The following is a 113,963-nucleotide window of genomic DNA, read 5'->3' as shown; positions in this document are numbered from 1 at the left end:
GAGGGAGGCGAGCCGCTCGTCCAGGGTGAAACCCGCGGGGGCCAGGCTGAGCGTGGTGACACCCGCCTCGGCGTAGGCCTTCATGCGGTCGGCGATCCGGTCCACGGAGCCGAGCAGCGTGGTCTGGTCGATCAACTCGTGCGGTACGGCGGATGCGGCGCCCTGCTTGTCGCCGGACAGGTACTTCTCCTGGATCTCGGCGGCCTCCTTCTCGTAACCCATGCGCCGGGCGAGCTGGTTGTAGAAGTTCTGCTTGGGGCTGCCCATGCCGCCGACGTACAGCGCGGTGTACGGGCGGAAGGTGTCGGCGAGCGTGGTCACGTCCTTGTCGTCGCCGACAGCGAGCGGCAGCGTCGGGCAGACGTCGAAGCCGTCCATGGTCCGGCCGGCCTTCTCGCGCCCCGCGCGCAGGTGCCGCAGTGTGGTCTCCTCCAGGTGCTCGGCGGAGGGGAAGATCAGCAGGGCGCCGTCGGCGATCTCACCGGTCTGTTCCAGGTTCTTGGGGCCGATCGCCGCGATGTAGAGCGGGATGTGCTCGCGCTGCGGGTGCACGGTCAGCTTGATGGGCTTGCCCGGGCCGTCCGGCAGCGGCAGCGTCCAGTGCTCGCCCTCGTACGACAGACGTTCGCGGGTCATCGCCTTGCGGATGATCTCGACGTACTCGCGGGTGCGGGCCAGCGGCTTGTCGAACTTGACCCCGTACCAGCCCTCGGAGACCTGGGGTCCGGAGACGCCGAGGCCGAGGCGGAAGCGGCCGCCGGAGAGCGAGTCGAGGGTCGCGGCGGTCATCGCGGTCATCGCGGGCTGACGGGCCGGGATCTGGAAGATGGCCGAGCCGACGTCGATGCGCTCGGTCTTGGCGGCGACCCAGGCGAGCACGGTGGCCGCGTCCGAGCCGTACGCCTCTGCGGCCCAGCAGACCGCGTAGCCCAGGCGGTCGGCCTCCTTGGCCACGGCGAGATTGTCTGCGTCCATTCCGGCGCCCCAGTAGCCGAGGTTGATCCCGAGCTGCATGGCCGATCCCCTTACTGATCAGTAACGTCCCTTGGGCGGCACCCTAGCGCGCCCTCGGGCCCGGCGGCAGGGAGGACTGACGAGGACGGGTTCTGGGACGGGTCCGGGGACGGGTTCTGGGACGGGTCCGGGGACGGGTTCTGGGACGGCTTCGGGCTCGGGTGATCCTGGTTGTCCACAGGGTCCCCCCGCACTGACTTCGGGCCAGTAATCTCAGCCGACATGGAGCAGAGGCATCTCGGCCGTACCGGCCTGCGTGTGTCCAGGATCGGACTCGGCACCCTCACCTGGGGCCGGGACACCGACGAGCACGACGCCGCGGACCTGTTGAAGGCGTTCTGGGAGGCGGGCGGCACCCTCGTCGACACGGCGGATGTGTACGGCGACGGGGAGGCCGAGTATCTGCTCGGGCAGCTCATGGAGGGGCTGGTGCCGCGCCGGGACCTGGTGATCTCGACGAAGGCGGGGAGCGTGCCGGACCCGGACCGGCGCTTCGACGGTTCGCGCGGGCATCTGCTCTCCGCGCTCGACGCCTCGCTGGCGCGGCTCGGCACGGACTATGTGGATCTTTGGCAGGTCCACGCCTTCGATCCCGAGACGCCGCTGGAGGAGACCCTGCAGGCCCTCGACCTCGCGGTCAGCAGCGGTCGCGCCCGGTATGCCGGGGTGTCCAACTTCTGTGGCTGGCAGCTCGCCAAGGCGGCGACCTGGCAGCTCGCGGCGCCCGGGATACGGACCCGGCTGTCCAGCACGCAGATGGAGTACTCCCTGCTGCAGCGCGGCGTCGAACGCGAAGTGCTGCCCGCGGCCATGGACCTGGGCATCGGGCTGCTCCCGTCTTCGCCCCTGGGCCGGGGCGTGCTGACGGGCAAGTACCGCAGCGGCACGCCCGCGGACTCCCGGGGTGCGTCGGAGCACCTGGCGCCGTTCGTCGCGCCGTATCTGGACGAAGCGGCGAGCAGCATCGTGGATGCGGTGACGACCGCCGCGGACGGGCTCGCGGTGACACCGCTGCAGGTGGCCCTCGCATGGGTCCGCGACCGGCCCGGCGTCGCCGCCCCCATCATCGGGGCGCGCAACGCACTGCAGCTCACGGCCGCGTTGTCAGTGGAGGCCCTTAGTCTTCCTGACGAGATCTGCCGAGCGCTCGACGATGTGTCGGCGCCCGTGCACCGCTATCCCGATCACGACTGGAGCACGCTGTGACCACGGATCCCGCTGCCGCGCAATCCGCTCCCGCGGAGGAAGCCGAGCCGGGGGCGCCGAACGTCGGCCCGGGGGCCGAGTCGGGCGCCGGGGCGGGGGCGCCCGAGGTTGGGGAGCCTGGGGCGGAGAAGGGTGCCTCGGGCGAGGGGGCGGCGGGCGCCGTTGATCCGGCCGGTGCCGGGGGCGGTCGCGGGGACGTCGAGGGCAGCGCTGCCCCGGACAGCGATTCCGGTGAGGGCGACGCCGCGGCCCGCAGTGAGGGCTCGGAGGAGGGGTCCTCAGGCGCTGCGGGGGAAGCCGCCGCGGCCGGTGAACTGTCCGAAACCGAGGCCGAATTGGCCGCGCAGCGGGAGTTGCGGGAGCGGATCGAGCGGCGGAAGGCCGAGAAGAAGGGGGCCGTCGAGAGCGGGACGAAGCTGAGCGGGGCGGCGGCCGATCTGCTCGCGGCCGTGCGTGCGGTGGAGAGTGGGGAGAAGCCCGGGGACAGCGTCTTCAGCGAGGCTGAGCCGACGCCGCGCAGGGTCGCGCCCGAGCCGGTTCGACGGCCGCAGCCCGTGACCTCGTCCGCCGCCGCACCGGTGCCGGCCGAGGCCGTCGACGCCGTACGGGCCGTACTCCTCGAAGGTGGCGCACCCGAAGCGCTCGCGCCGCAGGTCACCGCGGCCCTCGGGGAGGGAGCGGACGGACAACTGCGCGAGGATCCCTGGCAGTTGCTGCGTGTGGCGGGGGTGCGGCCGGAGCAGGCGGACGGGTTCGCCAGGGCGCTGCTGGGCGCGGAGTGCGGGCCCGGAGACGAGCGTCGGGGCCGGGCGGTCACCGTATGGCTCCTGGAACAGGCGGCCCTCGTCGGGCACACCGCCCTGGAAGCCCCCGCGCTCAGCACCGCGCTCGCGCAGCGCGCCGTGCCGGATCCGGACGCAGCCGTGCAGAGCGCCATCGCCGAGGGTGACGCCCTGGTGTTCCAGGACGCGCTGGACGAGCCCGGCGCGCCGACGGCGTCCAGGCAGTCCGGTGACGAGGCCGAGGAGGGTGAGCAGGAGCGGCCGGTACGCGTCCTCGTCGGCCTGGAGCGGTACGCGCTCGCCGAGGAGAGCCTCGCCGACGGGCTCGCGCGCGTGGTCAACTCGCTGCCCAAGGAGGACGGTTCGGCCGGCGACTGGGAGTCGGCCGCGACGGGCTCCGCCGCGGAACTGATCCGTGCCGTCGCGGGACACGGCATCGTGCTCCACACCGGCGGCGAGGCGTCCCGCGCGGAACCCGCGGCCCTGGTCGCCGCTGCCCGGGCGATGGGTCTGCGGGTGTGCGCGGCCACGCACAGCGTGGACGGACGGCAGCGGTTCGCGGCACTGCTCGCGCGAGCCGAGCAGCGGGAGCCGACAGCCGAGCCCCAGGAAACCGTGGCCACCGTCGCGGGTCTGCTGTCCGGGGCCGAGGGACCTGGCCGGGACGCGGACGGCCTGCTGCGGACCGATCTGCTGGTCGTGCTGGACGCCCCCCAGCTGGACGTGGAGAGCGCGGCGATGCTGGCCGAGTCGCTGCCCGACGGGGCGCGGCTTGTGCTGAGCGGTGACCCCGGAGTCCTGTGGTCGGTGGGGCCCGGGCGCGTCTTCGCCGATCTGCTCGCGGCGCGGGTGTGCCCGCAAGTCGCCTCGCGGACACCGGACCCCGGCCCGATCGGTGAGCTGGTCTCGGGCATCGGCGTGGGCGAGCTGAACCAGGTGGAGGCCCCCGGCAAGGAGGTGGTGATCGTCCCGGTGCGCGACGCCGGCGAGGCGGTGCACCGCACCGTGCAGCTGGTCGCGGACTCGGTGCCACGGGCGATCGGGATCCCGGCGGAGCAGACCCAGGTGATCACGCCGGGCCATGGCGGCGCGGCAGGCACCCGGGTGCTGAACGCCGCGCTGAAGGAGCGGCTCAACCCGGGCCCGGGCCGCTTCGGCGGCTTCGACCCCGGCGACCGGATCGCCTACACGCCCGCTCCGGGCCGTACGGCGTCCGGCCACGTGGTGAAGGCCGACGCCGAGGGCCTGCACCTGGAGTGCGCGGGCGCCCCCGTGGTCGTGCCGAAGGAGCGGGTCGAGCAGGCCGTACGCCACGGCTGGGCGCTCACCGCCCACCAGGCGGTCGGCCGGCGCTGGCCCGCCGTGATCGTGGTCCTGCCCGGCGACGCAGCCCAGACCCTGACCAGACCCTGGATCTACACGGCCTTCGGTCGCGCCCAACGCCACCTCTCCGTGGTCCACGGCGTAGAACAGGCCCTGCCCCAGGCAGTGGCGGACATCCCGGCCAAGCCTCGCACGACCCGGCTGCCCACCCTGCTCAAGGCGCAGGTCCCGACGGCAGGCTGATCCCGCACGAGTGGTGGCCGCGGCGCTCACGGTGCCGCCGACATCGCACGCGATACCGGCCGGGGCCCACCGCCCCGGGCCGACCGCCCCGGGCCGACCGGGCGGCGAGATGGCCGACGGCCGGGCGCCCGCGGTCCCCACCGCGCCGGACTCCTGCCCGAGCGGCCGAGCCGTGCAGGGGGTGTGGGTGTGCCTCCCGACCCGCACCTCAGCCACCAAACACCGGTGGCGGTCACAGACCCAACAGCCCGTGACCGCCACCCGTGCGAACCCTCCGCGAACCTGCTCAGCGATCCGCGTCCAGCGGCTCCAGGTCGTCGTCCAGCCCTGCACCGTGAGCCGGACCGCGGCCGTTCGAGCTGCTGTCGTCCAGGTCGTCTTCGGGCTCCTCGTCGAAGACCGCGCTGACGTCGAAGCGGCAGACGATCCGCTGGGGATCCGCCCCCTCGAAGGGGGCGTCCAGCCATTCGCCGGGCTCGGACGGTTCGTCCGCCGCGGTGACCCACAGCGTGGAGTCACCTTCCTCCAGGCCGAACTCCTTGTGCCGGGAAGCGATTTCGTCCGGCTCGAACTCGCCGAACAGCACGCCCAGCGCACCGTGCACGGTGCCGGCCGCCGCGTCGAAGCCCGCGGCCGCCGCCCCCGACTCCTCCACGGCCTCCACCCGCTGGGCCTGCGCCAGCAGGCGCTGCGGTTCCACGACTGCGTAGTCGCGGCGGATCAGCACGCTCAGCGCGTTCGGCTCCTCGGGCCCGGTGTACGGCGGCAGGGTGTCTTCCGTACCGGGGATCTCGAAGGGCGTGACCTCGTCATAGAGGTCGTAGAGGAGCTCGTCGTACTCCTCGGCGGCCGAAGCCAACTCGTTGAACGCCTCGTAGACGGCCGGGTCGTCCTCCCCCGACCTGCGCTCGACCGCCGCAAGGTGGCGGTCGAGCGCAGTCTTGATCGCCTCGGCGGCGGCGCGTACCTCGGCAGCGGTGGGCTGCGCAGCATCAGACATAGTGCAGACGCTATCCGTACCGGGCCTCTGCCCGCACAATAGATGCGATGCCGGAATACGAATTTGTCGACGTGTACGTGCCGCGCGGGGTCTCCCGCAAGGAAACGACGCGTCTACTGACGGACCATGCGGAGTACGGACACTGGGAGTTGGACCGCCTCAGCCTGCACCCCGACGGCAGCCGCAGGGTGCGGTTGCGGCGGCGGATCATCCGCCAGGTGCGTGCCACGTGGTGACACTGAGTGGCTGAAACGGAGCGGGCCCCGCGGTCGCGGGGCCCGCTCCGTTTCGGCAGGTGGTCGGTGCTTTCCGTGCCGTGTTACGCCGCGGCCCGAGCCTTGCGGTAGAGCACGGCGCCCATCAGCAGCGCGCCCGCGCCCACCGGCAGCACGAGGCCGATCGGCAGCTCGCTGCCGGTCGCCGCGAGCTGCGCGGCACCCTTGGGCTGCGCAACGGCCTGGGTGTCCGGGTTGTTCGGCTTCGAGGCGCCCACCCGCTCCTCGTCCGCGGACGGCGGCTGCTGCGGCGTGCCCGGCTGTTCCTGGTCGCCGGGGTTGCCCGGAGGCGTCTGCTCCCCGTGGCCGGGAGGCGACGTCTCGTGATCGCCCCCGGTGTTGGCGCAGTCGTTGCCCGCGGCTTCGTTGCCGATACCGCCGACGTTGACACCGTTGCCGCAGACGTTGACCGGCACGTCCACCGGGGCCTGCACATGGTTGCCGGAGCCGATGCCGGATGAGTCACTGGTGTGTCCGCCGGTCTGCGAGCCGCTGCCGGAGGAGTTGTCGGAACCCCCGTCCTCGTTGGCGCAGCTGTTGCCGACCGCCGGGTTGAGCAGCCCGACCACGTTCACGGTGTTGCCGCAGACGTTCGCCTGCACGTCGACCGGTACCTCCACCGAGTTCCCCGAGAGCACGCCCGAGGAGTCGGAGGAGGAGCCGTTCGCGCCCGAGTCGGCGTGTGCGTAACCGCCGGTGACGGCCAGGACGCCGGTGGCTGCCGCCACGGTCATCAGGCCCTTGCGGGTGACCTGTCGCATAGCTTTTCCCTGCCTTGTTGCTTCAGGAATGCGCACGCGCCCAGTGCGCGTACGCGGAATGCGGAATGCGGAATGCCCGGCGGCCCCGGAGTGCGTGGCGCGCACTCCGGGGCCGCGGACTCAGACCCTCTTGGGGGTGAAGCGCAACGTCACGCGTTGATGCAGGTGTTGCCGAAGGCGGGGTTCAGCAGCCCGATCACAGAGACCGTGTTGCCGCACACGTTCGACTGCACGTGGACCGGCGCCTGAACGACGTTGCCCGAAAGCACGCCGGGCGAGTGCATGGCAGCCCCCTGAGCACCCGCGTCGGCAGCCGCAACTCCCGCACCAGCGAGAACGAGGCCACCAGTGGCAGCCGCAGCAGCGACGACCTTCTTGATCATTATTCCTCCTTGTTGGCAATGCGATCCTGGTCGCGGATCGCATCACCTGTAACGAGGAGGGAGTAATAGGGCTACGAGCCTATGAGCGCATTCACCCTTCTCAGTCAACTCCGCACGCGCTGGCGATTATTGGAGTTTCGTTTCAGCGCGTTAATTCCGGACAGGTCGTTGTTCAGGACGCCTCGATGAAGCGGTCCAGCACCCGCACGCCGAACTTCAGGGCATCGACCGGCACCCGCTCGTCGACACCGTGGAACATGCCCGCGAAGTCCAGCTCCGGCGGAAGCTTCAGCGGGGCGAAACCGAAGCAGCGGATGCCGAGGTCGTCGAAGGACTTGGCGTCCGTGCCCGCCGAGAGCATGTACGGCACGGCGCGCGCGATCGGGTCCTCGGCGGACAGCGCGGTCTGCATGGCGTCGACGATGGCCCCGTCGAAGGTGGTCTCCAGCGCCTTGTCGGCGTGCACGTCCTCCCGCTTCACCTGAGGGCCGAGGATCCGGTCCAGGTCGGCGAGGAACTCCTCCTCGTAGCCCGGCAGATAGCGGCCGTCGACGTGCGCGGTCGCCTGGCCCGGAATCACGTTCACCTTGTAACCGGCGCCCAGTTGCGTCGGGTTGGCGGTGTTCTGCAGCGAGGCGCCGATGAGCTTGGCGATGCCGCCGAGCTTGGCGAGCGTCTCGTCCATGTTCTCCGGATCGAGCTCGGTGCCGAGGGCGTCGCCCAGCTCGTCGAGGAAGTGCCGCAGTGTCTTCGTCACGCGCACCGGGAACTTGTGCCGGCCGAGCCGCCCGACGGCTTCGGAGAGTTCGGTGATGGCGTTGTCCCGGTGGATCATCGAACCGTGTCCGGCGGTGCCGTCCACGGTCAGCTTCATCCAGTGCATGCCCTTCTGGGCGGTCTCGACGAGATACAGCCGCAGCTTCTCGTTGACGGTGAAGGAGAATCCGCCGACCTCGCCGATCCCCTCGGTCACGCCCTCGAAGAGGTCCGGGTGCTTGGCGACGAGGTGCTTCGCGCCGAACTTGCCGCCGGCCTCCTCGTCCGCCAGGAAGGCCAGCACGAGGTCACGGGGCGGCTTGCGTCCGCCGCGCAGCCGGTCGCGTACGACCGCGAGGGTCATCGCGTCCATGTCCTTCATGTCGACGGCGCCCCGGCCCCACACACAGCCGTCCGCGATCTCGCCGGAGAAGGGGTGGTGGGTCCAGTCCGAGGCGTTGGCGGGTACGACGTCGGTGTGGCCGTGGATGAGCAGCCCGGGCCGCGATCGGTCCTCGCCCTCGATCCGGACGACTGTGGAGGCGCGACCCTTGTGCGACTCGAAGATCTGCGGTTCGAGCCCCACCTCGGCGAGCTTCTCGGCGACGTACTCGGCGGCCCTGCGCTCACCCGGGCCCGAGTGGTCGCCGTAATTGCTGGTGTCGATCTGGATCAGCTCGCGGCAGAGGTCGACGACCTCGTCCTCACCGGTGATGCTCCTGGCCGTATCCGACTCACTCACGCTGCTGCCTCCCACGGTCACTGCTGCCTCTCCCCCTCATCCTCCCTCTCGGACCCGCCCCGCCCAAGGCCGGGACCGGCCCGTCACACGGGGTTCACACCCCGCGGGCCTGTGATCGGGAGCCTTCGGAAGCCTGGTAATGTTTCCTCTGTCGCCGCGGGGTCATCCCCGCACGACCTACACCTTGTCCGGGTGGCGGAATGGCAGACGCGCTAGCTTGAGGTGCTAGTGCCCTTTATCGGGCGTGGGGGTTCAAGTCCCCCCTCGGACACTGACCGTATCCCCAACTTGTGCGGGTCGAGCTGAGCCTCGGCCCGCACGAGCTGTTTTCCGGGGTTGCGGGGGTTGGTCAGAGCCACCTCGCGCAACTTCGAGCCGCATACCGGGCTGCGCCCGCCGCCGCGCGAGCCCGTCGTCCAGCCCGGTGACCTCGGCTACAGCGACGCCGACGGCGACCTGTACATCACCGCCCGACGCGATGAACTGACCAAGATCCAGGGCATCCGTGTCATGCCCGCGGAGATCGAGCCAACCGGTGGTTCTCCGGAGCTCGCTGAGATACCGGCCATGAGAGGAAGTCCGGACCGGTCAGAGGGGACAGACACCGGAGAGCCGAGCGACAGGGGCAGTGACCGACATACCCGCACCCTGATGGTGTCTTGGCTCGTCCGGTCTCAGCGACGGCGCACTCCTGCGAAGTAGGTGGCGAGTTCCGAAGTGAGCGTCGGCCAAACCACCGGGTCGTGTCCCGGGACCAGGCGGTATCCGCGCTCGGCAGCGATTCGCTTGAGCTGACGAATCGGTTCCACGGTGGCTTCCGGATCGACGTCCACTGCGCCACCGACGGGCAGTTCCTGTTCGATGTTCTCCGTCAAGTCCGCCGCGTCGAAAGCAAAGACGAACCCGCCACCGCCCACCGACGCGTCCAGATCCACCACGAAGCTCTGATGTCCCGGAGTGTGCCCGGCCGTGAGTACCGCAGTCACTCCCGGCGCGATCTCGGCGTCACCATCAGCGGTACGCCAGTCGATCGAGGGGTCGTCGAAATCGACCCGGTATATCGCGTGCTGCTCGGGTGCGGGTGAGCCGGACAGCCCGTAGTCCAGTTCCCTGCGCTGTACGTGGACCGGTACGCGGCCGGCGAAATGCTTCAGCCCGCCTGCGTGGTCGTAGTGCAGATGGCTCAGGCCGACAGCATGGATCTCGTCGATGCCGATGCCCGCCCTGGCCAGTGCCTCCTCCAACGGCTCTCCCGGGCCGGGCAGAATCGCCCGGAAGTCCGGCCGGCCGTGGAACCTCCGACGTAGCGCCGGGTCGTTGATCAGCGCCGTGTTGAAGCCGGTGTCCAGCAGCAGCCAGCCGCCGTCGCAGTGCAGCAGCACGCCGGGAACCGGTTCGCGTAGACGCTGCTCGGGCGACGCTCCGTGCACCGATACCGACTTCGGCAGATCTTCCCAGCCCAGGGTGAGCAGCACGATCTCCCGTACGCCACTCGACATGTCTCTGTCTCCCTCTCTTGCACCGACTGGCGTTCGGCACGGCCGACCCGACCGTACACACCGGTCGATGAACCCGGCGGTGGGGCCGACGGCCCTGCGCCGACCGGGATCACGTTCGCCACCGGAGCACCGTCGGCCAAGTTGTCCCGGAGTCGGTCCATGTCCGATATCGGGCCGTCCCGCCGGCCGGGAGCGACGACACGACGTCGGAGTCAGCCACTGACGACGGAGGAGTGCTGGTCGCGGACGAGGTCCTCGATCACGGTGCGCATCCCGAGGAACTCCGCGGTGCGCCGGTCCGTGAGCGAGCGCTCCGCGGGCAGGTCGACGGCCATCTCGGAGGCCACCCGCCCCGGGTTGCTGGCGAGTACGAGCACCCGCTGCGCCAGGAATACGGCCTCTTCGACGTCGTGCGTGACCATGACCACGGTTGTACCGGTGTCCTGCCAGACCTTACGGAGGAAGATCTGCATGTCCTCCTTGGTCTGCACGTCCAGCGCTCCGAACGGCTCGTCCAGCAGCAGGACATGCGGTTCGCAGGCCAAGGCGCGGGCGATGGCCACCCGTTGCCGCTGCCCGCCAGACAGCTTGCCGGGCAGAGTGTCGGCGTAGGCGGTGAGACCGACCTCCTCCAGATACCAGGCGACCCGTGCGGCGCGCTCGGCTCGGGGAATCCGCAGCAGTTCCAGCCCGAACCCGACGTTGTCCGCAACCGTGCGCCAGGGAAACAGCTCTCCCGTCTGGAAAACCAGCCCCCGGTCCGGTCCCGGCCCTGTGACCGGCTCCTCGTCCAAGGTGATCGAACCTTCCGTCGGCGCCGCGAGGCCGGCGATCAGAGAGAGCAGCGTGGACTTGCCCGACCCGCTCGCGCCCACCACACACACGAACTCACCGGGTGTGACGGAGATGTCGATGCCCTCCAGCACCCGCTGCGTACCGCCGGCGACCGGAAAGTCCTTCACCACGCCGGTCAGCAGCAACCCCGGGGTCAAACCGTCCACCTCCCCACTCTGTCGCGCAGCAGCCGCAATCCCACGTCCATCACGATGCCGATCACTCCGATCACGACCAGGACCGCGAAGATACGGTCGGTCTGCAGGAAACGCTGGGACCGGATGATCCGGTATCCGAGCCCCGAAGTCGCCGCGAAGAGTTCGGCGATCACCAGAAAGTTCCAGGCTGCCGCGGCGTTGACCCGGGCAGCGTCGATGATGCCGGGCAGCGCGTGCGGCAGGATCACCTTGCGGATCAGCACGCCCGGACCCGCCCCGAGCGTGCTCGACACCTCCAGCAGCCGACGCGGCACCTGCCGTACCACGTCGGCGACCATCAGGATGTTGAAGAACACCACGCCGAGGACGAGGACCATCAGCTTGGACGGTTCGCCCAGTCCCAGCCAAATGATCAGGAGGGGGACGAAGGCGCTGGCCGGCCAATAGCGCACGAGCCCGACGGCCGGCTCCAGCAGCGCGAGGGCCCATCGCCAAATGCCCATGGCGAAGCCCAGCGGAACGGAGATCGCCAGCGCCAGGCCGAAGCCGAACAGCACCCGCCGGACGCTGGCCATCGTGTCGGTGAGCAGTTCGCCGGAGCGGGCCATCTCCACGCCGGCCTGCCACACCGCGACGGGAGAGGGCAGGAAGGTGGGATCCACCGTCTTGGTCGCGCTCAACGCCACCCACGCCCCCAGGGGGGCCAGGACGGAGACGGTCCGCAGCACCCACCGAGCCGCCGAGGAGATCTCGCGGCCCGGTGCCAGCCATCTGCGAGCCGATGGTGCGGGACGGAGGGGCAGTTCCGGCCAGTCGGAGCGGCCGCGCGTTTCCTGGGTGAGATTCCGGGTCCGCGCGGTGGAGGTGAGTCCTTCGGCAGGGCTCATCCCGCGGTGCTCGCCTTCTTGATGAAGGTCGGGTCGAGCAGCCCGTCCAGCTTCGGCGCCGTGTCGACCAGCTTGCTGCTGACCAGGAAGTCGGCGATCTTCTTGGCCTGGTAATCGAGGTTGGCGTCGGCGCTGCCGGGGGTGAATGCCTCGATGTTGGCCTTGGTGCCGAACAGCGTCGTGCCCTCGTCGTAGGCCTCGTAGTCGGCGACGCTCACCCCGCCTCGCTTGGCCATGATGGCCACGGCCTCGTCGTGGTGAGCCGTGATCCAGTCGAGCGTCTCGAACCATGTGTCCACCAGCGCCTGGACCGTCTTGGGGCTGTTCTTGGCCAGTTCGGGTGAGACGACGGTGTGGTCGGGGATGGAACCGGGGAAGTCCCTGGACGAGGCGATCACCTTGCTGCCCTTGAGCTTCAGGGCCGTCGTGGTGAACGGCGCGAACACTCCCACGGCGTCGACCTTCCCGGCGGCGAACGCCGCCGCGGCGGCGTCGGTGGGAAGGGGTTTGAAGTTCACGTCCTTCTCGGACAGTCCGGCCTTCTCCAGCGCCAGGAGCAGCAGGAAGTGGTCGACGGTGCCCTGTTCCGCGGCGACCGTCTTGCCCTTGAGATCAGCGACGGTTTCGATACCCTGACGGGCGATGATCGCGTCGTTGCCGGTGGAGTTGTCATTGGTCAGCACGATGGTCTGCTGAGACCCGCCGGCCACCGAGGCGAGGGTGTCGTTGAGGGTCTGGCTGTTGGCGTTGATGCTGCCGGTGGCCATCGCGTTGAGGCTGTCGGTGTAGCTGTCGAAATACTTCAGTTCCACCTGGATGCCGTTCTTGGTGAACAGCCCCTTTTCGTCGGCCACCTGCCAGGGGAACCACCCCGGCCAGGCGCTGAATCCGAGGGTGATCTTCTCGCCGCCGCTGCCGGCGGACGTGTCCGATTCGGCCGAGCCGCAGGCCGTCAGGGTAGGTGAGGCGGCGGCAAGGCCGAGGCCCAGAGCCGCCTGGATGAGCGTTCTTCTCTTCATCGCGCTGTTCCTTTCTTAGCTTCGCGTTGTGGTGCTGTGTGGACCTGAGTGGACCGAAGAGCGTGCCGTCGATGTCGGGGCGGTCGGGGCCTCGTCGGGCTCCGAGCGTTTCCCTCCTCGCCGCAGACATACGTGGTGCGGCAATTGAGCCCCGCGTTCTGGCTGGTCAATTACGGTGTGCCGGATGGACGAACCGCTCGGACCGGCCGAGGCGGGGGCGGCTGCGCGGGATACGAGGTGGATGGTGGGGCTGTCGCTCCGGCCAGCGGCGGCGACTCCAACCGGCCACGTTCGACGGTCTGGACGAGGGCGCCGACCACCCTTGCCAGGAGCGTCCGGCCGAGCGCGGCCGACGCCTCCGAGGGGCGGCCCGTCACGCCGTTACGGGTGACGTGTCCGGCGGGGTGACTGAAGACCAGGTCCGCGGTGCGGTCGGGGTCGTCGGCACCGCTCGCTGCCTCCTGGTCCACGAGGTGCGGGGCGAGTACGTACATCAGCGAGGTCTCGGCCCGGTTTCCGTGCCAGTCCGCCGCGTCGGCACTGACTTCCGCGGCCACGGTCGGATCGGTCGTCCACCATTCGCGCAGCCCGATGTACAGGTCCGGTCGACTGCAGCGGATGTCGTCGATGGCCACTCGCAGTACCGCGGTGTTGCCCACGTGGCCGTTGACCAGGAGGATTCGCCGGATCCCGGAATGACTCGCCCACTCGGCGTAGGCCTCGACGATCGCGCGCAGCGTGTCCGGGGTGAGTGACAGCGTTCCCGGGAACTGCGTGCCGTGCCACCTGCTGACTCCGATGCTGATGGCGGGCAGCACGAGCGCGCCGGTGGCCGCGCTCACCCGGTCGCAGATGGCCTGCGCGATGATCGTGTCGGTTGCGGTCGGCAGATGGGGCCCGTGCTGCTCGGTCGCGCCGACCGGTATCAACGCGACATGGTCGGGGTCCGCAGCGAGCAGGTCGCCGATGGCCGGACCTGTCAGGTTCTCCCACGATGTCACGGCGTCCATGGCGTCGTCCGATGTCTCCATTGGCCCGGCGCCGTCAGAAGAACTTCAGGTAGCGGTCGCGTTCCCACTGGGATATGTGGGCGTGATACTCCTCCCACTCCCGAAGCTTCTCCTGGACGAATGCCGCATGCATCTGAGGGCCCATCACCTCCTGGCACAGTGAGTCCTCCTGAAAGGCCTCCATGGCTTCCAGCAGGTTGCGCGGAAGCGAGGAGATGCCGCGTGCCGACAGTTCCGTCTCGGACAGCAGGTACAGGTTGTCCGTGTTGGGCAGGCCGGGGTCGAGGTCCTCCCGGATGCCCTCCAGCCCGGCTGCGAGTACCAGGGCGGTGGCCAGATACGGATTCATCGCCGCGTCCGCGGCCCGGCACTCGACCCGCCCGCCGCCCATGGGGATCCGCAGCATGTTCGTACGGTTGTTGTCGCCGTAGGCGGCGAACACCGGGGCCCAGGTGAATCCGGACAGACTGCCCGACTTGACCAGGCGCTTGTAGCTGTTGACGGTGGGAGCGATCACGGCGCTGATGCTTCTGGCGTGGCGAAGGACGCCGGCGATGAACTGGTATCCGAGCGTGGAGAGTCCGCAGCCGCGAGGATCGGCGGGTTCCTCGAAGAGGTTCGTTCCCTCTCCGTCTGCCAGCGACATGTTCATGTGGGCGCCGCTGCCGGTCTGATTGGCGAACGGCTTCGGCATGAACGACCCGTAGACACCGTGGCGGCGCGTGATCTCGCCCAGCATGAGCTTGAAGAAGGTGAGGCGATCGGCCATGCCGAGTGCGTCGGTGTAGGCGAAGTCGATCTCGAACTGGCCGTTGCCGTCCTCGTGATCGAAGGAGTACACGCCCCAGCCGAGGGCGTTCATGGCGGTGACGAGTTCGTCGACGACCGGGAAGGACCGCAACAGGGTTCGCAGGTCATAGCAGGGCTTGGCAAGGGAATCGGACTCCTCGACGGGTTCCGGACCGTTCTCGCCGTCTCGCAGGATGAAGAACTCGGTCTCTATTCCCACGTTGCACACGAAGCCGAGTTCGGCGGCCCGCGCCTGTGACCGCTTCAGGATCTGGCGGCTGCACGCCTCGAACGTCGCGCCGTTCAACCACAGATCGCTCGGGAACCATGTGATGTCCTGCTGCCAAGGCACGGCGATACCGCGCGCCAGGTCGGGCACCGCAGCGACCTCGTCGTCGTTGACCTCCTGAGGCACCCCGTCAAGGGCCGCCCCGGTGAAGAGTTCGGAGCCGGACGCGGCACCGTCGAGATGGCCGAGCGGGACGACCTTCGCCTTCGGCTTCCCGTGCATGTCCACGAAGCTGATGGCGGCGTATCGGACACCCGCCCCGGCCAACTCCGAGCGCACCGTGCTGACGTCAACCGGCTGATCGCCGTACGGCAAGGGTTGGCGCTTGGTGGTGAGAGTGATGTCCACGTCTGCCTGATGCCCTTCGGTAGCGGGTCACGGGTCGCAGCTGTGCACGGTGACCTGCGGGGAGAGGAGGAATCCGAAATGGCCGATCGTTCATCTCGTGGCCGGAAACGTACGGACGGGCGGTTTCCGGTGAGTTTCTGTGGCGTATCGATTTTCCGCTGAGTCGGCAGCCGTCAGCAGCGGACACAGGTGCCAGGGCAGGGCACACCGTCATGAGTGCGGTTCTGCGCACTTCGGGGCGTGTTGGGCGAACAGTGCCGAGAAGACGCGACCGCCTCGCAGAGCCGCGGCGTCGCACTCCCTGTGACAGGTAACTCCCGTGGCCCCTGCGTGCTGTCAGGCTTCGGCGCGGCGGCCGTCCGGCGGAGGGGAGTCCTCGTACCGTGCCGCCTGCTGCTGAATGATCCGGACTTCACCAGGTTGCGCGAGCAGCGACCGGATTGATGTCACGGCGACGAAGTCCGCATAGTCGACGGCGCTGTAGTCCCCGTAGCGGAAGGGGATCTCCGAGTCGAGACGGTGCTGGGCGCGATGCCGAAAGCGCTTCTGCATGCCTTCGTCGAAAGTCAGCAGACCGAGTGCGGTGAGCTCTATATCGACGGGCAGCAACTGCCCCTGTGCGACACCGTCCTCGATGAATGCCACCACCCACCGCACGAGGCGATCGTAGTCACGCCAGAAGCCGGCGAAGGCGTCGGGCTGCTTCGCAGCGAGCTGTTCGATCTCGTTGAAATCCACCGGGGACAGACAGAGCTGCAGCGTGTCGTATCGCACCAGGCGGTAGAGCTTGAGCGCCGGAGAGTCCGGGACGGATTGCAGGCGGTCGATGAAGTCGAGAGACACCCGGTTGACGGCGAGAGTGGCCTGAAGGACCTGCTCCTTGCGCGGGAACCAGTAGTAGAGCGACTGCTGCTTCAGCCCCGCTGCCCGCGCGATCGCCGTCATGGTCGTTCCGGAGTACCCCTTCTCGGCGAACAACCGCGCCGCGACGGAGACGATCACATCGCGGGGCGGAGCGTCCGGCGACGGACCGGAGGTTCGTGGCCGCCCGACGCGGCGTCCACCACCGGCCGCCGCACCTGCCCCGTCGTCACTCTCCGGCTTCAATTACGCCTCTCCCACCAGGTCGGTCCGCGACACACCAGCGCACCGAGATCACGTACAGCTCGGGTCGGAGGCGGAGCTCCGGAGGAGGACATCTGTGCTGTCCCCGGCTCCGACGGTGATCTCAACGCCCCTACGGCCGGCATAGTACCTGTGCGGTGTGAAGCTCACGTTTCGGTGCCTGATGTCGGCCTTTGAGGGACTGAGGGGGCACGGCTCGCAGTTGTGGGGGGGCACGTGGCCGGCGCATCCGTAACCCTGCGTTGCCGTGAGCGCAACATCCAGGCTGTTTGCTCTCTGACGCCTGCCACCGCGGCTCGCGGGGCTTCACGCGCGCATCGTCACCGCCCCCGCCGCGCGGCCGGGCACTGTGTACGCCGTGCCCGCCCCCACCCCCCGCACGTCCGGCCCCCGCCCCGGCACTGGCGCCCCGCATGACCGGAGGACCCATGCCCGAGTACCGCCCCGCCGCCGACGCCCTGGTCGGCGTGTGGCAGCGTGCACTGCTCGTCCGGCCGGACGGAACCCGCGACGCGGAGACCAACGTCACCTGGGTCCAGGGCTCCTCGCTCTACGGCGACCTGCGCCAGCCCCCGGGGTATCCCCGCCACCGCGGGGTGCTGGGTCTGCACAACCTGGGTCAGGATCACCTTCTCTCGCTCGCCGCCCAGGAGGCGTTCGCCGGCGAGTTGCAGTACGGCGACGGCTTGTTCACCTGGCATCGCGAGATCGACTTCCAACCGCCCGGCCCTTTTCCCGACGTGGGGAGTCTCAACACGGCGGACGGCGCCCTTGTGGATCGAACGAGTCCGCACCCGGTCGACGGCGTCATCGTCGAGGAAGGGCGGTACGCGGCCTACCGTGAGCACTGGCAGGCGGGGGAACGAGATCGCACCGACGCCGCAGCCGCCCGGCTGCACGGACGGCTCGATGGCCTGGCAGGAATACTTGTCCGGGTGGGTTCGTGGTTCCTGTACGCCCGCGACCGCCACGAGCCTTTGACCGGCACCGAGAGCCTCGCGGACCGAGTACTCGGAGCCGCCTCGCTCGCCAGGGCACGAGAGCTGCTCGACTGTGAGGTCTCGCTGGGCCGGGTGGCGGACGGGCGTTGGCAGGTCCTGCGCTCCACGCTGCCGCATCGCGAGGGGCGCCCCTTCCCGATGCTGCCCACCACGGACGGAAAGGACTGTCTGTGCGTGCAGGACGTCGACGCCGGCGGCACTGTCGTCCCGCTGGTCTGGGAGATCGTCGATTGCGAAGGGCCGGGGTCTCTCCTCGCGGCGAGAGGGCCGTGCTAGAAAACACACCGCCGACGGTCGCAGCACTCTTTCTCCTGCGCAGTCGAGGACACCCCGGGCCGGAGTACTTCGAGCACCGCACTTACGGCGCGAACCGGCAGTTCGGGCGGCCCCGCACGGTCACAGGGACAGAAGCGCTTCGCCTTGCCGCCGGAGCTTGGGCAGGACGTGCTCGGGGCAGCCGGACACCCGCAGGGCCGCGTCGGCTGTGGCGGCAGCGAAGGTGACGACGTCACGGTGCGGCGCCTCACGGCGGATGAGGATGACACCCTCGATGAGACCGAAGACCAGGTCGGTGCGGATCTCCAGCTCCTCGGGCGGGAGTTCCACGCCGGGGCCGGTCGCCGCGAGCAACCGCCCGTAGGCGGCCTTGAGCTCAGCAGACCCGGTCCGAACTCGGACCAGCCGACCAGCAACAGCGGTCCGACGGCGTCACAGGCCGCCCGGCGAGCGGCGGATCTGTCACGTTCAGCGCCACGGTCATCACGCTGGAGAAAACCAGCAGCCGAGTCCGCCGCGCCGGGGCGCAGGCGTAGTGGTCGTGTCGGTCCTCGGACGCGCACAATACGCCCACGGGTGCTGGCCGACTCTCGGCCGGCACCGTCGCGTTGCCTGGGTCTGCGTCACTCGCAGCCCGAGCCGCTGACTCAGAAGTTCTCCACCAGCAGGGTCGCCAGCCACAGCAGTATCGCCAGCGTGGCGAGCAGGCCGATCGCCTGGACGACCCAGCGAGGAATCCTGTACATCGCGTCCATCCTCACCTCGGGTACTGCCTCCGTTCTACCCAGGTAGGCGACGTCGAACGTGGACCGGAGGTACTCGGCGGAGGCCCAGTAGGCCGTTGCACGCCGACCCCTCAGCAGTCCGGCGGCGGCGAGGACGAGGTTGCCATGAATTCCCCTGCCACGGCTGCGTAGTCAGTCGGTGGCGTGCCGCCCGGCGCGCCGCTGGCGGGGCACGACCGGCTTGGCGGGGGTGGTGAGCGTGAGCTGGCGGACGAGCTGCTGGAAGGAGAGCAGGGCGGTGACCGGTGGAAGGGCCGCCACCGCCATCGCGACGGGCGCCTTGGGGGCGTGGGCGACGCACAGGCACATCGCGACGGCGGAGAAGAGCAGCACCACGGCCCAGGAGTGCGCGGCGCGGCGGCGGTGCAGCGCGGCCCGCAGGATGGACAACGAGGCCACCAGCCACGGCCCGTAGACCAGCAGCGGCCACCATGCGGCCAGCCCATGGGCCCCGGGGGACGCCACGCGGCGCAGCGGGTCGTAGGCGACCAGCGCGCCGAGCACGCTCACCATGCCCACGATCACCGCGGTCAGCGCCGCGATGGACAGGCTCAGCACCTTCAGCCACGGCCTCTGGAACCAACGGGCGCACCGCACCAGCCTGTTGGGCCGCCGACGGGCACCGCGCTTCCGCGGGATCGGGGGCGCCGTGGAGACGGGTGCGGCGGGTGCACCGGTCTGGAGCAGCCGGGTCAGGTCCTGGTCGAAGTCCCACTCGGTGTGCAGGCCTTCGGGGACCGTGGGGTCGAGCACGTCCGCTCCGAAGGAGCCCGACTGATATCCAGTGCTGTCCAACCCGTCCTCGGGCTGGGGCCAGTAACCGCTCATGCCGTCACCGTGCCCTGCGGGCTCATCGTCGCCATGCACTCCCCAACGAGGGGAAAATTAGCTGGATACGCCCAATTTAAAAGCAATGTACCCATATTGATGCGCTTAGTTACTCATCGGATCTACGGCCCTGGTCGATGTGTGGTCGATCTCTCGTCCGAGGGGCAGATCACGAGGTCACTGCGGGCGAGGACCTTCGATGGGCAGCCCCGAACGGACCTCCCGTATCGCCGCTCGTAAGGGGTGAGTGCCAGAGTCGTACTAAGATTTCCGGCTTGTTACGGAGCTGGAGCCGGACAACCCCAGGCAGACCTGCGGGCCCGCCAGCGCCCCGGAGGTTTCCGGGAACGAGAGGCGAGGACGCGATGGCAGCCATACACGAGAGCAGTGCTCTCGGTGTGCTCGACGCAGAGATCCGCGAACAGTTCGGCGATACGGCACGTTTCTCCGCGGGTCCCGCGGCCTCTCCCCGCACCCTTGTCGACGTCTTCGAGGCCTCCGTCCGCTCGTATCCGGACGAGCTCGCTCTGGACGACGGGACCCGCCCCCTGACGTACCGGGCACTGGCCGTCGAGGTCGAGAACCTGCGGCGACGCCTGAGCACCGCCGGGGTCGGCCTCGGCGACCGGGTCGGCGTACGCGTCCCCTCCGGGACCAATGACCTGTACGTCGCCATCCTCGCCGTACTGGCCGCAGGCGCCGCCTATGTGCCCGTGGACGCCGAAGACCCCGACGAGCGCGCCGAGTTGGTGTTCGGCGAGGCCGGAGTGCGGGCGGTCGTCGGGGCCGGGCACGAGCTGACCGTCGGTGAGAAGAGCGAGACGCCCGCCGCGCGGCCCGGTACCGAGCACGACGCCTGGATCATCTTCACCTCCGGCTCGACCGGAAAGCCCAAGGGCGTCGCCGTCAGTCACCGCAGCGCCGCCGCCTTCGTGGACGCCGAGGCCGGGCTGTTCCTCACCGAGGAGCCGATCGGGCCCGGCGACCGGGTCATGGCCGGGCTGTCCGTCGCCTTCGACGCCTCCTGCGAGGAGATGTGGCTGGCCTGGCGATACGGGGCCTGTCTGGTACCCGTGCCGCGTTCCCAGGTGCGCAGCGGTGCCGATCTCGGGCCCTGGCTGGTGGAGCAGGAGATCACCGTGGTGTCCACGGTGCCGACGCTGGCCGCCCTGTGGGAGCCGGAGGCCCTCAACGACGTCCGGCTGCTGATCTTCGGCGGCGAGGCCTGCCCGCCCGAGCTCGTCCAGCGGCTCGTGACCGAGGGACGCGAGGTCTGGAACACGTACGGGCCGACCGAGGCCACCGTCGTCGCCTGCGCCTCACTGATGAGCGGCCAGGAGCCGATCCGGATCGGGCTGCCGCTGAACGGCTGGGAACTGGCCGTCGTCGACGAGGCCGGGGAGCCGGTGCCGATGGGCGGCAGCGGTGAGCTGGTGATCGGCGGGGTGGGCCTTGCCCGCTACCTCGACCCGGAGAAGGACGCGGAGAAGTACGCCCCGCTGGAGTCGTTGGGCTGGAAGCGTGCGTATCGCAGCGGTGACCTGGTCAAGGCCGAGCCGGAGGGGCTGGTCTTCCTCGGGCGGGCCGACGAACAGATCAAGCTCGGCGGGCGGCGGATCGAACTGGGCGAGGTGGACGCCGCGCTGCAGGCCCTCCCGGGTGTCCAGGGCGCGGCTGCCGCCGTGCGCAGCGCGCGCAGCGGCAACCAGCTGCTCGTCGGCTATGTGGTGACGCAGGACGGCTGGGACCACGCGAGTGCCGTCAAGAAGCTGCGTGCCGAACTGCCCGCGGCCCTGGTGCCGTTGCTCGCCCCCGTCGACGAGCTGCCGACGCGTACGTCCGGCAAGGTCGACCGGAACGCGCTGCCGTGGCCGCTCGAAGGCCTGGAGACCGGTGGTCCCGCCGAGCAGCTGTACGGCACCGAGGCCTGGCTCGCCGAGCAGTGGAGCGAGGTGCTCGGCATCCCGGTGGGCGGCGCCCGGGACGACTTCTTCGCGATCGGCGGAAGCAGCCTGGCCGCCGCCCAGCTCACCACCAGGTTGCGTACCCGCTACCCCAGCGCCGCCGTGGTCGACCTCTATCAGCACCCCGTGCTGCGCAAGCTGGCCCGGCATCTGGAGAAGTCCGCGCAGGGCGACGGTGCCGCCCGCGAGATCGCGCCGGTGCCGCTGCGGGCCAAGGTCGTTCAACTGCTTCTGCTCATCCCCCTGTTCACGGTCCTCGGGCTGCGCTGGACGGTGGCGCTTGCCGCGCTCGGCAACGTCCTGCACTGGTTCGGCGCGTACCCCTGGGCTCCTGAGACCTCGTGGTGGGCCGTCGCTGCCGGAGCGGCGCTGTTCTTCAGTCCGCCTGGGCGCCTCGCGATCGCCGCGGGCGGTGCCCGGCTGCTCCTGCGCGGAGTGCAGCCCGGCCGGTATCCCCGCGGCGGGAGCGTGCATCTGCGGCTGTGGACGGCGGAGCGGCTCGCCGAGTTCAGCGGGGCGACCGCGCTGACCGGGTCCTGGCTGGAGCGGTATGCGCGGGCGCTCGGCGCCAAGATCGGCCCCGATGTGGACCTGCACTCGCTGCCGCCGGTGACCGGCATGCTCAAGCTCGGCCGCGGTGCCGCCGTCGAGTCCGAGGTGGACCTGTCCGGGCACTGGCTGGACGGCGACCGCCTGGAGATCGGCACCGTCAAGGTGGGCGCCGGCGCGGTGGTCGGCACCCGCGGCATGCTCTTCCCGGGTGCCCGCGTCGGCAAGCGGGCCGAGGTGGCCCCCGGCTCCGCCGTGTCCGGTCACATCCCCACCGGTCAGCGCTGGGCGGGCGCTCCCGCCGTCAAGCTCGGCAAGGCGAAGCGGGACTGGCCCAAGGAGCGGCCGCAGAAGGGGACGTACTGGCGCGTGATGTACGGCGCGACCGGATTCGCCCTGAACGCCCTGCCGCTGGTCGCGGGCCTTGCCGCTCTCCTCGTGGCGAGCCTCTTCGTCTCACCGGACGCCGGGCTCGGCGGGGCACTGCGGGGCGCAGCGCTCGCGCTGGTGCCGGCGACGCTGGCCTTCGGTTGCGCGTACGCGCTGCTCCTGCTGGTCTCCGTACGACTGCTCAGTCTGGGCCTGCGTCCGGGCACGCATCCCACGCACAGCAGGATCGGATGGCAGGCCTGGACGGTCACGCAGCTGATGGACCGCTCCCGCGAGACGCTGTTCCCGCTGTACGCCGGCCTTGTCACGCCCGTGTGGCTGCGGCTGCTCGGGATGAAGATCGGGCGGGGCGCCGAAGTGTCGACCGTCCTCGCGCTGCCCACCCTCACGACGGTCGGCGAGGGCGCGTTCCTCGCGGACGACACACTGACCGCTCCGTACGAGCTCGGGGGCGGCTGGATGCGGATCGGGCGGGCGGAGATCGGCCGCCGTGCCTTCCTCGGCAACTCCGGGATGACCGCGCCGGGCCGCTCCGTGCCGGACGGCGGCCTGGTCGGCGTTCTTTCCGCGACGCCGAAGAAGGCGAAGAAGGGCAGCTCGTATCTGGGACTGCCGCCGGTGAAGCTGCCGCGGGCGACGAGTGACGGCGACCAGAGCCGTACGTACGACCCGCCCGCGCGGCTGCTGTGGGCGCGCGCGCTCGTCGAACTGTGCCGGATCGTCCCGGTGTTCTGCTCGGCCGCGCTGGCCGTGCTGACGGTGGCCGCGCTGAGCGTGCTGGGGGCATGGGCCTGGGCTCTCGCCGGTGTGGTGCTACTGGCTGCCGGTGCGGCTGCCGCGGTGCTGTCGATCGTCGCGAAGTGGCTGCTCGTGGGCCGGCACCGGACCGGTGAGCACCCGCTGTGGAGCGGCTTCGTGTGGCGCAACGAGCTGGCCGACACCTTCGTCGAGGTGGTGGCTGTGCCGTGGCTGGCCGGTTCCGTGCCCGGTACGCCGCTGATGCCGCTGTGGCTGCGCGGGCTCGGCGCCCGGATCGGCAAGGGCGTGTGGGTGGAGAGCTACTGGCTGCCCGAAACGGACCTGGTGACCCTTGAGGCCGCCGCCACCGTGAACCGCGGCTGCGTCCTGCAGACCCACCTCTTCCACGACCGGATCTTGCGGACGGATACTGTGGTCCTCCGTGAGGGCGCCACCCTGGGCCCGGGCGGAATCGTTCTGCCCGGCAGCACCGTCGGGGCGCGCAGCACACTGGGACCCGCATCCCTCGTCATGGCGGCGGAATCCGTTCCCGACGACACCCGTTGGCTGGGCAACCCGATCGAAGCATGGCGTTCCTAGGCGCGGCCCGTACAGCGCCCGGGGCGGGGGCACCGGCATGTCGTACGAGCACAGGGCAGGGAGCGGACACAGCAGTGGTTCAGCGGACAGTGGGAGCGGACCCGTACTTCCCGGCGAACGGGGACGTCCGCTACCGGGTGCACCGGTACGAACTCGCCCTGGACTACCGTCCCGGCCCCAACCGGCTGTCCGGCACCGCCCGGCTCAACGCCATAGCCGGCCGGGCGCCGCTCGCCGAATTCCTGCTGAACCTCGCCGACTTCAAGGTGGGCCGGGTCCGGGTCGACGGCAGGGCGCCGCACTACACGCACCGCGGCGGCCGGCTCCGCATCCGCCCGGCGAAGCCGATCCGGGCCGGGGCCGCCTTCACGGTGGAGGTGCACTGGTCGGGCAATCCAAAGCCGGTACGCAGCCCCTGGGGCGGGCTCGGCTGGGAGGAGCTGGAGGACGGGGCGCTGGTGGCCAGCCAGCCGGTCGGGGCGCCGTCCTGGTACCCGTGCAACGACCGGCCCGCCGACAAGGCCTCGTACCAGCTGTCGATCACCACGCCGTCCGCGTACTCGGTCGTGGCGGGCGGCCGGCTGCTGACCCGGACGACGAAGGCCTCGACGACCACCTGGGTCTACGAGCAGTCGGCGCCCACCTCCAGCTATCTGGTCGGGCTGTCCATCGGCAAGTACCAGACGGTGCTGCTCGGCGACCCCGGCCTCGGCGGTGTGCCGCAGGCCGGGCACATCCCGGCTCATCTGCTCACCCCGTTCTCCCGGGACTTCGCGCGGCAGCCCGCGATGATGGAGCTGTTCGAGGACGTCTTCGGCCCGTATCCGTTCGGTGAGTACGCGGTCGTCGTCACCGAGGAGGAGCTCGACGTCCCGGTGGAGGCGCAGGGGTTGTCCCTGTTCGGCGCCAATCACGTGGACGGGGCGCGGGGTTCGGAGCGTCTTGTCGCGCACGAGCTGGCGCACCAGTGGTTCGGCAACAGTGTGAGCATCGCCGACTGGCGGCACATCTGGCTGAACGAAGGGTTCGCGAAGTACGCGGAGTGGCTCTGGTCGGAGCGGTCGGGCGGGCGCAGTGCGCAGGCGCTCGCGGGCCTCGCCCACCGGAAGCTGGGCGGGCTGCCGCAGGACCTTCGACTGGCGGACCCGGGGCGCAAGTCGATGTTCGACGACCGGCTTTACGAGCGTGGCGGGCTGGTGCTGCATGCAGTGCGCTGCGCGCTGGGTGACGAGGCGTTCTTCCGGATGCTGCGCGCGTGGGCGGCGCTGCATCGGGGCGGCGCGGTGACGACGGAGGCGTTCACGCGGCACGTCGCGCGGTACGGGGACGCTCCGCTGGACGATCTGTTCTCCGCCTGGCTGTACGAGACGGCGCTGCCGCCGCTGCCGTCCGCCTCCGGCGTGGCGATTCCGGCTCGGCCGACTTATCCGCCGGGCGACGGGTGAGTGCTGGGCTGAACGGCCGGTTCGGATCCGCGGGTTCGTTGTGGCTGGTCCGTCGGGGTGCGGGCGCGTGAAGGCGCTGGCGTTCGCTTTTGGGGTCGCGGGGAACTGCGCGACCAGCCATGACGGACCCGTAGTCGCGACACCACGTGTCACCCCCCACCCCCTTGTGGGGGTCTGGGGCGGCAGCCCCCGTTTCGGGAAGGGGCGGGGCCCCGCGGCACAATGGGGCCATGTCCCGACGTGGTTCAGTGTCCCGGCGGCGGTCGCGTGGTCTTGCGGCGGATGCCGGTGGGTGCCCTTGCGGCCTTGGCGAGGCGTACGAGGAGTGTTGTGGTCGCTTCCACTCGGGTGCTCGGGGTGCGGCGACCGCTGAGGTGCTGATGCGGTCGCGGTACTGCGCGTTCGTGCGGCGCGACGAGGCGTATCTGCTGCGGACCTGGCATCCGCGGACCCGGCCGGCGCGCGTGGAGTTCGATCCTGGGATGCGGTGGACCGGGCTGGAGATTCTCGGTACGGGTGAGGGGTCGGCGTTCCACAGCACCGGGACCGTGACCTTCCGGGCCTCGTACGCCGGTGGCTCGCTGCAGGAGCGGAGCCGGTTCGAGCGGGTCGACGGGGCGTGGGTGTACGTCGACGGGGAGTTCCTCGAGTAGGCGGCTCAGGGCGCCAGTATGTCCAGCTCCTGCAGGGCGCCCACCGCGATCTCACGGGTCAGCTCCTCCGCGCGTGCCGCGTCGCGCTCCCGTACCGCCTCGGCGAGCTTGACGTGCAGGGTGACGGCGGCCGGGTCGGGGTCCCAGAACATGACCTGGTGGTGGGTGCGGCCCGTCAGGACCTCTGCGACGACGTCGCCGAGACGGGCGAACATCTCGTTGCGGGACGCGTTGAGGATGACCCGGTGGAACGCGACGTCGTGGAAGAGGTACTTCTCGAGCTGGTGGCCACGTGAGGTGGCGACCATGCCCAGGGCGCACTCGGTGAGTTCCGCGCACTCGTCAGGAGTGGCGTGCTGGGCGGCCAGGCCGGCGGCGACCGGTTCGACGGCGGAGCGCAGCACGGTGAGCGAGCGCAGCTGGCGCGGGCGGTCGGCGCCCGCGAGACGCCACCGGATGACCTGCGGATCGTAGACGTTCCACTCGGAGGTGGGGAGCACCGTCACGCCGACCCGGCGACGGGACTCGACCAGGTGCATCGACTCCAGGACCCGTACGGCCTCCCGCATAACCGACCGCGACACCTCGAAGCGCTGCGCCAGTTCGTCGGTGCGCAGCACGCTGCCTGGCGGGTACTCACCCGCGGTGATGGCAGGACCGAGGCTCTCCAGTACATGGCCGTGCAGCCCCCGGCCCGGTGTGCTCATGGGGTTCAGCCTACGAGGCGGCCCCCGAGGAGAAAAAGTCAGACTTTTATGCCACAGGCTCTTGAATTCGTATGACCAATGGGTTTCAGTGTCGTGCACGGATGCGGCACCCGGCATCGAACGCTCGATGTCCACCGTCGATGTCGACTGCTCGATGTCAGCCATCCGAACGAAGAAGAAGGCAGCGAGAACACGATGAATCAAGCGCGGTTCCCCCATGTCGTCGTGGTCATGGGCGTCGCAGGCACCGGCAAGACCACCGTCGGGCCCCCCATCGCCGACCGGCTCGGCGTGCCGTACGCCGAGGGCGACGACTTCCACCCCGAGGCCAACATCGCCAAGATGTCGGCCGGTACGCCGCTCACCGACGAGGACCGCCGGCCCTGGCTGGACGCCATCGGCCGGTGGGCGCACGAGCGGGCCGGTCTCGGCGGGGTGGTCAGCTGCTCGGCGCTGAAACGGAGTTACCGCGACCGCTTGCGGGCCTCCGCGCCCGGCGTCGTCTTCGTCCATCTCACGGGTGACCGCAAGCTCATCGAGGACCGGATGGCGCACCGCAAGGGGCACTTCATGCCGACGGCGCTGCTGGACTCCCAATTCGCCACCCTTCAGCCGCTCGAGGCGGACGAGGCGGGTGTCGCCGTGGACGTCTCCGGCAGTCCGGAGGAGATCGCCGAGCGGGCTGTGACCGCTCTGCAGGGCCTCGACCGGTAACTCCCTCGCCCAGTAACGCTCCGGGCCTCCCAAGCAGTAACTCCCCCTCCCCCCAAACCACTCAAGGAAGAGCACCGTGACCAGTCTCAGTGCCGAGATTCTGGCAGCGGACCCCGAGCCGATCACCTCGGCGGGTCATGCGCAGTTGGGCATTGCCGTTCTGGCGGGCATCGCCGTCATCGTCCTGCTCATCACCAAGTTCAAGCTGCACGCCTTTCTCGCGCTGACCATTGGGACGCTGGCGCTGGGCGCGATCGCCGGGGCGCCGCTCGACAAGGCCATCGCGAGCTTCAGCGCCGGCCTCGGCTCGACGGTCGCCGGCGTGGGTGTACTCATCGCCCTCGGCGCCATCCTCGGCAAGCTGCTCGCGGACTCCGGCGGCGCGGACCAGATAGTCGACACGATCCTCGCGAAGGCGGGAGGGCGTTCGATGCCGTGGGCGATGGTGCTGATCGCCTCGGTGATCGGGCTGCCGCTGTTCTTCGAGGTCGGCATCGTGCTGCTGATCCCGGTCGTCCTGATGGTGGCCAAGCGCGGCAACTACTCGCTGATGCGGATCGGCATCCCGGCCCTCGCGGGTCTGTCCGTGATGCACGGCCTGATCCCGCCGCACCCCGGCCCGCTGGTCGCGATCGACACGGTCAAGGCGGACCTCGGTGTCACTCTCGCACTCGGCCTGCTCGTCGCCATACCGACCGTGGTCATCGCGGGCCCGATGTTCTCGAAGTACGCGGCCCGCTGGGTGGACGTCCCCGCCCCCGAGAAGATGATCCCCCAGCGCACCTCCGACGACCTGGAGAAGCGTCCCGGCTTCGGCGTCACCATCACCACCGTGCTGCTGCCGGTCGTGCTGATGCTGGCCAAGGCGCTGGTGGACATCGTCATCGACGATCCCGAGAACACGGTGCAGCGCGTCTTCGACGTGATCGGCTCCCCGCTGATCGCGTTGCTCGCGGCCGTGATCGTCGGCATCTTCACCCTTGGCCGGGCGGCCGGCTTCACCAAGGACCGGATATCTACGACGGTCGAGAAGTCCCTCGGCCCGATCGCGGGCATCCTGCTCATTGTCGGCGCGGGTGGCGGTTTCAAGCAGACGCTGATCGACTCCGGTGTGGGTCAGATGATCCTGGACATCTCGGAGGACTGGTCGATTCCCGCGCTGCTCCTCGCCTGGCTGATCGCGGTGGCGATTCGGCTTGCGACCGGGTCCGCCACCGTCGCCACGATCTCGGCCGCCGGGCTTGTCGCGCCGCTTGCGGCCGACATGTCGACTGCGCACGCGTCTTTGCTGGTGCTGGCCATCGGGGCGGGTTCGCTGTTCTTCAGCCACGTGAACGATGCCGGGTTCTGGCTGGTGAAGGAGTACTTCGGCCTCGATGTCGGTCAGACGATCAAAACGTGGTCGGTGATGGAGACCATCATCTCGGTGGTCGCCGGGGGCGTCGTGCTGCTGCTGTCGCTGGTTATTTAGCGGCCATCGGCACCTCGGTGCGGGTGGGTGAGGGAGGGTTCCCTTCCTCACCCACCCGCCCCTTCCCGAAACCGGGGGCTGCGCTCCCAGGCCCCTGCCTCCGGCGGTGTGGGTGGGGTTCGTAGGCGGGCTGGTGCCTACCGGGTCGGGGTGTCGGGTTCGTGGGCGAGTGCGGGTTCGTTGTGGCTTGTCGCTCCCCCGCTCATGGGGGTACCCCCATCGCGGCGGAGCCGCATATGTCACAGCCCCGCGCCCCCGAAAAGCAAAAACCTGCGACTACCCGCAGCCCTGAGCCCGCGGCCCCACAACGTACCCGCAGCCGACAGAGCCCCCCCACTACGGACGCCAAAGCGAATGCTCCCGCTTTGCCCACTCACTGCTCACCGACCCCGTCCGCATCCCCCGCCGCGCCTCGGGATCCGCCAGTGCCATGCCGATGTGGCCGGCCAGGACGATGCCGATCGTCAGGGCCAGCCAGTCGTGGACGAACGTCGCGCTCGTGCGCCAGACGAGCGGCGTGAGATGCGTGAACCACATCATCAGCCCCGTACCGAGCATCACCAGCGTCGCCCCGGCGATCCACGCCGCGTACGTCTTCTGACCCGCATTGAACTTGCCGGCCGGACGCGAGGCGGCTCGAGTGTCACGCCGCAGAGCCGACCGCAGCCACACGCGGTCATGCGCCCCGAACCGGTTCAGCAACCGCAGGTCCGCGCGGAACGCGCGGGACGCGAGCCCCACCAGCACCGGAACCGGCAGCAACAGTCCGGACCACTCGTGCACCACGACCACCAGCGCACGGCGCCCGACCAGTTCCGCCAGCTGAGGCACGTAGAGGCAGGCGGCAGTCACCACGCACAGCGCCATCAACACAGCCGTCACACGGTGCACCCACCGCTCACCCCGACTGAACCGCCGCACCCGCGCGGAGCCGCCGGAGACGGCAGAGCCGGCGGGCTCGTCGGGGCGAGCCGGACCGGCCGGTCGCGCAGAGCCCGCCGCCGGCTCAGCCGCCGACGGAGTCTCAGGTGACTTCATCGTCACGTCCGTTCGAGCGTCCCACCCACGCGTCCACGTCGTAACCGCGCTTCTCCCAGTAGCCAGGACGGACGTCCGACGTGAGGGTGATGCCGGAGAGCCACTTCGCGGACTTGTAGAAGTACATGGGGGCGACATAGAGGCGGACGGGGCCGCCATGGGAGTGGGACAGGTCCTTGTCCTGCATACGGAGGGCGACGAGGACGTCGTCGCGGCGGGCCTGGGACAGCGTCAGGCTCTCCGAGTACGCACCGTCGAAACATGTGAAGCGCACCGCTCCGGCCGAGGACCGCACCCCAGCCGCATCAAGCAACCGCGACAGCCGTACGCCTTCGAAGGGTGTGTCCGGCACCCGCCAGCCCGTGACGCACTGGACGTCGCGGACCATCCGGGTCAGCGGCAGGGCGCGCAGCTCGTCGAGCGTGTACGTGGTGGGACGGTCCACCAGCCCGTCGATGGTGAGGCGGTAGTCGTCCTCGCCCTTCCTCGGGACGGACGAGGTGACCGAGTAGTAGCGGAAGCCGCCGCCGTTGGGCAGGAGGCCGGTCAGTCCGGTGGGGTCCTTGTCGGCGGCGCCGCCGAGGAAGGACTCGAGGCCGCGCTGGAGCGTGGGCGCGGCGGCCACGCCCAGCGCGCCGAGTCCGAGCGTACCGAGCAGGAGCCGCCGCCCTATGGGGCGGCCGCCCGGCTCTGGTTCCGATGCCATCGGTTGTTCCGAGTTCACCCATTGATTCGAGCACCCCCGCCCCCCGGAAAGCCAGGGATCAGGGGTGCCCGTCAGTAATCCGTAACCACTGGCCTCAGGAGCCGGACTCCGCCGCCTTGTCCAGCTGGAAGGCCTCGTTCCCGAGCCCGATGCGGGCGTGCGCCGCGGGGTTGCGGGCGCGCATCAGCAGGCCCTGGAGGAGGCCGAGGACGGCGGCCAGCACGATGCTGCCCGGCAGCACCCAGGCCAGCGCGGAGCCGGGGCCCGCGCCCACGAGTACGTCGACGTCCGTGATGGTGTAGAACGCGATGACCAGGAGCGCGACGCCCGCGACCGCGGACGCGGCCAGCCGCCAGGCCTGCGCACCGGCGGCGCCGCGGCGGACGAAGAACACGATGACCGAGAGCGAAGCCGTAGCCATGAGCAGGATGACGCCGAGCGCTCCGATGTTGCCGAACCAGGTGAACAGCTGCAGTACGGGCGCGGTCGGGTCACCGGTCGGCTTGTCGTCGGCCACCGCGAAGCCGGCCACGACGACCACGGCGACGACGGTCTGCAGGAGCGAGCCCGTGCCGGGGGCACCGCTCGTGCCCGCCGTGCGGCCGAACGTGGCGGGCAGCAGCCCCTCCCGGCCCATGGCGAAGGCGTACCGCGCGACGACGTTGTGGAAACTGAGCAATGCCGCGAACATGCCGGTCACGAACAGGACATGGAGGACATCCGTGAACGTCCCGCCGAGCCGCGACTCGGTGAGGAAGAACAGCAGCCCGGCACTCTGCTCCTGCGCGGTGCCCACAATCGCTTTGGGTCCGGCGGCGACGGTCAGCGCCCAGGAACTGAACGCGAAGAAGACGGCGACGAAGCCGATCGCGAGGAACATCGCGCGAGGAACCAGGATCTGCGGACGGCTGGTCTCCTCGGCGTACACCGGCGCCTGCTCGAATCCGGTGAAGGCCGCGATGCAGAAGCACAGCGCCGTGCCGACGCCCGCCCCGGTCAGCGTGTCGGGGTTGAAGGCGTGCAGCGACAGACCCTCCCCGGCGGGATCGGCGACGGCCGCGACGTCGAAGATCACGACGAGCGCCACCTCGATGAGCAGCAGTACGCCGAGCACGAGCGCGTTCACGTCGATCTTCAGCCAGCCGAGCACGCCGACGACCAGCGCGGCTGCCAAGGCGGGTATCCACCAGGCGACTTCGACTTCGAGATAGGTGGCGAACAGTCCGGACACCTCGAAGCCGAAGATGCCGTAGATGCCGATCTGGAGCGCGCTGTAGGCGGCGAGCGCGACAAGTGCGGCGCCCGCGCCCGCGGTGCCGCCGAGGCCGCGGGCGACGTACGCGTAGAAGGCGCCGGCGTTGTGGACGTGGCGGCTCATCTCCGCGTATCCGACGCTGAAGAGAACGAGCACCACTCCGAGGATGACGAAGAGCAGCGGCTGGCCGACGATGCCCATCACCGCGAATGCCGTGGGCATGACACCCGCGACCACCATGAGCGGGGCGGTGGCCGCGAGAATGGACAGAAGCAGGCCCGCCGTGCCGAGCCGGTCGGCGCGCAGCGCGCGCTCCTGCCCCTTGAAGGTGCTGATACCACCGCCGTCGGCTGCCGCTCTGCTCGCGCTCGAAGTGCTCGAGGGGTTCGAACTGCCCGTCGTCATCGCGGGATTGTCCTTTCGAATTTCAAGTTCGGATATCAAGTGCGGTCGTTTACAGGTCGCTTGCTACTGATCGCTGGTCACTGGTTTCACGCCGCGCCGAGCACGCTGTCGCGTGCGGCACGGAAGGCGGTGTACGGATCTCGATCGGGGTACGCCCACGGGGCCGGGGTCGCGTGCGGTCCGATGCGGTGGAACAGGGCGGCGGCCTCTGCGCCCCGGCCCTCGCAGAACTTGGCGTGGGCAAGGAAGTTGAGGTCGACGTTGCTGCGCGGATGGTCGTCGCGCTCCCATTCGAGCCACCAGTCGAAGGCGGCCTTCATCACCTGGCGGGCCCGGCGGCCGACCCAGTGCCCGGAAGCCACTGGGTCGGCGGGCTCCCAGCCGGCGGCGGCCAGCACGCGATAGCGCTCGGCGTGCGCGACGACCGGCAGGATCGCCAACGGAGAGTCGGCGGGCGCCTGTTCGGCGGACCAGCCTGCGAAGTCGTACACCTCGTGCAGCGGATCCTGGCCCACTCCCGGCCGGCGCTCGGCGAGCCGGGCGGTCATCAGGTGGTGGGCATGGTGGTGGTCGGGGTGACGATGGCGTACCTCGTCGAAGAGCCGGACCACGTCCTCGTCGCTGCCCAGGGTGCGCTCCAGCATCAGCAGGCCGAGCCAGGGCGTGGGATCGGCGGGCGCGAGGGCCACCGCGCTGTGGCAGGTCTCGCGCGCCCGGTCCGGCTTCTCCTTGCCGTTCAGGGCGCGTTGCACGGAGGCGACGGCGAGCAGCACGGCGGCGTCGGCGGACTCGGGTTCGGCGAGCAGCCAGTCGCGGGCCCAGGCCTGCGTACTGGACTCCTGCGCGAGCACGGTGACGCGATGCGCGCGGCGGTCCCAGTCGTCGCCGGTCGCCACGAGCAGCCCGCGTACGGCTGTCCATCGGCCCTGCGCCAACGCGGCCCGGGCTGTGATGAGTTCGGTGTCACCGAGAGCACTGTCGAAGGCATGGGCCGCGCGCTTGCGGCCGCGGCCGAGGGGTGGGGGTGGGGGTGGGGACACCGCTCGACTTCCTCACACGGCGGTCACATGAGCGACTGATCACGCACAGCCAACCTCCACCCAACGCTCACGTCAAGCCTGACAGGTTGCTTACTTGTGTCGAACACCTCCGGAAGGGGGCATCACAGGCCCGGAGTTGGGCGCCCGGGCCTCACCTCACCCCTCAACTCGCCCCTCAGCTCACCGACTTCGCCGCAGCGCGGCCCGCCGTCCGGCCCGAGAACAGGCAGCCGCCGAGGAACGTGCCCTCCAGGGACCGGTATCCGTGCACTCCTCCGCCGCCGAACCCGGCCGCCTCCCCCGCCGCGTACACGCCGGACAGCGGATCCCCGCCCTCCGTCAGCACACGCGAGGAGAGGTCCGTCTCCAGGCCTCCGAGGGACTTGCGGGTGAGGATGTTGAGGCGTACGGCGATCAGCGGTCCGGCCTTGGGATCGAGGATGCGGTGCGGGGAGGCCGTACGGATCAGCTTGTCCCCGAGGAACTTCCGGGCCCCTCGGATCGCCGTCACCTGGAGGTCCTTGGTGAACGGATTCGCGATCTCCCGGTCGCGCGCGGTGATCTCGCGGCGCAGGACGGCCTCGTCCACGAGCGGCTCCTTCGTGAGCGCGTTCATGCCGCGGACGAGCGCGCTCAGGTCCTTCTCGACGACGAAGTCGACTCCGTTGTCCATGAAGGCCTTCACCGGACCGGGTACGTCGGCTCGCGCCCGCACGAAGACGTCCCTGACGGACTTCCCGGTCAGATCAGGATTCTGCTCCGAGCCCGAGAGCGCGAACTCCTTGCCGATGATCCGCTGGTTGAGCACGAACCACGTGTAGTCGTGCCCGCTCTTCATGATGTGCTCCAGCGTGCCGAGCGTGTCGAAGCCCGGGAAGAGCGGCACGGGCAGTCGCTTGCCCCGCGCGTCCAGCCACAACGACGACGGGCCGGGCAGGATGCGGATGCCGTGGTTGTCCCAGATGGGGTTCCAGTTCTGGATGCCCTCGGTGTAGTGCCACATGCGGTCGCGGTTGATGTGGTGCGCGCCCGCGTCCTCGGCGATGCCGAGCATCTTGCCGTCGACGTGCGCGGGCACGCCGGCGATCATCCGCTCCGGCGGACTGCCCAGCCGCTCCGGCCAGTTGGCGCGTACGAGATCGTGGTTGCCGCCGATACCACCCGAGGTGACGATCACCGCCTGGGCCCGCAACTCGAAGGCACCGGTGACCGTGCGGCTGCTCTCCTGGCCCCGCTCGATGTCCGAGGGCTCGAGAACCTCCCCGGTGACCGTGTCCACCGTTCCCGCGCTTCGCGACAGTCCCGTCACCCGGTGCCGGAACTTCAGCTGGACGAGCCCGCCGGCCACCCCTGCCCGCACCCGCCGCTCGAAAGGCTCGACGAGTCCCGGCCCGGTCCCCCACGTGATGTGGAAGCGCGGCACGGAGTTGCCGTGCCCGTTCGCGTCGTAGCCACCGCGCTCGGCCCAGCCCACCACCGGGAAGAACCGCACGCCCTGGCCATGCAGCCAGGACCGCTTCTCACCAGCCGCGAAGTCGATGTACGCCTCGGCCCACTGCCGCGGCCAGTGGTCCTCGGGACGGTCGAAGGCAGCGGTGCCCATCCAGTCCTGGAGCGCCAGCGCATGGCTGTCCTTGATCCGCAGACGACGCTGTTCAGGCGAGTTCACGAAGAACAGTCCGCCGAACGACCAGTGCGCCTGACCGCCGATCGACTGCTCCGGCTCCTGGTCGAGAAGGATCACCTTGCGGCCCGCGTCGACGAGCTCCGCGGTCGCCGCCAGGCCGGCGAGGCCGGCCCCGATCACGATCACATCTGCGTCGTACGCCATGAGCAGGCCCTCCTCGGCTTGTTACTGGTCGGTCAGATCTTTGGGCAAGCGCGTGACCGAGTCAACCTGTTGCCTCCGGCGGTTGGGCGGGTTGGGTTCGTCGGGGGTCGGGGCCGCGGGCAGGTTCAGGATTCGTCGGGGCGCGGGCTTTTGCTTTTCAGGCGCGCGTGGCTGTGACATATGCGGCTCCGCCGCGATGGGGATCCCCCCGCTCATGGGGGTCCCCCCGCTCGAGCGAAGTCGAGAGTGAGGGAGAAGTCGAGAGTGAGGGAGGAGCCGAGAGTGAGGGAGGAGCCGAGAGTGAGGGAGCGACCGGCCACGACGCACCCGCAGCCGCCCCAGGAGCCCGAGGCCCCACCCCCCACAGGCACCCCGAACACATATAGGGTCCCAACGTGATCGAATTCGTGCGGAACGTCCGGGTGTGGTTCGCACCCGAGCGAATCAGAGAGGACGGCGGCACGCCGGACTACCGGTTCTCGCTCGCCAACGAGCGCACGTTCCTGGCATGGCTGCGCACCGCCCTCGCCCTGATCGGCGGAGGCTTCGCAGTGGATCAGTTCCTGCCGGATCTCCGATGGGGCTGGCGCGTAGGCCTGGCACTCGGACTGCTCGCCGCAGGTGTCCTGTGCTCGCTGCGCGCGGTGAACCACTGGGTCCGCTGCGAGCGCGCGATGCGCAGGGGCGACGACCTGCCCGTATCCCGCTTTCCGGCCCTGCTGAGCGTCGTGATCGCGATCGTCGCCGTCGCGATGGTCGCGGTCGTGCTCTTCGGCTGGAAAGGCTGACAGCGACGTGACCGCCCCCGACCGGGACCCCCAGGACACCCGGGACCCCGGCCTGCAACCGGAACGCACGCGGCTGGCATGGCGCCGTACGACCCTCGCCGGCACCGTCGTCGCCGTACTGGCCGCCAGAACCGCCCTCCAATCCGGCCCGACAGCCGCAAGGGTCCTCATCTGCGCCTTGTGCGCAGCACTCTGGCTGGGCTTCCTCACCGTCGCCCATCACCGCATCCGCGCCCTGACGACCACCGAGCGGAGCGGCCCCGCGGCGCTCACCCCGAAGCACGCGACCGCCGCCGCCCTGTACACCGTGGCCCTGGCCGTCTGTGCGGCGGCGCTCGTCCTGTGAGCAGCCGGGGAGCAGACCCGTTCGCGTACATTCGCCCAGGCCGGGTAGCCAACAGCAGACCCCGTGCGTTCGAGACCCACGAGAGACCGATCACGTTTCGCCGCCGCACTGGACGACATACCGACCGGTCGGCATCATGATGAGAATCCCATACACCGGCGTACGGAGGAACACGATGAGCCCGGACCACCCGCCAGGTCTTGATCTTGACCGACTGCGCGGCCTGCTCGATGCCGAGCGGCCCGGTCTGGTCCACGGCCCACTGACGGGCCGGCTGATCGAGGGCGGACGGTCGAACCTCACGTACGCCGTGACGGACGGCAGCGCGAAGTGGGTCGTCCGACGGCCTCCGCTGGGCCATGTGCTGGCCACCGCACACGATATGAAGCGCGAGCACCGGGTGATCAGCGCGCTGCACCCGACGGACGTGCCGGTGCCGCGTCCGGTGCTGCTGTGCGAGGACGAGGATGTGCTGGGCGCACCGTTCTACGTCATGGACTTCGTGGAAGGCACGCCGTACCGGACGGCCGAGCAGCTCGCCCCGCTCGGCCCGGAGCGCACCCGCGACGCGGTGCTGAGCCTCGTCGACACGCTGGTCGAACTGCACGCGGTGGACCCCGTCGAGGCGGGACTGGCGGACTTCGGGCGCCCTGAGGGCTTCCTGGACCGACAACTGCGGCGCTGGGGAAAGCAGTTGGACGCCTCCCGCAATCGGGAGCTGGCCGGGATCGACGAACTGCACGCCGCGCTCGGACGCGAGCTGCCGCACTCCCCCACGGCCACGGTCGTGCACGGCGACTACCGCCTGGACAACGTACTGATCGGGGAAGGCGACCGGATCACCGCCATCCTCGACTGGGAGATGTCGACGCTCGGCGATCCGCTCACGGACCTCGGGCTGCTGGTGATGTACAGCAACCCGCTGGGCGCGCCCGACTCTCCCGTGTCCACGACCGCCGAGGCCGCCGGGCATCCGGAGCCCGCCGAACTGATCGAACGGTACGCCGCGCGCTCGGGGCGCGACGTGTCCGCCGTCGCCTGGTACACGGCGTTCGCCTGGTTCAAGCTGGCCGTGATCCTTGAAGGCATCCACTACCGCTACACGCTCGGCCAGACGGTCGGCGCGGGCTTCGACCGCATCGGCGAGCTGGTGCCCGTGTTCATCGAGCACGGCCTGACCACCCTTCAGGAAGGCTGACCAGCAATGGACTTCGCTTTCGACGCGCGCACCGAGGAGCTGCGCGCCAAGCTGCTCGCCTTCATGGACGAGTACGTCTATCCGGCCGAGACAGTCGCCCATGAACAGCGGGCCAAGCTCGCCTCGCCGTGGGACACCCCCGCTGTCGTGGAGGAGTTGAAGGCCGAGGCGCGACGGCAGGGGCTGTGGAATCTCTTCCTGCCGGACACCGAGTACGGTGCGGGGCTGACGAATCTCCAGTACGCGCCGCTCGCCGAAATCACCGGCCGTTCCCCGCACTTGGCGCCGACGGCGACGAACTGCGCGGCGCCCGACACGGGGAACATGGAGGTGCTCGCCCAGTTCGGAGACGAACAGCAGAAGAAGCAGTGGCTTCAGCCGCTGCTGGCCGGCGAGATCCGCTCGGCTTTCGCGATGACGGAACCCGACGTGGCCTCCTCCGATGCCACGAACATCACCACGCACATCGAGCAGGATGGTGACGAGTACGTCATCACCGGCCGCAAGTGGTACATCTCCGGGGCGATGAACCCGGACTGCAAGATCTTCATCGTGATGGGCAAGACGGACCCGGACGGGACCGACATCCGCCGTCAGCAGTCCATGGTGCTGGTGCCCCGCGACACCCCGGGCGTCGTGATCCGCCGCGCGATGCAGGTCTACGGCTACGAGGACCACTCACACGGCGGGCACGCGGAGGTCGTCTTCGACCAGGCGCGGGTCCCCGTGAGCAATCTGATCGGCGAGGAGGGCGGCGGCTTCGCCATCGCCCAGGCGAGGCTCGGTCCGGGCCGTATCCACCACTGCATGCGGCTGATCGGCATGGCGGAACGGGCCATCGAGCTGATGTGCCGACGAGCCGTCTCACGCACCGCCTTCGGCAAGCCGCTCGCCCAGCAGGGCGTCGTACAGAACTGGATCGCGGACGCGCGCGTGGCCGTCGAGCAGCTGCGGCTGCTGGTCCTGAAGACAGCCTGGATGATGGACACCGTAGGCAATCGCGGTGCGCACACCGAGATCCAGGCGATCAAGATCGCGACTCCGCGCACGGTCGTCGACATCCTCGACAAGGCCGTTCAGCTGCACGGCGCGGGTGGCGTCAGCCAGGACTTCCCACTGGCCGAACTGTGGGCGAGCGCCCGCACGCTGAAGCTCGCCGACGGTCCGGACGAGGTGCACCAGCGGTCGCTGGCGCGCCGGGAGATCAAGCAGTATCTCTAGTCCCTCAGGGGCGCAGAGCCCGCAGCAGCAGGTCGGCGAGATGGTCGGCCACCTGCTGCGGGCTCAGCGGCCCGTCGGGGCGGTACCACGTGGACAGGTGGTGGACGGAGCCGAAGTGGTAGTCCACCACCAGGTCGGCGGGCGTCGCCTTGGAGAAGACGCCCGACTCCTGGCCCTCCTCGATCAGGGCGCGGAAACGTTCGTGGTAGCGGCGGCGCTCGGCGCGCACCTGTTTGTTCTTCTCGGGGCTGAGGTGGTGCATGGAGCGCCAGAAGATCGACGCGTCGTCGAGGTTGTCGATCGTCGTGACGACCACGTCGGCCGCGGCACCCCGCAGCCGCTCCTCCACGGGTGCGTCGGCCTCCGCGAAGGAGTCCAGTCGCTCCTGCTGCAGGCGCAGCACGCGCGCGTACACCTCGTGCAGCAGATCGTCCTTGGAGCCGAAGTAGTGGTACAGCGCGCCTTTGGTGACGCCCGCCGCCTCGACGATCTCCTGCACCGAGGTGCGGTCGTATCCCTGCTCGGCGAAGAGTCTGGTGGCGGCCGCCAGGAGCCGCCTCGGGACGGGCGTACCGTCCCCGTCCATCGTCCTGGGCACCGCCGCCACCTGCCTTTCCGAAGGTCACCAACCGTTGTCCGTGCTGCCCGCGATGACCTTACGGGCAGCAGCTCCCGCCGGAGGATCTTCCCACTGTCCGATTTCGACCAGGAGGGCAGGTTCACTACCTGACGAGGGCGTTGTACGGGGTCAGTCTCTCCCTCCGCTTCGCAGGGAGTGCGCCGGGGTCCGACTTGACCGGGTACTGGCGAGTCGTCACCCGCCGTCCGTCTCCCACTTCTGCTGAATGTGGTTCATATTCGTCAGCCACCGGTCCGGGTCGCCGGCCCGCGCCTGGTAGTACCCGGCGACCTCGGGGTGCGGCAGGATCAGGAAACGGTCATCCTCGATGCCCTCGAAGAGTGCGTCCGCGACCGCGTCGGGCTCGATAGCGGTCGGCTGAAGCACAAGATCGCCCGCGCTGCCCGTGTTGGCGAGCATGTCCGTCCGTACGCCCTGAGGGCAGATCGCATGCACCTTGAGACCACGATGGCGGTACGTGAGCGACAGCCACTCGGCGAAGGCGTACGCACCGTGCTTGGTGACGCTGTAGGGCGCGGCGCCGACCATGGTGAGCAGCCCGGCCGCCGAGACCGTCGAGACGAACCGACCACTGCCGCGCTCCAGCCACCCGGGGACCAACTCATGCGCCGCACGCACGTGCGCCATGACATTCACATCCCAGGCCAGGGCCCAGACCTTCTCATCAGCCGCTTCCGTACCCGCGGAAGCGAGCCCCGCGTTGGCGCAGTAGACATCAACCGTGCCACCGAGCACGTCCCGAGCCTCGGCCACGATCGCGGAGGCATCCCCCGCCACCGCAGTACCACCGATCTCCTCGGCAACGGCCCGGGCCTTCACCCCGTCGAGATCATTGACGACAACCCGAGCCCCCTCAGCAGCGAACCGGCGAGCCAACGCCGCCCCGATGCCACCCCCCGCCCCAGTGACGACCACTCCGGCATCCTGCAAGGCTTCCACCCTCGGTCTCCTCACCACGGCTCGACGAGAATCGGCTCAGCACCAACACCGACGCGGCCAGACTAACCGGTCGGTATGTTACGAGGGAAGAGAACGGAACCCTTGCAAGCTGCGACCCCAAGCCACCAGCCACGACGCACCGGCACCGGCACTTGCCCACCGGGCGGGAGGGGACGCACACCGGGCCGTACGCCCCGCCTGCGGAGGGCTGACGCACCGGCCCACGGCCCCGACCCACCACGGACCCCAGGGGCGCGGGGAACGGCGCGCCGAGCCACAGACCACCCGCGCCTTCCCCACAACCTGCGGGAGCAATACCGTGCGCCCCATGCGCCTATCCAGACGAGCTCTCCTCGCAGCGACAACGGCAGCGGCATCACTCACCACGGCCTCCCAGGCCCCTGCCGCCGAGCGCCGCAGGCACCTACGCACAGGATTCGAGAACCTCACCGCAAACGCCTACGCCCAGCTCAGCGGCCAGCGCATCGGCATCGTCACCAACCCCACAGGCATCACCAGAGACGCAAGCCACATCGTGGACGTCATGCACGCCGACGACCGCGTGAACCTGACCGCCGTCTTCGGCCCCGAGCACGGCTTCCGCGGCACCGCCCAGGCAGGCGGCTCGGAAGGCCGGTACGACGACCCGGCAACCGGACTGCCCGTCCACGACACGTACTTGAAGAGCGGCCGCCCGCTGGCCGACATCTTCACGGCCTCCGGCGTCGACACGATTCTCTTCGACATCCAGGACGTGGGCGCACGCTTCTACACGTACATCTGGACCCTGTACGACTGCATGGAGGCGGCGGCACTCGCAGGCAAGCGTTTCGTGGTGCTCGACCGCCCGAACCCGGTGACCGGCCGGGCGGCCCAAGGACCCGTGCTGCACAAGGAGTTCGCGACGTTCGTCGGCCGGCAGCCGATCTCGCAGGCGCACGGCATGACGGTCGCGGAGCTGGCGCGGCTGTTCAACGGCGAGTTCCTGCCCGACCCGGTGCCACTCGACACCGTCCTGATGAGCGGGTGGCGGCGCTCGGAGTTCTACGACGCCTCGGGGCTGCCCTGGGTGCCGCCGAGTCCGAACATGCCGACACCCGACACCGCCCTGGTGTACTCCGGCACGTGTCTCTTCGAGGGCACGAATCTCTCGGAGGGGCGCGGCACGACCCGCCCGTTCGAACTGCTCGGCGCGGAGGGCATCGACCGGCGTTGGGCCTTGGAAGCCAATCAACTCGGGCTGCCCGGTGTGCACTTCAGGGAGGCGTACTTCGCCCCCACCTTCTCCAAGTTCCAGGGCAAGACGATCGGGGGCGTGCAGATCCATGTCCACGATCGGGCGGCCTACGATCCCGTACGCACCGGAATCGCGCTCCTCGTCACGGCCAAGAAGGTCTGGGACGGCTTCAGTTGGCGCTCCGACAACTGGATCGACAAGCTCACAGGCTCCACGCGGGTGCGCACGATGATCGACGCGGGGGCAGGCGCCGACGAGATCGTGGCGGCCTGGCAGGACGAACTGACGGCGTTCCGGCGCTTGCGCCGGGAGTACCTGCTGTACCGCTGACCGCACAGGACGACGCATCAGACAGCGGCGGGGGGGGCGGGGAAACCCCGCCCCCGCCGCCGGAGGGAACCTTCACGCCCCCGGAGGGACCCGTTACCGATGCCTACCGATGCCCGGGGAACTCCACGACCTGCTGATACGTGGGCCGGTTCTGCCACTGGATCGGCCGGTGCTTGATGCCACCCACCGCTCGCTGGACGATGGCGTCCGAGCACCACTGGTCGCCGGCCGAGCAGACGTCGTCGCCCGGGTAGACCTCCTTGGCGGGCTTGGCCGCAGCCTGGCCCAGGCTGCTCAGCAGAGCCGTCCGGCACGCGTCGAGGTTGCCGTCGCCGCAGTAGGTGCGGCCCAGCTTGCCCTCCACCGGGTCACCCAGGACCGTACGGAGGTCCTTGTCGACGTAGCCCCACCAGCCGTACTGGAAGGCCGAGCCCGCGTGCGCGCCGGTCGCGCCGTGGCCGGCGGACGGTGACTCGTCGACCGTGAGCTGCGCGGTCAGCGCGTCCCACAGTTCCTGTCCGAGCCCCGGCTTGAACTCGGCCTCGACGAGCAGCGGCCACCATGCGTCCATGACCCGGATCGCGTCCGCGTGCGCGTACTTCTTGGAGTTCGCGGACGTCTGGTTGCGCTGAGCACCCGCCTTCAGCCATGCCTCCAGCTGGTCGACCGCCTTGGCCTGTGCCGGATCGCTGATCGGCTTGCCGCGCAGGACCTTGAGAAGTTCCGGCAGCACCTGTTCACCACGCAGATCGACGACCGCCGCCTCAGCCATCGCCTTGGTCAGGGACGCCCTGGTGACACCCCCCTTGTCGACGAGCTTCTTCACCCGGTCGTCGAGGAGATCACCACGATGGATCGCGCCCATGCTGAAGTTGGCGGAACTGAAGTCCTTGACCTGCTTGTTGTTCCAGGAGATGTAGTAGTCCTGGTTGACCGACTGCGGATGCTCGGCGGGTGGCGCCAGCGCGGCGGTGTTGTTCTCCGGGTCGAAGTCCCGCCACTCGTACGCCTTCTCGCCCTTCACCGGGAAGGACCCGTCGACGTCCTTCGCGCGCACCGGGTGACTGCCACTCATGTAGTAGGCGGTGTCACGGGAGTCCGCGTAGAACCAGTTGAAGGCGTACGAGATGTTCTGTGCCGCCCTCTGGAAGGACTTCGCGTCCTTCACGTACGAGGGGTCGTTCATCATCTGGAAGCCGATGACGGAGTCGGCCTCGTGGCGGTAGGTGGAGCGCAGTGAGGTGTACGCGTAGGGCTTGCCGTCGATGGTCGCGCGGTGCGTGACGACGCCGTAGTTCGTTCTGAAGACCTGCATCCGGTAGGAGCCGGCGGCTGTGGAGTCGGCGACCGACGGCTTCCAGGCGTTGGTCTTCTCCATCTTCTCCATGGGGGTGCAGACCCCGCGGTAGAGGTACGACGTGGACTGCTTGGTGGGCGTGCCGCCGCCCGGCTCGCACAGCTGAAGGGCGTACGAGTCGGTGATGTCCTGGTGTGACGAGGTGGCCGACCAGGAGTAGTCCTGGCCGCGGCCGAGCTGTACGTACATGCCGACGCCCGCGAAGGACACACCGCGTGCGCTGATGCCCGGGCCCTGGAGTTCCTGCATCATCAGCAACTGCGGGGCGAAGTAGCCGGTCTGGGGACCGAAGACGGCGATCGGATGACCGCCGGCCGTGTGCTTCCCGGAGACCATCAGGGCGTTGGACATGCCCTTCTTGGTCGCGCCGCCGCTGAAGAGGTCCTCGGGGAGGACTCCTTCGTTGAAGGCTCCCTTCAAAGGCTTCAGTTTGCTCGGCGTCTTCACCGAGGTGGTGGTCGCCTGCGCGCCCGACCGGGCGGCGCCCGTGCGGTCGTAGATCAGCTGCTCCTTCTCGACGGAGCCCGGATCCGGCAGGGCGGTGCCCTTCGGGTTCTCGGGCTTCGTCCCGTACGGGAAGCTGCTGCCGTCGTGGAGGGTCAGTACGGTCTCGGGGTCGTTGCGTCCGCGGAACGACTCCCAGACCTTGCTGCCTTCCTCGACACCGTACTTCTGCTGGGCCTCGAGGAGGGAGATCGCGGACTCGACCTCTCCGCCGCCGCCAGTGCCGAAGAGAGCGCCCACGACGGAGGCGAGCGCGATCATGTCGGTCACCTTGAAGGGCTCGATCTCGCCCACGTTGGTGACCGAGTCGATCTTGCCGGTGAGGACGTACTCGCCGGGGAAGTAGCGGCCGTTCTTGGCGGCCACCCGGTAGGCGTTGAGGCCGTCGACATAGGCCTGCGCGTCCTCCATGGCCTGCTTGCCGCGCTCTCCGGAGTTGTTGAGCAGCCAGTCGACCTGCTTCTGGAAGTCGGCCTCCGTGTACGGGGCCTGCGGCCAGAACTGCTGCTCCAGGCCCTGGTTGGACGCCGCGCCCCCCGCGAACGGGGTCAACTCGCCGCGCCCGATGTGCCGGAAGAGGTCGATGAGCCACATCCGGTCCTGGCCGGCCGCGTAGCCCGCGCCGAACTCGGTGCCGTAGCGCGTGCTGCCCTTGATGTGGGGGATGCCGTACTTCTTGTCGCGCGTAATCGTCACGTCGTCACGGGGTTTGGTGACGGAGGCGACCTGGTCGGAGGCGACTCCGAAGGAGGCGTCGGCGTAGAAATTCTTGAGGGTGTCGTTGGTCAGGGACGGGTACCCGGACGACAGCGCGTCGTACGGGCCGAGTTGATCGTCCGCGTGCGACGGCTGCGTACCGAAAAGCTGATTGCCGAGGATCTCGGCGAGCGTGGCACTGCCGTTGGTACCCGGCGGCAGGATGTCCGCGCACTGCCCCTCGCAGTAGTCGGTCGCCTTCGGCTCCGGATCGGCGGCAGCCGACTGTTGCAGCGGTGACAGCAGGCCGACAGTGAGAACGAACACTGATGCGGCCTTCAGGAACCCCGCGATTCTGCGGGGAGTTCTCAGGCCGTGGGGGGTGGTGCGTGGGGTGCGCCGTCGCATTAGTGCTCCTCCCGACATTGATGCGCTGGAGGTTACCGCCGGTAGCTCAGAAGTTGAAGATGAGCAGGAGTCACCTTTTGACTTCGCAGCGACTGGGCGGCTGAGGGGCATTGGCTGAAAGGAGTCCGGTATGCGGCTGAAATGCCGCTCCTCAGAGGGCCGATGGCGGTCATCGGAAATCGGATGGAGCCGAATCGGCTGTCGATACGTCTATTCGGCAACGTTCGTACGACGACGCCGAAGTGACCGAAGTTCAGGTGCAGGTGTGACGGAGGTGCAGGGCGATGGCCGGTTTCCGGAGTCTGGCGAGACAGGTGCGCGATCCGAGGTGCGATCTGGCACTGCGGCGCTATTCACTGCGCAAGTGCCTTGAAAGGTTTGCCCCTTACGGACATCGGGCCACCTGGGACCATTTGTCCTCCCGGGCCGGGTTCGGTCCCGAGGACCGCTCCCCCGATCCGGCCCGGCTGGTGGCCGCGCTCGACGAACTCGAAGAGGCGCGCTCGGTGTGGCTCGCCTATGAGGGCGCGTTCGCCGAGCGCCGCAGGAAGGAGAAGCACGACGGGCTTCGCAGGCCGGGCAGTGTCGACGACTGGCACCGGCTGACCTGGGGCGGTTGCGGCGTCGCATGGTGCGACGACCCCCGGGTCCACCCCCATGAGCCCCTGGCGGAAGTACTGCGCCGGCTCATCGCGGCCCTGGAGCGCGAGCCCGGCTCAGTCTGCCCGGTGTGCACGGGCGACCGCCTCACCTGGAAGTACGACCTGGCCCATGAACCGTCCTCGGGCCCGGTCTGCACGGACTGCGGGATCGTGGTCCCGCGTCCCGTTCTGACGCCTGAGGCCCTGGCGGAGTCCAGGCGGGGGCGGTTGTTGGTGTCGGTGTGAGCACGACGGGGGTGCGCCGCCGTGGAGCCGCACCCCCTGCAACTGAATCCTCGTGCACGTGACGGCTCGTGCGGGTGAGGTCTACGGCCGTACGACGTCTGTGTGAATCGCGAGCTTGAACTCGGCGAGGAACATCGGCACGGCGACCTTCGTGTCGCCGGTTCCGCGCGCGGACACCTTCAGGCCGAGCGGCGTTCCCCGGTGGACGAACATCTGCCAGACGTAGGTGCGGTACTGGCCGCCGCGGGTGGCCTGGATGTCGGTGGTGGCGGTCGAGTTGTAGCCCGTCGTGGCGTTCAGCGGGTCGCGGACGAAGCGCGCCCGGTACTCGTGAGCGCGGGCGTCCGGCTGCCAGAACACCATCGCGGACAGCACGCCCCAGCCTTCGTGGCTGGGCCAGATCAGTGCTGAGCGCGGGTCGGGAAACTTCGATGCGGTGTCTCCGCCGTGCGCCGGGTCGTGCATGTTCCATGGGTCGTACTGCTCCTCGCCGGTCACGTACGGGAAGCGCACTAAGTGGTAGCCGTCCGGGTCGTATGTGATCCTCTGGGGCCCCGAGTGGGCGACTTGCCACATCAGGGAACAGATGGCGACGCTCATGGGCGCTCTCCACTTCGTTCAGTGGGGTTGTTGTCAGGGGCACCTGGCACCATTGCCTCCGGCTGTTGGGCGGGTGAGTTCGTTGTCGGGTGCGGGCCGTCTGTGGCTGGTCGCGCCCCGCGGCGGAGCCGCTGATGTCACAGCCTCGCGCCCCTGGGGTGGTCGGTGGGTCGGGGCCGTGGGCCGGTGCGTCAGCCCGTCGCTGGGTGGGCATACGGCCCTCCGGCATCCACAGGGCGACAGGTGACCTGAGACAGAACCTACGCGACCGGCATACGACGCACCGGCCCACGTCCCCTCCCGCCGGTGGGAGACTGCGGGTAGTTGCGGGTTCGGGCTTGTTCAGGGCGCCGACTCTCGTGGGGCGCGGAAGGCGCAGGCTTTCGCTTTTCTGGGGGCGCGGGGCTGTGACATATGCGGCTCCGCCGCGGAGAGCGACCAGCCACGACGAACCCGCACTCGCCTGCGAACCGAATCCACCATCCCGGTAGGCGCCCAGCCGGAGGCAGGGGGCCTGGGCACGGCCCTACCATGTGCGCCATGGCCCGCCCCCGTAAGCCCCTCCTCAGCACCGACCGCATCGTTGTGGCGGCGCGAGGGCTCGTGGATGCGGAGGGGCTGGCCGCCGTCTCCACGCGTCGGCTTGCTGCTGAGCTGGGGGTGAGTGGGCCCTCGCTCTACAACCACTTTCGTACGAAGGACCAGATTCTGGAGGCGGTCGCCGACTCGGTGAGCGCGCAGGTCGATCTGTCGATGTTCGAGGATGGGCGGGACTGGCGGACCGCGCTGCACGACTGGGCCGTCTCCTATCGGGCGGCACTGCGCGACCACCCGAACATCGTGCCCGTCCTCGCGCGCGGTCCCGGCCGTCGGCCGGCCGGTCTCCGCCTGGCGGACGCGGTCTTCGGTGCGATGGTCCAGGCGGGGTGGCCGCCTGCGCAGGCCACGTCCATCGGGGCGCTGATGCGGTACTTCGTCATGGGCTCCGCGCTCGGCTCCTTCGCCGGGGGCTTCGTGGACGACGAGAGCGCGTACGCCCCCGCCGGCTATCCCCACCTCGGGCAGGCCCATCTCCTCGCCGAGCAGCAGGAGAAGATCGACGAGCGGGCCTTCGAAACGGGGCTCACTGCGTTGCTGGACGGGCTGACGCGGCAGTACGAGCAGGTGCAGAGGACTGCGTAGCGACACTTCGGTGGGCGCCGAAGTGTCCGTGCCGGATGCTGGAAGGCATGAGCACGAGGGACCCACAGGCGCCGGGGCTGGCACGTTTCGCCGGGCTGATCGCCGACGAGACGCGTGCCGCGTGTCTGCTCGCCCTGCTCGACGGGCGGGCGTGGACCGCGGGTGAGCTGGCGCGGCACGCAGGTGTCGCCGCGTCCACGCTGAGCGAACACCTCGGCAAGCTCGTCGCGGGCGGGCTGCTCACCGAGGAACGGCAGGGCCGGCACCGGTATGTACGACTGGCCGACGCGCGGGTCGCCCAGCTCGTGGAGGACCTCGCAGCGCAGGTCGCGCCGGGCAGCGAGAGACCACGCGGTCTGCGGGAGGCCGGCGCCGGCTCCGCGATGGCGCGCGGACGTACCTGTTACGACCACCTCGCCGGGCGCCTGGGCATCGCCATCACCGACGCCCTGACCGGGCTCCGACTGCTGCGGCGGGATACGGGGTTCGCGCTCACGGACGACGGGCTGGCCTGGTTCGACGAGCAGGGCATTCCCCTCGTACGCACCGGTCGGCGGCCCCTCGCCCGGGCCTGTCTCGACTGGACCGAACGGCGTCCGCACCTCGCCGGCGTCGCGGGCGCCGCCCTGTGCCGGCATGCGCTGGACGCGGGCTGGTGCTTGCGTATCGGCTCGGTACGGGCCGTGAGGGTCACGGAAAAGGGCGAGCGGGCCTTCGCGGAGGTGCTGGGGATCGAGCCCGCGACGCTCCACTGACTCCCGTCTCCCCTTGTTCGCTCAGCACCCCGACGTCCCGTCATAAATTCGCGAGCCCTTCTGCCCCTCCCCACCTAACCTCTGGAGCGTGATGAAACCTCCCCTGTCCGCCCGTCGTACGGACCTGCTGGCCGCCGGTGCGGCCGCGGTGACCGTTGTGTTGTGGGCGTCCGCGTTCGTGTCGATCCGCAGTGCGGGAGCCGCGTACTCGCCCGGGGCCTTGGCGCTCGGGCGGCTCGTGGCCGGGGCGCTGGTGCTCGGGGTCATCTGTCTGGTACGCGGGGAGGGGCTGCCGCCGCGTGCCGCCTGGCCGGGGATCGTGGTCTCCGGGCTGCTCTGGTTCGGGCTCTACATGGTGGTGCTCAATTGGGGTGAGCAGAAGGTCGACGCCGGCACGGCCGCTCTGGTGGTGAACGTCGGGCCGCTGGTCATGGCTCTGCTCGCGGGGTGGCTGCTGAAGGAGGGGCTGCCGCCGCGGCTGCTGGCGGGGATGGCGGTGTCGTTCGCGGGCGCGGCGGTGGTCGGTCTGTCGATGTCGGGCGAGGGCAGCGCGTCGGTGCTCGGAGTCCTGCTCTGTCTGCTCGCGGCGGTGGCGTACGCGGGCGGGGTCGTCGCCCAGAAGCCCGCCCTGCGGCACGGTTCGGTACTCCAGGTGACGACGTACGGCTGTGTGATCGGCGCGGTGGCCTGTCTGCCGTTCGCCGGTCAGCTGGTGTCCGAGGCCGGTGACGCCCCGCTGTCCGCGACGCTCAACATGCTGTATCTGGGCGTCTTCCCGACCGCTCTCGCGTTCACGACCTGGGCGTTCGCGCTGGCTCGAACGACGGCCGGGAGGATGGGCGCGACGACGTACGCGGTGCCCGCCCTGGTGGTGCTGATGTCGTGGCTGGCGCTCGACGAGGTGCCGGGCTGGATCACCCTCGTCGGCGGGCTGGTGTGCCTGGCGGGCGTCGCCGTGTCGCGGTCCCGGCCACGGGCCGCCCGGGTCGCGGCCCCGGGAGCGGTTCCGGAGCCACGACCCGAGCGGGCCCCGGACTCAGCCCTCTGAGCCCTCTGACTTGGCCGAGGCCGAACGCGCCCTGTCCGCAAGGACCTTGATGGACATGAGCGCGATCACGGCGAGCCCGATGATGTACGCGGACACCGACATCGACGTGTCCGTGGCCTCCAGCAGGAGGACCATCACGAAGGGTGCGAGTCCGCCGCCGAAGACGGCCGCGATCTGGTAGCCGAGCGAGGCGCCCGTGTAGCGCATCTCGGGTGTGAACAGCTCGGCGAACAGGGCGGCTTGAGGCCCGTACATGATGCTGAGGAAGCAACTGGCGACGAATGTGCCGACGGCCAGCCACAGCAGCGAACCCGTGTCGATCAGCAGGAACATCGGTACGGCCCACAGGGCGATGCCGACCGCGCCGAGCCCGTAGATCCGGATGCGGCCGACGCGGTCGGAGAGCGCGGCCGAGGCGGGGATCAGGACGAGCTGGGTGAGGCTGACGCAGAGTGAGACGGTGAGGACGGCGCTGCGTTCCATGGCCAGTTCGCGGGTCGTGTAGTCGAGGACGCCGGTGATGAGGATGTAGAAGGTGGCGGTGTTCACGGCGAACGAGCCACCCGCGAGGAGCACCGTGCCGAGGTGGCCGCGCAGGATCGTGCGCAGCGGTGAGCTCTTCTCGTCCTTCTCCTTCTCGGCCAGGGCCCGTTCGGCCTGGCGGAACTCCGGGGTTTCCTCGACGCGTGTGTGGATGTACCAGGCGAGCCCGAGGACGAGCAGCCCGACCAGGAACGGCACCCGCCAGCCCCAGGCGGCGAACGCGCTCTCGCTGGTGAGGGCGCCGGCGAGCAGGAAGACGGAGTTGGCGGTCACCACACCGATGGGGACGCCGAGTTGGACGACACTGCCGTAAACGCCGCGCTTGCCCTCGGGGGCGTACTCCGTGGCGAGCAGCATCGCGCCGCCCCACTGCGCGCCGATCGCGATGCCCTGCATCACGCGCAGGACGACGAGGAGGACGGGGGCGGCGATGCCGATCGTGGCGTACGTGGGGAGGAGGCCGATGCCCGTGGTGGCCACGCCCATCAGGGTCAGGGCCAGGACGAGCATGGGTTTGCGGCCTCTTTTGTCGCCGAGGTGGCCCGCGATGACTCCGCCGAGCGGACGGGCGAGGAAGCCCACGGCGAAGGTGGCGAACGAGGCGAGGACTCCTGCGGAGGAGCTGCCCGCGGGGAAGTAGAGGTCTCCGAGGACGAGGGCTGCGGCGATCCCGAAGACGAAGTAGTCGTACCACTCGACGGCGGAAGCGAGGGCGGCGGCGGTCGCCACCTTGCGGCGGTGTCTGGTGTCGGGGCTGGTGGTCGCGCTGGGGAGCGCGGAAGGTGCGGTGTCCATGGCGTGCACACTCCGGTGGGTGCGGGGACGTTCGGGGGAACATACTGACCGGACGGTATGTAGGTCAACGGTCGTGTACGCATGGGTCTGACACAGGAGTCTTCTGAGTATCCGGCTGAGATCCGGCTGAGTATCCCGGCGGATGTGGTCCCGGCCACAGTCGCAGACCCTTGTCCGCATGAGTGAGACACCTGTCAAGCAGCAGAACACCGCCGCCTTCTACGGCCAGGCGGTCGCTTCGTTCGGCGTCGCCATGGTCGCGACCGCCGTCGGCATCTTCCGGCTCGAGGCCGACGCATGGGTGCGCGCCTTCCTGGCCATCGCCGTCCTGTATCTCGTCACCTCGGCCTTCACGCTGGCCAAGGTGATCCGAGACCGGCAGGAGGCCGGGCAGATCGTCAGCCGGGTCGACCAGGCCCGCCTGGAGAAACTGCTCGCGGAGCACGACCCCTTCGAGAAGCTGTGATGGCTGCCGGTCGCTCGATCCGTGCGCCCCGCGGGCAGCACGCACGCTAAGCGCTCGCTCAGGCTGCGAGGTATCGTGGTTCGTCCGGCCAGTGAAGACCTGCCAGTGAAGAACTGACAGCCGAGAAGGGGCGAACAGCGATGAGTACGGCGGAGGAGACGGCCGGCGGCGAGATGCCGCCCTGGGCCGAGGTCACCCCGGACGCGGCGCGGCGGCTGCTCGTCGCCGCGGTGGAGGCCTTCGCCGAGCGCGGTTACCACGCGACGACGACCCGGGACATCGCGGGCCGCGCCGGTATGAGCCCGGCCGCGCTCTACATCCACTACAAGACCAAGGAAGAGCTGCTCCACCGGATCAGCAGGATCGGCCACGAGAAGGCCCTCGACATCCTGCGGACGGCCGCTCAGGGTGAGGGCAGCGCGACCGAGCGGCTCGCGGACGCCGTGAGCTCCTTCGTGCGCTGGCACGCCGGGGGGCGCACCACCGCGCGGGTCGTGCAGTACGAACTGGAATCGCTCGGCCCTGCCGCCCGTGCCGAGATCATCGCACTGCGCCGCCAGGTCGACGCCGAGGTGCGCGGGATCATCGAGGACGGCGTCGCGAGCGGCGAGTTCGATGTGCCCGACGTGCCCGGCACCACGCTCGCCGTGCTCTCGCTGTGCATCGACGTCGCCCGCTGGTTCAACCTGAACGGCCCTCGGACGCCGGACGAGGTCGGCGCGCTGTACGCCGACCTCGTGCTGCGGATGGTGGGGGCAGGCAAGTAGCTCCGGCCGTCTGCAGCCTCGTACGCCCTGAAGTGCCTAGAAGTAGTAGCGCGACACCGACTCCGCCACGCACACCGGCTTGTCGCCGCCCTCGCGTTCCACGGTCACCGCGGCCGTGACCTGGACTCCGCCGCCCGCCTCCGCGACCTCCTTGAGCACCGCCGTGGCGCGCAGGCGCGAGCCCACGGGGACGGGGGACGGGAAGCGCACCTTGTTGGTTCCGTAGTTGACGCCCATCTTCATGCCCTCGACGCGCATGACCTGCGGGACGAGCGCGGGCAGCAGCGACAGCGTCAGATAGCCGTGCGCGATGGTCGTACCGAACGGCCCGGTGGCGGCCTTCTCGGGGTCCACGTGGATCCACTGGTGGTCGCCGGTGGCGTCCGCGAACAGGTCGATCCGCTTCTGGTCGACCTCCAGCCAGTCGCTGTACCCCAACTGCTCGCCCACCGCCGCCTTCAGTTCGTCGGCGGACGTGAAGATCTTCGGCTCTGCCATGTGTCCTGGCCTCCCGTGCTGCTCCGTACTGCATCCCTAAGCGACTGCTTAGCATCGTCGGGTCCGGAGCCCGTGTCAACGGACCGGGAGCGTAGGTAACCGGGCTGTGACGAGTGGGTAGGCTTCGAGGGATGCCCCAGATTTCAGAGAAGATCCACGAACTCACGGTGGGCCAACTGTCGGCCCGCAGCGGCGCCGCCGTGTCCGCCCTGCACTTCTACGAGTCCAAGGGCCTCATCGGCAGCCGCCGCACCGCGGGCAACCAGCGCCGCTACTCCCGTGACACGCTGCGCCGCGTCGCCTTCGTACGGGCCGCGCAGCGCGTCGGCATTCCGCTGGCCACGATCCGCGACGCACTCGCCGAGCTCCCCGAGGGGCGCACACCGACGCGGGAGGACTGGGCCCACCTGTCGGAGACCTGGCGTTCCGAACTCGACGAGCGCATCAAGCAGTTGAGCCGTCTGCGCGACCATCTCACGGACTGCATCGGCTGCGGCTGCCTGTCCCTGGAGACCTGCGTGCTCTCCAACCCGGACGACGTGTTCGGTGAGAAGCAGAGCGGTTCGCGGCTCATGGTGGAGCGTCGCCCCGCCGCGAAGCAGCAGCGTGAGCACTGCGGGAAGCAGCAACAGGAGAGGGAGCCCGAGGGCAGCTGCTGAAGTGGCGGCCGGGCGCCGGCCCCCGGGCCTTGGGGGTCAGCGGCTCTCGCGTTGCGGCGGCGCCGAGGACGTACACCCCGCCTTCTCCCCAGGTTCGCCCTCGACGCCCGGACGACCCTGCCGCAGCCCCAGCCCCGACGCGATCACCAGCAGCGCGCCGAGCATCACGAACGGCGCCGCCACCCCCGCGACTCCCGCCACCAGCCCCGCCGCGGCCGGTGCCGCGACCTGGCCCAGGCGATTGCCGGTCAGGCGCAGGGCGAGAGCGGTGGAGCGGGCGTCAGGTGGGGCGGCCTGGACGACCGTGGTCATGGAGAGGGGCTGGCCGACGCCCAGGCAGAAACCGAGTGCCGCGAGGATCACAGCAAGCGCCCAGACCGGGACCGGCACTGCGATGCCCGCACACAGGGCGGCTGCCAGCAGGCAGGTCGAGGTGAGCAGGGCGGCCCGGCCGAGCAGACGCAGCATCGGCGTGATCACCAGGCGGCATGCGATCGTCGCCGCCGCCCGCAGGCTCAGCAGCAGGCCGATGACGGACGGCGGGATGCCGCGGTGCTCGCCGACCACCGGCAGGTACGCGGTGAGGATGTCCGTCGCCGAGAGCACGGCGAGGCTGATGAAGATGCCCGCGGGTACGCCCCGGCTGCGCAGGATGCGGTGTACCGGGACGCGTTCCCCTTGGGGCGTACGGGACTGGGCGGACGTACGGTGCTCGATGCGCCACAGTGACGTGAACGCGACCGCGGCTCCGGCGCCCGCGACGAGCAGCGCCAGCGCGCTGGTGCCCGCCATGTCGGGGCTGCCGATCAGGGCGCCCGCGGCGATCGGTCCGACCAGCTGGCCGAGGGAGGCGCCGATGGTGAAGTGGCCGAAGTTGCGGTCCTGTTCGTGCGGGGCGGACTGGCGGGCCACGATCGACTGGGCGCCGATCACGAAGCAGAGGTGACCGAGGCCCATCACTCCGCTCCACGCCGCCATCGCGAGCAGGGAGTTCGCGATACCGCTGAGGGCGCAGCCGCCGGCGATCAGTACGACGCCGATGGGCAGCAGGGGCGCGCACCGGCCCTGGTCGGTCCTGCGGCCCAGGGGCACGGCGACGAACAGCGGCAGAAGCGCGTACACGCCCGCGATCACACCGACCGCACGCTCGTCCGCACCCAGCGCGAGGGCCCGGTAGGAGACGGCGGGCCGGGCCATCGACACCGCCCCCTGCGCGAAGCTGAAGGCGATGACGAGGCGGAGCAGCCAGCCGCGGTTCCCACCGGGCCTCACGTTGTCCTCCTCAAGAAGGGTTCACGGACTCCAGAAACAGATCACCGGCACGGATCAGATGATGCCGAACAGGATCCCCGCACCGAGTACCACGAGGGACGTCAGTGCAGCCCACTTGACCACGAACTTGGTGTGGTCGCCGAACTCCACCTTCGCCATACCCACGAGGACGTATACGGCCGGGACCAGCGGGCTGGACATGTGCAGCGGCTGGCCGACGAGCGAGGCCCGGGCGATCTCCAGGGGCGATACTCCGTGCGCGGCGCCGGCCTCGGCGAGCACCGGCAGGACTCCGAAGTAGAAGCCGTCGTTCGACATGAAGTACGTGAGCGGCAGGCTCAGGAAGCCGGTGACGATCGCCATGTGCGGGCCCATGCCCTCGGGGATGCTGTCGACGAGCCACTTCGCCATGGAGTCGACCATGCCGGTGCCCTGGAGGACGCCTGTAAAGACGGCGGCGGCGAAGACCATCCCGGAGACGTTGAGCACGTTCTCGGCGTGGGCGCCGAGGCGGGCCTTCTGGTCGGGCATGTGCGGGAAGTTCACGGTCAGGGCGAGCGCGGCACCCAGGATGAACAGGACCGGAATCGGCAGCCACTCCATGATCATCGCGGTGAGGAGGGCCACCGTGAGCAGCGCGTTGAACCAGTACAGCTTGGGGCGCAGCGTCGGGCGGTTGGGGTCCAGGCCCTGGAGGCGTACGTCGTCCTCGTCGTCGTCGGCCGCGTCGTCGGAGGCGTCCGTGCCGGAGCCCGCGCCGCCCGTGGCCTTGGGGGTACGACCCTTCGCGTCACCGGAGCCGCCGGAGGCACCAGCGCCGGCGCCGACCAGCACCGTCTCTGTCACCGTCTCGGTCTCGGTCTCGGTCTCCTGCTTCTTCTCCTCCTCCAGCACCTCCACGAGGCTCAGCACGCCGAGCCGCTTGCGCTCGCGGCGGCCGAGGACGTACGAGAGCGCGAAGACGAAGAGCAGGCCGACGCCGAGTGCCGGGATCATCGGGACGAAGATGTCGCCGGCGTCGAGCTTGAGAGCGGTGGCGGCGCGGGCGGTGGGGCCGCCCCAGGGGAGGGTGTTCATGACGCCGTTGGCGGTGGCGGCGACGCCGGTCATCACGACCAGGCTCATCTTGAGGCGCTTGTACAGCGGGTACATCGCCGAGACCGTGATCATGAAGGTGGTCGAGCCGTCGCCGTCGAGCGAGACGATCGCGGCGAGGAGGGCCGTACCGACAACGATCCGCAGCGGGTCGGCCTTGCAGAACTTGAGGATGCCCCGAACGATCGGGTCGAAGAGGCCGACGTCGATCATGACGCCGAAGTAGACGATGGCGAACATCAGCATCGCGGCGGTGGGCGCGAGTTGACCCACCCCCTCGATGACGTAGTCGCCGAGCTTGGCTCCCTTTCCGACGAATACGCAGAAGAGTGCGGGGATCAGCACGAGCGCCGCGATCGGCGACATCTTCTTCATCATGATCAGGACCAGGAAGGTCGCGATCATGGCGAAGCCGAGGATGGTCAGCATGAGTGGATACCTAACGTTCGCCTTTGAACAGCCACCAGGGCCGGCGGTTCGAGTGACGTTAGGGCGGGCCCACAAGGGTTAACAAGATGTTGACACGCGAGCAATAAGCGCAAAACTCCTGGTCACAGCGTTGCCCCTGCTGGCGCGACCTCGACGGGTACGCCATTGAGGACCGCATTGCCCGACAGCGGGTCGAGCAGCGAGCCGTCGAGAAGCTGGTTGACGTTGACTCCGGGGTCGGTGGCGGCGTGACTCATACGGGTGCCCGGCCGGTCATGGCCCCAGCCGTGCGGAAGGCTCACGACTCCGCGCCGGATGCCGTCGGTGACCTCGGCAGGAGCCGTCACCTCTCCCCCGGCGCCCTTGATCCGTACGGCATCCCCGTCCGCGATCCCGAGGCGTGCGGCATCGTCGGGGTGGAGGTGCAGGGTGCAGCGATTGGTGCCGCCGGTGAGGGCGGGGATGTTGTGCATCCAGCTGTTGTTGGAGCGCAGATGACGGCGACCGATGAGGACGAGGCCGTCGGGACGGCGGCGCAGGGCGTCCCTGAGGCGTGGCAGGTCGTCGGCGATCGACTGCGGCAGCAGCTCCATGCGTCCGCTGCGGGTCTTGAGGGGCTGCGGCAGGCGCGGCTGAAGGGGTCCGAGGTCGATGCCGTGCGGCTGGTCCAGCAGCTTGTCCAGGTTCAGCCCTTCCCGTCGGGCGCCGAAGCCGTCGCCGTACGGGCCGAGGCGCAGCATCATGTCGAGCCGTCGCTCGGGGCCGTTGTCGCCGGTGAGAGCGGCGGCGAGCTCGCGGGGGTCACGGCCGTGCACTGGCGAGTGCGGTTCCTTGACGGCTTTGCCGAGGGTCTGGTCGATGACCATGGCGTCGACAGCGGAGGGGTCGGCGCCGTGCATGCCGGTGGCGGCGAGGACGAGCCGGGCGAGGATCTCGGTCTCGGCCATGCGGCCGGGTTCGAGGGGGACGGCGGCACGGGTGTAGCGGACCTGGTTGCGTACGGCGAGGGTGTTGAAGGCGAAGTCGTGGTGCGGGCTCTGCGAGGGCGGGGGCGGCGGCAGCACGACGTGGGCGTGGCGCGAGGTCTCGTTCAGGTACGGGTCGACGCTGACCATGAAGTCGAGCGAGTCGAGGGCCTTGTCGAGGCGGTCGCCGTCGGGTGCGGACAGGACGGGGTTGGCGGCGATGGCGATGAGGGCGCGGACCGGTTCGCCCTCGGCGGTGGCCGTGTCGATCTCCTCGGCGAGCGCGGCGATGGGCAGTTCGCCCTTGGCTTCCGGGTGGCGGCTGACCCTGCTGTGCCAGCGTCCGAGGGCGAAGCCGCGGCCGGGTCCGGCCGGCCGGGGCGTCTTGTCGGTGGCGGCCTGCGGGAAGAGCGCGCCGCCGGGCCGGTCGAGGTTCCCGGTGAGGATGTTCAGCACGTCGACGAGCCAGCTGGCCAGGGTGCCGTGCGGAACGGTGCAGCTGCCGATGCGGCCGTAGACGGCGGCGGTGGGCGCGGCGGCAAGTTCGCGGGCGAGCGTACGGATCGTACCGGCGTCCACGTCGCACGCCTCGGCGGCGGCTTCGGGAGTGAAGTCCCGTACGGCATGGGAGAGTTCGTCGAGCCCCTGGACCAGCTCGGCGAGTTCACCGAGGTCGGTCAGCTTCTCCTCGAAGAGGACGTACGCCATGGCCGCGAGCAGCAGGGCATCGGTGCCGGGTCGGACGGCGACGTGCCGGTCGGCGAGTTTGGCGGTACGGGTGCGCCGCGGGTCGATCACGGTGAGGGTGCCGCCGCGTGCCTTGAGGGCCCTGAGCTTGCCGGGGAAGTCGGGTGCCGTGCACAGGCTGCCGTTGGACTCCAGGGGGTTGGCGCCGATCAGCAGCAAGTGGTCGGTGCGGTCGAGGTCCGGTACGGGGATGGCGTGGGCATCGCCGTAGAGCAGACCGCTGGAGACGTGCTTGGGCATCTGGTCGACCGTGGAGGCCGTGAAGAGGCTGCGCGTGCCGAGGGCGCCGAGCAGTACGGGCGGATAGAGGGCGCCGGCCATGGTGTGAACGTTCGGATTGCCGAGGACGACACCGACGGCATGCGGCCCGTACGTCTCGACGACCGGCCGCAGCCCTGCCGCCACCGCGTCGAACGCCTCCTCCCAGGTGGCCTCGCACAGCTCACCGTCCTTGCGCACCAGTGGGGTGCGCAGCCGGTCCGGGTCCGCGTCCACGGCTCCGAAGGAGGCACCCTTCGGGCAGATGAACCCCTGGCTGAACACATCGGCTCGGTCACCTCGGGCGCCGGTCACCCGGGTGCCCTCGATGGTGAGCGTCAGACCACAGGTGGCTTCGCACAGGGGGCAGATGCGCAGGGCGGTGCGGGAGTCGGTGGTGGTGGACACGGGTCCTCCGGAAGGGTGGCGACGTCGGCACACGAACTGCCGCCGAGCATACCGACCGGTATGCACGGTGGGGAGGCCCCGCGAGAGTCGCGTCGGACACTCCCGTGCCGATCGGCCGCCGGTCAGGCTTCAGTCGAGCACTCGCGCCAGGTACGACCGCAGCAGCTCCCGCGTCTCCTCGATGATCCGTTCGTCGCCCGACGGGTCGAGACGGAAGGCGAGTTGGACGAGGGTGTCGGCGGCCTCGACGGCGACCAGGAAGGTGCGGCGGAGGTCGTCGTCGGGCGCGCGGTCGAGGTAGGCGGAGAGCATGTCGGTCAGGCGGTCGGCGACGCGGGTGTTGGGTTCGGCGTCGCGGGTTCCTACGGGGATCTGGTTGCCGAAGTCGACGAGGGCGAAGCCGGGCGCGGTGCGCTTCATGACGAGGTACTCGTCGAGCACGGCGTCCATGGCCGCGCGCCAGCCACCCTCCCCGTCCGCGGCTTCGAGACTGCGGGTGACGCGTTCGGCGTAGCGGTCGAGGTTGCGCTGGGCGAGTGCGTCGGCCATGGCGCGCTTGTTGCCGAAGAAGCGGTACACGGAGCCGATGGGGACGCCGGCGCGCACGGCGACGGCACGGGTGCTGAGGGCGTCGTAGCCGACTTCGTCTAGGAGGTCGGCGCAGGCGTCGAGGATCCTGGTCAGTCGTTCCGCGCTCCGGCGCTGGACGGGCGCGCGGCGCAGCGAGGTCGCTTGGGGCACGGGCATCATCATGCCTTTTCGCCGGGGTTCGGGGAACCGCGCCCCCAGTACTCCGGCCGGGGTCCCGCCCGCTCACCTGCGGGTCGGCGTGGGGCCGGTCGTGGGGGCTGACGGCACAGGATCGGAGACGGTGATGTCCGCGGTGCTCTCGACGGGTTCGCCGTCGACGGCCCACACGGTGTCGTCGTCGGCGTGGAGGCGCACGGTGATCTTGTGCGTGCCCCGGGCGACGAGGCTGCCGCTCAAGCGGTGGGTGGGGTCGCGGAGTTCGGCGACGGGACGGCCGTCCAGCCGCAGGAGGGCGTAGCCGCGCGCCTGAACGGCCGACTTCTTCACACCAGCCGGTGAGAAGCGGAAGTCGCCGAGGGTCAGGCGGACGTTCCAGCCGTTGCGGGCGTCGGGCAGCACTTCTATCCCGACCTCGGGGGCGCGCTTCTTGTCGACCTCGCGATAGTTCCGCCCCTCCTCGTCCGTGTCGTCCAGCACCTTGCCCACCGGCGACGGCTCGGCCCCGTCACCCTCGCCCGCACCGCCGCCCGCATCGCAGGCTGTGATTCCGGCGAGCAAGGCGCCGAAGAGGACACAGACCGCGAGCGCAGCGAGGAATCCGCGCGTCCACGACATGTGGGCGAGATTAGGGCACCGCTCTGACATGCGAATCCCCCTGAAGTCTGGTTCTTGGGTACTACAGCGGTCTTGGCGCGATCACGCCGTTCACCTCTCACCCACGTCTCGCGCACCTCCCCCCATCCCTTGCGAAGGGAAATCCCGAATCCTATGGTGTTGCATAGGAATAATCGGGATGCAGAGACCTTGGGTCACGGACAGGGAGCGATCATGAACGGGGATGCGCGGAAGACCGCTGAGGCATTGACGTACCTCTCGGGATTCGGAAATCAGCACAGTTCGGAAGCGGTGCCGGGCGCGCTGCCGATCGGCCGCAACTCGCCGCAGCGCGCACCGCTCGGGCTGTACGCGGAGCAGCTGAGCGGTTCGGCGTTCACGGAGCCGAGGGCGCACAACCGCCGCTCGTGGCTGTACCGGATCCGCCCGTCCGCCGCCCACCCGGCCTTCGCCCGCACCGGCAACGGCGCCCTCCGCACGGTGCCCTTCACGGAGACGGCGCCCGATCCGAACCGGCTGCGCTGGAACCCCCTGCCGGAGCCCGAGCCGGACACGGATTTCGTGCGGGGCCTGTGGACCCTGGGGGGCAACGGCGACGCCACGCAGCGCACCGGCATGGCCGTGCACCTTTATCACGCCAACTCCTCGATGCGGCGCGTGTTCAGCGACGCCGACGGCGAGCTGCTGATCGTGCCGGAACGCGGCGGGCTGCTGCTGCGCACCGAGTTCGGACTGCTGCACGCGGAGCCCGGAGATGTGGCGCTGATCCCTCGCGGGGTGCGCTTCCGCGTGGAGCTGCTCGACGCCGTGTCGAACGGCGGGCAGAGCCCGACGGTGCGCGGCTACGTGTGCGAGAACTACGGAGCGCCCTTCCAGCTCCCCGAGCTCGGCCCGATCGGTGCCAACGGCCTTGCCAACGCGCGGGACTTCCGGGCGCCGGTCGCCGCGTACGAGGACGTCGAGGGCCCGGTGGAGGTGGTGAACAAGTTCTGCGGCAACCTGTGGACCGCGACGTACGACCACTCGCCGCTGGATGTCGTCGCCTGGCACGGCAGCCATGTGCCGTATGTCTACGACCTGCGCCGGTTCAACGTGCTCGGCTCCATCAGCTACGACCACCCGGACCCGTCGATCTTCACGGTCCTGACCTCGCCGACGGACACCCCGGGCCTCGCGGGCGTCGACTTCGTGGTCTTCGCGCCGCGCTGGCTGGTGGGCGAGGACACGTTCCGGCCGCCGTACTTCCACCGGAATGTGATGAGCGAGTACATGGGGCTCATCGAGGGCGCGTACGACGCGAAGGCGGAAGGTTTTGTTCCGGGCGGGGGTTCGCTGCACAACATGATGTCGGCGCACGGGCCCGACAGGGAGACCTTCGACCGGGCGAGCGCCGCCGAGCTGCGTCCGCAGAAGGTCGACGACGGCCTGGCCTTCATGTTCGAGACACGCTGGCCGGTGGCTCTCACGGCACAGGCGGCACGGGCGGAACATCTGCAACGGGCGTACGACGATGTATGGCAGGGCCTCGAACGTCACTTCGGCCCGTTGCACTGAACACCCGTTGACCGGTACGGATACCTTCGTGACCTCATTCGCCCCGGACTCGATCGTCCTGAACCGCAAACTGCCGCTCTGGTATCAGGTGTCGCAGTCCCTGCGTGCCTCGATACTCGGGCGGTCGCCGGAGGACCCACTGCGCCTGCCCACCGAGGAACAGCTGGCGGGGCACTACGGGGTCAGCGTGCTCACCATGCGCCAGGCGCTCAAGGAACTGGAGGACGAGGGGCTGATCACCCGCCATCGCCGGCGCGGCACGTTCATCGAGCCGAGTGCGCAACGAGGCGCGCCGGTGCGGCTGCTGGGCTCGGTGGACGCGATCGTGGCTCAGCAGTCGGGCATGACGACGGAGCTGCTCAACCATGGCACGGTGCCTGTGTCGTCCGAGCTCGCCGAGCACTTCCCGGAGTTGGCCGAGGTGACGATGTATCACCGGCTGCGCAGCGACGAGAAGACCGGTGAGCCGACGAACCACGCGCGCAACTATGTGCGGCCCGAACTGGCCGAGCGCATCTCCCTGGACGACCTGGCCCGCTGGCCCATGACGAAGGTGCTGCGGGATGTCGTTGGCATGCGGATCAGCCGTATCACCGACACGGTCGAGGCTCGGCTGGCCGATCCGGAGACGGCTCGGCTGCTCGAGGTGCCGTTGCTGAGTCCGATTCTGCGGTACACGGGTGTCGCCTGCGGTGACTCGGGTCAGGTACTGGATGTGGCGGTTATCCAGTACCGGGGCGACCGGTTTTCGTTCACGGTCACGCTTGAGGCGTAGGCGCTCCGCTGGGTTGGGCGGGTGGGTTCGTTTTCGGCTGCGGGTGCGTTGTGGTTGCTCGCGCCCACGCGGCGGAGCCGCACATTGATACGGCCTCGCGCCCCTGGGTTCGTTGGGGGTCGGGGCCGTGGGCCGGTGCGTCAGCCCGTCGCAGGGTGGGCATACGGCCCTCCGGCTCCCACACGGCGCGGGTGACCTGAGACAGAACCCACGCGACGGGCATACGACGCACCGGCCCACGTCCCCTCCCGCCGGTGGGAGAGCGCGGGTAGTCGGGGGTACGGGCTTTCAGGGCGCCAGGTTGCTCGGGGCGCGGGGAGTCGCAGGCTTTTGCCTTTCAGGGGTGCGGGGCTGTGACATTAGCGGCTCCGCCGCGATGGAGGTCCCCCCGCTCGAGCGGAGCCGAGAGCGGCGGAGAAGCCGAGAGTGGGGGAGCGACCAGCCACGACGGGCCCGCAGTCGCCCATGAACCGAACCCGCCCCTCGGGTAGGCGCCCCCGACAGCGGCGCTGGTCGCGTCGTAACATGCCGAGCGTGACGCACGACGCTCCGCTGCTCGCGGACCTTATGCCGTGGTCCGTCGCACCGCCTCGGCTGGGCCGGGGGTGGCCGACGGCGCCCGACGCGGCGTCCCTGAAAGCGCGCTGGGACGCGTTTGTGAAGGCCGAAGGGGCCGATCGGGAGGCCTTGTTCGGCGTCACTCGTGCACGGAACCTCCACTCGGCGGTCGCCGCGCTGCCGGGCCAGGCCGGCGGAACGGGGCGGCTGGCCCGTGCGTCGGGGCCCTGCACGGAGCCCGTACGCGTGCTGCACGGGCCGTTCGACGAGCAGTGGCTGATCCCGGACCACCGGTTGATCGACGCGGCCCGCCCGGAGTTGTGGCGGGTGGCGGACGAGCGGCAGGTGTTCGCCGTCGAGCAGGCGCCTGCTCCGGACGGGCCCGCGCTGCTCGTCGCTTCCGTGCTGCCCGTTCTCCCGCCGCAGCCGCGGCAGACGAAGAGCGCCCCCACGGCCCGCCCCGGCCGCATCCGCCCCCTGTACCGCCGCCCCGAGGGCCTCGAACCGAACCTCGCGCCGGGCCTCGTGGACCACCTCGCCAAGCGCCTGGGCCACTCCCCCGCTCCGCTCGACGTCCTCGCCTGGACCGTGGCGGTGGCACGCCCCGGCCCCGACGGTTGCACCGTCCCGCTCACAGCCGCCCCCGAACTCTGGGCGTACGGCACCGAGTTGGGCCATCGCATGCTCTGGCTGATGCGCCGCGACGGCGACCGCCCCAAACTTCCCGGCGGGCGGCGCCCGTACGTACGCGCCCCGCTCCCCGCGCGCCCTGTCGAACTCCACTACGACCGCGACGAGGAGACTCTCCACCTCGACGAGGGCCGCATCTCCCCCGTACCGCCCGCCGCCTGGGACTTCGAGGTGGGCGGCGCCCGGGTCCTGGAGCAGTGGTTCACTGCCCGGACCACTTCCCCGGAGCCCGGCACACTGGAGGCGATCCGCCCTGCCACATGGCCCCAGACATGGACATCCGAACTGCTCGAGCTGATCACGGTGTTGGCACTGCTGGCGGAACTGAGGCCTCAGCAGACGGAGTTGACACTGCAGGCTCCGGTGACCGCGGGCGAGCTGCGCAAGGCGGGCGTACTCCCGGTGCCGGACACGGCACGCAGGCCCGCCTCCGTACTCGACCACCACGAAGAGGGTCCTGAAGGACAGTTCGCCCTGCTTTGACCGGGACTTGGCGCCCCACGCTCAGCGCTTCGGGTCGAACGCGTCCAGGACCCTGCCGAGCGCCCGCTCGAACACCGCCTCCAGGTCGATCGGCCCGGAGGCCTCCATGAAGGCCGCGGCCAGCCGCGGATACGCGCCTGTGGCCACCTGACTGCCGAGGTAGGCGATACGAACCGCGTTCTCCTCCTCCTCGGACCAGGGCATCGCCCGGGCGCGCTCGGCGGTGGCCAGCTCGTTCGCGGTGTACGTCGTCACGACTCCGTTGAGCAACGCGACCATTTCCATCTTCGTGCTGTACGGGAGGTCGAGCGGTTCGAGGCAGGCCAGGCAGTGCTCCAGATAGCGCAGGGTGTTGGGGCTGAAGCCGTAGACACCCATCATCAGGCGCGGCACCCAGGGGTGGCGGTGCATGATGACGCGGGTCTGATGGGCGTTGCGGAGCATGTCGGCGCGCCAGTCGCCCGAGGGATCCTCGAAGTTGTGCTCGGCGCCGACGGCGTCGATCATCAGCTCGTACAGGTCCTCCTTGCGCGGCACGTAGTTGTAGAGCGACATCGTCCCGCAGCCCAGCTCGGCCGCCACGTGCCGCATCGACACCGCCTCCAGCCCCTGCGCGTCCGCGATGCGCATCGCTGCCGCCGCGATGTCCGCGCGGGTGTACGCAGGGCGCGGACCGCGCCCCGTGCGCTCGGGGCGGCTCCAGATCACTTCGGGTACGGCCTTGCGCCCTGCCATGAGTCGATCACCTCGTGACCATCCTAGTTACGTACAGCGTACGTAATGCGCTATGGTCGACCCATGACTTCTACGTACGCCGTACTTAGTGAAGGCATCGAAAAGCGTTTCCGTGAGGTACGGGCCCTGCGCGGGCTCGATCTGGCGGTCGCCGAGGGCACGGTCTGCGGGATACTCGGGCCGAACGGCGCGGGCAAGACCACGGCCGTACGGGTCCTGACCACGCTGCTGCGACCCGACGCGGGGTCGGCGCGGATCGCGGGTCACGACCTCGTACGGGAACCGGACGCGGTCCGCCGCGCCATCGGCGTGACGGGCCAGTACGCCTCGGTCGACGGCGACCTCACGGGGCGGGAGAACCTGCGGCTCTTCGCAAAACTGCGCCGCGCCCCGAAGGCGCACGCCCGCGCCGACGACCTCCTCGACCGCTTCGAGCTCACCGAAGCCGCGGACCGGCCCACGTCCACCTACTCGGGCGGCATGCGGCGCCGCCTCGACCTGGCCGCAAGCCTGATCACGCGGCCCGCGGTGCTCTTCCTGGATGAGCCGACGACCGGGCTCGACCCCGCCAGCCGCAACCAGATCTGGCAAGCGGTGCGTGACCTCGCCGCGGACGGTACGACGGTGCTGCTGACCACGCAGTATCTGGAGGAGGCCGATCAACTGGCCGACGACATCGCGCTGGTGGACGAGGGCAGGGTTGCCCACAGCGGCTCGCCCGCCACGCTCAAAGCACTCATCGGCTCGTACGCGGAAGTTGTCGTCGCCCACGCTGACGCCATGCCCCAGGCGGCGGTGGTGCTCGACCAACTCACCGGCGCAGAACCACACTTCGACCACGAGCGGCACGCTGTCGGCGCCGTCACCACAGATCCGACGCTCACACTCCCCCGCCTGGTACGCGAACTCGACGCCGAGGGTGTGCCGTTGCTCGACGCGAGCCTGCGTCCGCCGAGCCTCGACGACGTGTTCCTGCGCCTGACCGACAGCCCGACCGACCGTAAGGACTTGGTGGCATGAGCGCCCTCGCGTACGACACAACGGCCATGCTCGGCCGGCAGCTTCAGCGGGTCCGGCACAATCCCGGGTTGCTGATCCTCACTCAGACGATGCCGATCACGATGCTGCTGTTCTTCGGCTATGTCTTCGGCAGCGCGCTCGCCATGCCGGGCGCCGAGTACCGCGCGTTCCTGGTGCCGGGGCTGCTGGTGGCGACCGCGGCGAACGGGATCATGACGGGGATGTTCCAGGCGGCCGGGGACTCGCACCGGGGCGTGATGGACCGCTTCCGTACGCTGCCGATGAGCCGGGCCGCGGTGCCGCTCGGCCAGGCGGCGTCCGATCTGGTGCTGACCGCCGCGGGGATGGTGCCGCTGCTGCTGGTCGGGCTCGCGGTGGGCTGGCGGATCGAGGGGTCAGCGGCTGAGGCCGTGGCGGCCGTCGCGTTGCTGATGCTCTTCCGGTTCGCGATGACGTGGATCGGGATCCTGCTCGGGCTCGCGTCCAAAAGCGAGGAGGCAGCAGGGCAGTTGGGCGGGGCGACCTTCATCCTGCCGCTGCTGTCCAATGCGTACATCCCGACGGACAATCTGCCGGGCTGGCTGCGCACGGCGGCCGAGTGGAATCCCATCAGTGCGGTGACGACGGCGGTACGGGACCTGTTCGGGAATGCGCCGGTGCCGGAGGGTGCCGCCTGGCCCGTGGCGCATCCGGTGGCGGGGTCGCTGGCCTGGTGCACGGTGCTGATCGCGGTGTTCCTGCCGCTCGCCGTCCGCCGGTACGCGACCGGCGGACGCTGAGCGTCAGCTCCTGTGCCTGCGGACGAGTTCGCACCGCGGGTGGGAAGGCGGGATGCGAACGTGTTCGGGGCGGTTGCCGGTCAGCTCAGCGACCGGGGTCGCCGGTCAGCGGCCGCCGAACAGGGATCGGCGCAGTCGGCGCAGGGGCGCGAAGAGAGAGACCCGCCGCACTCGTGCGCGCCTGCTGTTGCGCTCCTGCGTGTGGTCACGTGCGGTGAGTTCACGCATCAGCGAGGTCGCCTCGGTCGTCTCTCCCTGCGGGATGGCGGGGCCACCCAACACCGAGAGATGGCGGTCGAGGCGCGAACTGGTCGCGCTGCTCCCGCAGGTGATCGCAGGGACTCGCGCCCTGCCACGCACTGTTATCTGTTCCATGTCACTCCCCACCCATACGAGGGCACCCGGCCCGGGCAGGTTAACCCTATCGCTCCCTCATGACACTCGTGTATCCCGGGCGCAGGATTCACCTTCTCCGTAAGGCAGTTGACGATCACTCTCCGAATCCAACTGATTTCAGGGCAAGTTGGACAACTGGTGCGGATGTGGGCTGTGGAGAGCCGCCCTGCGGCTCGACGGTGACGGCGAGTGAGGTCGCGTCCGGATTCAAGTCGGTGGCGAGCAAGGGCGTGTCGCCCTCGAACAGGCCCAGGGAGCGCGGTTGGACCTCTGGTCGCATGAGCCACAGTTGGTGAACCCTTCCGTTCGTGGGTGCGCCGAGGCCCGCTGGGGTGACCACGGCGGCGCGCTTAGAGGCGGACGCGACGACGTTGATGCTCTGTCCGCCCGAGATGCGTCCGGCGCTCGCGGCGGCATCCGGAGCCGCGAGAATGTTGGCGATCTCACGTGCCTGGGTCCGCTCCTGGTCGAGCTGGTCCTGGGTGCGGGACGCCTGGACGCCGAACAGCGCGGCGACGACGAGCGCCGCCGCGGCGGTGGTGGCGGCGAGCGGGGACAGCAGGCCGTGCAGACGCGAGGGGCGCGGCCGCACGGCACGCATCCCGGGCAGCGGCTGCTGTGCCGCGCGCGGGTGGGGCTGTGGGCCGGGGGCGGTCTCCTGGGGCGTTGTCCGTACGGCCATGAGGACCCGGTTGCGCATCGCGGCCGGTGGCGGTGCGGCCGTGTTCCAGGCGAGGCGGACCGCGTCCTCGCGCAGGAGGCGCACCTCGGCGGCGCAGCGGTCGCAGCGCTTCAAGTGCTTCTCGAAACGCTGGTGTTCGCGCGGCTCCAGGGCGTCGAGGGCGTACGGGGCGGCCAGCGAGTGCAGTTCGCTGCGCCTGAAGAGGACGGTCATACGGCACCTCCCAGGCATTCGCGCAACCGCGTGAGTCCGTCGCGCATGCGCGTCTTGACCGTGCCGAGCGGTAATGAGAGGCGCTCGGCCACTTCACGGTACGTGTAGCCGTCGTAGTAGGCGAGGGTGACGGACTGGCGTTGCAGTGCGGTGAGCCGGTCCAGGCAGCGGCGTACCCATTCGCGTTCGAGGCCGGCCTCGACCTCCTCGGCGACCTGGTCGAAGGCGGGCCCGTTCGCGCGCTGGGCCTCGCGCATCTCGCGTTCGCCGGCCGCGCGGGCGCTGCGCACCCGGTCCACCGCGCGGCGGTGCGCGAGGGTGAGGACCCAGGACAGCGCGCTGCCTCGGCCGGGGTCGTAGCGGGCGGCGGAGCGCCAGAGTTCGAGCAGCACCTCCTGGGCCACCTCCTCCGACTGGGCCGGGTCCCGCACCACGCGGCGCACCAGACCGAAGACCGGTCCGGACACCAGGCCGTACAGATCCTCGAAAGCCTTCTGGTCGCCTTTGGCCACGAGCACCAGAAGTTCGTCCGCCTGCACCCGTAACCCCCTCTCCTGGCCGCGTATCGGCCTGTGCCGACAGTCAAGCATTCGGCGCGAGCGCCCCTTCGGATGGGGTTACGGATCAACTCGTCGAAAAACGCGGGGAAACTCGAACCAATCCGCCCGCCCGACGGCGCCGAATGGCGTGTGTCAGGCAACAAAACACGCGGCAACGAGCGCCGGGGCCGAGCGGACCACACCGTCCGTCGCCTCTCGCCAGAACCGCGGGAACGCAGCTTGTAACAGAGGACGGACGGCATGACACCTAACACCCGCAGGATCGTGGGACGCAGGAGCCTCACGACCCTCGTCTGTGGTGCGCTGGCTGCCGGGGGGCTAGCAGCCGCCGGCGTGACCGCGCTCGAACCGGGAGCGGCGAGCGCCTCCAGCCACCGGGAGGCCCCGCTGATCTCGGGGACGCCGCAGTTCGACAACACGGACCTGTACGCGTTCGTGAGCCCCGACGCCCCGGACACGACGACGATCGTGGCGAACGTGATCCCGTTCGAGGAGCCGGCGGGCGGACCGAACTTCTACACGTTCGCGGAGGACGCCCAGTACGACATCCACATCGACCAGGACGGGGACGCGCAGGGCGATCTGCTGTTCCGGTACACGTTCGACACGCACGTCAAGAACGACAAGAGCTTCCTGTACAACACGGGGCCGGTCGAGAGCCTGGACGACCCCGACCTGAACATCACGCAGACGTACGACCTCCAGCTGCTGAAGCTGAAGGACCAGAAGCTCGTGAAGCGGACGTACGTCGCGGACGACGTGCCGGTCGCGCCGTCGAACGTCGGCAAGGCGTCGATGCCGGACTACGCCAAGCTGCGCGACCAGGCGGTGAAGGAACTCGGGGGATACGAGGCCAAGACCTTCGCGGGTCAGGCGGACGATCCGTTCTTCGCGGACCTGCGGGTCTTCGACCTGCTGTACGGCGGGAACCTGTCGGAGGTCGGCAACGACACGCTCAAGGAATACAACGTCAACTCCATAGCCCTGCAGCTGCCGAACGAGCTGATCCAGGAGTCGGCCGAGCAGCCGGTCGTCGGAATCTGGTCGACGACGAACCGCAAGGGCGCGGACGGGAAGTTCAGGCAGGTCTCGCGGCTCGGGAACCCGCTGGTGAACGAGGTCGTCAACCCGATCAAGGACAAGGACACGTTCAACGCGTCCGCGCCGTGGGACGACGCGCAGTTCCTGAAGAACGTGACCGAACCGGAGCTGCCGAAACTCATCGAGGCGATCTACAAGATCCCGGCGCCGGACGAGCCCAGGAACGATCTCGTGGACGTCTTCCTGAAGGGTGTGCCCGACCTCAACCAGCCGCCGCACGTACGGGCTTCGGAGATGCTGCGGCTCAACACCTCGATCAAGCCTGCGGCCAAGCCGAAGCGGCTCGGAGTGCTGGACGGCGACAACGCGGGCTTCCCGAACGGGCGCCGTCTCACCGACGACGTGATCGACGCCTCGCTTCAGGTCGTCGAGGGCGAACTCCTCGGCGCCAAGAACGACTTGGGCGACGCGGTCGACAAGAACGACCAGGAGTTCGAGAAGGCGTTCCCGTACGTGGCCCAGCCGACGGCGGGCTCGCGCGGTCCGCTGGCCAAGGGCACGGACGGTACCAAGGGTGACGTTCGCAACCAGCTCGGCGACGCGCTGACGCCCGCCGGCACGAGCGGCACCGGCATGGAGGACACCACGCTGATCGCCGTCTCGGCGGTGTCGGGCGCGGCCGGCTTCCTGCTGATCGGCACCGGCCTCATGTGGTGGCGCAGCCGCCGCCGGATCCGCGGCTACTACTAGCCGCCCCCCAACTGGCGCGGCCCGTAACCACCCATCCCCCACGGCGCGGGCCGCGCCTTCACGTCACACAACCGCACCTGCACAACCGCATTTTCAGGACATTGAGGAGAGGGCATGTCCCCGCGCGAGAACGAGGACGGCGCCACCGAGGCCGATCAGCAGACGGCCCACACGGACGCCACCGCGCCCACCGAGGGCGAGGACTCGCCCCGAGCCACCGAGCCCACACCGGGTTCCGCCCCGGGCCGCCCCGAGGCGGCGCCGGAGTCGCGGCGGGCTCGGGTGTTGCGGCTGGCCGCTTGTGCCGTTGCACTCGCCGTTGCGATGACCGCCGGGGCCGTGGTGATGGGATCCCGGGATGACGGTGGGGTGGGGGCCGTGGCCTCCGTGCCCGGGACCGCGCCCGAGTTGTTGGCAGGGGGCAATCTCAATGACAGCATCTCCGCTCTCCAGGGGCATCTGAAGGCGCAGCCCAAGGACTTCAACGGGTGGGCCACGCTCGGCGTCGCGTACGTCGAGCAGGCGCGCACCAACGGCGACCCGTCGCGTTATCCGCAGGCGGAGCGCGCGCTCGACCGTTCGCTGAAGCTGCGGCCCGACAACGACCCGGCGCTCGCGGGCCGTGCGGCGCTGGCCGCCGCGCGGCACGACTTCCCTGGGGCGCTGCGGTACGCGGAAGACGCACTGGAGCAGAACCCGTACAACGAGCGGGCGTTGTCCTCGCGGATCGACGCCCTGGTCGAACTCGGCCGCTACGACGAGGCGTCGAAGACCTCCGACGAGGCCGACGCCCGTCGCCCGGGGGTCCCCGTCTTCACCCGGTACGCCTACGTACGCGAGCTGCGCGGCGACGTACCCACCGCGCGACGCGTCCTGGAGCAGGCACTCAGCAGTGCCACGGCACCCGGAGACGTGGCATACGTGGCAACCTCCCTCGGCCAACTCGCCTGGCGCGAGGGCGAGTACGAGATCGCCCTGAAGCACTACGCGCGGGCGCTGCAAGCAGATCGCACCTACCTCCCCGCCCTGGAGGGCCGCGCCCGCGCCCAGGCCGCGAACGGCGACCCGGCGGCGGCGATACGCGGCATGGAGGAGGTCGTGGCCGGCTTTCCGCTGCCGGGCCCGCTGGTCGCGTTGGGCGAGATGTACGAGGCCCGCGGCGCCGAGGGCGACAAGGCGAAGGCCCGCGACCAGTACGCCCTGGTCGACGCGTGGACCGCGCTGGCCCGCGCGAACGGCGTCAACGCCGACCTCGACACGGCCCTCGCGGCAGCGGACCACGGCGACCGCAAGTCCGCCCTGCGCGCCGCGAAGGCGGAGTGGGACCGCCGGGAGACCGTGCACACCGCGGACGCCCTCGCCTGGGCCCTCCACGTCAACGGCCGCGACGAGGAAGCCCTCCCCTACGCCCGCCGCGCCACAGCCACCGGCTACGGCGACGCCACCTTCCTCTACCACCGCGGCATGATCGAACACGCCAACGGCAACGAGAAGGAGGCCCGCGACAGCCTGTCGTCGGCACTCGAACTCAACCCGGGCTTCTCCCCGGTGGGAGCGAAAGCGGCCCGCACGGCCCTGAACGAGCTGGGCGGTGCCAAGTGAGCACAGCGGCAGGCCTGAAGAGTCCGAAGAACCGGGAGAACTCCCTGACCCGTCGCCGGTTCGCCGCCTGCGTGGCCGTTCTCATGGGCACCCTCGCACTGCTGCTCGTCCCCGCGGGGACCGCGGCCGCGCACCCGCTCGGGAACTTCACCGTCAACCGGTACGACGGACTCGTCATCGGTCCCGAGAAGCTGCGGATCGACCATGTGGAGGACCTCGCGGAGATCCCGGCGACCCAGGCCAAGCCCCAGATCAAGGAGGCGGGCAAGGAGGGCTGGGTCCGGGAGCGGTGCGCGACGGCGGCCGGGAAGAGCCGGGTGACCGTGGACGGGCGCGAGGTCGCGCTGAAGGCCGGCGAGAGCCGTGTACGCGTGCGGCCCGGGCAGGCCGGACTCGATACGCTCCGGGTGGAGTGCCGTTGGACGGCGCCGCTGCCGGAGGGGGAGTTCTCCCTCGGCTTTCGCGCATCGGTCAACAGCGGACCCGGCTGGCGCGAGGTCACCGCTCGAGGCGACCGCATGACCCTCGCCTCCTCGGACGTCCCCACGAAGTCCGTGTCCCGCGAACTGACCAGCTACCCCGAGGAGTTGCTCCAGTCGCCGGAGAACACGGCGGCCGCGTCCCTGACGGCCCGCCCCGGCGGCCCCGCCCTCGATGAGGCGAACGAGGAGAACGCTGACGCCCCCGCCTCCTCCGTGCTGCCCCGCGGCGCCGACCGGTTCACCCGCGCCCTGGACGACCTGGTGGCCCGCCACGACCTGAGCACAGGCTTCGCGGCGCTGGCCCTGGTCATCGCGGTGGGCCTCGGCGCCATGCACGCGCTCGCGCCCGGTCACGGCAAGACACTGATGGCCGCGACAGCCGCGGCGCGCGGCGGCCGGGCCGGCCTGCGCGACGTACTGCCCCTGGCCGCGTCGGTGACGGTCACCCACACCCTGGGCGTGGTGGCGCTGGGCCTGCTGGTCACGGCCGGCTCGGCGGCGGCGCCCTCGGTGGTGACGTGGCTGGGCATCGCTAGCGGCCTCCTGGTGACGGCGGCGGGCCTGACACTCGTACGAAAGGCCTGGCGTGCCCGGGCCCACCGGCACGAGCACCCTCCCGGGCCCGACCATGAGCACAGCCATGGTCAGGAAGACGGCCACACTCACGACCACGACGCGCACGAGCACGGCGAGGCCGGCCACCACGGGCACGCCCACGAACACACCGAGCAGCACGAGCGCCCTCTCGTGCTCGCACACGCCCACGCGGACGCCGAAGCCCGCACCTCTGCGCACGGCCGAGCGTCGGCGCTCCTGGAAGCCCCCGCCCCCGGCGAACCCCACCCGACCGGACACCAGCACTCGCACGCCGATCAGCATGCTCAGGCCCATAGCCACGGCCACAAGCACGGACACGGACACGCACACGGGCACAAGCACGGACACGCACATGGCCACGAGCACAGCCACGCCAACCACACCCACACGCACACCCACGGCGGCTTCACCCACTCCCACGAGATCGCGCCCACCGTGCGCGGCACGATCCTGCTCGGCTTCGCCGGCGGGTTGGTGCCGAGCCCTTCTGCCGTCGTCGTCCTGGTGGGCGCCGCCGCGCTCGGCAAGGCCTGGTTCGGGTTCCTGCTCGTTCTCGCGTACGGCGTCGGACTCGCCCTGACGCTGACGGCGGCCGGGGTCGCCGTGGTCAAGCTGGGCAGCGGGGTCAGCCGTCTGCTGGAAAACGGCCCCCGCTGGACCGGCGGTCCGGTGGCCGCACTGGTGCGCAGGAACGTCGCCCTCGGATCTGCGTTCGTCGTCGTGGCCCTTGGGGCTGGATTGGTGCTCCAGGGGGCGGCAACCGCACTCGGTTGAGCTACTTTTGTTCAGAATGGTGCGGTTGCGAATGGGGGGCGTCCGTGTCGGAAGACGCACGCAGTGAACGGGTGATCGCGGGGCGCTACCGTCTGCTGTCCCCGCTCGGCGAGGGCGGGATGGGGACCGTCTGGCGCGCCCGCGACGAAGTGCTGCACCGCGAGGTCGCCGTCAAGGAGGTACGCGCCCCTGCCGGCCTGCCCGCTCCCGAGGTGGAGCGGATGTACGCGCGCCTGGAACGCGAGGCCTGGGCCGCGGCCCGGGTCGCGAACCGGAACGTGGTGACGGTGTACGACGTGGCCGTGGAGGAGGGCCGCCCCTGGATCGTGATGGAACTGGTCCGCGGCATCTCTCTCTACGATCTCCTGGACGCCGAGGGCCCGTTGGCGCCGCAGCGCACCGCGCACATCGGCGCCGAGGTGCTGGCCGCCCTGCGCGCCGCGCACGAGGCCGGGGTTCTGCACCGCGATGTGAAGCCCGGCAACGTACTGATGGCGAACGACGGCCGGGTCGTCCTCACCGACTTCGGCATCGCCATGGTCGAGGGAAGCTCCGCGCTCACCATGACCGGCGAGGTGATCGGCTCGCCGGAGTTCCTGGCTCCGGAGCGGGCACTGGGGCGCACGCCGGGTCCCGAGTCCGACCTGTGGTCGCTGGGCGTGCTGCTGTACGCGGCGGTCGAGGGCAACTCGCCGTTCCGCCAGGACACCCCGCTCAGCACTCTGCGTGCGGTCGTCGACGAGGAGCTGCCGCCGCCGCGCCGTGCGGGCCCGCTGGCCCCGGTCATCGAGGGCCTGTTGCGCAAGGACCCGGCCGAGCGGCTCTCCGGGGAGGCGGCCGAAGAGGACCTGCGCCTGATCGCCGCGGGCGGCACGCCTCGTACGACAGCCGCCGCCTACACGCCGACGGTCGCGGCCCTGCCTCAGCCGGCCTCGCCCGCACCGCACACCCCGCCCGCCGCCCCCATCGCGCCCCGTGCCCCGACCGCCACGACCACCACAGCGGAGCCCGGACACCCCCGGCGCGCCATGGTCGTCCTGATCGCGGGCCTGGTCGCCCTCGCCCTCGCCTTCGCGGGACTGACGTACGCCCTGCTCAATGACAACGGAGGGGGCGAAGAGAGCAGCAGCACCGGTGGCACCACGGGCGGAACCGGCGACGGCGGCTCCACCAACGGCGGCGGTGACAACGGCGGTACGGGCGGAGGGGGTGACGACGGCGGTACGACCACCAGCGAGACTTCGGGTACGAACGGCACCAACGGTGGCTCGACGGACGGCGGCCAGACGAGCTCTCCGCCTCCCCAAACCGTCGAAGTGTCGGTGTCGGGCTCCAACACGCAGTACAGCGGCACCTGTCCGCCGCCGGAAGCGGAGGCGCCCACGTTCACCGCCACGATCACGGTGGGCCGCGTCCCGGCAGAGGTCGACTACCGCTGGGTGACGCAGAGCGGCCAACCCTCGGATCCGGGCTGGAAGACGCTGTCGTTCTCCGGCGGCGACAAGTCCCAGCAGGTCAACCATGTCGAGACGAAGTACAACGACGACGGCGCCGGGACGTACGAGAACGAGATGAGCATCGAGGTCCGTAGCCCCGTGCACAAGACATCCGACCCGGTGGCGTTCTCGGTGACGTGTGAGACGGAGACCCCGACAACGGGCGGGGCCTCCCCTACGCCGTAAGCGGCGCGTCTCACTGCTCGGCGGTCAGGCCACGCTCTTGAGCACGGGCAGATAACCGCCGGCCTGTCCGGCCGCGTTCGGGTGGTACGACTCGCCGATGTTCAGCCAGTTGACGCTGTGCAGCCAGGAGCTGCCGGAGCAGATCTCGTGTCCGGTGAAGGTGGGCCGGACGTCGCCGAAGGTGAAGCCGTGGTCGGCGGCACGCTTCGCGATGGCGCTGTTCAGATAGTCGGCGGCGTTGTTGATCGCGGACCGTTCGCCCTCGGTCATGCCGACCACGCAGCTGCCGCTGAGCTTGTAGAAGCGTGGGTAGCCCAGGACGACCACATGGGCCGCCGGAGCCTTCGCGCTGATCGCCGAGTAGACGGAGTCGAGCCTGCCGGGCAGCGTCGAGTCGACGTACGCCTTCGCCGTGTTGATGCGGGCGACGCAGGCGCTCTCGGACTGAAGCACACAGGTCGTCATGACATCGGCGAAACCGGCGTCGTTGCCGCCGATGGTGATCGAGACGAGACCGGTGCCGGATCCGAGCGGGCCCAGCTGGCCCGCCACGACATCACCCGTACGAGCGCCCGAGCATGCCGTGAAGTGGAACGACGAGGGTGAGTTGGCGGCGGCCCAGAGGTGTGGGTACGCCTTCGTGCTGCGCTTGCAGTCGCCGCTGGAGCCGATGTAGCTGCCCGCGCCGACTCCGGAGGAGTAGGAGTCGCCGAGGGCCACATAGCCGGTCGCCGGGGCCTGTTCCGACGCTTGCGCCGCCGTGGCCCCGGTGAGGGCGAAAGCGGCGGCTAGGAGGAGTGAGGTCGTGTATGCCGTAAGTCGGGAACGTCGCATGGAACCTCCCTTTAGCAGGATCTCTGCCATAACTTGCGTACCACCGCACACAGTTGACGGGAAGTGTCCATGCCAATACTTTCCCGGACTTACTGGGAGTCACACCACGCGGACAGCCTGCGGAGACTCCATCCCGGTAGCGCCAACTCGCCCTGGGGAACGGCCAGTTAACGGAGGGTGCGCTTCCGTCTGCGGAACTCGTACTTGGCGCTTCCGCATCTTGACGTCCGGCTGCCCGCTGAGCGACATTGAAGCCCGGCATCCGGCGCTTCGGGGGGCAAAGACGCCAATGCAGACCTTGCGCAACAAGTCATCTTCATCAGAAGCATCCGCCACAGGCAGAGACGAGCTGATGCGGCAGGATCCGGGGAGGGACCTGTCGCCGCTGCTCGCGGGGGCCGCCGCGGCGATCGCGGGGGTCGGTGCGGTGCTGGCACTCACCGACATGGACTCACCTTTGCGTGCACCGTTCACGCTGTTCTTCCTGCTCGCCGCGCCTGGTACCGCGGTCGCAGCCGCTTTGCGCGGACTGGAACCGTTCGGCCGCATCGTGGCGTCTTTGTCAGCAGCGGTAGCGGTCAACATCCTGGTCGCCCAGGGCATGCTGGCGGTGCACCGGTGGTCGGTCCGGGGCGGAATCGCGGTCGTTGCCGCGCTCAGCTCCTTCATGCTCCTGCTGGTCCTGGTACGGCGCCTGCGCGGCCGTACGGTGAGTAGACAGGCTTCCTGACGTGGATATACGCGTGTACCGCCCCGGCGAACTGAGCGCCGCCGACCGGGTGGCGTGGTCGGCCCTGCAGTCGAAGGCCCACCTCAACGGCTCGCCCGAGCTGGCGAACCCGTTCCTGTCACCAGAGTTCGCGCTCGCGGTGGGGCGATGCCGGCGGGGCGTACGGATAGCGGTCGTCCGGGAGGACGGGGAACCCGCGGCCTTCTTCCCGTTCCAGCGGGGCGCGAGTGGCGTCGGCCGGGCGATAGGTCTCGGCGTCTCGGACTGCCAGGGCGTGGTCCACCGACCCGGCTTCAGCTGGGACGCGCGGGAGTTACTGCGGGCGTGCGGGCTCGCGGTGTGGGAGTTCGATCATCTGGCCGAGGGCCAGGGGCCGTTCGAGGCGGCGGCCACCGGCAGCTTCCCGTCCCCGGTCATGGACGTCGACCAGGGGTACGAGGCATATCTGAGCCAACTGCGCGCCCAGTCACCGAAGTTCACGAAGTCAACGCTCGCCAAGGAGCGCAAGCTCGGCCGGGACCACGGCGAGGTGCGCTATGTGCACGACGAGCGCGATCCCAAGGCGCTGCGCACGCTGATGGCGTGGAAGTCGGCGCAGTACCGCAGGACCGGACGCAGCGACCGCTTCGCGCATGACTGGATCACCCGGCTGGTGTCGCAGCTGTTCCACAGCCGCTCCGAGTCGTTCGCCGGGATCCTGTCGGTGCTCTACGTCGAGGGCAAGCCGATCGCCGCGCACTTCGGGTTGCGTTCCGAGCGCGTACTGGCGTGCTGGTTCCCTGCGTACGATCCGGAATTCTCCAAATACTCCCCCGGGCTTGTCCTGCATCTGCGGATGGCCGAGGCGGCAGCCGCCGACGGTATCGCCTATCTGGATCTGGGCCGGGGGCAGAAGGAATACAAGGACTCCCTGAAGACACGGGAAATCTTCGTGTCCGAAGGGCTGGTGACGCGTCGCCATCCGGTGGCGCTCGGGCACCGGGCGCGACGCGCTCCGGTCCGGGCGCTGCGGAATGCGGTGCTGGCGCGGCCGGAGTTGTTCGAGCCGGCTGACAAGCTCCTCAAACGGATGGGCAAAATCCGTTCGGGGAGCCGGGTAACGACCAGACCAAAGAAAATGTGAGGTCTCGTTGCAGGTCTTGCCATAACGTCACAATCGTCAATAACGTCATACGTCTTAATCCCGCATCGGTCCATCACCAAGCGGCTCTAGGGGAGGGCTCAAGGACCGCGATGGTTCCGGCGCGGGGCGCGGTAGGGGGGGTGCCGTGCCCGGTGTCCACACGTGGCTCTGTCCACAAGTGGTTCCGGGGCGCGTGCCGCGCGACCGGCTTATCCAGTCGGCCAGCTTTGCCAGCTCACCCGGCATGTACGGAGATACATTTCGGCATGCCGTAAGTGAGAACCCCCCTTTCGAACCGGACTAAAGAGCCGGACCGCCCAGGGGCGGGCGGTCCACCGGACGAGAGGGATCAGACTCATGAGTTCTTTTGTGCAGCCAGCGGTTTCAGGACAGGAACCGTCCAAGGCCGGTCAGTACCGGCCCATCTCTTCTCACCTGGCGATCACGCCACCGGTGAGTGTGGTGATTCCCGCCATGAACGAGGCGGAGAATCTTCCCTACGTATTCAAGACACTGCCGGCGTGGATCCACGAAGTGGTTCTCGTCGACGGAAATTCCACCGACAACACCGTCGAAGTGGCCCGCGAACTGTGGCCGGACGTCAAGGTGGTGAAGCAGATCGGAAAGGGCAAGGGAGATGCCCTGATCACCGGCTTCGCGGCCTCCACCGGCGACATCATCGTGATGGTCGACGCGGACGGCTCGGCCGACGGCAACGAGATCGTGTCGTATGTCTCCGCGCTGGTCTCCGGGGCGGACTTCGCGAAGGGTTCGCGGTTCGCCAACGGCGGCGGCACGGACGACATGACGCCCATCCGCAAGCTGGGCAACTGGGCGCTGTGCACGGTCGTCAACCGCAAGTTCGGCGCCCGCTACACCGACCTCTGCTACGGCTACAACGCGTTCTGGCGGCACTGCCTCGACAAGATCGACCTCGACTGCACCGGCTTCGAGGTGGAGACCCTGATGAACATCCGGGTGGTCAAGGCCGGGCTGAAGGTGCAGGAGATCCCGAGCCACGAGTATCTGCGGATCCACGGCGCCAGCAATCTTCGGGCCGTTCGGGACGGGCTGCGGGTGCTCAAGGTGATCCTCAAGGAGCGCTCCAACCGCCGTTCACTGCGCCGTGCGCACGCGTTGGCGCTGGGCACCACGCGAGGAGAGGTGTCTTGAGCACGATCGACATCTCGGTGGTGATCTGCGTCTACACCGAGGACCGCTGGGAGGACATCCTCGCGGCGGTCTCCTCGGTGCGGGCGCAGTCCCGGCCCGCTCTGGAGACGCTGCTGGTCGTGGACCACAACCAGGCGCTCCTGGACCGGCTTTCGAAAGAGTACAAGGAATACATGGAGACAGGGCAGGTGCGGGTGCTCGCCAACGCGGGCCCTCGCGGCCTGTCCGCGGGCCGCAACACCGGCATCGCGGTCTCCCGCGGTGAGGTCATCGCGTTCCTCGACGACGACGCCGTCGCCGAGCGCGACTGGCTTCATCACTTCGCCGAGGCATACACGGATCCGCGGGTGATGGCCGTCGGCGGGCGCACTTTTCCGATCTGGGCGTCGGGCCGGCGGCCTGCCTGGTTTCCTGAGGAGTTCGACTGGGTCGTCGGCTGTACGTACAAGGGGCTGCCGCCGGGGCGCGTACAGGTGCGGAACGTGCTGGGCGGCAACGCCTCGTTCCGCCGCAGCGCCTTCGACGTGGCGGGCGGCTTCGCGACCGGTATCGGACGTGATGGCGACAAGCGTCCGCTGGGCTGTGAGGAGACGGAGCTGTGCATCCGCCTCACCCGCGCCCAGCCGGACGCGATCCTGCTGATCGACGACCGCGCGGTGATCCACCACCGGGTACCCGAGGTGCGCGAGCACTTCGCCTACTTCCGCACCCGCACCTACGCGGAAGGCCTCTCGAAGGCCCTGGTCGCCCGAAGCGTGGGCGCCGACAAGGGCCTGGAGTCCGAGCGCCGCTACACCACACGCGTCCTCCCCGCAGGGGTCGCCCGGGGCCTGCGCGACGCCCTCCTCGCCCGTCCCGGCGGCGCGGGCCGGGCCGCCGCCATCGTCACCGGAGTGGTGACGGCAGCGGGCGGGTACGTACTCGGGAGCGTTCGGGCACGCAGGGGTGGCGCTACCTTCTCGGTGGTCGAGATAGAGGAAGGTCCCGGGCGCGAGGGGGCAGCAGCATGACAAAGGGACGCTTGCTGATGACGGCGCGCGGCGCGGCGACGCCCCGCGCCGGGCGCGGCCGCGCGGTCGGAGGTGGTTCGGTATGAACACCCCCGTGCCCATCCTCATGTACCACGCCGTCTCCACCGTTCCCAATGAGGCGACTCGGGCCCTGTCCGTCGCGCCGGAGGCGTTCGCCGAGCAGATGGCTCTGCTGGACGATCTCGGGTTCACGCCGGTCAACACCGCCCAGTTGGCGGACAGTTGGCGCTCGGAAAGGCCGCTTCCCGGGCGTCCCGTTCTCGTCACCTTCGACGACGGTTATGAAGGCGTGCACCGGCATGCGTTGCCCGTGCTCGCCAAGCACGGCTTCGCGGCCACGCTGTTCGTGTCGACGGGCTGGCTGCGCGGCTCGTACGACACCGGGGGTGGCCTGGACACGATGCTCGACTGGGACCAGGTCCGCGAACTCGCCGACGCGGACGTCGAGATCGGCGGCCACAGCCATACGCATCCGCAGCTCGACCAGCTCACGGACGAGGCGCTGTGGTTCGAGGTGCTGCGCTGCAAGGAGATCATCGCCGACGAACTCGGCACCCGCCCCGCCTCTTTCGCCTACCCCTACGGCTACTCCAGCCGCCGGGTGCGCCGCACGGTGCGCGAGGCGGGCTTCGCCCAGTCCCTCGCCGTAGGCAACCGCCTGGCGAACCGCCGCCAGGGTCCGTACGCCCTGCAACGCGTCACCGTGCGCCGCTCCACCCGCATCGAGGAGTTCGAGCGGCTGGTCGAAGGCCAGGCGATCGCCCGCACCTTCGCCAGGGACCATGCCCTCACCAAGGGGTACGCCATGGTCCGCAGAGCACGCCAGATCCGCCGGAAGGCCATCCGTTCCCGTGTCTGACACGACCACAGCCCAGCCCGACACGCCCATGACCGAGGCGCCCGAGAAGCAGTCCGGCCGCCGGCTGCGGCTGCGGCTGCCCGGACTGAGCAGGGGCTCCAAGGGATCCGGAGGCAGCCCGCTGTTCCGGAACGCTTACGCCCTGATGCTCAACACCGGGATCTCCGCCGTGCTCGGCCTCGGCTACTGGCTGGCCGCCGCCCGCTATTACACCGAGGACGCGGTCGGCCAGGGCTCCGCCGCGATCGCCGCGATGAAGCTCCTCGCGGGCCTCACGGCGGTGACGCTGACGGGCGCCCTCGCCCGGTTCATCCCGGTCGCGGGACGTGGCACCGGCCGCCTGATCTTCCGTACGTACGCGGGAAGTTCACTGGTCGTGGCGGTGGCGGCAGGCCTGTTCCTGCTGACGCTGGGCCTGTGGGGGTCCTCCTACCGCTTCCTGCACGATCCTCTGCACGCACTGGTGTTCGTGCTGGCGGTGGTCGCCTGGTCCGTGCTCACCCTCCAGGACGGGGTGCTGACGGGGCTGCGCAGCGCGGTGTGGGTGCCGGTGGGCAACACGGTGTTCTCGGCGGTCAAACTGGTGCTGCTGGTGCTGTTCGCCGCCGCGATCCCCACCATGGGCGTGTTCGTGTCCTGGGTCGCGGCCATCGCGGTGTCCGTGCTGCCGTTGGGCTGGCTAGTGTTCCGGCGACTGGTGCCCCGGCATGTGAAGGCGACCGAGGAGCACGCCGAGCCGCCGACGCTGAAGGAGATCGGCCGCTTCCTCGCGGGCGACTACACCGGCTCACTGTTCTCGCTCGCCGTGGTCTACCTCGTCCCGGTGATCGTCGCCGCGCAGGTCAGCTCGGCCGACAACGCGTATTTCTACATCGCGATCACCATCGGCGGCACCGTCAACCTGCTGGCCATCAACATGGGCGCCTCGCTCACCGTCGAGGGCTCGCACGACCCGGCTCGGCTCGCCGCGAACACCAGGGCCGCGCTGATCCGGATGGCGCGGATCATGCTGCCGGTGGGCGGGGTGCTGTTCTTCGGGGCGCCGTTCGTCCTGGGGGTGTTCGGCCAGGGATACGCGGACGCGGCGACCCCGTTGCTGCGCTGGTTCGCGGTCGGCGGGGTGCTGCGGGTCGTGATGGAGACGTACTTCGCGGTGCTGCGCGCGCAGAGCCGTACCGCCGGACTCGCGTGGCTGCAGGGCCTGTTGTGCGTGCTGGTGCTCGGCCTCACGGTCATTCTGCTTCCGACCATGGGCCTCACCGGTGCGGGCGTCGCGGAGGTCGCGGCCCTCGCGGTGATCGTGGCGATCGCCTCGCCCAGGCTGTACCGGATCGTCAGTACGGCGCCGCCCGCCGCCGTGCCCGAGGATGCGCCGCCGGACGGCGACCTGGCGGACCTGGGCGCCCGCGAGGTCCCCGCGCCGGCCGCGGGCGAGCCGAAGAAGGGCCGCGGCCCGGCCTGGGCGCAGCGGCTCGACCAGGACACCCTGGCGCTCGGCGTCCACCTCGACTTCGACCACCAGGAGCGGCGGCCGGACGTACGACCCGGGCCGGGGACGCCGCCCACCGGGACTGCGGTGAAGTGGCCCGTCCCACCGGACCAACGCCCGGAGCACGGGCAGGACCACGAACCGGACCACCGGCCGACCTGGGCGCTCAGGGCACCCCTCCAACTCCCCGCGCCTCGCTCCGAGCTGGGCCTGCCCGTCGAGGAACGGGAACCGGGCAGCGAGGCCTCCCTGGGACAGGCCGAAGCGAAACCCGAAGCCGAAGCAGGGGCCAACTCCGAAGCCACGGCTGAAGCAGAGCCCGAGTCCGAGTCCGAAGCCGCCTCCGAAGCAAAACCGGAGGCCGAGTCGGGGACAGCCGCGTCTGGGGCAGAGTCGGAGGCCGAGGCACCGTCCTCCGGCACCTCCGCGCTCGTACTCCGGAAACGCGGGACCGGTGCGCCGCCCGAACCGCCACCTGTCCCCTCCCCCTCCCCCGACCCGCCTTCTCCGTCCCCGTGGGAGCGGCTGCGCCCCACCCGCGTAGGCGTCGTCCTCGGCTGTCTGCTGATCGCCGCGCTCGTCCTGTACTGGGTGCCGGTGTTCGGCCTCGGCGAGCGGGATCTCGACCGGATGGGCGGGCTCGGCCTGGTCTCCGTCCTGCCCGTGCCCACGCTGATCGGGGCCGCCCTGCTGGTCACGGTGTTCGCCTCGCTGCTCTGGCGGAACCGCGAGTACCGCGGGCTGCTCCTGGTCACCCTGCTGGCCACCGTGGTGTCGCTGCACGCGCTGCCCGCGGTGATCGAGACGGAGCCGCGGTTCGCGACGGCCTGGCAGCACCTCGGGTTCCTGGAGTACATCGACCGGACCGGCTCGGCCGTGCCCGACCTGGACGCGCGCTGGAGCTGGCCGGGCTTCTTCGCGGCCGCCGCGTTCGTCGCGAAGGCCTGCGGGGTGAACGACCTCACCGAGGTCATCCGCTGGTGGCCGACGGCCATGCAACTCCTCTATCTGGCCCCGATGTTCCTGCTCGTACGCCATATGCGGGCGAGCTGGCGTGCCAAGTGGACCGGTGTGTGGATCTTCGTGCTCAGCGGCTGGGTGGGCCAGGACTACTTCTCACCGCAGGGCTTCACGTACCTGCTCTACATCGTCTTCGTGGCGATCCTGCTGGTGTGGTTCCGGGCGCCGCGCGTGCTGTGGACCACGCGGCGACCCGGCGAGCTGGAGGTCGAGCCCACCGACAGGCGCCAACGGGCCGTGCTGCTCATGGTGTTGATCGTCCTGTTCGCGGCGACTGTCCCGTCCCACCAGCTCACCCCGTTCGTGATGCTGGGCGTCCTCGCGGTCCTCGTCGTGGTCGGCCGCTCCGAACTGCGGGGACTGCCCATCCTGTTCGCCGTGATGGTCGCCGTCTGGGTGGGTTTCCTCGCCGAGCCGTACTGGCGGGGGCACTTCGACGAGCTGTTCGGCGGGCTCGGCGGCGTCGGCGGCAATGTGTCGTCGTCGGTCTCCGGCCGCATCGAGGGCGGCAGTTCGACCCACAAACTCGTGCTGTACGCGCGCGTGGCGCTCGCCGGCTCGGTGATGGCCCTCGCCTGCTGGGGCTGGTGGCGCCGACGCGACCACAAGTACCGCGAACGCTCGCTGCTCGTCCTCACCTTCGTGCCGTTCCTGGGCTTCGGCATGCAGTCGTACGGCGGCGAAATGGCACTGCGGGTCTTCATGTTCGCCCTGCCGGGCGCGGCCCTGCTCGCCGGACTCGCCCTCTTCCCGCGCACCGGGGTCACCGCGAAGGAGCGCGAGCGCGACCAGTTCAGCCTCGCTCCCCTCGCCGCCCTGATGGCGGGCCTCGTCCTGGTCGGCGGCTTCCTGGTGGCCCGCTGGGGCAACGAGCCCTTCGAGCGGGTCCGGCCGGGCGAGATCGCGGCCATGGACTTCGTGTACGAGCACGACAAGCCGACAGCGCGGCTGCTGTGGCTGAGCGACGACCCGGTCAACACCGTGACGCCCGCGATGCCCTGGGGCTCGAGGGACATGGAGAGGGTGGAGTACGTTCCGACGCTCGCGCCGCCCGATCCGGTGCTGGTGTCCGGCCTGGTCAAGTCGCTCAAGGACGCGGGCCCCAACTCGTTCCTCATGATCAACCGCAGCCAGGTGATCTCTCTCCAGATGGACGTGGGCTACTCGGCGAGCTGGGACTCCCGGCTCATCCGCAACCTCGACGAACGCAAGGAACTACGAAAGGTCTTCGTCAACGAGGACGCGACCGTGTACGCGCTGCGCGACCAGCCGGACAGCAGCGTCCCGAAGGCCGATCCCGGGCCCATCGGTCCTCAGGTGACCTGGACACCGTGGTCGGTCGTGGGCGGCCTCGCGGCGATCGCACTGCTCGTGCTGCTGACGACCCGCGAGGTGGTCCGGGTGGCCGTCCGGCCGAGCGTGCGGCAACTGCGGTGGCTTCAGAGCAGCTTCTGGTTCTCCCTGCCGCTGCTGGCGGTGCTGCTGGCTTCGCTGGTGCAGCGGTTCTTGACGATGGCGTAGGGAGTCGGGCGTAGAGGGGGCTGGTGCGTGAAGTGGCTCAGCGGGCCAGCCACTTCACCTCGTACGCGCCCAGGTCGAACCGCTGGCCGTCGACCTCGGTACTGATCTTCCGGTCCAGGGTGTTCACCACGAGGACCGCCTTGTCGTCGGCGAGGACCCGTACGTTCGGCGCGCTGCCGGCGGCGATGGACACCTGCTCGTACTCCGTGCCCGGCGGGAACTCCCTGTTGAAGCGGGAGAGGAGGTCGAGCATCGGCAGGGGCCTGCCGCCGTCGGCGCTGTCGGTGGGCGTCCACAGGCAGCCGGCGCAGTCGGAGCCCTTCTCGTTCTCGGGGTTCCAGTAGAAGGCGGAGGTGGTGCCGCCGCGGGCCATCGCGATCATTCCGGAGGCCTGGACGGCGCCGCGGCGGGCCTCGGACCAGTCGTCCCGCTCGTCGTCGGCGTCGGAGGGTTCGACGTAGTACTCGGCCCACCACAGCGGCAGATCGCCGGTCCGCTCGCGCACCCAGCGGCTGACGGCCGTGAACTTGTCGGTGGCGGCGAACTCGTCGGGCAGCAGCTCGTCGTCCTTGGTGTAGCTGGAGCCGTCCACGACGACGAAGTCCGCGCCCGCCTTGTTCTTGTTCCAGTAGTCGAAGGCGTCGAGGACCCGCTGGTCCATGGCGCCCCACGAGCCCTTCACCGTGGGCGAGGCATCTTCCTTCTGGCGCGGGTCGAGGCTGTCCATCACCAGGTAGGGGCCGCCGACCTGGATGTCTTCGTCGACAGCCTTGAGCGCCTTGTGGACCTGGTTGTAGAGCTCGGTGTAGCCCTCGTAGTCCCAGCGGGCCTCGGCGTCGTTCCAGAAGCCCTTGAACTCGTTCCAGACGATGAAGTGGCGTACGTCCGGATAGCGCTTGGCAACGGTCGCGGCGAGCGCGGCGTAGTCGTCGAAGTGCTCGGGCCGCGGGGCGGTCTCCAGGGCCTCCTGGCTCCAATTGGTATTGTCCGTACCGGACTTGCCGCCCTTCATCCAGTCCGGGGCGCAGCACAGGGTGACCACCGGAGTACCGCCCGACTCCCGGACGAAGTCGATACGCCGGTCCATGTCCTCGAAGTCGTAACGCCCCTTGACCGGCTCGGGATTGTCCGCACCCCAGCCCATGATGTGCTGGATCTGCGGCAGCGGCTGCTCACCGAGACGCTCCGCCACCCGCCGCGTGGCCGCGCCGCTGCCCTCGTCGGCGCTGAACTGGGTGTGGGTGAAGCCCCAGCCGACGTCCGGTCCCGCCTCCCCTGGAGGAACAGCGGGCGTGCCGTGCACCTTGTCGCCGTCACGGGTCGTACCGGCGGCGCTTCCGCCGTCCCCGGGCAGCGTGTTGATCAAGGTCAGCACCAGGGCCAGAGCCGCCGCGCCCACACCGAGCAACGCGGTGAGCCGCCACCGCCGTGCCCCCGAATTCCACCCATGACGTCCCATCAAGGACAACAGTAGTGGCGGGGGTGGCCGGTTGGGATGGGTTCGAGTGCACAGCCTCGTAACAGGTGGGAGGGGATACACGAGGAGGTCGGCGCACACCCGACACCCGGGCTCCGACACGGAAACCGCGTGCATGGGACGCGCGCGTGACGGATCATGGCGGCATGTCTGCGAACCCACACGACGCACTGCCGATCCGGCTCAACGTCGACGACAGCGATTCCCCGTCGGACGTCGTCGACGCGCTGTTCCTCGGCCGCTTCGCGACGGGCGAGCAGCCGCACTCGCACGCGGCGAACATCGACCGCGTACGGTCCGGGGCGACGCTGTTGCCGCCGGGGGCCACGGTGTTGCGGTCCGCCCGCGACGACGACCGCAGCTCCACACTCGCCGAGGGGGACGGCTGGACGCTGCTCATCTCGCGCTGGAACCGCGGTGCCGATGTCACGGTCACCGCGACCAGCGAGGAGCTGGCCGCCAAGGTGCTCGGCCAGGCCACGGACGGCGCGGAGGACGAGCCCGAGCCGCAGCCGGAGAACGTGACGATGGGCTTCTGGTACGTCTCGCCGAGGCGCGGCCCGCACCGTACGACCCGGCAGATCTCGGCGGGTACGTGGGAGGAGATCCGCCCGAACTACACGGCACCGGTCGCGGACGCGATGGACCGCCTGATGAAGACGACGCCGGAGGACATCGCGGGCCGCCTGCTCCTGCTGCACGGCCCGCCCGGTACGGGCAAGACGTCGGCGCTGCGCACCCTGGCCCGTTCCTGGCGCGACTGGTGCCAGGTCGACTGCGTGCTCGACCCGGAGCGCCTCTTCTCCGACGTCGGCTATCTGATGGACATCGCGATCGGCGAGGAGGACGGCACGGGCAAGAGCCGCTGGCGGCTGCTGTTGCTGGAGGACTGCGACGAGCTGATCCGCGGCGAGGCCAAACACACCGCGGGTCAGGCGCTGTCGCGCCTGCTCAACCTCACGGACGGCCTGCTCGGCCAGGGCCGCAACGTCCTGGTGGGCGTGACGACGAACGAGGACCTGGAGCGCCTCCACCCCGCAGTCGTCCGCCCCGGCCGCTGCCTGGCCCGCATCGAGATCGGCCCGCTGACCCACCGCGAGTCGGTGACCTGGCTGGGCAGGGAGGAAGGGATCGGCCGCGAAGGCGCGACGCTGGCCGAGTTGTACGCCCTGCGCCGGGGCACGTCGCCGACGTCGGTGCCGGGAGCTCGGGAGGGCGCGGACGCGGGGCTGTATCTGTAGGCCACGCTGAGCCTTCCCGGCTAATGCTTTGATGGGGTTATGACCCTTTTGGTGGGCACGTCCGGCTGGCAGTACAGGGACTGGCGAGGAGTCCTCTACCCGGCCGGACTGCCCACGCGGCTCTGGCTGGAGGAGTACGCGACGCGGTTCGCCACTCTGGAGATCAACAACGCCTTCTACCGGCTGCCGTCGCGGGAGACCTTCGAGTCCTGGCGGGACCGCACCCCACCGGACTTCGTCATCGCCGTCAAGGCGAGCCGCTTCCTGACCCACATCAAGCGCCTACGGGACCCCGAGGAGCCGGTACACCGCCTCATGACCCACGCCGCCGGCCTCGCCGACCGCCTGGGCCCGATCCTCCTCCAGCTCCCACCCACGCTGCGCGCCGACCCGGCCCTCCTCGACACCTGCCTGGCCTGCTTCCCACCCGGCACCCGGGTAGCCGTAGAACCCCGCCACGACTCCTGGTGGACCCCCGAGGTACGCGAGATCCTGGAGTCCAGGCACGCCGCACTGGTCTGGGCCGACGTCCTCTCCCGCCCGGTAACCCCGCTATGGCGCACCACGGACTGGGGCTACCTGCGCTTCCACGTGGGCCGAGCCCACCACTGGCCCCACTACGGCCGCCAGTCGCTGGCGACCTGGACTCACCGCATAGCAGCCACCTGGCCCGACAACCAGCAGGTCTACACGTACTTCAACAACGACCCACAGGCAGCAGCGGTCCAGGACGCCCTGCTCTTCGCCCGACTGGCAAGAGCGAGGGGCCTGACGGTGACACGAACGCCGCGACAACTGAGCGCCCAGTGAGGGACGGGACTCTGAGAGCGTGCGGCTCCGAGCAGCGCCCCGCAGAGGGCGCGGGGCTGTACCAATTTGCGGCTCCGCCGCGTGGGCACGACCAGCCGCAACGGACCCGCATCAGTCATACGGCCCTCCCCCCGGAGCGCCTACTCCCGGTCCCCGTAAACCGCGCGCAGCGCATCCCGTACGGCGTCAAGGGCCGCCCCCTCGGCGAGCCCGAGGCGGCGGACCCGCTCGGCATAAGCCCGAGCCGCGGACGCCGCCTCACGCTCAGCCGCCGAACCCGCGGACGCGACAAACGTTCCGTTACGGCCCCGCGTCTCAATCACCCCATCCGACTCCAACGCCCGATACGCCTTGGCAACCGTGTTCGCAGCGAGCCCCAGCGACTCGGCCAGCCCCCGTACGGTCGGCAGCCGATACCCCACCGGCAGCACACCAGCCCGCGCCTGCTCGGAAATCTGGGCGCGCACCTGCTCATAGGGCGCAACCCCCGCACCGTCATCGATGTCGATCTTCAACGTCACGAACCGATTGTCCCGCACCCCCGCAAAAATCAGAGGCACCCGACAACGCCCCCACGTAGCGTCAACGGCATGACAGTGATCGTCCGCGACTTCCGCCCTGCAGATGCCGAGGGCTTCGCCCTGATCCGGCAGCTGGCCCTCCCCTTCATGCTCTGCACGGCCGAGTCCATCGCCTACGACGTCGCGCACGCCCACCCGGACGCCCACTTCCGGCCCCTGGTCGCCGAGGAGGACGGCGAACTCATCGGCACGGCCCAGGTGGGGATCGCGTACGACAGCCCCCAGCCCGGCCAGGGCTACCTGAACGTGTACGTGCACCCGGAGCGCGAGCGCCGAGGCGCGGGCTCCCTGCTCGTGCGCACGGCAGAGGAGCACTTGGCCGCCGTCGGCGCGGCAAAGCTCTTCGCCTTCGTCACGGACACCTCCGCGAACCGCGCCTTCGCAGAAAAGCACGGCTATCGCGCGAGCCGCTCAGCGAAGTTTCTCCGCCTCGACCTGGCGCAGGCCACGCTGCCGCCCCGCCACCGCCTCCCGCAGGACGTCGAGCTCCGCACGGGCGCGGACTTCGCGGACGACCCACGCCCCCTGTTCGCCCTGGACGCCGAGACGCTGGCGGACGAACCGAGCGACATCGCGCACGAGTTCACCGACTACGAGGCCTGGCTCCGCGAAACCTGGCACCACCCCCTGCTCAGCCACGAGCTCACGTCGGTCGTGGTCGCCGACGGACGCCCCGCCGCCTTCAGCGCGGCCCGCACCGACGGCGGCACCAGGTACGGAACCGTGATGACCGGCACGGCCCGCGCCCACCGAGGCCGCGGCCTGGCCAAGCTCGCCAAGAACGACTCCCTGCACCGCGCCCGAGCCGCCGGCTGCACGGAGGCGTTCACGGGCAACGACGCCGGCAACGGCCCGATGCTCGCGATCAACAAGTGGTTCGGCTACGAAATCTGCGCCACGGAGGTGCACCATGTCCGCGAACTCGGCTGAATGCACTGCCCACTTGGACGTCGTCCTCGTCAAGGGCGGCCGTACGAAAATCCGTTACGCCGCCGAACTGCTCGCCGACGACGGCACTCGGATCACCGTCCGCGCCCCCTGGGCCGGAGACGTCGCCCGCGACTTCGGCTTCGTACGGTTCGAGTCCGGCGACATCTTCACCGAGTACTACTGGCGCGACCGCTGGTACGCGGTGAAGGAGGTCCGCGACTCCACCGGCACCCTCAAAGGCTGGTACACCGACATCACCCGCCCGGCCGTCCTCTCCGGCTCCGAACTGGTCGTAGAGGACCTCGACCTGGACCTCTGGCGCTCCGCGGACGGCAGGACCATACTGCGCCTGGACGAGGACGAATTCGCGGAGAGCGGTCTGCTGGAGACGGACCCCGACGCCGCAGCTGCCGCCGTGGCCGCCCTGGACGAGCTGGAATTCCTGGCCCGCGAGGGCGACTTCGAGGCGCTCCTCGCTTAGGCAGCGCGCCGGCGCACAGCTCAGACCATCGCCACCACCGCATACCGCTCGTCCTCCACCTCCTGCCCCCACAACAACGTCTCGTCCGACAACCGCTCCACGCGCACGTCCCGCATCAGCGGCGTCAGCAGTGCGGTCAGCCGGTCGGCGGATATCCCCACCGGGCTCACCGTCCCCCACAAACCCTCTATCAACACGAGCCGTCCGCCGGGACGGAGCAACCCGCGCCAGTTCCGCAGCACGCGCTCGGGATCGGGCAACGCCCACAGCACATGACGTACGAGCACGACGTCGAACCGCTGCTCGCCGACCGGCGGAGCCGCCGCGTCGCCGACGAGGAAGACGGCGTCACGGCCGGCCAGCTTGGCGCGGGCAAGGTCGACCATGCGGGGCGAGAGGTCGACGCCCGTGACCCGGTGGCGCTGCTCGGAGGCGAGGAGCGACAGGCTGCCGGTGCCGCAGCCCAGATCCAGTACGTCGGACGGGCCGCGTGGCAGCCAGCCGCGAAGGCGGGCCGACCAGGCCTCGCGCACGGCGGGGTCGCGCAGGCCGTGGTCCGGTTCGTCGTCGAAGGTGGCGGACTCGGCGTCCCAGTCGACGTCGGCCCATGTATCGCGCTCACCTTTGCTCGTCATGTGCCCAGAGTGACACCCGCCACTGACAGCGCCGGGCCCGAGCGTGACGACCGCCACTGAAACCGCAGGCCAGAGGGTGACCGCCGCCACAGACAGGGGGCCATCGATGAGTCACGCTCCCGGGAACGGTCTACCCATACAACCGCGATACCCGGTAGGCCCAAGGAGGCAGTCATGCGTCGTGTGACCCTGCAGAAGCCCCTCAAGAAGTCGGACTCCCGCCGTGTCCGGGAAGAGGCCGACGAACGCACCGCCGAGCGCCCAGAAGTCCGGAAAGACATCCAACGCACCTGGTGGCCGGACGGCTGACCCGTCCGGCCACCAGGTCTCCAACGCCGAAGCGATGAGAATCCTCAGGGCGCGATCCGCTTGCGGTAGTGGAGCCGGTCGTACGGCCCCTCCACGCGACGCTCCACGAGCTCGTACCCGTATCCGGGATAGAGCTTTTGGTTCTCCCACATCTTCGCGTTGGTGAAGAGCCGGACCTCGGCCAGTCCGAGCGCACGCGCGCGTCCGTCCACGAATGCGAGCAGCCGCCGCCCGATGCCCTGACCGTGGGCGTCCGGGTCGACGGCGATGGTGTCGAGGTACAGATGGTCCTCGTGGGCCTCCAGAACCAGGAGGCCCACGATCGGATCCCCGGTGACGTACACCCGCCCCGCCGCGATGTTCGCCGCGTGGTCCGCCTCCATCGGCACGGGTGCCAGCCCGATGCGCTCGATGTAGGGCTGGAACGCCGCGTCGATCACGGCCTTCACGGCGGGCTCGTCGCCGGCTTCGGCGAGGCGGATGTCGTCAGTCGTGCCTTCGGCCGTGCCAGGAGTCGGACCTGCGGTCATGCCTGAACGCTACGTCAGCGCACGACGCGTTTCTTCAGCGGTGGCCGGCCGGCAGCCATTCGTCCACACCGTGCGGTGTCGCTCGCGGCTCCCGGTCGTCGGCCCGTCACACCCCGGATGAGGCCTCGGCCTTGTCGTCCTTCTCGTCCGAGGTCAGGACTTTCACTTCGGACGTCTCGAGCGACCTGTTGCGGCGGACGGACGAGAGGAAGGATGCCGCGATCAGGAAGACACCGACCAGGCCGGTGATGATCTCGCTGATCTGGTGCTGGATGGTGATGAGCAGGATTGCGGCGAGGGCACCGATCGCGTAGTGGGCGCCGTGCTCAAGGTAGACGTAGTCGTCGAGGGTGCCCTGGCGGACCAGGTAGACCGTGAGCGACCGGACGTACATGGCGCCGATGCCGAGGCCGAGCGCCATCCAGAAAATGTGGTTGGTGATGGCGAAGGCGCCGATCACACCGTCGAAGGAGAAGGACGCGTCCAGGACCTCGAGGTACAGGAAGAGGAAGAACGCGGCCTTGCCGGCGAGGGCAACCGCTGAGACCGGCCTGCCCTCGGCCCTTGCCTTCTCCTCCTCCTCGTGTTCGTGTTCCTCCTCTTCCTCCAGCCTGTCCTCGAAGTATCCGGAGAGACCGCCGACCACGAGATAGGTGATCAGACCGGCGACGCCGGAGAGCAGTACCGTCGCCGACTTGTCCGCGTGGCCGGTGCTGATGTGCGCGTGGGTGGCGAAGGTCAGCGCCGAGAGCAGCAGCACGATGAGCGCGACGCAGACCGACAGCATGTCGACCTTGCCGAGCTTGGCGAGCGGGCGCTCCAGCCACCCGAACCACTTGATGTCCCTGTCCTCGAAGATGAAGTCAAGGAAGATCATCAGCAGGAACATACCGCCGAAGGCCGCGATCGCCGGGTGGGCGTCGGTGACCAGGTCCTCGTATCGGCCTGGTTCCTCGAGGGCGAGCTGCACCGCCTCGATGGGGCCGACCTCGGCGCTGATGGCGACGATCACGACCGGGAAGACCAGCCGCATACCGAACACCGCGATCAGAATGCCGATGCTGAGGAAGATCCTCTGCCAGAAGGCATTCATCTTCTTCAGGATTCCGGCATTGACGACCGCGTTGTCGAAGGACAGCGAGATCTCGAGGATCGACAGGATCAGTACGACCCCGAAGGCCTCCCAGCCCCACTGCCACGCGGCGAAGGCAAGACCGAGCGCCGTGACGGCGAACGACCAGCCGAATGTTCTGAAGATCATCCTTATCCCATACGGAGAGGGTGGGTACCGAGAGGGCTGAGAGCCCTGGGCTCAGGAAGCTGCGGACTCAGGAAGCTGCGGACTCAGGAAGCCGCGGGCTCGGGAAGCTCGGAGCAGGGGCCCCGGGCTCAGCAAGCTCGGAGCAGGGGCCCCGGGCTCAGGAAGCGGCCTTCACGGCGAGGACCGGGCAGCCGACCCCGAGCAGGATCTGCTGCGCGGCGGAGCCCATGATCAGCTTGCCGACCGCGCTTCGGCGCCGGAGCCCGATCACCACCAGGGACACATCGGCCTGCTCAGCCAGTTCGATGATCTCCTCGGCGGCGTCGCCTCCGCCGAGCACCTGGCGGATGTCGAACTCGATCTCCAGCGCGGCCAGGTCCTCGCGGACATGGGCCAGATCGGGCTCTTGTGCGAAACGCGGGTCCGCGTAGGAGTCACCGCGCGAGGTGTTCACCACCAGCATCTTCTCGCCGCGCAGGCGGGCCTCGTCGATCCCCGCGCGCAGCGCGGCCTCACCCTCGGGCGAGGGTACGTATCCGACCAGTACGGTCATGTCTGCTCTCCCTTCTCTCAGGCACTTCGCTCACGCAGGGGACGTACGACGAACCGCCGGACCAGCGGCCAGGCGAGCACCAGCAGGATCGCCGTGTAGACCACGTAGGACACCGGCCCGCCCATCAGCCCGGACAGTTCGCCGCCCGACAGTTGCAGGGAGCGCCGTCCCTGCAGCTCGGCTCGCGGACCGAGGATGACGCCGACGATCAGCGGCAGCACCGGCAGGCCGAACCGCCGCATCGCGAACCCGAGGAGGCCCAGCGCCAGCAGCACGAACAGGTCCAGGGGCTGCGCGTTGACGGCGTACGCACCCATCGACGCGAAGAACAGGATTCCCGCGTAGAGATAGGGGCGCGGAATCCGCAGCAGCTTCGCCCAGGCGGGCGCGAGCGGCAGATTCAGCAGGAGCAGCAGCAGATTGCCGACGAACAGGCTGGCGATCAGCACCCAGACGAGGCTCGCCTCACGGTCGAACAGCAGCGGCCCGGGCTGGATGCCGTACCCCTGGAACGCCGCGAGCATGACCGCGGCCGTCGCGTTCGTCGGCAGGCCGAGGGCCAGCATCGGGACCAGGGTGCCCGCCGCGGAGGCGTTGTTCGCCGCCTCCGGACCGGCCACACCCTCGATCGCGCCCTTGCCGAAATCCTCGGGGTGCTTGGTCAGCCGCTTCTCCGTCGCATACGACAGGAAGGTCGGGATCTCCGCACCGCCTGCCGGGAGCGCACCGAACGGGAAACCGTACGCCGTGCCCCGCAGCCAGGGCTTCCACGACCGCTTCCAGTCCTTCTTGCCCATCCACGGCCTGCCGACCGGGATGATCTCGGCGGGCCTGCGCCGCAGATGCGCGGCCACCCACAGCGCCTCGCCGACGGCGAAGATTCCGACGGCCACGACGACCACGTCGATCCCGTCGGCGAGCTGGGGGACGCCCAGGGTGAGCCGTTGCTGTCCGGACACCGCGTCGATGCCGACCAGGCCGATGGTCAGGCCCAGCAGCAGCGAGACCAGGCCCCGGACGCGTGACGAGCCCAGCACCGACGTGACCGCTATGAACGAGAGCAGCATCAGGGCGAAGTAGTCCGGGGCACCCAGACTGACCGCGAAGTCCACCACGATCGGGGTGACCAGCACCAGCAGCAGGGTGCCGATCGTGCCCGCCACGAAGGAACCGATCGCGGCAGTGGCGAGCGCCTGCGCGGCCCGGCCGGCCTTGGCCATCTTGTTGCCCTCGATGGCCGTCACCACCGAGGACGACTCCCCGGGGGTGTTCAGCAGGATGGAGGTGGTCGAGCCGCCGTACATGCCGCCGTAGAAGATGCCCGCGAACATGATGAACGCCTGCACCGGCTCCATGCCATAGGTGATCGGCAGCAGCAGGGCCACCGTCATCGCCGGGCCGATGCCCGGCAGCACACCCACAGCGGTGCCGACGAGGACGCCGATCAACGCCAGCAGCAGGTTCATCGGATCCATGACGTCCGAGAAGCCCTGCATGAGATTGTTCAGGTTGTCCATCACAGGATCCCTTGCAGCACACCGGCCGGGAGGTTGACGCCGAGCCCGATCGCGAAGGCGTAGAACGTGGTGAGGGACAGCGTCACCGCGATCAGCAGATTGCGGACGTAGTGCCGGTTCCCGAGGGCGAAGGCGGTGCCCCAGAAGAGCAGCGTGCCGCTGATCACCCAGCCGAGCGGTTCGATCAGCACCGCGTTCACCACGAAAGCTGCGATCAGCATCAGCACCGTGCGCCAGTCGCTGCCCGTGGACAGGTCGACGTCCTCGCCGGCCTCCGGCTCACCGTGGCCGCCGCGGGCCACGTCGAGCGCGTACAGCACCGCGACCACCAGGAGCAGCACACCCAGGAGCACCGGCACCGTGCGCGGCCCGACCGGGTCGGTGCTGCTGGTGACGTGCGCTATCCCGAGCCCGTCCACGATGACGGCCGTGCCCAGCAGGGCGAGGAACGCGCACACACCGTACTGTGCGCGGTCCCCACCCCGGGGCGGACGGGTGTCCTCCACCGTCCGTTCGTTCAGCTCGGAGCTCATGCCAGACCGAGCTCTGCCAGCAGGTCGGCGACGGCCTTGTCCTGGTCCTTCAGGTAGGTGCCGAACTCGTCACCCGTGACGAAGGCGTCCGTCCAGCCGCGCTTGGTCAGCTCGGCCTTCCACTGCTCGGAGTCGTGCATCTTGGTCAGGGCGTCGATCCAGGTCTTCTTCTGCTCGTCGGTGATCCCCGGAGGGGCGACGATGCCGCGCCAGTTGGTGAAGACCAGGTCGATCCCGGAGTCCTTGAGGGTGGGAGCGTCCTTCACGGCGTCGATCGGCTTCTCGCTGGTCACCGCCAGCACCCGCACCTGTCCCGCCTCGATCTGGTCGAGGAACTCGCCGAATCCGCTGGCGCCGAAGGCGATCTTGTTGCCGAGGATGGCGGGCAGCAGCTCACCGCCGCCGTCGTACCCGACGTAGTTGACGTCCTTCGGCTCGATGCCGACGGCCTTCGCCAGCTGCATCGGGAGCAGGTGGTCGGGGCCGCCCGGCGAGGAGCCGCCGCCCACGGGCACCTTCTTGGGGTCCTTCTTCCACGCGGTGACCAGGTCGTCGATCGTCTTGTACGGGGAGTCCTTCGACACGACGATCGCGCCGGCCTCCTCGATCAGTTTGGCGATCGGCGTGGTGTCGGTCAGTGTCGCCTTCGACTTCGAGGTATACGAGGCGCCGACGACTCCCAGCCCCATCTGCATGGCCAGCTTGCCGTTGCCCTTCTCGTTCACCAGGCGCTGCAGGCCCACGGTGCCGCCGGCCCCGGGCAGGTTGTACACCTGGACACTGGACGCCACCTTCGCGTCCTGCATCACCTGGGCGGCGGTCCTGGCGGTCGTGTCATACCCTCCGCCAGGGGTGTTGGGCACCATGAGGCGCAGCCCGGTGACAGGCTTGTCGCCCGAGCCTCCGCTGTCCGATTCCTTCTTGTCCGCGGTGGCGCCGCAGGCGCTGACAGCGAGCATCGACACGGTGGCAAGAGCACCGAGAAGTGCGGCTCTGCGAGTTCTCATGGCTCATCTCTTTCGCTTGGGCGGGTCCGGCGCCATGATTGTGCGGTTCCTCGGACAGCCCGTCTCCGTTGTGTGAGCATTGAAGGTTGAGTTCATAGTGGTCGTGACGTCCCGCCGCCATACGCTCGCCGGTGAGCTGCTGGTATTGCAGCTCGCCGGTGTGGTGGTCGTGCTCGTCGCGGTCGCCGCCGTCTCGCTGGCGCAGTCGAAGGCGACGTTCGACCGGGTCGAGGGCCGCCGGGTGACCGCCCTCGCCGAGGAACTGGCCGGAAACCCACTCATGCGCACTCAGCTCGTCAATCCCGCGCCCGCCGAGACTCTCGCGCCGCTGCTCCAGACCAAGCTCACCCCGGCGAACGTCACCTCCGTCACGGTCGCCGACGCCCGCGGTCGGATCGTCGCGGCCACCAATCCCACGCTGGTGGGAACACGGCTGCCGGTCGAAGGGCCGAGCGTCTCGCAGGCACGCGGCTGGTCGGGGGAGCTGCCCGTGGACGGGGTCCGCGAGCTGGTGGCCCAGGTACCGGTGCTCAGTGACAACACGGATCCCGTCGGCGAGCTTCTCGGCACGGTCATGGTCGGACGGGCCTCACCGACGGTCTGGCAGCGGCTGAGCGGCGCCTCGTCGTATCTGCTCACCTACCTCGGCATCGCGAGCGTGCTCGGGGTGGCCGGGTCCTGGCTGCTGGCCCGGCGGATCAAGCGCCAGACCTTCGGCCTCGAACCCCGCGAGATCGCCGGTCTCGCCGAGCACCGCGAGGCGATGCTGTTCGGTATCGCCGAGGGCGTGGTCGCGCTCGACCCACACCTACGGATCACCCTGGTCAACGAGGTCGGCCGCAGACTGCTGGAGCTTCCGGAGGACTGCGTCGGAATGAGCCTGGGCGATCTGGGGGTCGCGGGCAGGCTGTACGACGTACTGGCCGGGACCAGCGGTGAGCAAGGCGCCGAACACGCCGCCGAACACGGCACTGAGCGGCGCGACGAGGTGGTCGTACGCCGCGGCCGGGTGCTGGTGATGAACCGGATGGACGTCACCAAGGACGGCCGTCGGCTGGGCTCGGTGACGACCCTTCGGGACCGTACCGAGCTGGCCCAGCTCGAACGCGAACTGGGCTCGTTCCGCAGCAGCACCGAACTGCTTCGTGCGCAGGCCCACGAGTTCTCCAACCAGCTGCACACCATCTCCGGACTCATACAGATCGGCGAGCACGACGAGGTCGTGCGCTATGTCCGGGCCCTGCGGAAGCACCGTGAGTCCCTCGATCTGACCCTCACCAGCCGGGTCCGCGACCGGGCCGTCGCCGCACTGCTCATGGCCAAGTCCGCGCTCGCGGCGGAGCGCAAGGTCCAGCTGCGGATCTCGGAGCTCACGGCGCTGGAGAGGCTGGAGCCGATGGATGCCGCGGACGTGGCGACGGTGCTCGGCAATCTCGTCGACAACGCCCTCGACGCGGCTGCGGCCTGGGCCTCGGCCTCGGAACACGAGGACGACGCCTGGGTGGAGGTCGAGCTGCGCCAGGACGCCTCGAGCGTGGAGATCGTGGTACGCGACTCGGGCCCCGGCGTGGCTCCCGAGCTCGCGCAGGAGGTGTTCTCCCACGGCTTCACCACGAAGGCCGCACAGGGCGGCGACCGGGGTATCGGCTTGGCGCTCACCCGGCTGGTCTGCACGCGCAGAGGCGGCGAGGTGTCGGTGGCCAATACAAAGCAGGGCGCCATGTTCACGGCCCGGATGTCCGTGGGGCAGTTGTCCGATCGCGAGACGGAGGAAGTCCGGTGATCGACGTACTGGTTGTCGAGGACGATTTCATGGTGGCGCGGATCCACCGCGGATTCGTCGACGGTGTCGAGGGCTTCCGTGTGGTCGGAACGGTGAACTGCGGGGAGCAGGCGCTCGCCGCCGTCGCCGAGTTGCAGCCCGACCTGGTCCTGCTCGATCTCTATCTGCCCGACATGTTCGGTCTGGATGTCATTCCCCGGCTGCGGACGGCGGGCCATGACTGCGATGTGCTGGTAATCAGCGCCGCCCGCGAGGCAGAGGCCGTCAGGGGCGCCGTCCGCCAAGGCGTGGTCGACTACCTGCTGAAACCGTTCGACGCCGACGACCTCAAGGAGCGACTGGAGCGCTACAGCGCCCGGCGCGGCAACCTGCACGCCGCCGTGGTCAGCGGGCAGGCCGACGTGGACCGGGCGCTGGGCCGGGTGACGGCGCCGGCTCGGACACCCACGCTGCCGAAGGGGATGAGCGTGGAGACCGCGGAACTGGTCGAACGCGCACTGCGCACAGCGGAAGGAACCTTGTCCGCGGCCGAGTGCGCGACCCGGGTCGGTATCTCCCGTGTCAGCGCGCGCCGCTACCTCGAGCACCTCGCCGTCACGGACCGGGCCGAGGTGTCGCTGCGCTACGGGCACGCGGGCCGGCCCGAGCGCCGCTATCAGTGGCAGGCCTAGCCCAATACAGAAGCGCAGGTGGTCGGCTTGGCGTGCGCCGGATCGAGGGCGTTGGCCACCTCGTGGTGGGCGATGCGGTCGAAGAGGCCGATCGCCACATGCTCGGAGAGGTCGACCGCGCACAGGTCCTGAAGCAGGACATTGCGTACGTTCGGGCCGTCGAGGAACTGCGAACGGTACGGCGTGACCACCTCGTCGTACTTGGTGGCGATGACCGTGTAGTCGACGCCCGGCACCGTGTCGCCACCCGCGTTCAGCTTGGCCAGGAAGGCGGAGCCGGCCGTCTGCTCGGCGAGGGACGGCGTGGTTTTGGACAGCAGGTCGCCCGCGCCGGGGAAGTAGGGCAGCAGGTTGGCGAGGCCGTTCAGGGTGGTGCCGTGGTTGCTGGGCCCGAGGCCGACGAGGGCCTTCACCTTGGCGGCTCCCCCGAGGAACTTCAGGTAGTAGCGGGGCATCAGGCCGCCCTGTGAGTGGCCGACGAGGTCGGTCTCGGCGGCGCCGGTCGCGGTGAGCACCTTGTCGACGAAGGCTTGGAGTTGCTCTGCCGACTTGTCGATCGGGCCGAGGCCGTGAAAGAGGGGGACGCCGGGGAGTTGGCCGTAGTCGAGCGAGAAGACGCAGTAGCCGCGCTTCTTCAGATACGGCGCGAGGGCCAGCCAGTTGTCGACGGAGTTCCCGAAGGTGCCGTGGACGAGGACGACGGGGCGCGGGTGGGCGGCGGAGGGCTTGCAGGAGTAGTTGTTCCAGCCCGAGCTGGGGGCGGCCTTTGCCTGTGCGGTGGCGGCGGGGGTGACGAGGACGGCGGCGGTCAGCAGCAGCGCGGCCAGCGATCTGGCCACTCGCTTCCAGGGCAGCATCGAGTGATCTCCTTGCGGCTCAAGGGAGTTGCGACGACGTACGCCCTGTGATCCGGATCACGAGGATGCTGTTCACTTGTCAAGTTACGATCGAGTAGTGCAACTGTGAAGTACGCGTCAGCAAAAACTTCCAGTGGTAGCCGACGACTACACTGACGCGAACTGACGAACCGTCACCAAACAGGCTTGATGGGTCCAGAGGGCGCGATACGCACCAACCGCTCCCACAGCGCCCGGACTTCACGTTCGCCGAGCAGCTCGACCCACGGCCGCACAGCCTCTGCCGCCGCTTCCTCCGCGGCCCGCGTGCAGGCCCACCCCTGCTCGGTCAGCACGACCAGCCGGGCGCGCGCGTCATCCGGATGGGGCCACCGCTCGGCGTACCCCTTGCGCACGATCTCGTCGACGAGCTGACTAGCGGCCTGCTTCGTCACCCCCAGATGGGCGGCGAGCTCGGTGACCGTCGCGCCATCCGGGGCAAGCCGGGTGAAGGCGAACCCGTGCGCGGGCCGCAGCCCTTCGAAGCCGCGGGCTTCGACCCCATCGTGGATGCGCTGCGTGAGTTCGCCGGCGACGGCGAGCAGGGCGGCGGACAGGGCCATGGCCTCGGAGTTCTGCACGCATGCATTGAAACACCTTGACGGATTGGTCAAGCTGCTTGACCATAAGGCCACCTAGTCAACTAACTTGACCATCTTCCGGTCGGAGGCCGCCATGCCCGTAGTCCGCTCGTCCGAAGCCGTGACCCACGAGATCCACGGCGCCCGATTCATCTCGTACGCCACTCCCCGCACCGGCAGCAAGGAACTCTGCGCCTGGCGGGGCGAGATCCCCGCCGGGACCCAAGCCCCCGTGCACACAGTCAACCGCGAGGAGATCTTCCACCTGCTCGAAGGCGAACTCCTCATCACCCTCGACGGCCGCACCGAACGCATCACCGCGGGCGACACCTTGATCATCAACCCCGGGGCGACCCTGGGCGTCGAGAATCCGACCGCCGAGGTCGCGATCTCCTGGGTCACCACCTCGATCGGCCTGGAGGCGGAGCTGGCCGACGGTAGCCGGATCACTCCGCCCTGGGCCAACTAACCGCTCCGCAAGAGGACTTACGCTAAGGCCAGCGATCCCGGAATCACCGCCCGTGGCCCGAACTTCGCGCGCGCCTGGTCCGCCACCTCCTCGATACGGCGGGCCTTCTCGTCCAGCGCGTCGAAGGTGAGCTGGTGGGAGGCCTGGTCGGCGGGAGCCAGGCCCTCTGCGCGCAGGGCGATCGCGCGAACCCGGGCGCGCTGGAGACCGAGCGCCTCGTACATGCGGTACGCGGTGTCGGTGAGCGCCGGGGAGTGGGCGGTCGGCTCGGGGAGCGTACGGCTGCGGGTGGTCATGGAGCGGTCGGCGTAGCGCACGGTGAGGGTGAGGGTGCGGCACACCTTCTCCAGGGCGCGCAGCCGGGCGCCCAGTTCCTCGGTGGCGGAGAGCAGGGCGCGCCGGTGCCGGGAGGGGTCCAACTCGTCGCGGGGGAAGGGGCGTTCGGCGGCGAGGGAGCGGGAGACGGCGTTGGGCACGACCCGGCCGCGGTCGATGCCCTGCGCCTTCTCGCGCAGTTCGCGGCCGGTACGGGCACTGGTGAGCCGTTGCAGGGTCGACAGGGGCGCGGCGGCGACCTTGCCGACGGTGTCGAGGCCGTACTCGCACAGGGTGCGGGCGGTGGCGGCGCCGACTCCGGGGAGCGCCGCGACCGGCTGTTCGTCCAGGAACTCCGCGCGGGCGCCGGGCTCTTCGGGCACCACGCGGGTCTCCCCCGGCCTGGTCCCGCGCAGCGCCATACGGGCGAGCATCGGCCCGGGCCCGGCCCCGATCGCACACTCCACCCCGTACCAGGCGAGCGCCCGCACCCGTATCAGCGAGGCCAGTCCCACCACGTCCCGCCCGAAGTACCGCTCGGCACCCCGCAGGTCCAGCAGCGCACCGTCGGGTGGCAGTGCCTCGACGACAGGGGTGAACTCCTCGAGCATTCCGAGGAGTTGGGGCAGGGCCGCCTCGTACACCGGACTCAGCTGAAAACGTACGCAGAGGATGGTCATCCCGCACTCCCCGGACTCTGGTGCCACAACTTCCTTCCGCTCGCGGGCCCTTCGCCCGCCGGGCGCAGATCCGCCCACGGATGCATTTCGTATCCCGTGGGCATATGGATTCGCCGGTCGCCCGTCGAATCTCCCTCGCCCCGAGAGCCGTCGGAAACCCCTGCCTCCCCCGCCACCCCGGCATCCCCGCTCGGCTCGGCCAGTCGCAGTGCCACCCCGTCCAGCCCCTCCTCATGCCGCAGTTCCACCAGATCGGCGAGGTTCCAGACCGCCGAACCGACCACGCTGAGGCTGCGCGGTCCGCGGCGCTGGACCACACCGCGTACGAGCAGGAGCCAGGAATGGAAGACGGTGTGAGCGCAGGCGTCGTGGGAGTCGTCGAAGAAGGCGAGGTCGACAAGACCGGTGCCGTCATCCAGCGTGCTGAAGATGACCCGCTTGCCGGAGCGGATCGGCGGAGTCTGGGTGGCCGCCTTGGCGCCCGCGACCAGGACCGTCTCGCCGTGCCGCGCCTCCCGCAACCGGCGCGCCGTGACCACGCCCAGCTCCTCCAGGAACTCCCGGTGGTCGTCCATCAGATTGCGCGAGGCGTCCATGGAGAGCACCCCCAGCTCGGCACTGAGCTTCTCCGCGTCGTCAAGGTCGGGCAGCCCGGCGGAGGCGGTGTTCCGGCCACCGGACAAGGGGAGTTGAGCCCCGCGCCCGCCGCGCGCGCCCCGGTGCAGCTCGGCCAGGTGCAATTGCAGATCACGGCGGTTGGCCCCGAACGCGTCCAACGCGCCGACCTGCGCGAGCCTCTGGGAGATCGGCCTGCTCGGCCGGGCCCGCTCCCAGAAGTCGAGCAGGGAGGCGTACGGCTGCCCGTCCGCGATCCGCGCCGCCTCGGCCTCACTGATGCCGTGCACGTCGGAGAGGGCCAGCCGGACGCCCCACCGGTCCGGCAAACCTTCTTCACTGCACACCAGTTCGATACGGTGGGCGACCGCCGACCGGTTCACGTCCAACGGCAGGATCGGCACACCTCGCCGCCGCGCGTCCGCGAGCAGCAGTCGTTTCGGATACATCCCGGGGTCGTGCGTGAGCAACCCCGCGTAGAACGCGGCCGGGTGATGGGCCTTGAGCCACGCCGACTGGTACGTCGGTACGGCGAAGGCGACAGCGTGCGCCTTGCAGAAGCCGTACGAGCCGAAGGCCTCGAGGATCTCCCAGGCGTGCGCGATCGTTTCCGTGGAGTACCCCTTCGCGGCGGCGTGCCGCGCGAACCACAGGCGGATCCGTCCCTGCGACTCGGGGTCGGAAAGGCCGCGCCGGATCTGGTCGGCCTCATCGCGTCCACAGCCGGTCATGAGGTGCACGATGTCGATGATCTGCTCATGGAAGACCACGACTCCGTACGTCTCCCGCAGCGGTTTCTCCAAGTCCGGGTGCGGATAGCGGGCCGGCGCCCGGCCGTGCCGCGCCGCGATGAACGGCCGCACCATGTCGGCGGCGACCGGCCCGGGGCGGAACAGCGAGATGTCGACCACGAGGTCGTGGAAGTTCGCCGGCTGGAGCCTGCCGACCAGGTCCCGCTGGCCCGGCGACTCGATCTGGAAGCAGCCCAACGTCTCGGTGGATTGAATGAGTTCATACGTCGCCGGGTCGCCCTCGGGCACCGCGTCCAGGTCCACGGGCACACCGGTCGCCCGCCTCACCTCCGCCACCGCGTGCGCCATCGCGGACTGCATCCGCACACCCAGCACATCGAGCTTGAGCAGCCCGAGATCCTCCACGTCGTCCTTGTCGAACTGCGCCATCGGGAACCCTTCGCCGCTGGTCGGCATGACCGGCGTACGGGAAAGGAGCGAGGCATCGGAGAGCAGCACCCCGCACGGGTGCATGGCGACTCCGCGCGGGAGTGCGTCGAGCGCTTCGACCAGCTCCCACAGCATGCCGTACTTCTCCTTCTCCTCCGCGAGTTCACGGAGTTCGGGCAGTTCGTCCAGGGCCGCGCGGGCGTCGCGGGCACGGATGTGCGGGAAGGACTTGGCGATCCGGTCGATGTCGGCGGGGTCCATGGAGAGGGCGGCGCCGACATCACGGATGGCGTGCCGTACGCGATAGGTCTCGGGCATGGCGACGGTCGCGACGCGCTCGGTGCCGAACCGGTCGATGATCGCGCGGTAGACCTCAAGCCGGCGCGCGGACTCGACGTCGATGTCGATGTCGGGCAGGACCGCGCGGCGCTTGGAAAGGAACCGCTCCATCAGTAGCCCGTGTTCGACGGGATCCGCGTGCGCGATGCCGAGGAGGTGGTTGACGAGCGATCCGGCACCGGAGCCGCGCGCTGCCACTCGGATGCCCATCTTCCGTACGTCGTCCACGACTTGAGCGACGGTCAGGAAGTAGGTGGCGAAGTTGTGGTGGGCGATGATGTCCAGTTCCTGGTGCATCCGCTCCCAGTACGCGCGCCGTGCGTCATAGCCGTGCAGCACCATGCCCGCCGCCGCGCGCGAGGCCAGCACGCGCTGTGCGGTGCGGCGGTCGGCGCCGACGAGATGCGGCTCGGGGAAGTGGACGGCGCCGATACCGAGGTCTTCCTCGGGATCGACGAGGCATTCGTCGGCCGTGGCCCGGGTCTGTTCCAGCAGGTGGTACGCGGCGTCGCGGCGGTAGCCCGCGGCCTCCACGATCCGTTCGGCCAGGCCGTGCATGGCGCCCGCGTCCTTGAGCCAGGCCTCGCCGCTGTCCAGCTTGCGAGGGTCGACGGGTACGAGGCGGCGGGCGGCGTCCAGTACGTCGGCGACCGGGCCCATGCCCGGGTCGGCGTATCGGACGGCGTTGCTGAGCACCGGGCGCACCCGCTGCTCGGCGGCGAAGCCGACGGTGCGGGCGGCCAGGCGCAGCGAACCGGGCCCGGTGCCTTCGCGTCCGTGGCAGACGGCTTCGAGGCGCAGGGCGTCACCGTAGATCTCCCGCCAGGGCGCGAGGAGCTTCGCGGCCCGGTCGGGGCGGCCGGCGGCGAGCGCGCGGCCCACGTCGGAGGCGGGGCCGAGCAGTACGGTCAGCCCCTCGGCGTGGTTGTCCGCCCAGGGCAGCAGGGGCGTGCCCGTGTCGCCGTCGCCCGCATGCGAGGCCGTAACGATCCTGCACAGTTCGGCCCAGCCGAGGGCGCCGTCCTGGGCAAGGAAGGTCACGCGAGGTGTCGATTCGTCGATGAAGGCACCGCCGCGTACAGGAGTGCGCCGCCGCGCCCGCCCCGTACTCCCCTCCGGCGGAGCCACCGCGAGCTCCGCCCCGAACAGCGGACGTACACCGGCGGCGGCGCAGGCCTTGGCGAACCGGACCGTACCCGCGAGGGTGTCCCGGTCGGTGAGCGCGAGGGCGTCCATGCCGCGTTCGGAGGCACGTGCGGCCAGCCGCTCCGGGTGGGAGGCCCCATAGCGCAGCGAGAACCCGGAGACGGTGTGCAGATGCGTGAAGTCCGGCACGCGCACCTCCACTCTCCAGGGGCTCCCACACCAGCCCTCGAACATTCGTTCCTGCTCCCTCACCCCCACCATAGACCAATTACTCGAACGAGTGTGCGATATCCGTCTGAGATTGGCCCGGGCTCCTTCCGGGAGCCGTCCAAGCCCCTCCCACTTGCCCGGTTACCCCGCCCCACCAGCGCAAACACCGGGAAGCGCGCGGGAAACGCGAAGGTCCCGCCCCCGCAGAAGCTGCGCGGGGACGGGACCCTTCGGGGCGATGGAGCGAGCTGGTGGAGCTGTCAGCCGATCTCGGTACCGGTGGCTTCGAGGGCCTCGGTGACCGGCTGGAAGAAGGTCTCGCCGCCGGAGGTGCAGTCGCCACTGCCGCCGGAGGTGAGGCCGATCGCGCTGCTGCCCGAGAAGAGCGAGCCGCCGCTGTCACCGGGCTCGGCACAGACGTCGGTCTGGATGAGCCCCTCGACGACGTCGCCGCCGCCGTAGTTCACGGTGGCGTCCAGGCCGGTGACCGTGCCGTCGGACACCTGGGTCGTGGAACCGCTGCGGACGACCTCCATGCCGACGGTGGCCTCGGCGGCGCCCGTGATCTCCTGGGCGGAGCCGTTGTAGAGGTTCACCTCGCTCGGGTGCTCCACGTCCGCGGTGTACTTGACCAGGCCGTAGTCGTCGCCCGGGAAGCTGGAGTCGGCGTTCTCACCGATCACGTTGCCGTCCGCGTCCGACCAGCTGGTGATCGCCTCGGTGCAGTGACCGGCGGTCAGGAAGGCCGGCTCGCCGCCCTGGACCACGTTGAAGCCGAGCGAGCAGCGGCTGCCGCCACCGGTGATGGCGTCACCGCCGGCGATGAACTTCTTGAACTCGCCCTTCGTGGTCTTGAGTTCGGCCTTGGCGCCGAGCTTCTCCACGACCTTGGTCAGCTGGGCCATCTTCGCGCCCTTGACCGTACGGTCCGCGGTGACGACGATCTTGTTGGTCGTCGGGTCGGTCGCCCACGAGGTGCCGGGGATCGTCGCGTCCTGCTTCAGCGTCGTACGGGCGCTCTTCAGCTCGGCGAGGGAGTTCTCGACGACTCTGGCCTTGGCTCCCGCCGACTCGACGGCTTCTGCAGCGGCCTTGTCGAGGATGTTCACGACGAGGTTCTTGGCCTTCGCGTCGTAGTACGTTCCCGCCGCGTCGGCGCCGAGGTCCCTGTCGAGCGTCGAGGCGAGCTTTCCGGCCGCCTTGATCGAGAGAGTTTCGGGCGTGGGTGCGGCCGTGGTCTCACTCGCGTTCGCGGACTGGAAGGTGACTCCCGCGGCCACGAGTGCGGCGATGCCCGCACCAGCCACGGCGGCACGCCGCTTGGGTATGCGTCGGTGCTTCAACTTACGTCCTCCTGTGGGGGGTCGGCCGCGGCGACTGTGGGGGCCGTCGCGACCGGAAGGTGTACGGGCATGGACACGACAAACAGTAAAAGCCACGTCCACGCCAACGGACGGCGCCCACTATTCCGATCCTTACGGGGAGCACACAAGGTCTACTTCAGGACGCGCACACGGCAACGAACGTGCGCCCCCTGCAGGTTGACGCGCGTTGAACGGCCGGAATAAACACCACGTCAATACCCGCGACAAGCACTACGGGCGAGTAACTATTGGCGCTCTGTGAGGACTACACCTGTCCGGATTTCGACTCTCCGATGTCCAGATCGAACGGCCCGGGAACCGGCGGGAGTTGCTCCCGCAGCGATTGCTCCGTCATCGACGGCGCTGACGGCACCGACCGCTCCCGCTCGGACGACGACTCGTGCGAGGACTCTGAGGGCGACACGGACGAAGGCTCTGCCGAGCGCTCCTTCGCCTCGGACAACTGCTGTTGGGGCTGCGACAACAGCCTCTGAAGCTGGGCGAACAACTCCGTGGAGGGCAGCGAAGGCTGCTCCTGGGCGGGCGGCGCCGGCTGCTGCGCACGCTCCAGGAAGCGCAGCAGTTCCACCGGGAAGGGCAGCACGAGCGTGGAGTTCTTCTCGGCCGCGACCGCCACCACGGTCTGCAGCAGCCGCAGTTGCAACGCGGAGGGAGTGTCAGCCATCTCCTTGGCGGCCTCGGCCAGCTTCTTGGATGCCTGCAGCTCCGCGTCGGCATTGATGACCCGGGCCCGCCGCTCCCGGTCGGCCTCCGCCTGCCGCGCCATGGACCGCTTCATCGTCTCCGGCAGCGATACGTCCTTGATCTCGACCCGGTCGATGGAGACACCCCACTCCACGGCCGGACTGTCGATCATCAACTCCAGGCCCTGGTTGAGCTTTTCGCGGTTGGAGAGCAGATCGTCCAGCTCGCTCTTGCCGATGATCGAGCGCAGCGAAGTCTGCGCCATCTGCGCGACCGCGAACCGGTAGTCCTCGACCCGGATCACCGCGTCGGCGGGGGACACCACCTTGAAGTAGACGACGGCGTCCACGCGCACCGTGACGTTGTCCCGGGTGATCCCCTCCTGCCCGGGCACCGGCATCGTCACGATCTGCATGTTGACCTTCTGGAGCCGGTCCACGATGGGCACGATCATGGTGAATCCGGGCCCACGCACTTCGGATCGCAGCTTGCCGAGCCGGAGGACCACGCCCCGCTCGTACTGTTTGACGACGCGCGCCGCCGCCATCACGTACACCGCTCCGACGGATCCGAGAGCTACTCCGGCCGCCACCAGCTCCTCGATCATTGCGACCCCCAGGGTCCGTATCGGGCGCATCAGGTGTGTACTTCGACGGTAACTCCGGGGCGGACACGAAGGGGAGATGGAGGACACAGGTGCCGAACGGCGTAAGGATGCGGGACGGACGGTGGCTGGCGATCGATGAGTGGGGCGACCCGGACGGTACGCCGGTGGTGGTGCTGCACGGCACACCGGGCTGCCGGTCCGGGGGGGTGCCGCAGGACCTGGTGGCCGCGCGCCCCGGGGTGCGGTTCATCGCGTACGACCGCCCGGGGTACGGGGATTCGGACCGAGGCCCGGGCCGCAGGGTGGCCCACGCCGCGCGGGACGTGGCCGCGGTGGCCGACGCGCTGAAGCTCGGCCGGTTCGCGGTGCTCGGCCGCTCCGGCGGTGCCCCGCACGCGCTGGCCTGCGCGGCGCTGCTGCCCAACCGGGTGCGGCGCACGGCGGCGATGATGAGTCTCGCACCGCCGGACGCCAAGGGGCTGCGCTGGTTCGACGGGATGGCCGAGTCCAACGTCGAGGAGTTCGCCCTGGCGCTGACCGACCCACTGGACTTCGCCGAGCGCATCTCCGCGCGAGCGGCCTCGATCCGCAAGGACCCGGCCCAGCTCCTGGTGTCGATCCGTGACGGCCTCACCGACTCCGACCGGCGGATCATCGCCCAGCCCGCCATCAGCGAGATGCTGCTGCGCACCTTCCGCGAGGCGCTCCGCAGTTCGGCGTACGGCTGGATCGACGACGATCTCGCCCTGCTGAGCAACTGGGGCTTCGACCCGGCGTCGATCACCCGGCCCGTACTGCTGTGGCACGGCGCCCAGGACACCTTCTCCCCGGTGGGCCACTTCGAGTGGCTGGCCGAGCGCATCCCGCGCGTCCGGCCCGTACTGAACCCGGAGGCCGGTCACTTCTCGGCCCTTGAGGCCCTTCCGGACGTACTCGACTGGCTGGCGCCGCGAGCGGCTGGCTGAACGGCCCGAAACGAGGAGGACGAGCCCCCGCACCCACATAGGTGCGAAGGCTCGTCCACCGCTGGCTGCGTGCCTGTGTTGCTTCGTGCCGTGCGCGCCGATCAGTAGACGCTGACTCCGTAGGCGCTCAGGGCCTCGGTGACCGGCTGGTAGAACGTGGTGCCGCCGGAGGAGCAGTTGCCGCTGCCGCCTGAGGTCAGGCCGTACGCGGTGCCGTTGCTGCCGTAGAGCGAGCCGCCGGAGTCGCCGGGCTCGGCGCAGACGTTGGTCTGGATCAGACCGGAGACGACGTCGCCGCCGCCGTAGTTGACGGTCGCGTTCAGGGCGGTGACCCGGCCGCTGTGCGTACCGGTGGTGGAGCCGTCACGGATGACGGTGGTGCCCACGCTCGGCGTGGCCGCGCGGGTGATGTCCACGCCGTTCGCGGTGCCGGGCCTGCTGACGGACCCGGAGTACCGCACGATGCCGTAGTCGTTGCCCGGGAAGCTGGAGCCGGCGGTCGAGCCGATGACCGTGGTGCGGCCGGAGTTGGAGTACCAGGTGCCCGCGCCGTCGGTGCAGTGACCGGCGGTCAGGAAGGACTGCGTACCGCTGCTGTTCTGGACGTTGAAGCCGAGGGAGCAGCGCCAGCTACTCGCATAGATGGCGTCGCCGCCCTGGATGAGCTTGTTGAACTTGCCCGGGGTGTGCTTGATCTGAAGGGCGTCGGCGTTGCTGCCCGCCGTTTCCTTGATCTTCGCGATCTCCGCGTCGGAGACGGTGCTGTCGACGGTGACCGTGACCTTGTTGGTCTTGGAGTCGACCGCCCACGCTGTGCCCGGCACATCGGCCTGGAGCACCGAGGCGCCGGCCTTCTTGAGCTGGGCCGTGCTGAAGGTCTGTGCGTCGCTCGCATTCGCGTTGGGGACGGTGACGGCGGCCGCGGCCACGAGTCCGGCACCGATCGCGATCAGCCGGGTGCGTCTCGCTATGCCGCTGCGGGGGGTGGTGCGCTTGGTCCTCACTTTTTCGTTCCTCCACATGGGAAGTCGGGGGCCCGCGTGGGGTCGGGGCCCGTGAGGCGCAGCCAGAAGCCACATATCCGGATTCCGAACACGTTGTGCCCCTGACAGGCGCTGGACGAATATTCGACCGCCCGGCCGACCTACGCAAGGGCGCCTTTCGGCCGTGGAGCGTTCAACTTGCTTACCCCCCACGGAGGTTGCTCAGGTCAGAGGCCGGATTGCGCTCCCCCCGCGGCAATCAACATGCCCAGGGTATTCCCCGGAACCCACCGTCAGACAGCCCTCGACAGGCGTTGAATCACCGTCAGACGGTCAGTTACGGCGCCGGATCGACCACCTCGTTCACCCGTACGCTCCGACCGTCACCCATACGCCGTGAAGAATCATATTTCACTCTTAGTCAGCAGCCGTATACGGCACGGCCCTTGGGAAACGCGGGCTCTCGACTAATTCGTTGTGCACCAGTACCGTCACGAAACCCCCGCGCGCCGTCTATCCCCTTGGCGCGACATCCGCATCATGGACGACCATGGGGAGGCGGAAAGCAGAAAGACCGCTGCGAGAGGAGGCGTCCATGGGATCGGTGCGCAAGGCGAGTGCCTGGCTTGGCCTCGTCGACGACAACAACAACGATGACGAGCGTTACTACGACGACGACTACGCCGAAGGTTCCGAGCCCCGGGATGCCTGGGTCACGGATCCGCGGGTGAAGGTGGCGTCGGAGGCGGCCGAGGAGAAGGGCCGCAGGATCGGCACGGTCACCCCGGACAGCTTCCGGGACGCCCGTGGTATCGGCGAGCTCTTCCGGGACGGCGTCCCCGTCATCATGAACCTCACGGCCATGGAGCCGGGCGACGCCAAGCGCGTCGTCGACTTCGCGGCCGGCCTTATCTTCGGCCTGCGCGGCTCGATCGAGCGTGTGTCGAACCGTGTCTTCCTGCTGACCCCCGCCGACACGGAGATCGTCAGCGGGGAGCCGGCGGGCCGCAGGACAGACGGTTTCTTCAACCAGAGCTGAGGCAAGGCCGTTCACCGGCCCCGCCTTCCGGAGCCCGAGGGCTACCGGAAGGCGTCGAGCCCGGTGAGCGCCTTGCCCAGCACCAGTTGGTGCATCTCGACGGTGCCTTCATAGGTCAGCACCGACTCCAGATTCGTGGCGTGCCGCATGACGGGGTATTCGAGCGAGATTCCGTTGGCGCCCAGGATCGTGCGCGCGGTACGGCAGATCTCGATCGCTTCTCGTACGTTGTTGAGCTTGCCGAAACTGACCTGCTCGGGACGCAGCCGTCCCGCATCCATCCGCCGCCCCAGATGGTGGGCGAGCAGAATCCCCTTGTGCAGTTCGACCGCCATGTCGGCGAGCTTTGCCTGGGTGAGCTGGAATCCGCCGATGGGCCGCCCGAACTGCTCACGCGTCTTGGCGTATTCGACCGCCGCCTCGAAGCTCGACCGCGCGGCGCCCATCGCACCCCACACGATCCCGTAACGGGCGTGCGAGAGGCAGCCGAGCGGTCCCTTCAGCCCGGTGACCTCGGGCAGTACGGCATCGGCGGGCAGCCGCACATCGTCGAGTACGAGCTCACTGGTGACCGAAGCCCTCAGGGACCACTTGTGCTTGATCTCGGGCGCGGAGAAGCCGGGGCTGTCGGTGGGCACGACGAAGCCGCGGATCCCGTCGTCGGTCTGCGCCCAGACGACGGCGACCTGGGCGACCGAGCCATTGGTGATCCACATCTTGCGCCCGTTCAGGACCCAGTCGGTCCCATCGCGCTTGGCGTACGTACGCATCGACCCGGGGTCGGACCCGTGATCCGGCTCGGTCAGCCCGAAGCACCCGATGACCTCACCAGCGGCCATCGGCGGCAGCCACCGCTGCTTCTGCTCCTCGGACCCGAACCGGTGGATCGCGTACATGGCGAGCGACCCCTGCACGGACACCAGCGACCGGATCCCGGTATCGGCGGCCTCCAACTCCAGGCAGGCCAGCCCGTACTGCACAGCACTGGCCCCCGCACACCCGTACCCGCTGAGCGACATGCCCAGCGCTCCGATCTCCCCCAACTCCCGTGCCAACTCGCGGATTTGAGGCAGTTCACCCGTCTCGTACCACTCGGCGACATACGGCATCACCCGATCCGCGGCCCAGTCCCGCACGGTGTCCCGAATCGCCAGATCCTCCGGCGCGAGAAGCTCGTCGAGCCCGAGGGGGTCGGCGGGATCGAAGGACGGCAACTTCGAGGCAGCGGACATGGGAGGCCTCCGACGACGAAAACTAGCACTGTTAACCACAACGCACGGCTGACGTTACGACGCAGTGTCACGCAAGTCGAGGGCGTGTTCCCTCCCGCGACCCGCGAACGCGAACCGTGAACCCGATCGCGCAGGGCTGAGGAGCGGTGGCGAACCGCGATGAACGAACCCGCAGTCGCCAACGGCGCCGAACCCCCACTGGAAACCCGCACAGGTCAGCAAAGTTGAAACGGGCTGTGCGTGGGTGGGAGAAGCCCCTGACCGCAGTCACAACGCACGATCAGACGGACGACTCCGCCCGCAGGTGTGACGAAGCCTCCCGAGGCCCAGGCACCTCAGCCAAGCCCACCGCAGGCGACTCGCACTCCATGGCTCGCGGCAACCGCAAGGCCATCACGGCCCCGAGCAACAGCAGCACCGCACTGACGAGCAACGTCACATGCAGCCCGTGCACGAACGAGTCCCGGGCAGCATGCCGCAACGCCTCCCCCGTCCCCCCGCCGAGCCGAGCAGCGACCTCATACGCCTCCCCCAACGAATGACTGGCCGCAGCCGAATCCGCAGCAGGCACCCCCTGCACAGAGGAAAGCCCCGGCGCGTACGCCGCATTCATCACGCTCCCGAGCAGCGCAACGCCGATCCCCGCCCCCAACTGATACGACGTCTCCCCGATCGCGGCGGCCCCGCCCGCCTGCGACTGCGGAGCCTCACTGAGCATCGACTCATACGCCCCGAACAACGTCACCTCGAGCCCGAACCCGAGCAGTACGAACCCGGTCAGCAACAGCGGAGCGTTGTCGTGGCGGCCCATCCCCGTGAGCATGATGACGGCGGCGGCGGTGAGGCAGAAGCCGAGGCTGACCATGGTCCGCGGCCCGAAGCGGTGCAGCAGCTTCGCGCCGACAAGGCCCGCGGCCATCGCGGCGAAGGTGAGCGGGACGAGCCGCAGCCCGGTCTCCAGCGGCGAGAGCTTCAGCACGAGCTGGAGGTACTGCGCGGCGATCAGCTCCAGACCGACCAGCGCGAGCAGGGCGAGCACGATGCACCCGACGGACGTGCTGAAGGCGGGCCTGGCGAACAGCCGAAGATCGACGAGTGGATGCTTGCGCCGCCGCTGCCGCCGTACGAAGGCGACGAGCAGCCCGGCACCCACCAGCAGCGGCGCCATCGTGGGGGCGCTCAGCGGCATCTCCCCGGCGCCCAGCCGCTTGACGCCGAGGACGACGCCGAAGAGTCCGGCCGCGGCCAGCAGCGCGCCGACGACGTCCCACGGCCCCTTGCCGTCCCCGGTGGACTCGGGCAGCAGCAACCGCCCGACGGGCAGGCTGACCAGCATCAGCGGGATGTTGATGAGGAAGACCGCACCCCACCAGAAGTGCTCCAGCAGGAACCCGCCGAGCAGCGGCCCGACGGCCGCGCCCACCGCGGCGACCGCGCTCCAGACGCCGATCGCGAGGGCCCGTTCACGCCGGTCGGGAAAGACCTGCCGCAGGATCGAAAGCGTCGCGGGCATGATCATCGCGCCGCCGACACCGAGCAGGGCACGCGCCGCGATCAGGACGTGCGCGCTGTCAGCACAGGCCGCGATCGCGGAGGCGACGCCGAAGAGGGCGTATCCGAGGAGGAGAATCCGTCTGCGGCCGACCCGGTCGCCCAGCGTGCCGAAGAGGATCAGCAGCGAGGCGCAGACCAGCGGATAGATGTCGACGATCCAGAGCAGCTCGATCGCGCCGGGCTTGAGATCCTCGGTGACGGCGGGCACCGCGACATGCAGCACGGTTGCGTCCACTGCGACAAGCAACAGGCTGACGCAGAGGACGACGAGGACAACCCAGCGGTTTGCACCGGCCCCGGCCTCCCGACGGCGACGCGAAGCGGCCGTGGTCGTCCCGGACATGCACGTACCTCCCAGATGTTCCCTC

99 protein-coding genes, 1 tRNA gene and 1 pseudogene (1 of these 101 only partly in view) are annotated in these 113,963 nt (G+C 69.6%); 47 read left to right on the top strand and 54 right to left on the bottom strand.

Features of this window, described 5'->3' with window-relative positions; translation table 11 throughout:
* A protein-coding gene (locus tag ACFYO0_RS16775) for an LLM class F420-dependent oxidoreductase (protein ID WP_388675851.1) crosses the window boundary here: on the bottom strand, positions 1-1,014 show its 5' portion. It extends 39 nt beyond the left edge of the window; only the first 1,014 of its 1,053 coding nucleotides appear in the window; it begins with the start codon at positions 1,012-1,014; its stop codon lies off the left edge, out of view.
* Positions 1,015-1,236: 222 nt separating this feature from the next.
* On the opposite strand from ACFYO0_RS16775, the gene ACFYO0_RS16770 reads away from it, so the two are divergent.
* Together ACFYO0_RS16770 and ACFYO0_RS16765 are read left to right on the top strand one after the other, a co-directional pair.
* Positions 1,237-2,220, top strand: coding sequence for an aldo/keto reductase (locus ACFYO0_RS16770; RefSeq protein ID WP_344393456.1), 984 nt, complete (start codon positions 1,237-1,239; stop codon positions 2,218-2,220).
* Positions 2,217-4,568: an ATP-binding domain-containing protein gene (locus ACFYO0_RS16765; protein ID WP_388675848.1), complete on the top strand. Its 2,352-nt coding sequence runs from the start codon at positions 2,217-2,219 to the stop codon at positions 4,566-4,568. Before ACFYO0_RS16770 ends, ACFYO0_RS16765 begins: the two co-directional genes overlap by 4 nt.
* A 286-nt stretch (positions 4,569-4,854) precedes the next feature.
* On the opposite strand, the gene ACFYO0_RS16760 is transcribed toward ACFYO0_RS16765, so the two are convergent.
* Positions 4,855-5,568, bottom strand: a complete 714-nt coding sequence (locus ACFYO0_RS16760) for a hypothetical protein (RefSeq protein ID WP_388675846.1) — start codon at positions 5,566-5,568, stop codon at positions 4,855-4,857.
* A gap of 47 nt (positions 5,569-5,615) precedes the next feature.
* Between ACFYO0_RS16760 and ACFYO0_RS16755 the strand changes: the two genes are divergently transcribed.
* Complete coding sequence (locus ACFYO0_RS16755; protein WP_033323315.1) at positions 5,616-5,804, top strand: DUF5703 family protein; 189 nt, start codon at positions 5,616-5,618, stop codon at positions 5,802-5,804.
* Between the two features lie 83 nt (positions 5,805-5,887).
* On the opposite strand, the gene ACFYO0_RS16750 is transcribed toward ACFYO0_RS16755, so the two are convergent.
* The 3 genes from ACFYO0_RS16750 to ACFYO0_RS16740 form a co-directional block, all read right to left on the bottom strand.
* The gene (locus tag ACFYO0_RS16750; protein ID WP_388675844.1) at positions 5,888-6,604 is read right to left on the bottom strand and encodes a chaplin; all 717 of its coding nucleotides are present in this window, start codon (positions 6,602-6,604) and stop codon (positions 5,888-5,890) included.
* 149 nt (positions 6,605-6,753) lie between these two features.
* The gene (gene chpH, locus ACFYO0_RS16745; RefSeq protein ID WP_386344430.1) at positions 6,754-6,987 is read right to left on the bottom strand and encodes a chaplin ChpH; all 234 of its coding nucleotides are present in this window, start codon (positions 6,985-6,987) and stop codon (positions 6,754-6,756) included.
* A 172-nt stretch (positions 6,988-7,159) separates the two neighbouring features.
* The gene (locus ACFYO0_RS16740) at positions 7,160-8,485 is read right to left on the bottom strand and encodes a M20/M25/M40 family metallo-hydrolase (RefSeq protein WP_388675841.1); all 1,326 of its coding nucleotides are present in this window, start codon (positions 8,483-8,485) and stop codon (positions 7,160-7,162) included.
* Positions 8,486-8,671: 186 nt separating this feature from the next.
* Here ACFYO0_RS16740 and ACFYO0_RS16735 point away from each other — a divergent pair.
* Positions 8,672-8,756 (top strand) — tRNA-Leu (locus tag ACFYO0_RS16735).
* Positions 8,757-9,159: 403 nt separating this feature from the next.
* Here ACFYO0_RS16735 and ACFYO0_RS16730 read toward each other — a convergent pair.
* The 7 genes from ACFYO0_RS16730 to ACFYO0_RS16700 all read right to left on the bottom strand — a co-directional run bounded on the left by ACFYO0_RS16730 (position 9,160) and on the right by ACFYO0_RS16700 (position 16,425).
* Positions 9,160-9,984 (bottom strand): N-acyl homoserine lactonase family protein, encoded by an 825-nt coding sequence (locus tag ACFYO0_RS16730; protein WP_388675838.1) that lies wholly within the window; start codon positions 9,982-9,984, stop codon positions 9,160-9,162.
* Between the two features lie 212 nt (positions 9,985-10,196).
* Complete coding sequence (locus ACFYO0_RS16725; protein WP_388675836.1) at positions 10,197-10,985, bottom strand: ABC transporter ATP-binding protein; 789 nt, start codon at positions 10,983-10,985, stop codon at positions 10,197-10,199.
* A complete protein-coding gene (locus ACFYO0_RS16720) occupies positions 10,973-11,863 on the bottom strand; it encodes an ABC transporter permease (RefSeq protein WP_388675833.1) in 891 nt (296 codons plus the stop codon). Before ACFYO0_RS16720 ends, ACFYO0_RS16725 begins: the two co-directional genes overlap by 13 nt.
* Positions 11,860-12,882 (bottom strand): ABC transporter substrate-binding protein, encoded by a 1,023-nt coding sequence (locus ACFYO0_RS16715; protein ID WP_388675830.1) that lies wholly within the window; start codon positions 12,880-12,882, stop codon positions 11,860-11,862. Before ACFYO0_RS16715 ends, ACFYO0_RS16720 begins: the two co-directional genes overlap by 4 nt.
* Positions 12,883-13,052: 170 nt before the next feature.
* Entirely contained in the window at positions 13,053-13,913 is an 861-nt protein-coding gene (locus tag ACFYO0_RS16710) for a creatininase family protein (RefSeq protein WP_388675828.1), read from the bottom strand.
* A gap of 13 nt (positions 13,914-13,926) precedes the next feature.
* A complete protein-coding gene (gene glnT, locus ACFYO0_RS16705; protein WP_388675825.1) occupies positions 13,927-15,318 on the bottom strand; it encodes a type III glutamate--ammonia ligase in 1,392 nt (463 codons plus the stop codon).
* Positions 15,319-15,654: 336 nt separating this feature from the next.
* On the bottom strand, positions 15,655-16,425 hold the full coding sequence (locus ACFYO0_RS16700; RefSeq protein ID WP_388675822.1) for a TetR/AcrR family transcriptional regulator: 771 nt from the start codon (positions 16,423-16,425) through the stop codon (positions 15,655-15,657).
* A gap of 431 nt (positions 16,426-16,856) precedes the next feature.
* Here ACFYO0_RS16700 and ACFYO0_RS16695 point away from each other — a divergent pair, with 431 nt between their 5' ends.
* Positions 16,857-17,720 (top strand): hypothetical protein, encoded by an 864-nt coding sequence (locus ACFYO0_RS16695; protein WP_388675820.1) that lies wholly within the window; start codon positions 16,857-16,859, stop codon positions 17,718-17,720.
* Positions 17,721-17,840: 120 nt separating this feature from the next.
* On the opposite strand, the pseudogene ACFYO0_RS16690 reads toward ACFYO0_RS16695, so the two are convergent.
* Positions 17,841-18,101: pseudogene (locus ACFYO0_RS16690) on the bottom strand (TetR/AcrR family transcriptional regulator); the annotation flags it as partial.
* Between the two features lie 536 nt (positions 18,102-18,637).
* A complete protein-coding gene (locus tag ACFYO0_RS16685; RefSeq protein WP_388675817.1) occupies positions 18,638-19,333 on the bottom strand; it encodes a DUF2637 domain-containing protein in 696 nt (231 codons plus the stop codon).
* A 365-nt stretch (positions 19,334-19,698) separates the two neighbouring features.
* Here ACFYO0_RS16685 and ACFYO0_RS16680 point away from each other — a divergent pair, with 365 nt between their 5' ends.
* From ACFYO0_RS16680 to ACFYO0_RS16670, 3 genes are all read left to right on the top strand, one after another.
* Positions 19,699-23,574 carry a Pls/PosA family non-ribosomal peptide synthetase gene (locus tag ACFYO0_RS16680; RefSeq protein WP_388675814.1) on the top strand — a complete coding sequence of 1,292 codons (3,876 nt, stop codon included), beginning with the start codon at positions 19,699-19,701 and terminating at the stop codon, positions 23,572-23,574.
* Between the two features lie 89 nt (positions 23,575-23,663).
* On the top strand, positions 23,664-25,019 hold the full coding sequence (locus ACFYO0_RS16675; protein ID WP_388676569.1) for a M1 family metallopeptidase: 1,356 nt from the start codon (positions 23,664-23,666) through the stop codon (positions 25,017-25,019).
* A 230-nt stretch (positions 25,020-25,249) separates the two neighbouring features.
* Complete coding sequence (locus ACFYO0_RS16670; protein ID WP_388675812.1) at positions 25,250-25,672, top strand: YchJ family protein; 423 nt, start codon at positions 25,250-25,252, stop codon at positions 25,670-25,672.
* A gap of 5 nt (positions 25,673-25,677) precedes the next feature.
* Here ACFYO0_RS16670 and ACFYO0_RS16665 read toward each other — a convergent pair whose 3' ends face one another.
* A complete protein-coding gene (locus ACFYO0_RS16665; RefSeq protein ID WP_388675810.1) occupies positions 25,678-26,379 on the bottom strand; it encodes a FadR/GntR family transcriptional regulator in 702 nt (233 codons plus the stop codon).
* Positions 26,380-26,574: 195 nt separating this feature from the next.
* Here ACFYO0_RS16665 and ACFYO0_RS16660 point away from each other — a divergent pair, with 195 nt between their 5' ends.
* Together ACFYO0_RS16660 and ACFYO0_RS16655 are read left to right on the top strand one after the other, a co-directional pair.
* Positions 26,575-27,093, top strand: a complete 519-nt coding sequence (locus tag ACFYO0_RS16660) for a gluconokinase (RefSeq protein ID WP_388675807.1) — start codon at positions 26,575-26,577, stop codon at positions 27,091-27,093.
* Positions 27,094-27,169: 76 nt separating this feature from the next.
* Positions 27,170-28,564: a gluconate:H+ symporter gene (locus ACFYO0_RS16655; RefSeq protein ID WP_388675805.1), complete on the top strand. Its 1,395-nt coding sequence runs from the start codon at positions 27,170-27,172 to the stop codon at positions 28,562-28,564.
* A 336-nt stretch (positions 28,565-28,900) separates the two neighbouring features.
* On the opposite strand, the gene ACFYO0_RS16650 is transcribed toward ACFYO0_RS16655, so the two are convergent.
* From ACFYO0_RS16650 to ACFYO0_RS16630, 5 genes are all read right to left on the bottom strand, one after another.
* A complete protein-coding gene (locus tag ACFYO0_RS16650; protein ID WP_388675802.1) occupies positions 28,901-29,602 on the bottom strand; it encodes a cytochrome b/b6 domain-containing protein in 702 nt (233 codons plus the stop codon).
* Positions 29,589-30,308 carry a molybdopterin-dependent oxidoreductase gene (locus ACFYO0_RS16645; RefSeq protein WP_388675799.1) on the bottom strand — a complete coding sequence of 240 codons (720 nt, stop codon included), beginning with the start codon at positions 30,306-30,308 and terminating at the stop codon, positions 29,589-29,591. The genes ACFYO0_RS16650 and ACFYO0_RS16645 overlap by 14 nt, the downstream gene beginning before the upstream one ends.
* A 94-nt stretch (positions 30,309-30,402) precedes the next feature.
* Complete coding sequence (locus ACFYO0_RS16640) at positions 30,403-31,968, bottom strand: APC family permease (RefSeq protein WP_388675796.1); 1,566 nt, start codon at positions 31,966-31,968, stop codon at positions 30,403-30,405.
* Positions 31,969-32,054: 86 nt separating this feature from the next.
* Positions 32,055-33,008: a hypothetical protein gene (locus tag ACFYO0_RS16635; RefSeq protein ID WP_388675794.1), complete on the bottom strand. Its 954-nt coding sequence runs from the start codon at positions 33,006-33,008 to the stop codon at positions 32,055-32,057.
* 175 nt (positions 33,009-33,183) lie between these two features.
* Positions 33,184-34,839, bottom strand: a complete 1,656-nt coding sequence (locus tag ACFYO0_RS16630) for an FAD-binding dehydrogenase (protein WP_388675792.1) — start codon at positions 34,837-34,839, stop codon at positions 33,184-33,186.
* 395 nt (positions 34,840-35,234) lie between these two features.
* Between ACFYO0_RS16630 and ACFYO0_RS16625 the strand changes: the two genes are divergently transcribed.
* The 4 genes from ACFYO0_RS16625 (at position 35,235) to ACFYO0_RS16610 (ending at position 38,392) form a co-directional block, all read left to right on the top strand.
* Complete coding sequence (locus ACFYO0_RS16625) at positions 35,235-35,627, top strand: YidH family protein (RefSeq protein ID WP_388675789.1); 393 nt, start codon at positions 35,235-35,237, stop codon at positions 35,625-35,627.
* Between the two features lie 7 nt (positions 35,628-35,634).
* Positions 35,635-35,973, top strand: coding sequence for a DUF202 domain-containing protein (locus ACFYO0_RS16620; protein ID WP_388675786.1), 339 nt, complete (start codon positions 35,635-35,637; stop codon positions 35,971-35,973).
* 175 nt (positions 35,974-36,148) lie between these two features.
* Positions 36,149-37,171 (top strand): phosphotransferase family protein, encoded by a 1,023-nt coding sequence (locus tag ACFYO0_RS16615; RefSeq protein ID WP_388675783.1) that lies wholly within the window; start codon positions 36,149-36,151, stop codon positions 37,169-37,171.
* A 6-nt stretch (positions 37,172-37,177) separates the two neighbouring features.
* Positions 37,178-38,392: an acyl-CoA dehydrogenase family protein gene (locus tag ACFYO0_RS16610; protein ID WP_388675781.1), complete on the top strand. Its 1,215-nt coding sequence runs from the start codon at positions 37,178-37,180 to the stop codon at positions 38,390-38,392.
* Between the two features lie 4 nt (positions 38,393-38,396).
* On the opposite strand, the gene ACFYO0_RS16605 is transcribed toward ACFYO0_RS16610, so the two are convergent.
* Both ACFYO0_RS16605 and ACFYO0_RS16600 read right to left on the bottom strand, forming a co-directional pair.
* Positions 38,397-38,990, bottom strand: coding sequence for a TetR/AcrR family transcriptional regulator (locus ACFYO0_RS16605; RefSeq protein WP_388675778.1), 594 nt, complete (start codon positions 38,988-38,990; stop codon positions 38,397-38,399).
* Between the two features lie 216 nt (positions 38,991-39,206).
* A complete protein-coding gene (locus tag ACFYO0_RS16600; protein ID WP_388675775.1) occupies positions 39,207-39,971 on the bottom strand; it encodes an SDR family oxidoreductase in 765 nt (254 codons plus the stop codon).
* Positions 39,972-40,299: 328 nt separating this feature from the next.
* Between ACFYO0_RS16600 and ACFYO0_RS16595 the strand changes: the two genes are divergently transcribed.
* Entirely contained in the window at positions 40,300-41,538 is a 1,239-nt protein-coding gene (locus tag ACFYO0_RS16595) for an exo-beta-N-acetylmuramidase NamZ domain-containing protein (protein ID WP_388675773.1), read from the top strand.
* Positions 41,539-41,641: 103 nt separating this feature from the next.
* On the opposite strand, the gene ACFYO0_RS16590 is transcribed toward ACFYO0_RS16595, so the two are convergent.
* On the bottom strand, positions 41,642-44,503 hold the full coding sequence (locus ACFYO0_RS16590) for a penicillin acylase family protein (RefSeq protein ID WP_388675770.1): 2,862 nt from the start codon (positions 44,501-44,503) through the stop codon (positions 41,642-41,644).
* 284 nt (positions 44,504-44,787) lie between these two features.
* Between ACFYO0_RS16590 and ACFYO0_RS16585 the strand changes: the two genes are divergently transcribed.
* Positions 44,788-45,390 carry a hypothetical protein gene (locus ACFYO0_RS16585; protein WP_388675768.1) on the top strand — a complete coding sequence of 201 codons (603 nt, stop codon included), beginning with the start codon at positions 44,788-44,790 and terminating at the stop codon, positions 45,388-45,390.
* Between the two features lie 81 nt (positions 45,391-45,471).
* Here ACFYO0_RS16585 and ACFYO0_RS16580 read toward each other — a convergent pair whose 3' ends face one another.
* Complete coding sequence (locus tag ACFYO0_RS16580) at positions 45,472-45,990, bottom strand: hypothetical protein (RefSeq protein WP_388675765.1); 519 nt, start codon at positions 45,988-45,990, stop codon at positions 45,472-45,474.
* 540 nt (positions 45,991-46,530) lie between these two features.
* Between ACFYO0_RS16580 and ACFYO0_RS16575 the strand changes: the two genes are divergently transcribed.
* The 3 genes from ACFYO0_RS16575 to ACFYO0_RS16565 all read left to right on the top strand — a co-directional run bounded on the left by ACFYO0_RS16575 (position 46,531) and on the right by ACFYO0_RS16565 (position 48,975).
* Complete coding sequence (locus ACFYO0_RS16575) at positions 46,531-47,172, top strand: TetR/AcrR family transcriptional regulator (protein WP_388675762.1); 642 nt, start codon at positions 46,531-46,533, stop codon at positions 47,170-47,172.
* Positions 47,173-47,207: 35 nt separating this feature from the next.
* A complete protein-coding gene (locus ACFYO0_RS16570; RefSeq protein WP_388675759.1) occupies positions 47,208-47,927 on the top strand; it encodes an ArsR/SmtB family transcription factor in 720 nt (239 codons plus the stop codon).
* Positions 47,928-48,018: 91 nt separating this feature from the next.
* On the top strand, positions 48,019-48,975 hold the full coding sequence (locus tag ACFYO0_RS16565; protein WP_386344610.1) for a DMT family transporter: 957 nt from the start codon (positions 48,019-48,021) through the stop codon (positions 48,973-48,975).
* On the opposite strand, the gene ACFYO0_RS16560 is transcribed toward ACFYO0_RS16565, so the two are convergent.
* A complete protein-coding gene (locus ACFYO0_RS16560; protein ID WP_388675757.1) occupies positions 48,964-50,313 on the bottom strand; it encodes an MFS transporter in 1,350 nt (449 codons plus the stop codon). The two genes, ACFYO0_RS16565 and ACFYO0_RS16560, sit on opposite strands and share 12 nt — an antisense overlap.
* 178 nt (positions 50,314-50,491) lie before the next feature.
* Here ACFYO0_RS16560 and ACFYO0_RS16555 point away from each other — a divergent pair, with 178 nt between their 5' ends.
* Together ACFYO0_RS16555 and ACFYO0_RS16550 are read left to right on the top strand one after the other, a co-directional pair.
* Positions 50,492-50,779 carry a YiaA/YiaB family inner membrane protein gene (locus ACFYO0_RS16555; RefSeq protein WP_388675755.1) on the top strand — a complete coding sequence of 96 codons (288 nt, stop codon included), beginning with the start codon at positions 50,492-50,494 and terminating at the stop codon, positions 50,777-50,779.
* 140 nt (positions 50,780-50,919) lie between these two features.
* Positions 50,920-51,546 carry a TetR/AcrR family transcriptional regulator gene (locus ACFYO0_RS16550; RefSeq protein WP_388675752.1) on the top strand — a complete coding sequence of 209 codons (627 nt, stop codon included), beginning with the start codon at positions 50,920-50,922 and terminating at the stop codon, positions 51,544-51,546.
* Between the two features lie 36 nt (positions 51,547-51,582).
* Here the strand turns inward: ACFYO0_RS16550 and ACFYO0_RS16545 are convergent, their stop codons facing one another.
* The gene (locus ACFYO0_RS16545; RefSeq protein WP_388675749.1) at positions 51,583-52,044 is read right to left on the bottom strand and encodes a MaoC family dehydratase; all 462 of its coding nucleotides are present in this window, start codon (positions 52,042-52,044) and stop codon (positions 51,583-51,585) included.
* A gap of 131 nt (positions 52,045-52,175) precedes the next feature.
* Between ACFYO0_RS16545 and soxR the strand changes: the two genes are divergently transcribed.
* The gene (gene soxR, locus ACFYO0_RS16540) at positions 52,176-52,703 is read left to right on the top strand and encodes a redox-sensitive transcriptional activator SoxR (protein ID WP_388675747.1); all 528 of its coding nucleotides are present in this window, start codon (positions 52,176-52,178) and stop codon (positions 52,701-52,703) included.
* 36 nt (positions 52,704-52,739) lie between these two features.
* On the opposite strand, the gene ACFYO0_RS16535 is transcribed toward soxR, so the two are convergent.
* From ACFYO0_RS16535 to ACFYO0_RS16515, 5 genes are all read right to left on the bottom strand, one after another.
* Complete coding sequence (locus ACFYO0_RS16535) at positions 52,740-53,975, bottom strand: MFS transporter (protein WP_388675745.1); 1,236 nt, start codon at positions 53,973-53,975, stop codon at positions 52,740-52,742.
* A gap of 54 nt (positions 53,976-54,029) precedes the next feature.
* Complete coding sequence (locus tag ACFYO0_RS16530) at positions 54,030-55,499, bottom strand: CitMHS family transporter (RefSeq protein WP_388675743.1); 1,470 nt, start codon at positions 55,497-55,499, stop codon at positions 54,030-54,032.
* 122 nt (positions 55,500-55,621) lie between these two features.
* On the bottom strand, positions 55,622-57,877 hold the full coding sequence (locus ACFYO0_RS16525; RefSeq protein ID WP_388675738.1) for a molybdopterin oxidoreductase family protein: 2,256 nt from the start codon (positions 57,875-57,877) through the stop codon (positions 55,622-55,624).
* 129 nt (positions 57,878-58,006) lie between these two features.
* The gene (locus ACFYO0_RS16520) at positions 58,007-58,627 is read right to left on the bottom strand and encodes a TetR family transcriptional regulator (RefSeq protein WP_388676566.1); all 621 of its coding nucleotides are present in this window, start codon (positions 58,625-58,627) and stop codon (positions 58,007-58,009) included.
* Positions 58,628-58,690: 63 nt separating this feature from the next.
* A complete protein-coding gene (locus tag ACFYO0_RS16515; protein WP_388675736.1) occupies positions 58,691-59,242 on the bottom strand; it encodes a hypothetical protein in 552 nt (183 codons plus the stop codon).
* 213 nt (positions 59,243-59,455) lie between these two features.
* Between ACFYO0_RS16515 and hmgA the strand changes: the two genes are divergently transcribed.
* From hmgA to ACFYO0_RS16500, 3 genes are all read left to right on the top strand, one after another.
* Positions 59,456-60,796, top strand: a complete 1,341-nt coding sequence (gene hmgA / locus ACFYO0_RS16510; protein ID WP_388675733.1) for a homogentisate 1,2-dioxygenase — start codon at positions 59,456-59,458, stop codon at positions 60,794-60,796.
* A 28-nt stretch (positions 60,797-60,824) separates the two neighbouring features.
* Positions 60,825-61,571 carry a GntR family transcriptional regulator gene (locus ACFYO0_RS16505; RefSeq protein ID WP_388675731.1) on the top strand — a complete coding sequence of 249 codons (747 nt, stop codon included), beginning with the start codon at positions 60,825-60,827 and terminating at the stop codon, positions 61,569-61,571.
* A 525-nt stretch (positions 61,572-62,096) separates the two neighbouring features.
* Positions 62,097-63,302 (top strand): type ISP restriction/modification enzyme, encoded by a 1,206-nt coding sequence (locus ACFYO0_RS16500; protein WP_388675728.1) that lies wholly within the window; start codon positions 62,097-62,099, stop codon positions 63,300-63,302.
* Positions 63,303-63,323: 21 nt separating this feature from the next.
* Here ACFYO0_RS16500 and ACFYO0_RS16495 read toward each other — a convergent pair whose 3' ends face one another.
* On the bottom strand, positions 63,324-64,037 hold the full coding sequence (locus ACFYO0_RS16495) for a TetR/AcrR family transcriptional regulator C-terminal domain-containing protein (RefSeq protein WP_388675725.1): 714 nt from the start codon (positions 64,035-64,037) through the stop codon (positions 63,324-63,326).
* A 63-nt stretch (positions 64,038-64,100) separates the two neighbouring features.
* Here ACFYO0_RS16495 and ACFYO0_RS16490 point away from each other — a divergent pair, with 63 nt between their 5' ends.
* Complete coding sequence (locus tag ACFYO0_RS16490; RefSeq protein WP_388675722.1) at positions 64,101-65,057, top strand: ATP-binding cassette domain-containing protein; 957 nt, start codon at positions 64,101-64,103, stop codon at positions 65,055-65,057.
* Positions 65,054-65,836, top strand: a complete 783-nt coding sequence (locus ACFYO0_RS16485) for an ABC transporter permease (RefSeq protein WP_388675719.1) — start codon at positions 65,054-65,056, stop codon at positions 65,834-65,836. Before ACFYO0_RS16490 ends, ACFYO0_RS16485 begins: the two co-directional genes overlap by 4 nt.
* 105 nt (positions 65,837-65,941) lie before the next feature.
* Here ACFYO0_RS16485 and ACFYO0_RS16480 read toward each other — a convergent pair whose 3' ends face one another.
* The 3 genes from ACFYO0_RS16480 to ACFYO0_RS16470 all read right to left on the bottom strand — a co-directional run bounded on the left by ACFYO0_RS16480 (position 65,942) and on the right by ACFYO0_RS16470 (position 67,666).
* Entirely contained in the window at positions 65,942-66,211 is a 270-nt protein-coding gene (locus ACFYO0_RS16480) for a hypothetical protein (RefSeq protein WP_033324109.1), read from the bottom strand.
* Positions 66,212-66,326: 115 nt separating this feature from the next.
* On the bottom strand, positions 66,327-67,127 hold the full coding sequence (locus ACFYO0_RS16475; RefSeq protein WP_388675717.1) for an anti-sigma factor domain-containing protein: 801 nt from the start codon (positions 67,125-67,127) through the stop codon (positions 66,327-66,329).
* Positions 67,124-67,666: a sigma-70 family RNA polymerase sigma factor gene (locus ACFYO0_RS16470; protein WP_386344277.1), complete on the bottom strand. Its 543-nt coding sequence runs from the start codon at positions 67,664-67,666 to the stop codon at positions 67,124-67,126. Before ACFYO0_RS16470 ends, ACFYO0_RS16475 begins: the two co-directional genes overlap by 4 nt.
* A gap of 261 nt (positions 67,667-67,927) precedes the next feature.
* Between ACFYO0_RS16470 and ACFYO0_RS16465 the strand changes: the two genes are divergently transcribed.
* The 4 genes from ACFYO0_RS16465 to ACFYO0_RS16450 all read left to right on the top strand — a co-directional run bounded on the left by ACFYO0_RS16465 (position 67,928) and on the right by ACFYO0_RS16450 (position 74,615).
* Entirely contained in the window at positions 67,928-69,478 is a 1,551-nt protein-coding gene (locus tag ACFYO0_RS16465; RefSeq protein ID WP_388675714.1) for a DUF4331 domain-containing protein, read from the top strand.
* A gap of 114 nt (positions 69,479-69,592) precedes the next feature.
* On the top strand, positions 69,593-71,080 hold the full coding sequence (locus ACFYO0_RS16460; RefSeq protein ID WP_388675711.1) for a tetratricopeptide repeat protein: 1,488 nt from the start codon (positions 69,593-69,595) through the stop codon (positions 71,078-71,080).
* A gap of 83 nt (positions 71,081-71,163) precedes the next feature.
* Positions 71,164-72,933: a sulfite exporter TauE/SafE family protein gene (locus tag ACFYO0_RS16455; RefSeq protein ID WP_388676564.1), complete on the top strand. Its 1,770-nt coding sequence runs from the start codon at positions 71,164-71,166 to the stop codon at positions 72,931-72,933.
* 44 nt (positions 72,934-72,977) lie between these two features.
* Positions 72,978-74,615, top strand: coding sequence for a serine/threonine-protein kinase (locus ACFYO0_RS16450; protein WP_388675708.1), 1,638 nt, complete (start codon positions 72,978-72,980; stop codon positions 74,613-74,615).
* Positions 74,616-74,639: 24 nt separating this feature from the next.
* Here ACFYO0_RS16450 and ACFYO0_RS16445 read toward each other — a convergent pair whose 3' ends face one another.
* On the bottom strand, positions 74,640-75,449 hold the full coding sequence (locus tag ACFYO0_RS16445) for an SGNH/GDSL hydrolase family protein (protein ID WP_388675705.1): 810 nt from the start codon (positions 75,447-75,449) through the stop codon (positions 74,640-74,642).
* A 352-nt stretch (positions 75,450-75,801) separates the two neighbouring features.
* On the opposite strand from ACFYO0_RS16445, the gene ACFYO0_RS16440 reads away from it, so the two are divergent.
* The 6 genes from ACFYO0_RS16440 (at position 75,802) to ACFYO0_RS16415 (ending at position 84,395) form a co-directional block, all read left to right on the top strand.
* Positions 75,802-76,179 (top strand): hypothetical protein, encoded by a 378-nt coding sequence (locus ACFYO0_RS16440; protein ID WP_388675702.1) that lies wholly within the window; start codon positions 75,802-75,804, stop codon positions 76,177-76,179.
* A 1-nt stretch (position 76,180) separates the two neighbouring features.
* Complete coding sequence (locus tag ACFYO0_RS16435; protein ID WP_388675700.1) at positions 76,181-77,302, top strand: GNAT family N-acetyltransferase; 1,122 nt, start codon at positions 76,181-76,183, stop codon at positions 77,300-77,302.
* Between the two features lie 357 nt (positions 77,303-77,659).
* A complete protein-coding gene (locus ACFYO0_RS16430; protein ID WP_388675697.1) occupies positions 77,660-78,475 on the top strand; it encodes a glycosyltransferase family 2 protein in 816 nt (271 codons plus the stop codon).
* Positions 78,472-79,485, top strand: a complete 1,014-nt coding sequence (locus ACFYO0_RS16425) for a glycosyltransferase family 2 protein (protein WP_388675694.1) — start codon at positions 78,472-78,474, stop codon at positions 79,483-79,485. Before ACFYO0_RS16430 ends, ACFYO0_RS16425 begins: the two co-directional genes overlap by 4 nt.
* A gap of 82 nt (positions 79,486-79,567) precedes the next feature.
* Positions 79,568-80,365 (top strand): polysaccharide deacetylase family protein, encoded by a 798-nt coding sequence (locus tag ACFYO0_RS16420; protein WP_388675691.1) that lies wholly within the window; start codon positions 79,568-79,570, stop codon positions 80,363-80,365.
* Positions 80,358-84,395 carry a lipopolysaccharide biosynthesis protein gene (locus ACFYO0_RS16415; protein WP_388675688.1) on the top strand — a complete coding sequence of 1,346 codons (4,038 nt, stop codon included), beginning with the start codon at positions 80,358-80,360 and terminating at the stop codon, positions 84,393-84,395. Before ACFYO0_RS16420 ends, ACFYO0_RS16415 begins: the two co-directional genes overlap by 8 nt.
* Positions 84,396-84,432: 37 nt before the next feature.
* Here the strand turns inward: ACFYO0_RS16415 and ACFYO0_RS16410 are convergent, their stop codons facing one another.
* Positions 84,433-85,854 carry a xylan 1,4-beta-xylosidase gene (locus ACFYO0_RS16410; protein WP_388675685.1) on the bottom strand — a complete coding sequence of 474 codons (1,422 nt, stop codon included), beginning with the start codon at positions 85,852-85,854 and terminating at the stop codon, positions 84,433-84,435.
* A 164-nt stretch (positions 85,855-86,018) separates the two neighbouring features.
* Here ACFYO0_RS16410 and ACFYO0_RS16405 point away from each other — a divergent pair, with 164 nt between their 5' ends.
* Entirely contained in the window at positions 86,019-87,113 is a 1,095-nt protein-coding gene (locus ACFYO0_RS16405) for a DUF5925 domain-containing protein (protein ID WP_388675683.1), read from the top strand.
* 39 nt (positions 87,114-87,152) lie between these two features.
* On the top strand, positions 87,153-87,923 hold the full coding sequence (locus ACFYO0_RS16400) for a DUF72 domain-containing protein (protein WP_388675680.1): 771 nt from the start codon (positions 87,153-87,155) through the stop codon (positions 87,921-87,923).
* A 140-nt stretch (positions 87,924-88,063) separates the two neighbouring features.
* Here the strand turns inward: ACFYO0_RS16400 and ACFYO0_RS16395 are convergent, their stop codons facing one another.
* On the bottom strand, positions 88,064-88,444 hold the full coding sequence (locus tag ACFYO0_RS16395) for a GntR family transcriptional regulator (protein ID WP_388675677.1): 381 nt from the start codon (positions 88,442-88,444) through the stop codon (positions 88,064-88,066).
* Between the two features lie 69 nt (positions 88,445-88,513).
* Here ACFYO0_RS16395 and ACFYO0_RS16390 point away from each other — a divergent pair, with 69 nt between their 5' ends.
* Both ACFYO0_RS16390 and ACFYO0_RS16385 read left to right on the top strand, forming a co-directional pair.
* Complete coding sequence (locus tag ACFYO0_RS16390) at positions 88,514-89,434, top strand: GNAT family N-acetyltransferase (RefSeq protein ID WP_388675675.1); 921 nt, start codon at positions 88,514-88,516, stop codon at positions 89,432-89,434.
* Positions 89,415-89,915 (top strand): DUF402 domain-containing protein, encoded by a 501-nt coding sequence (locus ACFYO0_RS16385; protein WP_388675672.1) that lies wholly within the window; start codon positions 89,415-89,417, stop codon positions 89,913-89,915. The genes ACFYO0_RS16390 and ACFYO0_RS16385 overlap by 20 nt, the downstream gene beginning before the upstream one ends.
* 20 nt (positions 89,916-89,935) lie before the next feature.
* On the opposite strand, the gene ACFYO0_RS16380 is transcribed toward ACFYO0_RS16385, so the two are convergent.
* Entirely contained in the window at positions 89,936-90,550 is a 615-nt protein-coding gene (locus tag ACFYO0_RS16380) for a class I SAM-dependent methyltransferase (protein ID WP_388675669.1), read from the bottom strand.
* 174 nt (positions 90,551-90,724) lie between these two features.
* Between ACFYO0_RS16380 and ACFYO0_RS16375 the strand changes: the two genes are divergently transcribed.
* Complete coding sequence (locus ACFYO0_RS16375) at positions 90,725-90,859, top strand: hypothetical protein (protein WP_388675667.1); 135 nt, start codon at positions 90,725-90,727, stop codon at positions 90,857-90,859.
* 44 nt (positions 90,860-90,903) lie between these two features.
* On the opposite strand, the gene ACFYO0_RS16370 is transcribed toward ACFYO0_RS16375, so the two are convergent.
* The 6 genes from ACFYO0_RS16370 to ACFYO0_RS16345 form a co-directional block, all read right to left on the bottom strand.
* A complete protein-coding gene (locus ACFYO0_RS16370; protein WP_388675665.1) occupies positions 90,904-91,389 on the bottom strand; it encodes a GNAT family N-acetyltransferase in 486 nt (161 codons plus the stop codon).
* Positions 91,390-91,495: 106 nt separating this feature from the next.
* Complete coding sequence (locus ACFYO0_RS16365) at positions 91,496-92,650, bottom strand: DUF475 domain-containing protein (RefSeq protein WP_388675663.1); 1,155 nt, start codon at positions 92,648-92,650, stop codon at positions 91,496-91,498.
* Positions 92,651-92,807: 157 nt separating this feature from the next.
* On the bottom strand, positions 92,808-93,203 hold the full coding sequence (locus ACFYO0_RS16360; protein WP_386344225.1) for a universal stress protein: 396 nt from the start codon (positions 93,201-93,203) through the stop codon (positions 92,808-92,810).
* Positions 93,204-93,220: 17 nt separating this feature from the next.
* Positions 93,221-94,720, bottom strand: coding sequence for a tripartite tricarboxylate transporter permease (locus ACFYO0_RS16355; protein ID WP_388675660.1), 1,500 nt, complete (start codon positions 94,718-94,720; stop codon positions 93,221-93,223).
* Positions 94,720-95,253 carry a tripartite tricarboxylate transporter TctB family protein gene (locus ACFYO0_RS16350; protein WP_388675657.1) on the bottom strand — a complete coding sequence of 178 codons (534 nt, stop codon included), beginning with the start codon at positions 95,251-95,253 and terminating at the stop codon, positions 94,720-94,722. The genes ACFYO0_RS16355 and ACFYO0_RS16350 overlap by 1 nt, the downstream gene beginning before the upstream one ends.
* Positions 95,250-96,260, bottom strand: a complete 1,011-nt coding sequence (locus tag ACFYO0_RS16345) for a Bug family tripartite tricarboxylate transporter substrate binding protein (protein ID WP_388675655.1) — start codon at positions 96,258-96,260, stop codon at positions 95,250-95,252. Before ACFYO0_RS16345 ends, ACFYO0_RS16350 begins: the two co-directional genes overlap by 4 nt.
* A gap of 97 nt (positions 96,261-96,357) precedes the next feature.
* Here ACFYO0_RS16345 and ACFYO0_RS16340 point away from each other — a divergent pair, with 97 nt between their 5' ends.
* Both ACFYO0_RS16340 and ACFYO0_RS16335 read left to right on the top strand, forming a co-directional pair.
* Complete coding sequence (locus ACFYO0_RS16340) at positions 96,358-98,043, top strand: ATP-binding protein (RefSeq protein WP_388675652.1); 1,686 nt, start codon at positions 96,358-96,360, stop codon at positions 98,041-98,043.
* Positions 98,040-98,714: a response regulator gene (locus ACFYO0_RS16335; protein ID WP_388675649.1), complete on the top strand. Its 675-nt coding sequence runs from the start codon at positions 98,040-98,042 to the stop codon at positions 98,712-98,714. The genes ACFYO0_RS16340 and ACFYO0_RS16335 overlap by 4 nt, the downstream gene beginning before the upstream one ends.
* On the opposite strand, the gene ACFYO0_RS16330 is transcribed toward ACFYO0_RS16335, so the two are convergent.
* Together ACFYO0_RS16330 and ACFYO0_RS16325 are read right to left on the bottom strand one after the other, a co-directional pair.
* Positions 98,711-99,571 carry an esterase/lipase family protein gene (locus ACFYO0_RS16330; protein WP_388675647.1) on the bottom strand — a complete coding sequence of 287 codons (861 nt, stop codon included), beginning with the start codon at positions 99,569-99,571 and terminating at the stop codon, positions 98,711-98,713. The two genes, ACFYO0_RS16335 and ACFYO0_RS16330, sit on opposite strands and share 4 nt — an antisense overlap.
* Before the next feature lie 173 nt (positions 99,572-99,744).
* Positions 99,745-100,191 carry a MarR family winged helix-turn-helix transcriptional regulator gene (locus ACFYO0_RS16325; protein ID WP_388675645.1) on the bottom strand — a complete coding sequence of 149 codons (447 nt, stop codon included), beginning with the start codon at positions 100,189-100,191 and terminating at the stop codon, positions 99,745-99,747.
* 94 nt (positions 100,192-100,285) lie between these two features.
* On the opposite strand from ACFYO0_RS16325, the gene ACFYO0_RS16320 reads away from it, so the two are divergent.
* Positions 100,286-100,660, top strand: coding sequence for a cupin domain-containing protein (locus ACFYO0_RS16320; protein ID WP_388675642.1), 375 nt, complete (start codon positions 100,286-100,288; stop codon positions 100,658-100,660).
* Positions 100,661-100,677: 17 nt separating this feature from the next.
* Here ACFYO0_RS16320 and ACFYO0_RS16315 read toward each other — a convergent pair whose 3' ends face one another.
* The 4 genes from ACFYO0_RS16315 to ACFYO0_RS16300 all read right to left on the bottom strand — a co-directional run bounded on the left by ACFYO0_RS16315 (position 100,678) and on the right by ACFYO0_RS16300 (position 107,822).
* Positions 100,678-101,655 (bottom strand): hypothetical protein, encoded by a 978-nt coding sequence (locus tag ACFYO0_RS16315; RefSeq protein ID WP_388675640.1) that lies wholly within the window; start codon positions 101,653-101,655, stop codon positions 100,678-100,680.
* The gene (locus ACFYO0_RS16310) at positions 101,652-105,125 is read right to left on the bottom strand and encodes a DNA polymerase III subunit alpha (RefSeq protein WP_388675638.1); all 3,474 of its coding nucleotides are present in this window, start codon (positions 105,123-105,125) and stop codon (positions 101,652-101,654) included. Before ACFYO0_RS16310 ends, ACFYO0_RS16315 begins: the two co-directional genes overlap by 4 nt.
* A 281-nt stretch (positions 105,126-105,406) precedes the next feature.
* A complete protein-coding gene (locus ACFYO0_RS16305; protein ID WP_388675636.1) occupies positions 105,407-106,489 on the bottom strand; it encodes a S1 family peptidase in 1,083 nt (360 codons plus the stop codon).
* 286 nt (positions 106,490-106,775) lie between these two features.
* Positions 106,776-107,822: a slipin family protein gene (locus ACFYO0_RS16300; protein ID WP_388676561.1), complete on the bottom strand. Its 1,047-nt coding sequence runs from the start codon at positions 107,820-107,822 to the stop codon at positions 106,776-106,778.
* Between the two features lie 89 nt (positions 107,823-107,911).
* On the opposite strand from ACFYO0_RS16300, the gene ACFYO0_RS16295 reads away from it, so the two are divergent.
* Positions 107,912-108,787, top strand: a complete 876-nt coding sequence (locus ACFYO0_RS16295) for an alpha/beta fold hydrolase (RefSeq protein ID WP_388675634.1) — start codon at positions 107,912-107,914, stop codon at positions 108,785-108,787.
* Between the two features lie 101 nt (positions 108,788-108,888).
* Here ACFYO0_RS16295 and ACFYO0_RS16290 read toward each other — a convergent pair whose 3' ends face one another.
* Positions 108,889-109,791 (bottom strand): S1 family peptidase, encoded by a 903-nt coding sequence (locus ACFYO0_RS16290; RefSeq protein WP_388675631.1) that lies wholly within the window; start codon positions 109,789-109,791, stop codon positions 108,889-108,891.
* A 574-nt stretch (positions 109,792-110,365) separates the two neighbouring features.
* Between ACFYO0_RS16290 and ACFYO0_RS16285 the strand changes: the two genes are divergently transcribed.
* Positions 110,366-110,809, top strand: a complete 444-nt coding sequence (locus ACFYO0_RS16285) for a cell division protein SepF (protein WP_388675629.1) — start codon at positions 110,366-110,368, stop codon at positions 110,807-110,809.
* Between the two features lie 41 nt (positions 110,810-110,850).
* Here ACFYO0_RS16285 and ACFYO0_RS16280 read toward each other — a convergent pair whose 3' ends face one another.
* A complete protein-coding gene (locus tag ACFYO0_RS16280; protein WP_388675626.1) occupies positions 110,851-112,041 on the bottom strand; it encodes an acyl-CoA dehydrogenase family protein in 1,191 nt (396 codons plus the stop codon).
* Positions 112,042-112,321: 280 nt separating this feature from the next.
* Positions 112,322-113,938, bottom strand: a complete 1,617-nt coding sequence (locus ACFYO0_RS16275; RefSeq protein ID WP_388675624.1) for an MFS transporter — start codon at positions 113,936-113,938, stop codon at positions 112,322-112,324.
* Positions 113,939-113,963 lie beyond the last annotated feature (25 nt).

The sequence above is a fragment of the Streptomyces sp. NPDC006365 genome (assembly GCF_042870755.1).
GTDB classification, from domain to species: domain Bacteria; phylum Actinomycetota; class Actinomycetes; order Streptomycetales; family Streptomycetaceae; genus Streptomyces; species Streptomyces xiangluensis.
Note: the sequence above shows the minus strand (reverse complement) of the source record. Positions and strands in the feature narration are given on the sequence as shown.

Bases quoted from the DNA above. Each gene is read 5' to 3' on its own strand.
- ACFYO0_RS16770 (WP_344393456.1), top strand. From the start codon at position 1,237: ATGGAGCAGAGGCATCTCGGCCGTACCGGCCTGCGTGTGTCCAGGATC.
- ACFYO0_RS16760 (WP_388675846.1), bottom strand. From the start codon at position 5,568: ATGTCTGATGCTGCGCAGCCCACCGCTGCCGAGGTACGCGCCGCCGCC.
- ACFYO0_RS16755 (WP_033323315.1), top strand. From the start codon at position 5,616: ATGCCGGAATACGAATTTGTCGACGTGTACGTGCCGCGCGGGGTCTCC.
- ACFYO0_RS16750 (WP_388675844.1), bottom strand. From the start codon at position 6,604: ATGCGACAGGTCACCCGCAAGGGCCTGATGACCGTGGCGGCAGCCACC.
- chpH (WP_386344430.1), bottom strand. From the start codon at position 6,987: ATGATCAAGAAGGTCGTCGCTGCTGCGGCTGCCACTGGTGGCCTCGTT.
- ACFYO0_RS16730 (WP_388675838.1), bottom strand. From the start codon at position 9,984: ATGTCGAGTGGCGTACGGGAGATCGTGCTGCTCACCCTGGGCTGGGAA.
- ACFYO0_RS16720 (WP_388675833.1), bottom strand. From the start codon at position 11,863: ATGAGCCCTGCCGAAGGACTCACCTCCACCGCGCGGACCCGGAATCTC.
- ACFYO0_RS16715 (WP_388675830.1), bottom strand. From the start codon at position 12,882: ATGAAGAGAAGAACGCTCATCCAGGCGGCTCTGGGCCTCGGCCTTGCC.
- ACFYO0_RS16710 (WP_388675828.1), bottom strand. From the start codon at position 13,913: ATGGAGACATCGGACGACGCCATGGACGCCGTGACATCGTGGGAGAAC.
- ACFYO0_RS16695 (WP_388675820.1), top strand. From the start codon at position 16,857: ATGACCGGAGGACCCATGCCCGAGTACCGCCCCGCCGCCGACGCCCTG.
- ACFYO0_RS16685 (WP_388675817.1), bottom strand. From the start codon at position 19,333: ATGAGCGGTTACTGGCCCCAGCCCGAGGACGGGTTGGACAGCACTGGA.
- ACFYO0_RS16680 (WP_388675814.1), top strand. From the start codon at position 19,699: ATGGCAGCCATACACGAGAGCAGTGCTCTCGGTGTGCTCGACGCAGAG.
- ACFYO0_RS16670 (WP_388675812.1), top strand. From the start codon at position 25,250: ATGTCCCGACGTGGTTCAGTGTCCCGGCGGCGGTCGCGTGGTCTTGCG.
- ACFYO0_RS16665 (WP_388675810.1), bottom strand. From the start codon at position 26,379: ATGAGCACACCGGGCCGGGGGCTGCACGGCCATGTACTGGAGAGCCTC.
- ACFYO0_RS16660 (WP_388675807.1), top strand. From the start codon at position 26,575: ATGAATCAAGCGCGGTTCCCCCATGTCGTCGTGGTCATGGGCGTCGCA.
- ACFYO0_RS16650 (WP_388675802.1), bottom strand. From the start codon at position 29,602: ATGAAGTCACCTGAGACTCCGTCGGCGGCTGAGCCGGCGGCGGGCTCT.
- ACFYO0_RS16645 (WP_388675799.1), bottom strand. From the start codon at position 30,308: ATGGCATCGGAACCAGAGCCGGGCGGCCGCCCCATAGGGCGGCGGCTC.
- ACFYO0_RS16640 (WP_388675796.1), bottom strand. From the start codon at position 31,968: ATGACGACGGGCAGTTCGAACCCCTCGAGCACTTCGAGCGCGAGCAGA.
- ACFYO0_RS16630 (WP_388675792.1), bottom strand. From the start codon at position 34,839: ATGGCGTACGACGCAGATGTGATCGTGATCGGGGCCGGCCTCGCCGGC.
- ACFYO0_RS16615 (WP_388675783.1), top strand. From the start codon at position 36,149: ATGAGCCCGGACCACCCGCCAGGTCTTGATCTTGACCGACTGCGCGGC.
- ACFYO0_RS16610 (WP_388675781.1), top strand. From the start codon at position 37,178: ATGGACTTCGCTTTCGACGCGCGCACCGAGGAGCTGCGCGCCAAGCTG.
- ACFYO0_RS16595 (WP_388675773.1), top strand. From the start codon at position 40,300: ATGCGCCTATCCAGACGAGCTCTCCTCGCAGCGACAACGGCAGCGGCA.
- ACFYO0_RS16590 (WP_388675770.1), bottom strand. From the start codon at position 44,503: ATGCGACGGCGCACCCCACGCACCACCCCCCACGGCCTGAGAACTCCC.
- ACFYO0_RS16585 (WP_388675768.1), top strand. From the start codon at position 44,788: ATGGCCGGTTTCCGGAGTCTGGCGAGACAGGTGCGCGATCCGAGGTGC.
- ACFYO0_RS16580 (WP_388675765.1), bottom strand. From the start codon at position 45,990: ATGAGCGTCGCCATCTGTTCCCTGATGTGGCAAGTCGCCCACTCGGGG.
- ACFYO0_RS16575 (WP_388675762.1), top strand. From the start codon at position 46,531: ATGGCCCGCCCCCGTAAGCCCCTCCTCAGCACCGACCGCATCGTTGTG.
- ACFYO0_RS16570 (WP_388675759.1), top strand. From the start codon at position 47,208: ATGCTGGAAGGCATGAGCACGAGGGACCCACAGGCGCCGGGGCTGGCA.
- ACFYO0_RS16565 (WP_386344610.1), top strand. From the start codon at position 48,019: ATGAAACCTCCCCTGTCCGCCCGTCGTACGGACCTGCTGGCCGCCGGT.
- ACFYO0_RS16560 (WP_388675757.1), bottom strand. From the start codon at position 50,313: ATGGACACCGCACCTTCCGCGCTCCCCAGCGCGACCACCAGCCCCGAC.
- ACFYO0_RS16555 (WP_388675755.1), top strand. From the start codon at position 50,492: ATGAGTGAGACACCTGTCAAGCAGCAGAACACCGCCGCCTTCTACGGC.
- ACFYO0_RS16550 (WP_388675752.1), top strand. From the start codon at position 50,920: ATGAGTACGGCGGAGGAGACGGCCGGCGGCGAGATGCCGCCCTGGGCC.
- ACFYO0_RS16545 (WP_388675749.1), bottom strand. From the start codon at position 52,044: ATGGCAGAGCCGAAGATCTTCACGTCCGCCGACGAACTGAAGGCGGCG.
- soxR (WP_388675747.1), top strand. From the start codon at position 52,176: ATGCCCCAGATTTCAGAGAAGATCCACGAACTCACGGTGGGCCAACTG.
- ACFYO0_RS16530 (WP_388675743.1), bottom strand. From the start codon at position 55,499: ATGCTGACCATCCTCGGCTTCGCCATGATCGCGACCTTCCTGGTCCTG.
- ACFYO0_RS16520 (WP_388676566.1), bottom strand. From the start codon at position 58,627: ATGATGCCCGTGCCCCAAGCGACCTCGCTGCGCCGCGCGCCCGTCCAG.
- ACFYO0_RS16515 (WP_388675736.1), bottom strand. From the start codon at position 59,242: ATGTCGTGGACGCGCGGATTCCTCGCTGCGCTCGCGGTCTGTGTCCTC.
- hmgA (WP_388675733.1), top strand. From the start codon at position 59,456: ATGAACGGGGATGCGCGGAAGACCGCTGAGGCATTGACGTACCTCTCG.
- ACFYO0_RS16500 (WP_388675728.1), top strand. From the start codon at position 62,097: ATGCCGAGCGTGACGCACGACGCTCCGCTGCTCGCGGACCTTATGCCG.
- ACFYO0_RS16495 (WP_388675725.1), bottom strand. From the start codon at position 64,037: ATGGCAGGGCGCAAGGCCGTACCCGAAGTGATCTGGAGCCGCCCCGAG.
- ACFYO0_RS16490 (WP_388675722.1), top strand. From the start codon at position 64,101: ATGACTTCTACGTACGCCGTACTTAGTGAAGGCATCGAAAAGCGTTTC.
- ACFYO0_RS16485 (WP_388675719.1), top strand. From the start codon at position 65,054: ATGAGCGCCCTCGCGTACGACACAACGGCCATGCTCGGCCGGCAGCTT.
- ACFYO0_RS16480 (WP_033324109.1), bottom strand. From the start codon at position 66,211: ATGGAACAGATAACAGTGCGTGGCAGGGCGCGAGTCCCTGCGATCACC.
- ACFYO0_RS16475 (WP_388675717.1), bottom strand. From the start codon at position 67,127: ATGACCGTCCTCTTCAGGCGCAGCGAACTGCACTCGCTGGCCGCCCCG.
- ACFYO0_RS16465 (WP_388675714.1), top strand. From the start codon at position 67,928: ATGACACCTAACACCCGCAGGATCGTGGGACGCAGGAGCCTCACGACC.
- ACFYO0_RS16460 (WP_388675711.1), top strand. From the start codon at position 69,593: ATGTCCCCGCGCGAGAACGAGGACGGCGCCACCGAGGCCGATCAGCAG.
- ACFYO0_RS16455 (WP_388676564.1), top strand. From the start codon at position 71,164: ATGGGCACCCTCGCACTGCTGCTCGTCCCCGCGGGGACCGCGGCCGCG.
- ACFYO0_RS16445 (WP_388675705.1), bottom strand. From the start codon at position 75,449: ATGCGACGTTCCCGACTTACGGCATACACGACCTCACTCCTCCTAGCC.
- ACFYO0_RS16440 (WP_388675702.1), top strand. From the start codon at position 75,802: ATGCGGCAGGATCCGGGGAGGGACCTGTCGCCGCTGCTCGCGGGGGCC.
- ACFYO0_RS16430 (WP_388675697.1), top strand. From the start codon at position 77,660: ATGAGTTCTTTTGTGCAGCCAGCGGTTTCAGGACAGGAACCGTCCAAG.
- ACFYO0_RS16420 (WP_388675691.1), top strand. From the start codon at position 79,568: ATGAACACCCCCGTGCCCATCCTCATGTACCACGCCGTCTCCACCGTT.
- ACFYO0_RS16410 (WP_388675685.1), bottom strand. From the start codon at position 85,854: ATGGGACGTCATGGGTGGAATTCGGGGGCACGGCGGTGGCGGCTCACC.
- ACFYO0_RS16405 (WP_388675683.1), top strand. From the start codon at position 86,019: ATGTCTGCGAACCCACACGACGCACTGCCGATCCGGCTCAACGTCGAC.
- ACFYO0_RS16400 (WP_388675680.1), top strand. From the start codon at position 87,153: ATGACCCTTTTGGTGGGCACGTCCGGCTGGCAGTACAGGGACTGGCGA.
- ACFYO0_RS16390 (WP_388675675.1), top strand. From the start codon at position 88,514: ATGACAGTGATCGTCCGCGACTTCCGCCCTGCAGATGCCGAGGGCTTC.
- ACFYO0_RS16385 (WP_388675672.1), top strand. From the start codon at position 89,415: ATGTCCGCGAACTCGGCTGAATGCACTGCCCACTTGGACGTCGTCCTC.
- ACFYO0_RS16380 (WP_388675669.1), bottom strand. From the start codon at position 90,550: ATGACGAGCAAAGGTGAGCGCGATACATGGGCCGACGTCGACTGGGAC.
- ACFYO0_RS16375 (WP_388675667.1), top strand. From the start codon at position 90,725: ATGCGTCGTGTGACCCTGCAGAAGCCCCTCAAGAAGTCGGACTCCCGC.
- ACFYO0_RS16370 (WP_388675665.1), bottom strand. From the start codon at position 91,389: ATGACCGCAGGTCCGACTCCTGGCACGGCCGAAGGCACGACTGACGAC.
- ACFYO0_RS16365 (WP_388675663.1), bottom strand. From the start codon at position 92,650: ATGATCTTCAGAACATTCGGCTGGTCGTTCGCCGTCACGGCGCTCGGT.
- ACFYO0_RS16360 (WP_386344225.1), bottom strand. From the start codon at position 93,203: ATGACCGTACTGGTCGGATACGTACCCTCGCCCGAGGGTGAGGCCGCG.
- ACFYO0_RS16355 (WP_388675660.1), bottom strand. From the start codon at position 94,720: ATGGACAACCTGAACAATCTCATGCAGGGCTTCTCGGACGTCATGGAT.
- ACFYO0_RS16350 (WP_388675657.1), bottom strand. From the start codon at position 95,253: ATGAGCTCCGAGCTGAACGAACGGACGGTGGAGGACACCCGTCCGCCC.
- ACFYO0_RS16345 (WP_388675655.1), bottom strand. From the start codon at position 96,260: ATGAGAACTCGCAGAGCCGCACTTCTCGGTGCTCTTGCCACCGTGTCG.
- ACFYO0_RS16330 (WP_388675647.1), bottom strand. From the start codon at position 99,571: ATGCTGCCCTGGAAGCGAGTGGCCAGATCGCTGGCCGCGCTGCTGCTG.
- ACFYO0_RS16320 (WP_388675642.1), top strand. From the start codon at position 100,286: ATGCCCGTAGTCCGCTCGTCCGAAGCCGTGACCCACGAGATCCACGGC.
- ACFYO0_RS16315 (WP_388675640.1), bottom strand. From the start codon at position 101,655: ATGACCATCCTCTGCGTACGTTTTCAGCTGAGTCCGGTGTACGAGGCG.
- ACFYO0_RS16300 (WP_388676561.1), bottom strand. From the start codon at position 107,822: ATGATCGAGGAGCTGGTGGCGGCCGGAGTAGCTCTCGGATCCGTCGGA.
- ACFYO0_RS16285 (WP_388675629.1), top strand. From the start codon at position 110,366: ATGGGATCGGTGCGCAAGGCGAGTGCCTGGCTTGGCCTCGTCGACGAC.
- ACFYO0_RS16280 (WP_388675626.1), bottom strand. From the start codon at position 112,041: ATGTCCGCTGCCTCGAAGTTGCCGTCCTTCGATCCCGCCGACCCCCTC.
- ACFYO0_RS16275 (WP_388675624.1), bottom strand. From the start codon at position 113,938: ATGTCCGGGACGACCACGGCCGCTTCGCGTCGCCGTCGGGAGGCCGGG.